This is a genomic window from Aquitalea sp. USM4, assembly GCF_004328945.1.
Classification (GTDB): domain Bacteria; phylum Pseudomonadota; class Gammaproteobacteria; order Burkholderiales; family Chromobacteriaceae; genus Aquitalea; species Aquitalea pelogenes.
Map to the genome: position 1 here is coordinate 688766 of NZ_CP029539.1, position 114030 is coordinate 802795.

The window sequence follows — 114030 nt, forward strand, 5'->3', positions numbered from 1 at the left end:
GCAGATGCGTCCGGAATAAACCGCTGCTGGCTACAAAAAAACCGCAAGACCTTGGTCTTGCGGTTTTTTATTGCCCAGCCTGCAGGCTGGTAATACTGCACAGGGCTCACTCCCCCGGCAGCAGCGTTCCCTTGGCCAGCAAGCCGGCAAACTCTTCCGGCGGCATCGGCTTGGCCAGCAGATAGCCCTGAATCAGGTCACAACCTTCCTGTTTCAGGAAGTGCCACTGGTCTATCGTTTCCACCCCTTCAGCCACCACCTGCATGTTGAGGTTCTTGGCCATGTTGATGATGGCACGGGCAATGGCGGAGTCGTCCAGATCATTCGGGATGTCACGCACGAAGGAGCGGTCGATCTTCAGCTTGTCAGCCTTGAAGCGCTTGAGGTAGGACAGGCTGGAATAGCCGGTACCAAAGTCATCAATCGACAGCTGCAAACCCATGCCCTTGATGCTGTCGATGGCCTGCAAGGTACTGGTGACGTCTTCCATGATGACGCTTTCGGTCACTTCCACATCCAGCATGTCGGCAGACAGGCCATGGCTGCTGAGCGCCTTCTCCAGTACCTCGGCCAGATCCTGCTGGCGGAACTGCAAGGCGGACAGATTGATGGCCAGGGACATCTTGGGCAGGCCCTGGTCATGCCACAGCGCCAGTTGACGGCAGGCTTCACGAATCACCCAGTTACCGATCTGCACGATGAAACCACGCTCCTCGGCCACTTCGATGAAGCGTGCCGGGCCAAGAATGCCCAGTGACGGGTGATTCCAGCGGATCAGCGCCTCGGCACCGGTAATGCGGCCATCGGCCATGGCGACCTGTGGCTGGTAATGCAGGATGAACTCGTTGCGTTCCAGCGCAAAGCGCAGCTGGCTTTCAATGGCCAGAATCTCGCGCGCGCGGGCATTGAGGTCGGCAGTGTAGAACTTGTAGCTGTTGCGACCGGACGACTTGGCGTGATACATCGCCGCATCGGCATTGCGCACCAGGGTTTCAAAGTCGCGGCCATCATCCGGATACACGCTGATGCCGATGGAAGGCGTGATGGTGATGGTGTGATTGTGCAGTTCGATCGAGGCGCCAAACGATTCACGGATACGCTCGGCTGCCAGTGCCGCCTCGCTGGGGTCGGAAATGGCCGGCAGCAGGATGATGAATTCGTCACCACCCTGACGCGCCACCGTCTCGCCCGCCGCCAGGGAGGACTTGATGCGGTCGGCCGCCACCTGCAACAGGATGTCCCCGGCAGAATGGCCCAGCGACTCGTTGACGGTCTTGAAGCGGTCCAGGTCCAGCAGCAGCAAGGCCATCTGCTCGTTGTCGCGGCAGGCATTATGAATGGCCAGCTCCACCCGGTCGTGCATGTGCGCACGGTTGGGCAGGCTGGTGAGCACGTCGAAGTGCGCCAGGAACTGGATGCGCTCGTCTGCTGCCTTGCGTTCGGTCAGATCACTGAAAATGGCCACATAGTGCGTGATTTCCGACAAGGGGTTACGCACGGCGTTGATGGCCAGCCATTCCGGATAGATTTCACCGTTCTTGCGGCGATTCCAGATTTCGCCCTGCCATGAGCCCTGATTATCAATGGCCTGCCACATGGTGGTGTAGAAGGCATCATCATGACGGCCAGAGGACAGAATGCTGGTTTTCTGCCCCAGCACTTCCTGCTGCGAATAACCGGTGATTTCGGTAAAGGCCTTGTTGACACTGCGAATGCGTTTATCGCTGTCGGTGATCATGATGCCTTCCACGGTGTTCTCGAACACCTTGGCCGCCAGTTGCACCCGCTCTTCCGCTGCACGTTTTTCCGAAATGTCACGCACCATGCGCCATACCGCATTGATGCGGCCAAAGGCGTCACGCATGGCAACGGTTTTTACGCTTACCGGCACATGGTTGCCAAAGCGGTTCATGTACACCGCTTCGAATTCGTCGCAATAACCGAAACGCAATACCTTGTTGTCCAGATTGAAACGCTCCAGCGCTTCGCTCTCCTGCCCCACCAGCGACCAGAAGTTCTGCTGCTTGAGCTGGTCCAGGTTGTAGCACATCAGGTTGAGGAAGGCTGGGTTGGCATCCATCACCTGTCCGTCCAGCGAACTGATGACAATGCCGTCCAGATTGGACCAGAACAGCTCGCGGTATTTGTTTTCCGAGCGACGCAGCGCATCTTCCACTTCACGGCGGCGCGAAATGTCGGCCTCCAGCGCCAATGTCTTGGCGCGCAGCTCGTCAATCAGGCGCTTGAGTTCGGAACGGGTCCATTCAAGATGTTTGCCCAGCTTGCCGATTTCATCACGTCTTGCCCAGTAGAATGGCGACTCCAGCTTGAGCTCGGCCAGCTGGGTGGCCTGTTCGGTCAGGCTGTGCATCGGACGCAGGAAGCGGGAATGCAAAATACTCATTATCAGCAGGATGGACAGCACCAGCTGCGCCACCAGAATCAGCAGGATGTTCTTGACCTGGTTGTGCAGGGCATTGGCCAGATGTTCGGTATCGAATTCCAGCGTCACCTGGCCGATTTCCTCGCCACGGTAAATCACCGGCTTCTGCACGAAAGACACGCCGCCCACACGGCGCTCGCTGCGCAAGGCGGACAGGAATACCTGATTGGACTGGGTATCGGTCACGCGGATGGACACCACCCGGGCATCCTCCATCACCGAGGAAATCAACGGGCTGCCGGCCTGGCGGCTCAGGTTCCACAATGGCTCCTGCATGCCCAGCGCAACAATGTCCAGCAAGCGCTTTTCGTCGGTTTCCAGTTGTGCCGTCAGGTTATCGCGCTGAATGTTGATACTCAGGTAACTGATGATGGACGCGGGAATGAGCAAGCCGAGTACCACGGCGATCAAAAATACCGCGCGCAGCGACAAACTGGAGGTGACAGGGTTTTTATCTTCTTGGGTTGCCATTGGTCTTGATAATCAAAATGCGTTAATGGCGCGGAACATCCGCCGGCAATATTCAAATATTCAATGATGCAAAAAACTAATGATGACAAAGCATGCGGGGAATGCACGCATGATAAGTCAGACCTGATTCCGTTATAAGCGATTTTTTCTGCACAACGACAGTTTCTGCAACGCAGCGAGACAGCCCATGGTCAATTTGCCATGCCCATGGCAGCAGCCTACAATCCAAGCCATTCCGAATTCTGCAGGATTGGCCTGATGTCACACATGCACTATGACACTCTTATTTCAGCACGCTGGATCATTACCGTGGAAAACGATGGCGAGGTTCTGGAAAACCATGCCATTGCCATCAAGGATGGCAGGATAGCCCAGATCCTTCCGATCGCCCAGTGTGGCAGCTTGCAAGCGGATGAAACCATCACGCTGGACAACCATGTGCTGATGCCGGGCCTGATCAACCTGCACGGCCACTCTGCCATGACATTGTTGCGCGGCATGGCCGACGACAAGGCATTGATGGACTGGCTGAACAACCACATCTGGCCGGCAGAAGGCAAACACGTGCGCGATGACTTCGTGTTCGACGGCGCCAGCCTGGCCATGGCGGAAATGATTCGCGGTGGCACCACCACCATCAACGACATGTACTTCTACCATGACGCCATGGCCCGCGCCGGCCTGGCTTCCGGTATGCGCACCTTTGTCGGCTGCTCCATCCTGGAGTTCCCCACCAACTACGGCAGCAACGCCGGCGAATACATCAGCAAGGGCATGGAAGAACGCAAGGCCTTCCTGGGCGAAGAGCTGATTACCTTCACCCTGGCCCCGCACGCACCGTATACCGTGTCCGACAACACATTCCGCCAGGTGGTGGAGCTGGCCGAGCGTGAAGACATGCTGATTCACTGCCACATCCACGAAACCGCCGACGAAGTGGCCGGCAGCGTGACAGAACACCAGCAACGTCCGCTGGCCCGTCTGGCCAAACTGGGCTTGCTCACTCCGCGACTGATTGCCGCACACATGGTGCATCTGGACAGCGCAGAAATTGAAGCCGCCGCCCGTCATGGCATTTCCATTGCCCACAACCCGGCGTCCAACATGAAGCTGGCCTCCGGCATTGCCCCGGTTCCGGCCTTGCTGGCAGCTGGCGTCAATGTTGGCATCGGCACCGATGGCGCGGCGTCCAACAACAAGCTGGACATGCTGTCCGAAACCCGACTGGCCGCCCTGCTGGCCAAGGTGGGAACGCTGGACCCGACCGCAGTGCCGGCCGCCACCGCCATCCGCATGGCCACCCTCAACGGTGCCAAGGCACTGGGCATTGCCGACAAGGTGGGTTCGGTCAAACAGGGCAAACAGGCCGACCTGATTGCCATCGACCTGTCAGCGCTGGAAACCGCGCCGGCTTTCGACCCGGTATCGCATGTGGTGTATGCCGCCGGCCGCGAACAGGTCAGCCACGTCTGGGTCAAGGGCCGTGCCTTGCTCGCCCAGCGTCAGCTGACCACCCTGGACGAAGCAGATCTCAAGGCGCGCGGTGAAGACTGGCGCAAACGTATTCTGGCGAGGTAAGCAATGAGCAATGTAGACGATCTGGAAATCGACAAATTCAGTCAGCTGGCCCACAAATGGTGGGACAAGGACAGCGAATTCAAGCCGCTGCATGAAATCAACCCGCTGCGACTGGACTATATCGATGACTTTGCCGGCATCAAGGACCTGAAAGTCCTGGACGTGGGCTGTGGCGGCGGCATTCTGGCCGAGAGCATGGCACAGCGCGGCGCGCAGGTGACCGGCATCGACCTGGCCAGGAAGTCTTTGAAAGTGGCCCAGCTACACAGCCTGGAGTCGGGCGTGGCCGTGGAATACCGCTGTGTTGCAGTGGAGGATCTGGCCGACGAAGCCCCCGGCAGTTTTGATGTGGTGACCTGCATGGAAATGCTGGAACACGTGCCGGACCCGGAAAGTGTGGTACGCAGCTGTGCCCGCCTGGTGAAACCGGGTGGCTGGGTATTTTTTTCCACCCTCAACCGCAATGCCAAGGCTTACCTGCTGGCGGTAGTCGGTGCTGAATACGTGCTCAACATGCTGCCGCGCGGCACGCATGAGTATGCGCGTTTCCTCAAGCCGTCCGAGCTGTCACGCATGGCGCGCAATGCCGGGCTGGAAATCAGCAACGTCAGCGGCATGAGCTACAACCCGCTCACCCGCATCTATGCGCTGGGAGATGACACCCAGGTGAATTACCTGATGGCCACCCGCCGCGCCATCGCGTAATCCGCGCTGTTACAGCAGATTAGCGCACCCCTGCCCTGCTTCATGCCGGCAGGGGTTTTCTTTTGCCTGCCGCACAGCACCAGGGACAGAACATAAAAAAAGGCCTTCGCCGCAGCGAAGGCCCCAATCATCCCCCGGTCCAGGACCGGTAAACAACCCGCTAGATTACGAGAACACACATTGCCGCACACACGTGGCACTGCCTGCCCAAGTACGCGTTTGAAAGCCCCATTCCTCGTGTCGGCGATTTTCAAACAAGCGTTCGAATAATAAAACCAAAACGGAAAACTGTACAAGGGATTTCCCTGATGCCGCACCGTACACGCGACAAAATGCAACAGTCGGCATGGCACACTCCGCAGCAAGGCAACCGACCGACTGCCCGACAATTCCACATTCCAATTGCCGAATCAGCCAATATATATGAAAATAATAATATTCGATAATGGAGACACTGATGACGTTCAAGGCGAACGATTCGCTCACCGAGCAAATCGCCCAATACCTCGGTAAAAAAATCATCCAGGGTGAAATGGCACCGGGAGAACGGATTCAGGAATTGCGGATTGCCGCCGAGCTGGAAGTCAGCCGTGGCTCGGTACGCGAAGCGCTGCTGATCCTGCAACGCCGTCACCTGGTGGAAATCTACCCGCGGCGTGGTGCCATGGTGTCCAGCATTTCCAGCACCGACGTGCGCGACTTTTTCGAACTGTGGTTCATGTTGCTGGACCGCGTGGTGTGCAATCTGGCCAGCAACTGGAAAAACGACGACCTGGCGCGTTTTTTCGAGCTGATGTCCACGCTGGACGAATGCCATCGCAAGGATGACATGCCAGCCTACTTCGATTGCGGCGTGGAATTCTTGCGTGCGCTGTACGACTTCTCCAGCAACCGCTACATGAGCGCCACCTTGCAGGACCTGCTGCCGCTCACCCAGCGCTGCCTGTATGCCATTCTGCGCGCCGGTCGTTCGCAGATGGATCGCACCCAGCAGTTCCTGGATGACCTGCTCAAGACCATCATTGCCCGCGACACCACCCGCCTGCGCATCATGGTGGCGGAATTCGGCCAGGACTACAGCAAGCTGGCCCAGCAATCGGCAGAAGCGCTGGCTGGTAGCACTTCCTGAACACTGCTCAACTTATAAATAACAAAGGCCGCTCACCGAGCGGCCTTTTGCTTGGCATGACTACCATTCAGCCCGGCTTGCGCTGATAGTCGACAAAGGCATACTGCAGCCCCTTGTCGCTGGTGAAACTGCTACGCGCCACTTCCTGCCAATCAGTGGCACTCACCTCAGGGAAACAGGCGTCGCCAGCAAAATCGGCATCAATCTCGGTCAGCCGCAGAGCATCTGCCAATGCCATCGCCTGACGATACAAATCAGCACCGCCAATCAGGCAGACTTCCGGTACACCATCAGCCATCAGCAGCGCCTGTTCCAGCGAATGCGCCACCTCCACGCCATCGGCCTGCCAGTCTGACTGGCGGGTAATCACGATATTGCGTCGTCCCGGCAAGGGGCGGCCGATGGAATCGTAGGTTTTGCGGCCCATCAGCACCGGCTTGCCCAGGGTCACCGCCTTGAAATGCTTGAGGTCTTCCGGCAAATGCCAGGGCAAGGTGTTGTTGATGCCGATCACGCCATTGCGCGCCTTGGCCGCCACCAGGGTCAGTACAGGCTTGCTCATACGGCTACCGCTCCCTTGATGTGCGGATGCGGGTCGTAACCTTCCAGCGTGAAATCATCGAAGGTGAAGGCAAACAGGTCGGTCACAGCCGGGTTAATCTTCATCTGCGGCAGGGGACGTGGTTCGCGGCTCAGTTGCAGACGGGTCTGCTCCAGGTGGTTGCTGTACAGGTGGGCATCACCCAGCGTATGCACGAAATCACCGGGCTTGAGGCCGCACACCTGCGCCACCATCATGGTGAGCAAGGCATAGGAGGCGATATTGAACGGCACACCCAGGAAAATGTCAGCCGAGCGCTGATACAGCTGGCAGGACAACTTGCCATCCGCCACATAAAACTGAAACAGGCTGTGACAAGGAGGCAGTGCCATTTCGTCCACCAGCGCCGGGTTCCAGGCCGACACGATCAGACGGCGCGAATCGGGATTGCGCTTGATCATCTCCACCACATTGCTGATCTGGTCGATATGGCGGCCATCCGGCGCCGGCCAGCTGCGCCACTGGTAACCGTATACCGGGCCCAGGTCGCCGTTTTCATCGGCCCATTCATCCCAGATCGAAACGCCGTTTTCCTTCAGATAACGGATATTGGTGTCGCCGGACAAAAACCACAGCAATTCGTGAATGATGGAACGCAGGTGGCATTTCTTGGTGGTGACCAGCGGAAAACCCTGTTGCAGGTCGAAGCGCATCTGGTAGCCAAACACCGAGCGGGTGCCGGTGCCGGTGCGGTCGGACTTGTCATGGCCATGTTCCAGCACATGGCGCATCAGGTCGAGGTACTGTTTCATGCTGCCATCCATCAAGTTCAATCTGCGGATTGTACCTGAGCTGGCGGTGCACAGCACAGCTCTTCCCAGCGGCCAAGCCAATACCCATACGGCAAAAGGGGCTGGCCTGCCGCCCCCGGCATACGCTACCATCCGCTTTAAAATACAACGTCAGAAAACAGGGGCTCAATGGCAGAAGATTCCGATCTCGAACGGACCGAACCCGCGTCAGCCAAACGGCTGCAAACCGCGCGGGATGATGGCAATGTTCCCCGCTCGCGGGAATTGTCCACCTTCGCCGTCACCATGACCGGAGTCGCCCTGCTGATGACGCTGGGAGGCAAGCTGGGCACGGCCATCATGGTCATGATGAAGCAGCTGCTGATTTTTGATCAGCACACGGTAGCCCAGGCCGAGCCGGCCATCATCCGCTTCAAGGAAGCCATGTTCGGCATGCTGTGGCAGTTGCTGCCCATTTTTGGCGGCCTGGCCATCGTGGCGGTGGCCACGCCCATCCTGATCGGCGGCTGGAACTTCACTCTGGCACCGCTGGAACCCAAGCTGACCAAGCTGAACCCGGCCAGTGGCATCAAGCGCATCTTCTCGCTCAATGCCGCCACCGAAGGCCTGAAGGCCATTCTCAAGAGCATGCTGATCGGCGGTGTGGCGGTGTGGATCATCTGGCGCGAGCGCACCGACATCCTGGGTTTGCTGTCCATGCCGCTGGAAGCAGGCATCCTCAAGATGACCGACATGCTGATCACCACCTTTTTCATCGTCACCGCCGCCATGCTGATGCTGGTGGTGATCGACGTGCCCTTCCAGCTGTGGAACTACCACAAGCAGCTGCGCATGACCAAGGAAGAGATCAAGCAGGAATACAAGGAAATGGAAGGCTCGCCCGAGGTCAAGGGCCGCATTCGCCAGTTGCAGCGCGAAGCCGCACGCAAACGCATGATGCAGGAAATCCCCAAGGCCAACGTGATTGTGACCAACCCGACCCACTACGCGGTGGCGCTGAAATACGAGGAGGGCATGCAGGCGCCGGAAATCGTGGCCATGGGCACCCTGAAGCTGGCAGAAAAGATCATCGCCACCGGCAAGGAGCACAAGGTCACGGTGATGCGTTCACCCAGCTTTGCCCGGGCACTGTATTTCCATGGCGAATTGGGACGGGAAATCCCCGCCAGGCTGTATACTGCGGCAGCGCAGATCCTGGCCTATGTCTACCAGTTGAAAGCCTACGAGTACAATGGCGGGCTGGCGCCGGTTTTCCCGGACCAGCTGGATGTCCCGGCTGACCTTGACCCGGAAAGCAAACGCCAGCAAGATGCGGCCCCGAAAGCGAGACCATAATTACGGATGGATAATTTCCTCACCCAGTTGAAGCAGTTCAACGTCACCAAGCTGGCCGGCCCTATTCTCATCATCCTCATTTTGTCGATGATGGTATTGCCGTTGCCGCCGGTGCTGCTGGACATGTTCTTTACCTTCAACATTGCGGTGTCGGTGATCGTGCTGCTGGTGGGCATCAATGTCCGCAAGCCGCTGGACTTTTCCTCCTTCCCCTCGGTGCTGCTGGTCACTACCCTGCTGCGCCTGTCGCTGAACGTGGCGTCCAGCCGGGTGATCCTGCTGGAAGGCCACAGCGGCCCGGATGCTGCCGGCAAGGTGATCGAATCCTTTGCCCACTTCCTGATCGGCGACAACGTTGCCATTGGTATCGTCGTCTTCGTCATCATTACCATCATCAACTTCGTGGTGATCACCAAGGGTGCCGGGCGGATTGCCGAAGTGTCGGCCCGTTTCACCCTGGATGCCATGCCCGGCAAGCAGATGGCGATTGACGCCGACCTGAACGCCGGCCTGATCGGCGAAGACGAAGCACGCAAGCGCCGCTCCACCATTGCCGAGGAAGCCAACTTCTTCGGTTCCATGGACGGTGCTTCCAAATTCGTGCGTGGCGATGCCATGGCCGGCATCATGATCATCATCATCAATATTGTCGGCGGCCTGATCGTCGGTGTGGTGCAGCACGACCTGGACGCAGGCACCGCCGCCAAGACCTACACGCTGCTCACCATCGGTGACGGCCTGGTTGCCCAGATTCCGGCACTGATCATCTCCACCGCCGCCGGTATCGTGGTGTCGCGCGTGGGCACCGACAAGGACATGTCGGAGCAGTTCTTCGGCCAGCTGTTTGCCAAGCCGCAGGTGCTGTACATCACCGCGGCGGTCATTGGCATGATCGGCCTGATTCCCAACATGCCGCACTTCTCCTTCCTGCTGATTGCCAGCCTGCTGGGTTTTCTGGGCTGGACCATGGACAAGAAGGAAAAAGCCGCTGCCGTGCAGGCCAGCCAGCAGCAGGCACAGGCGGCTGCCCCGCCCGACCAGCCCATGGCCGAAGTCAGCTGGAACGACGTGCAGCATGTGGATGCACTGGGGCTGGAAGTAGGCTACCGCCTGATTCCGCTGGTAGACCGTACTCAGGACGGCGAACTGCTGCGCCGTATTCGCGGCATCCGCAAGAAAATCGCCCAGGAACTGGGCTTTCTGGTGCCTGCGGTACACATTCGCGATAATCTGGAAATCAAGCCCAACGCCTACCGTATCCTGCTCAAAGGCGTAGAAGTCGGTCAGGGCGAGGCCTATATCGGTCAGTACCTGGCCATCAACCCGGGCCGGGTGAATGGCACCATGCCCGGCACCCCCACCACCGACCCGGCCTTCGGCCTGCCCGCGGTATGGATTGATGCCGCCCGGCGCGAGGAAGCCCAGCAAATGGGCTACACCGTGGTGGACTCCAGCACCGTGGTGGCCACGCATATTTCCAACCTGCTGCAAACCCACGCAGCAGAACTGCTGGGCCGCGAGGAAGTCCAGGCGCTGATCGACCACCAGGCCAAGGAGTCGCCCAAGCTGGTGGAAGACCTGGTGCCCAAGATTGTTCCCATCGGCATTTTGCAGAAGGTATTGCAGCAGCTGCTTACCGATGGCATTCACATCCGCGACTTCCGCACCATTCTGGAAACACTGGCCGACCATATCAGCACCACCCAGGATGTGGACGACCTCACCTCGGCGGTGCGCACTGCGCTGGCACGGGTGATCGTGCAGCAACTGTTCCCGGGCGAAACCGAATTGCCCTTGATGACGCTGGACCCGGCACTGGAAAACGTACTGTCGCAGGCGGTCAATTCCAAAACCGGCGGCGGGCTGGAACCCGGACTGGCGGAAAACCTGCTCTCCAGTGCAGCACAACAGGCCGAGCAGGTGGAAATTCAAGGTTACAATCCGGTATTGCTTACGCCACCGGGTTTACGTCCCTTGTTGGCACGATTCTTGAGAAGAGCACTCCCACAACTGCGTGTGATCTCGCATAATGAAGTACCTGACAATAAATCCATTCGTATAATTGCGGTAATTGGGGGAAGCAAGGGCTGATAAACAATGGTGGTAAAAAAATTCTTCGGAAAAACCACACGTGATGCACTCAGACAGGTCCGCGAGGAACTGGGTGCCGACGCCCTCATCTTGTCCAATCGCCCGACAATGGGGGGCGGCGTAGAGATCATGGCCGTGGCGGATGCAGACGTCGCCAACCTGGCCACCAATCTGTCCACCCCCGGCAGCAAGCACCCGGCCCGCAATGCGCCGGCGGTAAGCCGTCCGGTTGCGCCACCGGCACCAGCTGCCGGTGCGACCAACCGCGCCATTGCCCGCACCTATGCCATGCCGGTAGAGCCGCTGGAAAGCCCGGCCCCACCCCGCATCGAAACTCCACCGCCGCGCCCGCAGCAACGTATCGAGCCTTCGCTGGCCGACACCTCGGCTGTCAATTTCAACGTCAGCCCGCAAACGCCGCCTCCGGCACGGCCCACGCCGGCCAGCATCGTGCCCGAATCACTGGTGAAGATGCAGACCGTGGCTGCCGGCCCGGCCAGCAATGGCAGCGCCGTACCACCACGCAGCAAGGCGGCGCCAGCCCCGGCCGAAGAAGAGCCGGAAATGATGGCACAGGAGCTCAAGCAGATCGGCGATGAAATCAAGTTGCTGCGCAGCCTGTTGCAAAGCCAACTGGCCAGCTTTGCCTGGTCGGACATGGAAGGCAAGACCCCCAACCGCATCGAGCTGTTCAAGCATCTGCTGGCCATGGGCTTCTCTGCCAACCTCATTCGCCAGCTGATTGAAAAAATGCCGGCCCAGTATGAAGGTGACATCGCCATCAAATGGGCACGCTCGGCGCTGATGCACAATCTGAAATGCGCCGATGCCAATCACGACATCATGGACAAGGGTGGCGTGTATGCTCTGGTAGGCCCCACCGGCGTGGGCAAGACCACCACGGTGGCCAAGCTGGCCGCGCATGCCACCATGCGCTTCGGTGCACAGCATGTGGCGCTGATCACCACCGACAGCTACCGGATTGGCGCGCAGGACCAGTTGCGTATCTACGGCAAGATTCTCGGCATTCCAGTGTTCTCCATCCAGAACGAAGGTGACCTGCAGCTGACCCTGGCCGACCTGTCCAACCGCCACCTGGTATTCATCGACACCGTCGGCATGAGCCAGCGTGATGCGCGCGTTACCGGCCAGATCGAGATGTTCCGTGGCGCAGGCCGCCAGGTGGAACGCCTGCTGCTGCTGGCTGCCAATGCCGACGGCCACACGCTGGAAGACGTGGTGCGCCACTACCGTGGCAACGGCCTGGCCGGCTGCATCCTGTCCAAGATCGACGAAGCCGTCAGCATGGGGCCCAGCATGGATGTCATCATCCGCAACCGCCTCAAGCTGTTTTACATCACCAATGGCCAGCGCGTGCCGGAAGACCTGCACTCGGCCAATGCTGCCTTCCTGGTGGACCGGGCCTTGCGCGCGCCGCAGCCCGGCTCACCGTTCAGCCTGCAGGGTGATGAACTGCCCATCATGAACTCCGCACAGGCCAGCTGGTTATGAATGGTGCCATGCACGACCAGGCCGCCAGCCTGCGCCGTCTGACTGCCCAGTCCGGCCGCGCGCCCAGCTACGCCTTCATCGGTTCGGACAAGGCCGGTGCCAGCACACTGGTGACCGAGTTGTCACTGGGCCTGGCTTATGCCGGCCATCGCCCGCTGGTGGTGGACTGCAGCCTGGGTCAGGTGCAGGCGCGCCGTCTGGGCACCCCCACCACCGCCACGCTGGAAAGCCAGATGGTGAGCGTGGGCGGGCTGGATGAAATGATGACCACCTCGCGCCAGGGCATCCAGTTGATCAACCTGTATGCCCGCCCGGAAGAACGCGCACTGTTTTCTGCCCAGCTATGGCTGAGACTGGGCAGCGAGTTTGCCGCCCTGGAACGCGACAGCAGCGTGCTGATGATAGACGTGCCTGTTACCGCTACCGATCCTGTCCCGGCCAGCGTGGCGGACAATCTGGTGCTGGTACTCAGCCCGGCGGCCGACTCCATGACCACCGCCTACGCCAACATCAAGCGTCTTTCCAGTGGTTTTGGCCGCCAGCGCTTCAATGTGCTGGTCAATCGCGCCCGCCATCTGGAAGAAGCGCGTGACCTGTTCAACCGCCTTGCAGCCGTCACCAGCGAATTTCTCAGCGTCTCGCTGCGCTGGGTCGGTTTTGTGCCGGCCGACAACGCCGTGCGCCGCAGCCAGGCATTGCGCCGGCCACTGATGGAAGCTTTTCCCGACAGCGAGGCCGCCGCAGCCTTTGCCCAGCTGGCGGCCGTGTTGCCACAATGGGATAGCCCGGAAACAGAGCGTCACGATACCGGTTTCATGGACATGCTGATTGCCACTTCGCGCGACTGGGCCGAAGCCGATGGAGCCAAACGACGATGACATTGCCGTCCTTGCGCCGCAAAGGCTATGCCGCGGCTGTTACCACCCCGGAAATCGACGTGCAGCAACACCTGCCGCTGGTGAAAAAACTGGCGGGCATGCTGATGGCGCGCCTGCCGGCTTCCGTTGAAATGGACGATCTGGTGCAAGTGGGCATCATCGGCCTGATTGATGCCGCGCGGCAATTCGACCCGCTGCAAGGCGTGCAGTTTGAAACCTTTGCCAGCCAGCGCATCCGTGGTGCCATGCTGGACGAACTGCGCCGCGAAGACTGGCTGCCGCGTCAGGCCCGCCGTCAGGCACGACAGATTGAAGACAGCATCAACAAACTGGAACAGCAACTGGGCCGCGCGCCGCTGGAATCGGAAATTGCCGAAGCCTTGGGTGTGGAACTGGATGATTACCAAAGCATGCTGGGCGACTGCAAAGGCCTGAGCCTGGTGCACTTTGAAGACTTTTCCGATGGCGAAGGCGAAACCCTGAACGACGCCATTGCCAACATCGAAGACAGCAATGCGCCCAATCCCTTGCAGGTGCTGGCCGACGGGGATTTCCGCCAGGCACTGGTGGATGCCATCAAGACCCTGCCGGAACGGGATCAGCTGGTGATGGCGCTGTATTACGAGCAAGAGCTGAACCTGAAGGAAATCGGTGCGGTGCTGGAGGTGTCGGAATCCCGTGTCTGCCAGCTGCACACCCAGGCGATCGCCCGTATCCGGGCCAAAATGAAGGAATGGCTGTAATGCAGACGCGGATTCTTGACACCGATTCTCGCTTTCTGAAAGGAAAGCGAGGCTCCCTTTCAGGGAAAGGGCGGGGGGAAAGGGGAATAGATGGAAGGGCTGCGGAATCAATCAGTTAGTCAGAAGGCCCGGCTTGGCCGGGTCCAGTACAATCGCACCAAATAACTTTGTCAGCAGCCTGAAATGGCTGTAAAGCCATCTGCTTGCACAGACAACGATAACGGAATCAAGCGTGGACAAGATCAGTATCATTGCCATTGTCATGGGCCTGACGGCCATCATCGCCGGCCAGGCACTGGAAGGGGGCAATATCGGCTCCCTGCTGCAACTGACGGCCTTCATGATCGTGATTGGCGGCACCATGAGCGCCGTCATGCTGCAAAGCACCCCGCGCCAGTTTGTCGCCGGCATCCGCATGCTCAAGTGGATTTTCCAGCCGCCGCCGCAAGACAATGAAAAACTGATCCGCGAAGTGGTGAACTGGAGCCAGACTGCCCGCCGTGGCGGCCTGCTGTCACTGGAAGGCTATGTCGCCCAGCAAAAGGACCCCTTCACCAAGAAGGCCCTGCAAATGGTGGTGGACGGAGCCGAACCGGAAGTACTGCGCGGCGTGATGGAAGTGGAAATCGGCATGTTCGAACACGCCCGCAAGCAGGCGGCAAGAGTGTGGGAATCCGCAGGCGGCTACTCGCCCACCATGGGTATTCTGGGCGCGGTGCTGGGCCTGATTCACGTGATGGAAAACCTGTCCGACCCGTCCAAGCTGGGTGCCGGCATTGCCGTGGCCTTTGTCGCCACCGTGTATGGCGTAGGCTCGGCCAACCTGTTTTTCCTGCCGGTGGCCAACAAGCTCAAGCACCTGGTGGCGGCAGAAATCGCCATGAAGGAAATGGTGGTGGAAGGCCTGGTGGCCATCGCCAATGGCGAAAACCCACGCATCATCGAAAGCCGCTTGCGCGGCTTCCAGGCCATGCACGAATAAGCCAGCCCGCGTCTAGGACAACAAACGCAAGCTGCTGTTGGGATTGGGCTTTTTCAGATAGGCATCCAGCAGCTTGTAGGTATCGATATCAAAGCACGGACTGCCCTGCAAGCTGCTCTCCCCAGCCGGGCGCGAGCCCAGATAGCACCATTGATCAAACACATGCTCAATGGCACTGCCGGTCACTTCATCGGTTTCCACTACCGCCAGCGGGCCGGGAAACTCCCACGCCTTGATCCGCAAGCGCGTCAAGGCCTGCAACAAACGCATATTGTGTGAGGGCGCGGCTTCGCGCCCGACACAGGCTCCCCGGCAGCGCCCGCCTTTCAACGCCACACAGCCCGCGCCCTTGCGCGTGGTCACCGTTTCCACCCCCAGTACCGACTGGCACAGGGCATGACCATTGGCAATGTCAGCCAGCGCCTTGCGCGCTTCTTTCGGGCTGCGGAACAAGCCATACAAATCGGCGGTACGGCTGAAATCCAGCTGCTCGGCCATGACTATCATCGGCCGCAGGAATTCGCCTTGCGCATGATCCAGCTGGATGGAGCACACCTCGCTGGCCAGACGGCTGCGGTGGTTGTAAAACGGCTTGAGCTGCCGCATGAGCTGCTGTTCCAGCAAGGCCGCGCCCAGATCCCCTATCGTCTCCTGACAGCTGATGCGCGTTACCGTGCGGCCAATCACCGGCTGCTTGCCGTATTTGCCATCCTGCGCCAGTTGCGACACCACCTTGGCGCGCACATTGCTGGCACGTCCCACGTACAAGGCCTGGTCGGCCTCGCCCCACAGGGTATAGACCCCAGGCAGGTCGGGCAGGTCATCCACCAATGCGGCATCCACCCCGGGCGGCAGTTCTGGCTGGGCCAATACATGCTGGATGGCTTCCTTTACTGCCGCCTCGCCCAGTTCGGCACAGGCTGCCTGCAGGAACAGCAACAAGGCTTCGGCATCCGCCATTGCCCGGTGCCGGTCTGGCAGTTGCAAGCCATGGCGCTGGATGATGCTGTCCAGATTGTGCTTGAAATGCTGGGGGTACAAACGACGCGACAACTTGACCGTGCACAGCGTGGCGTTTTGCAAACGCAGCCCGACACGACGGAACTCGTTGCGCAAGAAGCCATAGTCAAAACGGACGTTATGCGCCAGCAACAAACGCCCTTGCAGCATGGGCAGCAAATCGGCGGCAATGGCACTGAACGGCGCGGCAGCTTCCACCATGGCATTGCTGATGCCGGTCATGTTTTCGATGAAGGGCGGAATCGGCTGCAAGGGATTGACCAGGGTCTGATAACGCTGCTGCCACTCGCCATCCAGCAGGATCAGGCCGATTTCGGTAATGCGGTCGCGGCCGATATGGCCACCGGTGGTTTCAAGGTCGACAATCGCCCAGGGAATATCAAACAGCATGCAATCTCGTCGGAATAATCATCAAAGCGCGGACAACCGGTATCAACCGGCTGCAACATGGCGGGTAAGCGCGCCATCTTAACACCGCCCCACCGCTTGCCGATGCAGCCATCGTGGTTTTGCTGTGTTGCCTGCAACAGTGTCGCCAAGCCGCCCGATCAGTCCGGAAAAAAAATTGCTGCAAAAGTGTTGACACTAAAAAACCGTATCGGTATAGTTCGCCCTCTCGAAAGACAAAACGTCTTGCGAGACAGTGCACCCGTAGCTCAGTTGGATAGAGTATTTGGCTACGAACCAAAGGGTCGGGCGTTCGAATCGCTCCGGGTGCACCACCACAGCGTCCCTATAGTTTAGCGGTTAGAACACCGCCCTTTCACGGCGGTAGCCGGGGTTCGATTCCCCGTGGGGACGCCACTTTGCACCCGTAGCTCAGTTGGATAGAGTATTTGGCTACGAACCAAAGGGTCGGGCGTTCGAATCGCTCCGGGTGCACCAAAGTCCCTATAGTTTAGCGGTTAGAACACCGCCCTTTCACGGCGGTAGCCGGGGTTCGATTCCCCGTGGGGACGCCAGGATTCAGAAATCAGCCCAGTCGCAAGACTGGGCTTTTTTCATTTCCAGCCACCAAAGCCACTTTGCTGCATTCCATCAGTCAACAAAAATGCCACCCGCAGGTGGCATCTTCAACACATGTCCTGATCAGGCATCAAACCCGGTAACTGCTGACCGTCATCACCTTGGCTGTCAGTTTCATCAAGCCCTTCACCGGTGCCGGCAAGCGGGCTGCACCATATTCGTGCGCCATGTCGGCATGTCGCAGTTCGTCATCCCGCATCTGGCTGACAATGGCACGGCTCTTGGCATCTGCTGCCGGCAAGGCAGTCAGGTGGCTGTCCAGGTGCGCGCCAACCTGGTGTTCGGTTTCTTCCAGAAAACCCAGGTTCCACTTGTCACCCAGCAAACCGGCAGTCACGCCAATAGCCAGCGAGCCGGTGTACCACAGCGGGCCTAACAGACTGGGCTGACCACCCAGCTCGCGAATGCGCTGCTCGGTCCAGGCCAGGTGTTCCACTTCCTCAAATGCGGCATGCTGCAAGGCCTCGCGCGCGGCCGGATTGCGTGCAGTCAGGGCCTGCCCCTGATACAGCGCCTGTGCGCACACTTCGCCACAGTGGTTTACCCGCATCAGGCCGATGGCATGACGCTTTTCCTCGGCGCTGAGTTCGGCCTCTTCCAGCCCGGCATCCGGACGTGGACGCTGGCTTTGCGCCGGCGCAAACAGGGTGCGCAAACCCTTGTCAAATTCGGTAATCAGCGTGTCAAACATAGTGTTCCCGATTGGTGCACAAATCCGTCAAAGATTATACCTGTGCACCGCACAACACGGCAGCTGCTGATATAATCCTGCAAGAAATTCCGTGTAAACAACCACCATTAACAAAGGATTCTGCCTGATGAACCTGGAACTCATCGGCCCGGGCAAAGACATGCCGGGCGACTTTAACGTCGTGATCGAAATCTCCGCCAACGCTGCGCCGATCAAATACGAATTCGACAAAGAGTGGAACACCCTGGTGGTTGACCGTTTCATGGGCACCTCCATGATGTACCCGGCCAACTACGGCTTCGTGCCGCAAACCCTGGCTGGCGATGGCGACCCGGTTGACGTGCTGGTGGTTACCCCCTTCCCGCTGCCGCCGGGCGTGGTGATCCGCTGTCGCGCACTGGGTCTGATCAAGATGGAAGACGACGGCGGCATCGATGCCAAGCTGGTTGCCGTACCGGTGGAAAAGCTGTGCCCGATGTACAAGTCCATCCAGAAGCTGGAAGACCTGCCGGAACTGCTGCGTGCCCAGATGGTGCACTTCTTCGAGCACTACAAGGATCTGGAAAAAGGCAAATGGGTCAAGATCCACGGTTGGGGCACGCTGGAAGATGCCAAGACCGAACTGGTGGAAGGCATTGAACGCTTCGGCAAGTAATTGCTTCACACGGCCTGCACTGCAGGCTTGTGTCCGCCACGGACAAAAAAACGCCAGTGCATGCACTGGCGTTTTTGTTTGCCTGACCGGATCAATGATTACGGTAGTCTGCCGGATTGGCGGCAATGGCCTTGCCGGCATGTTCGTCGGCAGCCTTGCGCTGGGCATCGCTTTGGCTCATTTGCTGTTCATAACGCTTGAGGACATCCTTGTCCGGACGGCTGCGTACATCGCTGTCGGCCATGGCAACGGCGACCAGAGCATTGGAAACAACAACAGCCAGCATCAATTTTTTCAACATGATTCACTCCATTCATTAAGCATGAATGCAAGCATTAACAGCCACGCGTCATAAAAAATATTCAATTTTTTTGATGACAATTCGCCATGAATACGTAGAATTACTTTGCTAGTATTGGCTTATTTACTTGCATCGGGTTGGTGAAGTGAATATTAAACGCGATAAATTCCCATTCATAGCGAAATGATCTGAACAGTTCATTCAATAATTTTGAACATGAAATTATCCCTTGATGCCCTGCTGGTTCTGGATGCCATCGACCGTAACGGCAGCTTTGCCGCAGCTGCGGACGAGCTGCACCGCGTCACCTCTGCGGTAAGCTATGTCATCCAGAAACTGGAACAGGACCTTGATATCACGCTGTTCGACCGCAGCGGTCACCGCGCCCGACTTACCCCTGCGGGTGAACTGCTGCTGCGCGACGGACGCTACCTGCTGGATGCCGCACGCAGTGTCGAACACCGGCTGCAACAACAGGCAGCAGGCTGGGAAAGCGAGCTGGTCATCACCATTGGCGACCTCATTCCGTTCGAACAGCTCATTCCGCTGATCCAGCGCTTTGACGAATTGGGCAGCGGCACCCAGCTGCGCTTTAACCGCGAAGTATTTGGCGGTATCTGGGATGCCTTGTATGACGCGCGTGCCGATCTGGTACTGGGAGCACCGGGACATCCACCGGCCGGGGATTACTTCTTCCGTGAAATTGGCTCCATCGACTTTGCGTTTCTGGTCAGCCCGAATCACCCGCTGGCCAGCGCGGCAGAACCGCTGGCGGCCCATACACTGCGACAGCACCGCATCATTTCGCTGGGAGACACCTCGCGCCGCCTGCCCACCCGCACTGCTGGAATTCTGGATGGCCAGGACGTCCTCACCGTCCACACCCTGGATGCCAAACTGGCCTTGATGGTGGCAGGGCTCGGAATCGGCTATTTGCCACGCATGCTTGCCACGCCTTATCTGCAAAGTGGCCAACTTGTGGAAAAATCACTGAAGGAAAAACGTAGTTGCACCAAAATGTTCTATGCCTGGAAAGAAGAATGCCCAGGCAAGGCACTTGGCTGGTTTATCAACAATCTTGGTCTTGCCGTTCAGAACAGGCAATTGCTCATTTAAGGCCCACCCATGTTTCAGCCTCACGGCACCACACCTCAACTGCACTGGACCTGCCAGCGATTGCTGGCAGCCGGTTTGCCGTGCCAGGTGCCGGAGGAAAGCCCGCTGTGGCTGCCACCTGACTGGGAAGGCTATCTTGCGGAAAACTGCTGGCTGGATCTGGCAACAGACGACAGCCAGGCACTGGCGGCGCGCAGCGAACACTGCCGCCAGCATGGCAAGCAACTGGTGGAAATTTGTGCCAGCTGGCAGCCACAAGGCGAAGTACTGGGCTTCATGCTGTTGTGCGGCAGCAGCACACCACTCTCTCCTGCTGCCGTGCAGTGGCTGGATCATTGCGCTCCGCTGGCCGGGGCCTGGCTACACTGCGGCCCCTCTGGCAGTGCGCGCTACACCCATCATGTAATGCAAGCCTTGCAACACGCCTGGCAACTGGCATGGCAGCAATCTCCTCCGACAGCAAACCCGCAACTGCTCGATTGGGAAGCACTGATGCAGCAGCAATGGCAAATCGCTGACAAACTGTTGCAGCTTTCGCAGGCTTATCTGCGCAGCCACGGCATTGCGCCAGATACCGCTGACAGCGCCTCAGTGCGCCAACGCTTTGCCCTGCCACACGCCAGCCAGACGCACTTTGCCGCCAATCTGGCCCTGCTGATTGTGCTGGCCATGCAGCAACGCGACACCTTGCATGACATCTTGCAGCAGGTGTTTACTGCCTTACAGCCAAAACAGCCACCCAAAGCGGACTGAGCAAACAAAAAAACCCGCCAGATGGCGGGTTTTCAGGCTGCAGACAAAGCATTGATGCATTTGTACTGGACCCGGCAAAGCCGGGCCTTCCGATTAAGCACTATATTCCGCAGCCTTCCCATCCAATCCCTATCCCCCCGCCCTTACCTTGTAAGGGAGCCTCGCTTTCCTTTCTGAAAGCGAGAGAGGGGTTTTAATCTGATAAAAAAACCCGCCAGATGGCGGGTTTTTATCGTTCAGCCAAGCTGGATCAGGCAGCAGGTGTAGCAGCAGCCGGCTTTTTGCGGCTTACTGCAGCAGCGGTAGCCTTGGCTTGCTTGCTGGCAGCTTCCACGCTGGCTTCAGCAATTTCAGCGCTTACTTTCTTGGCGGTCTTGGACACGCTTTCAAAAGCGGCGTTGGAGCTGGTGACCAGGGTCTTCAGTGCAGAAACTGCAACATCGGAACCTGCCGGTGCGTTTTTGGACAGGCGATCCAGATTGGTCAGCAACAGCTTGTTCTGTTCTGCCAGTTGCTCTTCCACAAAAGTGGTCAGTTCGCCCTGGGTGGCAACGGCAACATCGTACACTTCACGTGCCACGCTGAATGCCTGGTCCAGGCTGGGTTGTGCCAGACTGGTTTGCAGTTCGGCAAATGCCTTCGGGTCCTTCACTTCGGTCAATGCCTTGAAATGCTTGGCATTGCTGTCCAGCAGCTTGCGGGTCAGTTCCAGCTGCAGGCTGGCGAAGCGTTCGGCACCGGCCAGAACGATGGAGGACAGGCGAACGGCTTTGTCAAATTGCGCCTGGCCGAGAGCAGAGAATTCTTGGGTATTGGTAAACATGGCTACTCCTGGAAATGTCGATATACAACTCAGCTTTACAGTCACAACAACCGTTTCGCCGCCGATGCTGCACAGCAGCAAACGTAATTTAACCAAAGCAGCGTATGCGGTCAAGAAAATGTTGCAGCGCACAATCAGCTAAACAGCTATTTTGTATGTGTTTTTACAACAGCAACATTCCAAAAGCATTACAGTTGCAAGACTATTTCCTGGCGCTGGCGTCAACGATTTTTTTTGCAGCGCAAAATGCAGGCCCCTTACCGCATGCAGATTGATTCAGCGCCATTGAAAGGGGCAGTGCAAGCCAGTAAACTCGCTCCATAGAAGAAATCTATTTATATAAAGCCTACCCATGAGCTCTGCGGCCAACGCCTTTGACATCAAATCTGCCAGCCTCGATCTGCTGGCCCTGATTCTCCACACGGACAATCTGGAAGAACTCACCACCGCCCTGGATGCCCGCTTCGGTCCGGCCGGTGATGCACCGGCCGAAGCCTTTTTGCTGGATGTGGAAGGCCTGCCGCAAGCTGCCGACACCGAATACGGCCGGCTGCTGCCCATGCTCAGCCGTCATGGCATCCGCGTGGTTGCCCTGCGTCATCCGGAAACATCCATGGCGGAAGTGGCCAGCCGCTACGGCCTGGCTTATGTGCGTGGCGTAACCCCGGCCCGCTCCACCCAAAGCAGCAGCGAAAGCCAGAACAAACCGGCAGAAGCCGCCGCCGTGGTGGCACCGCCGCCCGGCACCATGATCGTGGACCGGCCGGTACGTGCCGGCCAGCAGATTTACGCCCGTGGCTGCGATCTGGTGGTACTGGCCATGGTGAGCGCCGGTGCCGAAGTGATTGCTGATGGCAACATCCATGTTTACGCGCCGCTGCGTGGCCGTGCGCTGGCTGGTGCACGGGGCAATACCGCCGCACGCATTTTTGTACGCAGCATGGAAGCCGAACTGGTTTCCATTGCCGGCGTCTATCGCACTATCGAACAGGCCTTGCCGGAGAGCATCAAGGGCAAGCCGACCCAGATTCAACTTGAGAACGAGCGCCTGGTCATGACCGCGCTTGGCGAATAATTCACATCAAAGGATTTACCGTGGCAAAAATCATCGTCGTGACTTCCGGCAAAGGTGGTGTCGGCAAAACCACCACCAGTGCCAGCTTTGCCTCCGGCCTGGCCCTGCGCGGCCACAAGACCGTGGTGATCGACTTTGACGTCGGCCTGCGCAACCTGGACCTGATCATGGGTTGCGAACGCCGCGTGGTATACGACCTGATCAATGTGGTGAATGGCGAAGCCTCGCTGAACCAGGCCCTGATCAAGGACAAGAACTGCGACAACCTGTACATCATTCCGGCCTCGCAAACCCGCGACAAGGATGCCCTGTCGCAGGAAGGCGTGGAAAAGGTACTGAAGGATCTGGCCGACAGCGGCTTTGAGTACATTGTGTGCGACTCCCCGGCCGGTATCGAAAAAGGCGCACTGATGGCACTGTACTTTGCCGATGAAGCGCTGATCGTCACCAACCCGGAAGTCTCTTCGGTACGCGACTCCGACCGTATCCTGGGCATTCTGGCCTCCAAATCGCGCCGCGCCGAACAAGGTGGCGAGCCGGTGAAAGAGCACCTGCTGATTACCCGCTACTCCCCTGCCCGCGTGGACAAGGGCGAAATGCTGTCGGTGGATGACGTGAAGGAAATCCTGCGCGTGCCGCTGATCGGCGTGATTCCGGAATCGCAAACCGTACTGCAAGCCTCCAACTCCGGTACCCCTGCCATTCATCTGAAGGGCAGCGACGTAGCCGAAGCCTATTCGGACGTGATTGCACGTTTCCTGGGCGAAGATCGCCCCATGCGCTTCCTTGATGCACCCAAAGTGGGTTTGCTCAAGCGCCTGTTCGGAGGTTAAACCATGTCCCTTATCGACATCCTGTTCGGCAAACGACAGAAAACCGCTGCCATTGCCAGAGAGCGTCTGCAGATCATCCTGGCGCATGAGCGCAATGGCCGCAGCGCACCGGACTATCTGCCCGCCCTGCAGCGCGAGCTGATGGAGGTGATCTCCAAGTACGTGTCGGTCAATCTGGACGATATCAAGGTACAGGTGGAGCGCCAGGACGACTTCGAAGTACTGGAAGTGAATATCGTACTGCCGGAGCATCAACGCTAAACCATGACGCTGACCGAACTCCGCTACATCGTGGCCGTGGCGCGCGAGCGCCATTTTGGTCGCGCCGCACAAAGCTGCTTTGTCAGCCAGCCCACTCTGTCCATCGCCATCAAGAAGCTGGAAGACGAACTGGGCATCACCCTGTTCGAGCGTGGTGGCCAGGAAGTGGCGGTGACGGAAATTGGTGAACGCATCATCGAGCAATCACAGCGCGTGCTGGAGGAAGCCGAAACCGTCAAGCGACTGGCCGGCGAACACCAGAACGAGCTGGTGGGGCCGCTCAAGCTGGGTGTGATCTTCACCATCAGCCCCTACTTGCTGCCACGGCTGATTCCGGCGCTACGCATTCTGGCACCGGACATGCCGCTGATCCTGGAAGAGAACTACACCGCGCGTCTGGCAGAAATGCTCAAGCGCGGTGAAGTGGACGCCATCATCGTGGCCGACCCGTTCGAAGAAGCCGGTACGGTGGCCTGGCCGCTGTATGACGAGCCCTTTGTGGTGGCCACGCCCAAGGGACATCCCTGGGAGAAGCAGGACTGTGTCAATGCCAGCCAGCTGACCGACGAAAGCGTGCTGCTGCTGACCCAGGGCAACTGCTTCCGTGATCAGGTGTTGCAGGCATGCAGCGAACTGGCCAGCAAGCAAAACCACCACTCGGGCCTGGCCAGCACCTTGCAGGGCAGCTCGCTCAACACCATCCGCCACATGGTGGCCAGCGGCATGGGGGTGACGGTGATGCCATCCACCTCCATCGGCCCCGGCGATGACAGCCTGTTGTCGGTAGTCCCCTTCGAGGCTCCGGCACCCGAGCGCCGGGTCCTGCTGGTGACCCGCAAGCAGTTCTTCCGTAAAAAGGCGGTGGAAACCCTGCAACAGGCCGTGTTCCGGTCCGGTCTTCCTGGAGTGACCATGCTGGAAGGCGCAGGGCCGATAGGCAGCTGAAACCAGCCAACTGCAGCAAGAAAAAAGCCGCTCTTCTTGAGCGGCTTTTGCTTGTCTGCCAGCAACATTCTCAGGCGTCAGCCCTGCGTACCAGCTGAGCCAGTCGCGCGATACCCTCTTCAATCCGTTCTGGTACTGCGTGGCTGAAATTGAGCCGCAAATGTCCAATGCCATCTTCCGGATCGGGGTAGAACGGCTCGCCCGGCATGAAGGCGACATTACACTCCGCCAGCGCCACTTTCAGCAGCTCGCGGGTGTCTTGCGGACGCTTCAGCGTCAGCCAGAAGAACAGCCCACCCTTGGGAACCTGCCAGTCTGCCAGATCGGCAAAATGCTTTTCCAGCGCAAGCTGCATGGCATCGCGGCCAACGCGGTAGGTATCGCGCAAGGATTGCAGGTGAGCCGGGAAATCAGGGCTGGCCAGTTGCCGGGCAATGAACCACTGACCGGGACGATTGCTGTGCAGGTCGGTGGATTGCTTGAGCTTGACCAGATGCGGGTAGAGTTCCGGCGAGGCAATCAGATAACCTACGCGCAAGCCCGGTGCCAGGGTCTTGGAGAAGGAACCGGCATAAATCCACGGCGTGTTCTTCAGGTGGCTCACCAGCGGTGCCGGTGCTTCGCCATCGTAGGACAGTGCGCGGTACGGATCATCCTCGTAAACCGGCAGGCCATGGCTGTCGATCACCTCGGCCAGTGCACGGCGGTTTTCCTCGCTGTAACAGGCACCGGACGGGTTCTGGAAGCTGGGAATCAGATAGGTCAGCCGCGGCTTGGCCGTACGCAGGGCCTGATCCAGCTTGTCCGGCGACAGCTGGCCGTTTTCCTGTGCCACGGCGGTGATTTTGGCACCGAACAGCTTGAATGACTGCAAGGCGGCCAGATAGGTGGGGCCTTCGGTCACCAGCGGTGTACCCGGGTCGATGAACAGCTTGGACGCAAGGTCGATAGCCTGTTGCGAGCCGGACAGCACCAGCACCTGCTGGACAGTACAGTCCAGCCCCATCTTGCGCGCCTGGGCTGCAATCAGCTCACGCAGTTCCGGTTCACCCTCGGTCGTGCCATATTGCGCCAGTGATTGCGGCATGCCGGTAAAGTCCAGCTTGGGCAGACAGCTGGCTGCCGGCAGGCCACCGGCAAAGGAAATGACTTCAGGGCGCTGTGCCGCGGCCAGAATTTCGCGGATCAGCGAACCCATCAGTCGTTCGATACGTTCTGAAAACATGGTAATCTCCCTGATTGTCACATCAGTATGTCAACCATATCGCCGTGGCCGAGGGTGGTAAGCCTACGGAAGCGGAGCTCCTGTAGCAGTGTTGTTGTTGGGCTGCTACCGCCATATGGTTTACTGCTGTGCCAATCCAACGAACAATAAACGTCAATTTTTTTGACCTAATTTACCCCTAGGCGGGGAAGTCGTCAACATGCCTGACACTGATAGCTCGATTGACCTGCGCGCGGCGATGGAAGTGTTCTTCCATGCCTACAAGGCGTTTACCGCCAAGCCGGATGAAATACTGGCCCGCCGTGGCCTGGCCCGCGTTCATCACCGCATCCTGTTCTTTGTGGCCCGCTATCCCGGCCTGTCGGTCAAGGACCTGCTGGGCGCGCTGGATGTCACCAAGCAGGCCATCAACATGCCCTTGCGCCAGCTGGTGGAAATGGGGCTGATTGCCAGCGTGGCGGCCAGCCACGACAAGCGGGTGAAGCAACTGTCGCTGACCAGCGAAGGACGCAAGCTGGAAGAAGCCCTGCACAAGGAGCAAGCCCGCCTGCTCAGCCAGGCGTTCAGCCGCATTGGCGACACCGCCACTCGCGACTGGATGGCGGTCAACAGCCAGCTGGCTGGCCGTCAGGAGCCAGACGAAGGCAAGCACTAGGGACAATACGCAGCCCCGGACGCAAAAAAGCCCGTGCAAACTGCACGGGCTTTTGCTTGTGACCAAACCCGGTGGGTTCAGCTGATTTTCTCGTAGCGCACTTCCAGGATCTCGATATCCTCATCGCCATCCGGCCCGCGAAACAGCACGGTGTCGCCTTCGCGCGCCTTGATCAGAGTGCGGGCAATCGGTGAAATCCAGCTGATATGGCCACGCGACAGATCGATTTCATCCACTCCGACAATACGCAGCAATTGCTCGCTGCCATCGCCGCGCTCAATCAGCACGGTGGCGGAGAAAAACACCTGATCTGTCGCCTCACGGGCTTCCGGGTCCACCACTTCGGCCAGCTCCAGCCGCTTGGTCAAAAAGCGGATGCGGCGGTCGATTTCGCGCAAGCGGCGCTTGCCGTACAGATAGTCGCCGTTTTCCGAGCGATCGCCATTGCTGGCAGCCCAGTTGACGATCTGCACCACTTCCGGCCTTTCCTTGTTGACCAGCTGGTACAGCTCGTCCTTCAGCCGCAACCAGCCACCGGGGGTGATGTAGTTCTTGCTGGACGCGGGCAGCCGCTGTTCGGCTGGCAGATCGTCTTCTGCTTCGTCGTTTTCTCGGGTAAATGCCTTGCTCATGCGAATCTTCCAGCCTTGGGTTGCAGTCCGCTTGCCAAAAGCGGTACGGCAGGTTCATCAAGCCATTATTTGTGCGGCGGCAACAGCCATTCCTGGCAATACATCAGCAGGTTTTTCGGCCGCAGTTTCAGCTGCTGCAACTGCTGATAGTCCAGCCACAGCAAATGATACTGGTTGTCCTCGGTCATGCGCGCCAGTTCCGGCCCGCCCAGGCGCAGCGTGCCACGAAACTTGCTGGCCAGGAAGACATGCTCGATACGCCCCTTGTGCTCCAGCACATCCAGCTGTTCGGCCAGCCAGACATTCAGCCCGGTTTCCTCGCGCGTCTCTCGCACCGCGGCCATGGCCGGGGTTTCGCCAGACTTGATGGTGCCACCGGGCAGGACATAGTATTCCTTGCCATTCTTGATGCGCTGCATCATCAACAGCCTGCCATCCTGGATGATGACTACCGAGGCACGCGGACCGCGCTTGCCTGCCAGCAAGCGGGCAGCTGCCCCGGGCAGGGTTGCCTGCTGCCTGCCTTGATGCGACACGTCGTCAGAATGCAAAACGGGTGACCGCAAGGCAGCCACCCATTTGCCTGCACGCGTCGCCAGTGCCGTCAGCGACGGCCAATGGCGGCGGCTCACTCGCCCTTGCTGCCGCGGGTTTTCTTGCGGCCGGTCATGGTGAGGTCAGACCATTTCATCACCGCAGCCACTTCGGCTTCGTTCAGTTCGTAGAACTGACCGCGCTTAAGGCGCGGGGGCAGGCCCAGGTTGCCAAAGCGGACGCGGATCAGACGGCTGACAGTGAGGCCGAAGTGTTCGAACATGCGACGCACTTCGCGGTTACGCCCTTCCTTGATCACCACGTTGTACCACTGGTTGGCACCTTCTTCGGCACCACCGCGCTGGAATACGCGCTGGAAGGCAGCCGGGCCGTCTTCCAGCTCGACACCGGCGGTCATTTCCTTGGCGATTTCCGGGGTCAGCTCGCCCAGCACGCGCACCGCGTATTCACGCTCCACTTCGAAGCTGGGGTGCATCATGCGGTTGGCCAGTTCACCGCTGGTGGTGATCAGCAACAGGCCGGAAGTGTTGACGTCCAGACGGCCGATGGCCACCCAGCGGCTGCTCTTGGCCTGTGGCAGGCGGTCGAACACGCTGACACGGCCTTCCGGATCGTCACGCGAAACGATTTCGCCTTCCTGCTTGTGGTACATGATGACGCGCGGCAGACGGTCAGCCCATTTGAGCTTGATCACGTCGCCCTTGGCGGTGACGCGGTCTTCCGGGCCGACACGGTCGCCCAGATTGGCTTTTTTGCCATTGACCATCACCAGGCCGGCTTCAATCCACTCTTCCATCTCGCGACGGGAGCCAACACCAGATGCCGACAGCGCCTTTTGCAGACGTACCGGTTCAATCTGTTCCTTGTCGAGGCGTACCTCGCGCAGCCGCTTGGACTTTTCTTTCACGTCCTGACTCGGGCTGCGCAGACGCAACTTTTTTGCCTTGATTACCAGCGACTTGCCTTCTGCACGCGGTTTGCCCGCGGCGGGAGCACGACGCTGTTCGCGCGGGCTTTGTTCACCATCGGCCACCGGCATGGCGGCATTCTTGTTGCCAAAGCGGCGCTCGTGTTGCAGGGCTTCGCCACCTTCAGCTTGCAGGCGCTCGGCCTTTTCCTGACGACGGGCAGCCTGTTGCTGGCGATTGTTTTCCGACTGGTTGCGCTTGCCGGTGCCTGCGGGCTTGGCCTGCACTTCGCCACGGCGGTTCACGGTTTCCTTGCGGCGGTTGCTGGCCGGTTTTTTCGGCTCGGCCACATTACCGTTGGGTTCGCCGTTTTCATCACGCGGCAGGCCACGGGCCTGGCGTTGCAATTCCATTTGTGCCAGTTCGGCACGGCTCATCTTGAACAGCGGTGCGCTTTCGTGCGGGGCGGCACCGGCTTGCGGCTGCATCAGGTTGCCATAGGCATCGCGCGGTGCCGGGCGGCGACCTTGCGGCTTGCCACCAGCTTCTTGCGGGTTGCGCGGTTTGCTAAAGCCTCCCGGCTTGCCACGGCCTTGCTGCTGCGGGGCATTGCCACGTGCGGCGTCAGGCTGACGGCGCTGGCTGGTGCTTTCGCGGCCCTTTACACGCGCCACCGGCTGGCGGGCGTTGTTTTGTCCTTTGGTAGACATAAATCATGCTCTTTCAGTACGAGCGCACGGGCTACTCTGCCAGTGGCTCCAGATTGTCCGCCTCATCGTCGAGGGGGAGAGTGTCTTCGGCGTCTTCGCTGCCGATCTCTTGTGGCTGGGCATCGGGTATGACCAGTGTTCCCAAGTCTGCCAACGGTGGCAGATCCCTTAGCGAAACAAAGCCAAGATCATCCAGAAACTTGCGGGTGGTGGCATACAGCCCCGGCCGGCCGGGCACGTCCTTGTGCCCGATTACTTCAATCCAACCCCGCTCCAGCAGGGTTTGCATCACACTGGTGGATACCGACACGCCACGGATGGATTCGATATCACCACGGGTAACAGGTTGTTTGTAGGCGATAATCGCCAGGGTTTCCATCACGGCACGCGAATAACGCGGCGGTTTTTCGGGGTTCAGCCGTGACAGGTAGGGGGTGAATTCGGCCCGGGCGCGAAAGCGCCAGCCACTGGCCAGCTTCACCAGTTCCACACCGCGGCCACGCCAGTCAGCCTGGATGTCTTCCAGGATGTCGTTGAGCAGGGCTGCCTTGATGTCTTCGGTAAACAGCTTTTTGAGCTGGGATACCGACAAGGGTTCCGTCGCGGTCAACAATGCCGTTTCCAGCACGATCTTGAGATAGTTTAAGTCGGTGATGGTGGTCATCGGACCTGATATCGCCCGGCCCGGCTTGCGGGGTACGGGAGCGAAATACATTGCGCGGGGGAAGGCGCGGATTTTACATGAAATCCACGCGAGCGACACTGTCTATTCGTCCGCGACTGTGCTGTATGCAACAGTGGGCGGCATCAGTTGATGGCGATGCGCACATAGATGGGCTGATAGGCGGCGTCCTGGCTGACCTTGATCAGCCCTTCCTTCACCAGTTCCAGCACCGCGATGAAGTTGACCACCAGATGGGCCACGCCCTTGTCGACTTCGAACAGTTCCTCGAACGGCACGTATTCGCGCCCTGCCAGGTAGCGCAGGATCCAGCTCATCTGCTCGCGCACCGACAGCTCGTCCTTTTCCACCTTGTGGCTGCGCTTGTGTCTGGCGCGGGACAGGATGGCCAGCCAGGCCTGGCGCAGATCCACCGCGGCGACATCCGGTAGCCGCGCTTCTGCCCCCTGCTCGATCAATACCGCCAGCCAGGCAAAGTCGCGGTCGGCCTGCGGCAGCTTGTCCAGCTCCAGCGCTGCCAGCTTCATCTGTTCGTAGTCCAGCAGGCGACGCACCAGTTCGGCACGCGGGTCGTCCGGTTCGCCTTCTTCATCCAGCGGCGGGCGCGGCAGCAGCAGGCGCGACTTGATTTCAATCAGCAGCGCCGCCATCAGCAGGTATTCCGCCGCCAGCTCCAGCCGCTCGGCGCGCATGGCATCCACATAGCCCATGTACTGGCGGGTGATGTCGGCCATGGGGATATTCAGCACATCGAGGTTCTGCTTGCGGATGAGGTAGAGCAGCAAGTCCAGCGGGCCTTCGAAGCTTTCCAGAATCACCTGCAGGGCATCGGGCGGGATGAACAGGTCTTGTGGCACTTCCAGCACCGGCTGGCCAAACACATGGGCAATGGGCAGGCCGGCCGGCAATTCCGGCGCAGTCAGGGCAAAGTTGTCGGGCGAGGTCGGGGTACTCATGCGGCAGAGTTTACGCCAAGCGGGTGGGTTTTGACCCATTCCAGAAACAGCCGCGCCGGGCCGGACAGACTGACCTTGCGGTGATAGGCCAGCATGATGGTGCGCGAGGGTTCGTGCTCGGCCAGCGGCAGACGGCACAGCGTGCTGCTGATCATCACTTCCGGCAGCGCTGTCCAGCCCAGCCCCGCCTCTACCAGCATGCGCAGCGCTTCCAGATAATTGGACGGCTCACGCACGTCCAGCGGGGTGGCCTGTTGCTGGAACAGGTTTTCAATCAGCCGGCGGCAGCGGGTATTGCTGCCGGGCAACAGCGCGGGATAACGCGCCAGGTCCTGCAGGGTGAGGGAGTCCAGCAGTGCCAGCGGGTGCTGCCCGGCCACGGCAAAGCACAGTCTTTCCTCCAGCACCGCCACATAGTCCAGCGCCTGCTCGTGCAAGGGCGGTTCGGACATGAAGCCCAGTTCCAGCTCGCCCTGACACAAAAGCTTGTGGGTTTCGGCCGAGGTCTTGAAATCCACGGTGAGGTCGATGCCGGGATACTGGCGCACAAAATCGGCCAGCACGGGCTTGAGGTAATACAGACCGATGTGCTGGGTGGTAGCCAGATGCAGCTTGCCCACCTGGGCCGGTTGCAGGCTACGCAGCAGCTGGCTGGCCTGCTCGGCCTCGGCCAGAATACGCAGCGCATGCGGCAGGAAGGCGCGCCCGGCTTCGGTCAGTACCGTGCGGCGGCCGATGCGGTCGAACAATTCCACCCGCAGGCCATCCTCCAGGCTGCGGATGCGCTTGGACAGACCGGGCTGGGTGAGATGCAGGCAGTCGGCAGCGCGGGAAAACGAGGCTTCACGTGCGGCGGTGACAAAGGCCTTGAGGGCGGCTAGGTGAAAATCCATTCCAAATCATTATGGAAATGTCAAACAAATCCAACTTTTTGTTTGATCTTGATCTGGCTACTATACCAGCACCCTCCACACTCCGCCCCGAATTCATCACATGGGAAATCAGAATCTGCCCTGGATTCAGCCGCTGTCGCTGAACCGCCCGGCACAACCGCAGCTGGCTCGCGCCGTGGTCATGGTGCGCCCGGTCGACTTTGCCTTTAACGAACAGACCGGTGCCGACAATGTGTTCCAGCACCGGCTGAACCTGCCTGCCGCCGCCGTCACCGCCCAGGCCATGGCCGAGTTCGACGCCATGACCCGCCGTCTGCAAGACCACGGCCTGCGGGTAATGGTGCTGGAAAAGAGCCCGGACGGCATTCCCACCCCGGATGCGGTATTTCCCAACAACTGGTTCACCACCAGCGCCGATGGCAGCTTGCACATCTACCCCATGCACACGCCCAACCGCCGGCAGGAGAGGCGGGTGGAAGAACTGGCGCGGCTGTTGCTGCAGCATGATTACCAGATCAACCAGATCAGCTGGGTGGGCCACCCGTGGGAAGAAGAACTGATTCTGGAAGGCACCGGGGTGATGATTTTCGATCATGCCCGCCGCCGGGTGTATGCCGCCCGCTCGCAGCGCTGCCATCCGCTGGCGCTGTACCGCTATGCCCGCTTGCGCGGACTGGACGATGTGCAGTTGTTCGACACTGCCGACAGCCACGGCGTCCCCATCTATCACAGCAATGTGATGATGTCGGTGGGACAGGATATCGCAGTGATCTGCGCCGACAGCCTGTATCAGCCGGAACAACGCCAACGGGTGCTGGCCGCGCTGGAATCCACCCACGAGGTGATCCACATCAGTCATGAACAAGTGGAACAGCATTTCTGCGGCAATATCCTGCAACTGGCGGCACAGGACGGCACCCCGCTCTTGGCCATGTCGCAACGCGCCTGGAATGGCTTCACCCCGCAACAGCAACGGGTGCTGGAGCGTCACGGCCAGCCGGTAGTCAACCCCATCCCCACCATTGAAGCAGTCGGTGGCGGCAGTTGCCGCTGCATGCTGGCGGAGGTGTTTTTGCCTCGACTGGAGCACTAAGCAGCCAACAAAGCAAAATGCCACCTCCATGCCTCTTTGGCTCGCGCCAGACAATATGGCTGCGTGGTATGGCGGGGCTGCCCGCCAGCAGGCAAGGGGGCTGCCTCGCCAGCCCCCTTGCAACCCCAGGCGACCTCGACGGCCCGCGTATTTCCGCCTGTCCGACCACGGCCAAGGCGCCACCGAACTCGCGGCGCGCTATCGTCGCGCCGCTCAGACATGCGGTGGCTTAAAACCTTGCCCGTGGCCATTCAGTCGGCGCGTGCCAACGAGGGATCGGGCATATCGGTTCGAATCTCCACCTCCCGGCCACTCACCACCATATACGCACTCCGCGCTCCCCCAAATTTCTCGTAGTGAAAAAGCCGCATGAAACAGAATATGGCTATCAGTCTGGGGTAATCACCGCCCCCGGAAAATGAAAAAGCCGGAACTTCCGTTCCGGCCTTGTACTGCAAGCGCTGCCCAGGCTGAAGCTTTAGAAACCCAGCCCCATCGCAGCGCGCACGTCACCCATGGTTTCCTTGGCTACCTTCTCGGCGCGGCGGCAGCCTTCGAACACGATTTCCTTTACCCGGTCCGGATGGGTCAGGTATTGCTCGGCACGTTCGAACATCGGTTGCTGTTCGCGCAGTACGCCGTCAATCACCGGCTGCTTGCATTCCAGACAGCCGATGCCGGCGCTGGTACAGCCTTTTTTCACCCATTCGCGGGTGTCGTTGTCGCTGTACACCTGATGCAGCTGCCATACCGGGCATTTTTCCGGATTACCGGCATCGGTGCGGCGCACGCGGGCCGGGTCGGTCGGCATGGCCTTCACTTTTTTGCTCACCAGCTCCGGCGATTCGCGCATGGTAATGGTGTTGCCGTAGGACTTGGACATCTTCTGGCCATCCAGGCCCGGCATGCGCGAGGCGGCGGTCAGCTTGGCTTCCGGCTCCGGCAGGATGGTTTTGCCCTTGTTTTCCAGCCAGCCGGCCAGACGTTCGCGGTCGGCCACGCCCAGGTTCTGGCTGGCGGCCAGAATCTCGCGCGCAGCTTGCAGGGCTTCGGCATTGCCGTCTTGCAGATAGGCAGTACGTTGCTGCATGAACTGCTTGCCCTGCTTGCCGATTTTCTTGGCAGCGGCCTGGGCCAGTTCGTCGAAATTGGGTTCACGGCCAAACAGGTTGTTGAAGCGGCGAGCCACTTCGCGGGTCAGTTCGATATGCGGCACCTGGTCTTCGCCCACCGGCACCAGCCCGGCCTTGTACACCAGGATGTCAGCCGCCTGCAGCAGCGGGTAGCCGAGGAAGCCGTAGGTGCCCAGGTCCTTGGTGGACAGTTTTTCGATCTGGTCCTTGTAGGTGGGCACCCGTTCCAGCCAGGACAGCGGAGTCACCATGGACAGCGCCAGATGCAGTTCGGCATGCTGCGGCACTTTGGACTGGATGAACACGGTGGCCTTTTCCGGGTCGACACCAGCGGCCAGCCAGTCGATCACCATGTCCCAGATGCTCTTTTCGATGATGGCCACGTCGTCGTAATTGGTGGTGAGCGCATGCCAGTCGGCCACCATGAAGTAACAGTCGTGGCTGGATTGCAGCTCTACCCAGTTCTTGATGACGCCGTGGTAATGACCCAGGTGCAGGCTGCCCGTGGGGCGCATGCCGGAAAGGATGCGATTGGCAAACATGGTGTGATTTCCAGATGGTCCGGGAATGACACAGCCTGTGCCGGGCTGCGCATGCTGCTGCGCGGACGGTACAGGCTGTGTCGGCCACCGGGCAAGGCGGCCTCCCGCAAGTTAGAGAAACAGACTGAGCAGATGATACACCAGCTGGCGCAAGGGATTGAGCAGCGGCATCAGTGCGCCGGTAAACAGCAGCGCAATGAGGATCCACATGCCATAGGGCTCCAGCCGGGAATACTTGTAGGCCATGCCGGGTGGCAGCAGGCTTTCCACGATGCGGCCGCCATCCAGCGGCAGCAAGGGCAGCAGGTTGAGCACCATCAGCATCACGTTGATATTGATGCCGGCCTTGCTCATCAGCGCCAGCGGCTCGGTATAGCTGTTATCCATGACGATGGCCAGCTTGAACAGCAGCACCCAGATCACCGCCATGACAAAGTTGGAAAGCGGCCCGGCGGCAGCCACCCAGCGCATGCCCACGCGCGGATTGCGCAGCGCGCCGAAATTCACCGGCACCGGCTTGGCCCAGCCAAACAGCACGCCACCCATCATCAGCGATAACAGCGGCAGCAGCACCGTGCCCACCGGATCGATGTGCTTGAGCGGGTTCAGCGTCATGCGGCCCAGCATATAGGCCGTGGCATCGCCAAAACGTTTGGCCGCATAAGCATGCGCTGCTTCGTGCAGGGTAATGGCCAGCAAAACTGGCAAGGCATAAATGCTGATCTGCTGGATCAGTTGAGAGGTATCGCCCATGGCTTCTTTTTCAAATGAAAACGTTGATCCCCACTAGATGGGGGCAGGCACGGATGGTTCCAGTGCGGGTTTTACAGACCGAAGATGGCCGCGTCGCCCTTGCCCTGGCGCAGCAGTTCCACGCCATCGGTCATGTCAATCACCGTGGTGGGTTCGGTGCCGCACCAGCCACCGTCAATCACCGCATCCACCACGTGCTCCAGCCGCTCGCGGATTTCATACGGGTCGGTCAGTGCTTCCTCGTCGCCCGGCAACAGCAAGGTACAGGACAGGATGGGCTCGCCCAGCTCTTCCAGCAGCGCCAGTGCCACCTTGTGGTCCGGCACCCGCAGGCCGATGGTGGCGCGCTTGGGATGCAGGGTGCGGCGCGGCACTTCCTTGGTGGCTTGCAGGATGAAGGTGTAGCTGCCGGGCGTGGCGGCCTTGAGCTGGCGGAACTGGCTGTTGTCGACGCGGGCGTAGTTGGCCAGCTCGGACAGGTTGTGACACACCAGCGTCAGGTGGTGTTTGAGTTCGATCTGGCGGATGGCCAGAATGCGCTCCATCGCCTTCTTGTCGCCCAGCATGCAGCCCAGCGCGTAACAGGAGTCGGTGGGATACACCACCACCCCGCCATTACGCAGGATGTTGGCGGCTTCCCGGATCAGCCGCTGTTGCGGATTGTCCGGGTGAATCATGAAAAACTGTGCCATGTGTGTGCTTTAGTGTTGGTTTATGCCGCGCGCGGGGCGCGGATGATGCGTTCCTGCAGTGCCTGCCATACCGGCTGGCAGATGGGCGGCAGATCATCAGTACGGCCCACGTCGCGGCCACCTTCGCCCGGGGCATGGAAATCGCTGCCGGCGCTGGACAACAGGCCGTAACGCTGGGCAATCAGCGCAAACTTGTGCATGTCGTCCAGGCTGTGGCTGCCGCTGGCTACCTCGATGCCCTGGCCGCCAGCGTCCTTGAAGTCCAGAATCAGCCGCTCGATCAGGGTGCGGCCCATATCGTAACGGCCGGGATGGGCAATCACCGCCATGCCACCGGAGGCGACAATCCAGCCGACGGCATCGGCCAGCCGCGCCCATTCATGCGGCACATAACCCGGCTTGCCCGGCGTCAGGTATTTGCGGAACACCGTGCGCACGTCCTTGACCTCGCCGCTGTTCACCAGGAAACGGGCAAAGTGGGTACGGCCCACCATTTCCGGGTTTTCACACACCGCCATCGCGCCCTCGAAAGCGCCATGAATGCCGATACGGGCCAGCGAGTCGGACATTTCCTGTGCACGTTGCACCCGGCCATCGCGGATGGACTGCAAGCCCGCCTTGAGTGCCGCATGTTCCGGGTCTATCCCCAGCCCGACAATATGCACGGTGTGCTTGCCATTCCAGGTGACGGACACTTCCACGCCATTGAGGAAATCCACACCGTGGGCGGCAGCGGCGGCACGCGCATCGGCCAGACCGCGGGTGCAGTCGTGGTCGGTCAGCGCCACCAGCGTGGCTTCACGCTCTGCCGCGCGGGCAATCACTTCAGCCGGCGGCAGGGCGCCGTCCGAGGCATGTGAATGAAAATGCAGGTCAATGCTGGCCATGGCTTATTGTCCGTCCTTGTTGTGCCGCGCCTGCCAGGCGGCCAGCCGGCTGCGGTAGTCGCGCAGCTCGGCGTAATAGGTGTCGAGGATGCAGGGGTCGCAACCGCTGCCGCAACACATGTCGTCGGTGACTTCAAACGGCGGCTGCGGCATCGGGTCGTCATCCGGCGGCAGTTCGGCCTCGCTCATCAGGCCGCCACCACCGTGATGGTGAAACCGTCGCCGCTCACTACCTGACCGGGGCGGATCTTGCAGGTCTTGCGCAACTCCTGCACGCCATCCACGGCGACATTGCCCTCGGCAATGAAATGTTTGGCTTCGCCACCGGAAGCACACACGCTGCAGGTTTTCAGCAAATCGCACAGCGCGATGTAGTCATTACGCAAGGCAAAGGTTTCCTTCATTTTTACACATCCATTCTGGACAGGCTTGTGCACCGCTTGTGGACAAGGCCTGCAACTGTTTGAGCGAAAAGCAAAATCCGTCACTGCCCGTTTTTTAGGCAGTTGCCACCGGTTTTCCACCCGGCGGCGGGACAGGCCTGTGAGCGGCCTGTGGAAAAACAGGACAAGCCATTGAATGCCAAAGGCTTTGTGCCGGCTGACTATTTTTTAGGCAAACCATCAAGCCATTGTGGCAGTTGCCGGATGGCATGCCAGGCCTGCTGCAGACGTTGCTGTTCACTACCGTGCAGCAAGACCGGAACAATGCCCGCCGCCGCCAGCTCGGCCTGATACAAGCGCAGCAGCCAGTCGCGTTCCTGTGGATGGCTGCGCAGCGGATCGGGCTGCCAGGGTATGTCTGCCGCCGTCAGCAGGGTCAGCACATAGTCGTGCGGGCGGTAATGCTGCAACAAGGCGGGCGATACCTGCCCGAATGCCACTTCCGCCCATATCTTGCAGGTCAGCACCGTGGTATCGCAGATCAGCCAGTCGTGCTGCCGGGCCGCCACCTCCTCCGCTTGCAACTGCCCGTGGGCAATGGCTTCGATGTCGGACATCGCCACCTGGTAGGGGCGATTGGCGTAGTAGTCACGTGCATATTCCGTCACATGGACGGCGCGCATGCCTTGCGTCTGCATGCTGGCGGCCAGCTGGGCCGACAAGGTGCTCTTGCCGCAGGACTCCGGCCCGACCACGGCGATTCGGTGAATGATGCTCACGGCAAACCTGCTGCCAAAGAGTGTAATTATACGTCGGCTTGCCCCGCTGCCAGTAGTCTTGCCGACGTTTTGTGCCGGACAAAACGCTTTTCTCACCGTTGGCGGGGACAGCCCTGTGCGCGAGCTGTGGAAAACAGCGGCAAGTGGCTGATACCACAATGGCTTTTTGCCATTGCCTGTTTTTTAGGCAATCTTTTGATCCCCATCAGTTGTTCACTTGCAGGCGGCCATCCCTCCGGTTTTCCCGTCTGGCCGGCATTTTTACACACCAGCCGGGGAAAGCCTTGTGCACGGTCTGTGGGCAAATTGGCTAAGTACATGATCCGGCTGTCCTTTTCCACACTGCCTGTTTTTTAGGCAATCCACGCAACTGCTGGCCGGTACCACCATTTAACTGTCCTGCCATGGCCTAGCATGGGCAAAAACCCAGCGAAATGCAGGCCAGACAAGGGTTTTACACACCACGCGGGGACAGGCTTGTGCATCGCCTGTGGGCAAGTGGGGCAAGTGCATGAATCCGCGACATTTTTTGTTGATTGCTTATTTTTTAGGCAAAGCCGCTTCTTGTGGATGAGGCTGGTCCGGCGCAGCAGCACAAGCGGCGTGGCTGCTGTTTTTACACAAGCAGCGGGGACAGGCTTGTGTGTGGACTGTGGACAAGACAGCTAAGTCACTGAGATTGAAACGACTTTGCAACACTGCCTGTTTTTTGAGCAATAGCCGTAGTTTTCCACGCCAGCCGTGTACCGCCATGTGGAGGGGATGTGGATAAATGCGGCAAATCATTGAAGATACAGGAAAATTCAACACCGCTTATTTTTTAGTCAATTCCCACACTACTGCAGCAATAAAAAAGGCGTGCCATTGGCACGCCTTGCATGGCTGAACAATATGCGCTGTTAGCTGCTCTCGCCCATCAGCACCGTGGACAATTGCTGACGCAGGGCATCACCACGCAGGCCTTGCGACAGCAACACCAGCAGCTTGGCCGTAGCCGCCTCCGGCGTGAGGTCGGCACCGGCAATGGCACCGGCACGGGCCAGCGGCTGGCTGGCGGCATAGGCACCTACTTCCACCGCGCCATGCACCACCTGGCTGATATTCAGGACTGCACCGCCACGGGCACTGAGCGCCGCCACACCATCCAGCAATACCGGGTCGGCCGGGGTATTGCCATTGCCATAGCTCATCAGCACCGCGGCATCCAGATCGCCCTCCCGCATGGCCTGCCCGGCCAGCGTGCTGGCATAGCCCGGTGTCAGGAAGAAAGTAGCCAGCTTGAGCGAAACATCCAGCGCCACCGGCTGGAAAGGCTGGCTGGCACGCAGCCAGTACTGGCGCTGCCAGTGGGCCTGAATGCCAAAGCTGGCCAGCGCCGGGGCATTGGGGCTGTCAAAACCGGCAAAGCTGGCGGCATCCAGCTTGCGGGCACGGCAGCCACGCAGCAGCAGGCGGTTGAAGGCGATGCACACTTCGTGCAAATCCGGCTGGCTGGCGGCTTCCAGCGCATCGGCCAGATTGCTCCAGCCATCCGAACGCGGATGGACCAGCGGCAGTTGCGCACCGGTGACAATCACCGGCTTGGCCAGGCCTTGCAGGGCAAAGGCCAGCACGCTGGCGGTGTAGGCCATGGTGTCTGTGCCATGAATCACCACAAAGCCGTCGTAGGCGGCATAGCGGGTGGCCAGATCGTCAATCAGCTGCTGCCACTGGGCCGGGACAATGGCGGAAGAGTCGATCAGCTGCGGGTATTCCACCACGTCAAAGTCCAGTGCCGGGGTGCGGAAGCGCTCCAGCAGGCGCGGCAGCAGGCCGGGAACGGGGGCCAGGCCCTCCGGGGTGTGGTCCATGCCGATGGTGCCACCGGTATAGAGGATGAGCAGGCGGGTCATGGTTGCATCCTTGGTCAACATCAAACAGCCGGCATGGTAGCGCAAAACCCGGTTGGCTGCGGCATCGCTGCAATGACAAAACCCCCGCAACAGCATGGCTGTGACGGGGGCTGGCAGGTAGTAAACAGCTTAGCGCAGTGCCTGGCGAATGGCGTCATCCACCGCATGCTGGGCCATGCCGATCTGACCAATGATGAAGTGCTGCAAACCACGCAGATAGGGGTCGTCCTCTTCATGGCTGGCATCCTGCCTGGCCTTGTCCAGCAGGCGCAGGGCCTGGTGGAAACGGTCGTCCGGGCGGTATTCGGCATCCGGCGGCAGGCGCTGGAAGGGGTTCTTGCCATCATCGATGGCCGCATCGTGCATGGCATGCAGGGCCTGGTTGATGGCGTCCACCGCACGGTGTTCGCCCTGCTCTACCTGCGGTTGATCCGGGCGGGCCAGCAGATCACGCGCCAGACGCAGGTCGGTCATGGCATGCATGTAGTAAGGGTGTTCATCCGGGTGCCAGTGGTGCTGCTCGAAGCGCCAGGGCATGCCTTCGTGCCAGTCCTGGCGCATGTCCGGGTGCCAGCCATTATCGTGCCAGTCGTCAGCCTGTGCCGCCGAAGCAGCCAGCAGGGCCGAACCGGCCAGCAGCAGGGTTGCCAGTGTTTTTTTCAAGGTAGACATCGTGATCTCCCAGGGTTGCAAGCGGGTTTATTGTTGTTGCAGTGCGTCAGGAAAACGGTGGGCTCAGAACCGAGAACAAAACCTCGCAGAGCTCCCGGGCCAAGGCACGCCGCCGCAGACAGTACATGGGGTACGACAAGGCGGCGCAACGCTGGAGCGGGGGTTTTGTTATCGGGTCTTAGCGCAAGGCGTCGGCAATGGCCTGCTGGGTGGCGCGGTGTGCATCATCGATATGATGCAGGATGCGGCCTTGCAGATCGCGCACCCAGGGGTCGTCTTCGCGATGGCTGGCATCACGACGCGCCTGTTCCAGCAATTGCAGGGCCTGATGGAATCGATCAGTCGGGTTCAGGCGCGCATCCGGGGCCGGAATCTGCCAGGGGTTCTTGCCATCCTGAATGGAGGCCTGGCTCATTTCCTTCAGCGCGGCGTCAATGGCACCGACAGCCCAGCGCTCATCATCCTGTACCGGCTGTACATCCGGCCGTGCCAGCAAGGCGCGCGCCTGGCGCAAATCGCTCATCGCATGAGCGTAATAAGGATGTTCGGCCGGGTTCCAGCGCACCGCGACAGGGGCCTGGACCGTGACCGGCACCGGCTTGTAGACGACCTGAGTACGAGTCGGAGTCACGACACAAGCAGTCAGGCTGCTGACAGAAGCGGCCAGCAACAGCCAGCCGGCCAGACGATGGACTCGGGTTTTCATCAGGATTCTCCAGTGTTGTTATCGTGCTTGCAGCATGCACCGCACACCGGCTAGCGTCTGTTGCCCTGCTGTATCACTTGGTAAGCGTTTGTAAGAAAACTGTGTGCAATTGTTAATTCATGCCTTTTTCGCGCTGAAAACCAGCCATTCAGGCCAATGGCATGGTGATATGGCGCTGCACACGGCTCAGGCCAGCGGCTGGCTGTCCACCGTCACGCGGATGGCATCGTGCCGCCAGTATTCGATATCGCAGTCGATGATGCGCTGCTGCTGGTCGTAATTGATGCGGGCAATGCGCAAGATGGGCGAGCCATCGGCCAGCATCAGCGCCTGCGCCACCGCACCACGCGCCGCCGTGGGGGTGATGTCAAAGCGCGAGCGGCTGTAATGGAGGCCGTAATGCTGCTGGTAGAGTTCGGTGAGGGATTGCGACAAATCCTCGCGCATGATGCCGGGAAAGCATTCCGGCTTCAGGTAATGCTCGACATACAGCACTACCCGGCCATCCAGGCTGCGCTGGCGGCAGATTTGCAACACCCGCGCCAGCGCGGGCAATTGCAGACGCTGGCTGATTTCCGGTGCCGCCACCATGCTGCGCGATGACAGCACGCGGGTATCCACCCGCCGTTGCTGCTGTTGCACCATCTGCTGGAAATGGCCACGGTATTGCGGGTTGTACTCCAGCCGCGGCGGGGCCACAAACCAGCCGCGCCGCTCTTCGCGGTAAATGCAGCCTTCCGCCTCCAGCGCCAGCAAGGCGTCCTTCAGGGTGATGCGAGTGGTATCAAACAGCTGCGACAAAGTGCGTTCTGCCGGTAATTTGCTGCCCGGTGGCAGCAGGCCACCGGCCATCTGCGCCAGCAAGGACTGTCGTATTTGGGCCACCTGGGTCTGATTATTTTCTGTTGCCATGATCTGGACTAGTCCACGTTGATTGCGCTACCGCTTAGTGTTTAGCAGAGCTGTATGACAGCCGCACGACAGCATGTCGGTTTCTGGCCAGAACAGGTCGATCCCAAGACTTCATGCAACTGACACGCAACTGAAACTTGCCGCACATCATCTCGTCATCTGCACTGCCTAAGATCGCCCTGCTCAATTGACCTAGTCCAAAGGATCGTCCCAATGAACAAGAAGCTGATGGCCGCAGTTGTTTTGTCCGCACTGAGTGTTGGTGCTTCCGCTGTGCATGCACAGGATCTGAACAGCCTGATCAAGGCGGCAAAGCAGGAAGGTGAACTCACCACCATCGCCCTGCCGCATGACTGGTGTGGTTATGGCGACCTGCTGGCCGGCTTCAAGGCCAAGTACGGCATCAAGGTAAACGAACTGAACCCGGATGCCGGTTCCGGTGACGAGGTCGAGGCCATCAAGGCCAACAAGGGCAACAAGGGCCCGCAAGCGCCGGACGTGATCGACGTTGGCCTGTCCTTTGGCCCGCAAGCCAAGGAAGCCGGCCTGATCCAGCCGTACAAGGTATCCACCTGGAACAGCATTCCGGCCGAAGTGAAGGACAAGGACGGCTACTGGTACGGCGATTACTACGGCGTACTGGCTTTCGAAGTGAACACCGACATCATCAAGAAGGTACCGGCTGACTGGGCCGACCTCCTGAAGCCGGAATACAAGAATGCCGTGGCGCTGGCCGGTGACCCGCGCACTGCCAACCAGGCCATCATGGGCGTGTACGCTGCCGGCCTGTCGCAAGCAGGCGGCAACCCGGCCAAGGCTGCCGACGCTGGCCTGAAGTTCTTCTCGCAACTGAACAAGAATGGCAACTTTGTGCCAGTGATCGGCAAGGCGGCCTCGCTGGCGCAGGGCACCACCCCCATCATCGTGCGCTGGGACTACAACGCCCTGGCCGACCGCGACACCCTGAAGGGCAACCCGAAAGTGGCCGTGGTGGTACCGAAGACCGGCGTGGTGGCCGGCGTGTACGTACAGGCCATCAGCGCCTACGCCCCGCACCCGAACGCCGCCAAGCTGTGGATGGAATACCTGTACTCCGACGAAGGCCAACTGGGCTGGCTGAAGGGCTACTGCCACCCCAGCCGCTTCAACGACCTGGCTGCCCGCAAGAAAGTCCCGGCTGACCTGCTGTCCAAGCTGCCGGCCGCAGCCAACTACAAGAAGGCCGTGTTCCCCACGCTGGAACAGCAGGAGGTCTACAAGGCCACCATCACCAAGCAGTGGGACAGCGTAGTGGGCAGCAACGTCAAGTAAGCCCGACCTGCTGATTTGTCTTTCCGTCATGGCCGCTACGGCGGCCATGACGTTTACCCCATCCTGTCACCGGGACAGACCCGACCTGCCCACCAGGCAGCACAACAGCACGGCAGACCCCCTGCCCATGCCGGGCTTCCCCATTTTTACGAGGCTGCACCACGGATGCCTACTTCACCCGATACCGTCACACACTGCCCGCCCGAGGCCGGACAGGCTCGCAAGAGACTGGCACCGTCTGCCCTGAACTGGCTGGGCGTGGTGCCGTTTTTCCTGTTTGCCCTGCTGTTTCTCATCCTGCCCACCGCCACGCTGATGATAGGCGCGTTCCAGGATGCCAACGGCCATTTCACCCTGGGCAATATTGCCAAACTGTTTGACGACAGCATTCTGTCGGCCTACTGGATCAGCTTTGAAGTCAGCGCGGCGTCCGCACTGGGTGGCAGCCTGATCGGTCTGTTGCTGGCGCTGGCGGCCATTCAGGGCGGCCTGCCCGCCTGGATTCGCCCCACGCTGATGACCTTCTCCGGCGTGGCGTCCAACTTTGCCGGTATTCCGCTGTCGTTTGCCTTTTTGTCCACGCTGGGCCGCATGGGTCTGGTGACGGTCCTGCTGCGCAACTATGCCGACTTCGACCTCTACAGCACCGGCTTTTCCATCCTCAGCTTCATCGGCCTGACGCTGACGTATCTGTATTTCCAGATTCCGCTGATGGTGCTGATTGTCACCCCGGCCATTGACGGCCTGCGTGCCGAATGGCGCGAAGCCTGCGAAAGCCTGGGCGGCAGCAGCGTCGCCTACTGGTGGCATATTGCCCTGCCCATTCTGTGGCCCAGCATCCTGGGCTCCACCCTGCTGCTGTTCGCCAATGCCTTTGGCGCGGTAGCCACTGCTTACGCACTGACCGGCAGCTCGCTCAATATCGTGCCCATCCTGCTGTATGCACAGATTCGTGGTGATGTGCTGCACGACCAGAACCTGGGCTATGCACTGGCACTGGGCATGATTGTGGTGACCGGCCTGTCCAATGCCGGCTATATCTGGCTGCGCAGCCGCGCCGAAAGGGGGCGTGAATGAAATCGACATCGCGACTGGGCGCCTGGGTGGCCATTGCCATCGGCACCATTTACTTTTTGCTACCGCTGATTGCCACTTTCGAGTTCAGCCTGAAAATGAACCGCGACGGCTACAGCTTTGAAGCCTACAAGGTGGTGCTGTCCGACCCCGGCTTTCAGGCCACATTCGGCTACTCCACGCTGATGGCGGTGCTTACCATCATCGTCGGCATTTTGCTGGTGGTGCCGACGGCCTACTGGATTCAGCTGAAGCTGCCACGCCTGCGTCCGCTGGTGGAGTTCATCACCCTGCTGCCGCTGGTGATTCCGGCCATTGTCATCGTGTTCGGCTACCTCAAGCTGTACAACAGCAGCGCCTGGCTGCCCTTGACCGGCAATGACCGCGCCACCGACTTTTTGCTGATGTGCAGCTACGTCACGCTGGCCCTGCCCTATCTGTACCGCTCGATCGACGCCGGCCTGCGCGCCATTGATGTACGCACCCTGACCGAAGCGGCCGAGAGCCTGGGTGCCAGCTGGCCCAGCATCCTGCTGCAGGTGATTTTCCCGAATGTGAAGTCGGCCATCCTGTCCGGTGCCTTTCTTACCTTCGCGGTAGTGATTGGCGAATTCACCATGGCTAGCCTGCTGGGCCGCCCGGCCTTTGGCCCTTACCTGCAACTGATCGGTGCCAACCGCGCTTACGAGCCCTCGGCACTGGCCATCATCGCCTTCCTGGTGACCTGGGCCTCGATGGGGCTGATCCAGGTATTCGCCCGCAATGCCCGCCCGGCCCGCAAGACGGCCTGAGCCCAGACAGAATCCAAGGAAAACCACATGGCTTACCTCACCATCAATAATCTGCACAAACGCTTTGACGACCATGTCGTGGTTCACGACTTCAACATGAGCATCGAGCAGGGCGAGTTCGTCACCTTCCTCGGCCCGTCCGGCTGCGGCAAAACCACTGTGCTGCGCATGATTGCCGGTTTTGAAACCCCCACCTCCGGCCACATCCGCGTGGGTGGCGAGGACATCACCCACCAGTCACCGCAAAAGCGCGGCATCGGCATGGTGTTCCAGAGCTATGCGCTGTTTCCCAATATGAACGTGACGCAGAACATCGGCTTTGGCCTGAAAATGCGCAAATGCGATGGCGCGGAGATTGCCCGCAAGGTGGCGGAAGTCATCAAGCTGGTGGAACTCTCCGGCAAGGAAAACCACTATCCGCACGAACTGTCCGGCGGGCAGCGTCAGCGAGTGGCACTGGCGCGCGCGCTGGTGGTGGAGCCGCGCATCCTGCTGCTGGACGAACCGCTGTCGGCACTGGATGCCCGCATCCGCAAGAACCTGCGCGAGCAGATTCGCGACATCCAGCGCCGTCTGGGCCTGACCACCATTTTCGTCACCCACGATCAGGAAGAAGCGCTCACCATGTCCGACCGCATCTTCGTGATGAACCAGGGCCGGGTGGAACAGGAAGGCCGCGCCGAAATGGTGTACACCGAACCGGCCACCGAATTCGTGGCCCGCTTCATGGGCAATTACAATCTGCTGGGCGCTGCAGAGACACAGCGCCTGCTGGGCCTGAACATCAACGGCCACATGGCCATCCGCCCGGAATCCATCCACGTGCTGGATGCACACAGCCAGCAGGCCGACACGCTGGCCGGCACCATCCGCCAGCACCAGTTGCTGGGCAATATCATTCGTTACCAGATTGAAAGCGCGGGCGTCACCCTGCAAGTGGACCGGCTGAACCGCACCGCCAGCGACCTGATGCCGGCCGGCACCGAAGTGCGCCTGCAAATCAGCCGCGACGACATGCGCGAGGTGCGTTGATGCTGGCCATTTTCGATCTGGACGACACCCTCACCGACGGCGACAGCTCCAGCCTGTGGTTGCAGTTCATGGTGCAACATGGTCTGGCCGCCGCCGACATGCTGCCGCGCGAGGCCGAGCTGATGGCAGCCTACCGCCGCGGCGAATTGCGCATGGAGGACTACATGGACTTCACCCTGCAACCGATGCAGGGACGCAGCGTGGAGGAAGTGGCCGAGTGGGTGGAGCGTTTCATTGCCGACATCATCGCCCCCATCGTGTTCGATCAGGCACGCGACACGCTGGCACGCTACAAGGCCGAGGGGCGCACCCTGCTGGTGATCTCCGCCACCGGCGAACATCTGGTGGGGCCGATCTCGCGCTTTCTGGGGGCGGATGATTTCCTGGCCATCCAGCTGGCCACCGAGGCGGGTTGCTACACCGGCCACACGCATGGCGTGATGACTTATCAGCAGGGCAAGGTGATCCGCCTGCAACAATGGCTGCAACAACATGGCCAGAGCCTGGCGGGGAGCCACGGTTACAGCGACTCCATCAACGATGTGCCGCTGCTGCAGGCGGTGGATGTGGCTTACACGGTGAATGCCGACCCCAAGCTGGCCGCCGTGGCGGCACAGCAGGGCTGGCAGCCCTTGTTCTGGTCCCGCCAGACGCAGCCAGCCACATGAAAAACGGCCCTTGCAAGGGCCGTTTTTGCTTGTACAGAGCATGGATCAGGGCCGGAATCCACCGCGCTCCATGCACTTTTCGTAGCGGCCATCCACCCGTTTGGCAAACCATTCCGTCGTCAGCTGGTGGGTGAACTTGGGGCTGATCAGCACGATCTGCGGGATGATCTGGCGCGGTGCTGCCTTGCCGGACTGGTCGGCCAGCGCAAACACCCGCTTGTAGACTTCAGTCTGGCTGAACGCCGCCAGTTTTTCCTGCCGCAGATCGCGTGCCACCTCGTCCGGGCTCATGCGCAAGCGCCCGGCCAGGCCGTTGAGTGCGCGCTGGGTGTCGCTGGTGGCACCGGACAGCACGCGGTTCATCTTGTCGCTGTACAGCATGATGTCGCCATCCAGCGCCAGCTTCTGCCCGGACAGGTGCTGCACCGCCTGCTGGAAGGCGGCATTGCGGCTGGCGTAACGCCCGGCGTTGTAGTCGGCAAAGCGGTACACCATGTCCGGATAGCTGATGGGGTATTGCAGCAGGATGGCGGTGCCGAAATACACACTGCCGCGCAGGCTGAATACTTCGTCACGCAAGCTGGTATAGCTGTAGGGGTAAGGCCAGGCGCGCACCTGGGTTTCGGCAAAGGCCACGCTCACCTGCATGGGCCCGCCATCGCGGATGGGGTTCTTGTGTTCGAAGATGGTCTGGCCGAACGGCAGTTCGCGGATCATGTCTTCAAACAGCGCATTCATCTGCTTCTTGGTGCGCAAGGCATTCACCCGTTCCTTGTAGGTCTGGCCATTGGGAGATTTCTTCAGCATGGCCGCATCCACCACCAGCGAGGGGATGAAATACTTCTGCCGCCGCTCTTCAATCTGCCCCCAGACAATCTTCGACAGATTGGGGACCACCGGATCGGGGTTGAAGCCGGACTCCTGCTCGGCCACTGCCAGTACCGCGCAGAAGTATTGTGGCGCATACGGAATCTTCAGATGGCTGAAGGCGGTCATGATGTCGCCATGCCATTCGCGCCGCGCCGGAATGCCACGCGGCAGCAGCTTGTCCAGCAAGGCGCTGCCTTCCTGCTCGTTGGCATAGGCCGGTTGCAGCGGCAAGGGCACCGGCTTGCTGACGGGGGCAACAAGCGGAGCAGGCGTCACCGGTTTGACCACGGGGGCGGGCAACAGGCTTTGCGGGTCCGGCATCGGGGCCGGGCGCAACACAGGCGCAGGAGCGGGAACAGGCTGGGCCACCGGGGCCACCGTGGCAGCACAACCGGTCAAGCCCAGTAATGCCGCCACCGACAGATAACGGTACATGCAAAAGTCCTTCAAGAACGTCCTGCCGGAATGCGGACGCCGGAATCGTGATGGTGCCATGCCGGAGCATGGCCGTGTGCATCAGTGTTTGATTTTGTGGCTGGGCGCCGGGGTGGGCAAAAAGCCCTGGCTCAGCAAATGGAATACCAGCCAGCCCAATGCGCAAATCCCCACCAGGGCGGCCAGGCCCAGCAGGACTTTCACCAGCAAGGCCATGCGCGGCGAGCTCAGCAGCCCGTCCGCACGCGGCGGCTTGGGCGTTGCAGGAGAACGGGCGGAGACCGGCACTGCGACGTCGGTGGCGCTATCCGCAGCCTGTGTCGCAGTGTCAGCCTGCGCTTCGCCGGCAGGCTCAGCGACGACAAGCGGGGTATCCGAGGGGGCATCCGGCACGCTCAAGGACGGTGCAGCCGGTGACTCGGCCAGTGAGGGAAGCGCTGCCGCCTGGACGGTAGTCTCGGCTACGCTGCCCGCCTCGCCGATGCGCGCCAGACGGCCGGTGAGGCCATCCAGCCATCCCAGTGGCGGAGGTGGCGTCAGTCCGGGCGCACGCTCGCGGATGATGCGGCTTTCCACCAGCACGAATACCACGCACAGCAGCGGCACCACCACTTGCAAGGCCGGGGCCTGGGTATTCACCCAGTCCAGCACCAGCGGGTCGCTCACCGCCAGCTGCCCGGCCACCCAGGCCAGCAGGCTGGCACCCAATGGCAGCAGCAGCGGGTAATCATTCAGCAGACGGGCAATCAGCAGGCTGCCGTACATCAACAAGGGCACGCTGAACAGCAAGCCCAGAATCAGGTACAGCACACTGCCCTGCGCGGCGGCGGCCAGCGCCACCACATTGTCCAGACTCAGTACCAGGTCAGCCATCACCACCACCGACACCGCCGACCACAGCTGGCGGCTGTCCCCGGCATTGCCGGGCAGGCTGTCGGCCTCTTCATCGCCCAGCAACAGCTTGATGGCAATGCTGATCAGCAAGCCCGCGCCCAGCAGCTTGAGCAGCGGCACTTGCAGCAGGAAGCCCACCACCGTGGTAAGCAGCACCCGCAGCAAAATGGCAAAACCGGTACCCAGCAACACGGCCTTGCGCATCAGCTGCGGCGGCAGCGAACGGCAGGCCATCGCAATGACCAGCGCATTGTCGCCACTCAGAATCAGGTCCAGCATGAACACTTGCAGTGTCATTCCCAGTGCCTGCATCAAACCATCCAGCTCCATCACACCCTTTCCATTGCAATCTGGCCTGCCGCCTCAGGCAGCCAGCGCACCGGTGATACCGGCAAACAGGCCCAGCCCACCGGCCAGCACAAACAGCACCGCCACCAGCACGGCATACGGCCCTTGCAGACGCAAACCGACGGGCAGCTCACTGCGTGCCAGCCGGTACAGAAAACACAACACCAGCGGTAACAACAGCGCATTGAGCACCCCGGTGGCAATCGACAGCCGTACCAGGCTGGGGCTGATGGCCACCACGGCAGCGGCCAGCAGCAGCATCAGGGCGAAGGCTGCATAAAACCAGGGGGCTGCACGCGGATGTTCGGCCAGCGCATGATGCCGCCCGCCCAGCTCACCCAACGCCCAGGCGGCGGACAGGCATACCACGATGGTCGCCACCAGCGCACCGCCACTCAGTGCCAGCGCAAACAGCAGCCGACCGGCTACCGGCCCCAGCGCCGCACCAAAGGCGGTGGCCAGCTCCGGGATGGTATCCAGCAATACCGCGCCATGCCCGGCAAACACCGAAGCCGCGGCAATCAGCACGGCGGCGGTGATCAGCTGGCACAGCACGGCCCCCAGCATGGTGTCCATGCGTGCAGCGCGCAGGTCGGCCAGGTTCAGTCCCTTGTCGATCAGCGCGGACTGTTGATAGAACACGGTCCACGGCATCACGCTGCTGCCCAGGTTTGCCGCCAGCAAATACAGGTAACTGCTGTCGTGCAAGGGTAGCTGCAATAACTGCTGGCGAATGTGGGACCACTGCGGCCAGGCGCGCCAGGCCATCCACAGGAAGGCCAGCTCGGCCACCCCCAGCAGCATGGCCATGCGTTCCACCTGGCGGTAACTGCCACTGGCCACCATCAGGAAAATCAACAGCGCCAGCACCGCGACGCTCTGCCATACCGGCACGCCGTACAACTGCGCCACGCCGGACAGTCCGCTCATTTCGGTAAGCAGCGCGCCAAAGCAGCTGAGTATCAAGGCCGTAGTGGACAGCCGCGCCCAGCCACGGCCAAAGCGTTGCAGCACCAGTTCGCCATAGCCCTTGCCGCTGGACAGTGCCAGCCGCACCGTCAGCTCCTGCACCATGAACAACAGCGGAATGATGAGAAACTGCAACAGCAGCAAGCGATAGCCCCATTGCGCACCGCTTTGCGCTGCAGTCAGCACGCTGCCGGCATCGGTATCAGCCAGCATCACCACCAGCCCCGGCCCCAGGGTGGCGGCCAGCCTTTGCAGGCGGCCAAGCTGTAGTGGTGCAAGCGTGCGCAAGGTGCTGGCCAGCTGGCTCATGGTTTGCTGCTGGCCGGGCCGTTGCGGAAGTCATGCAGCAAGGCGGAATCCGGTGTCAGCAACAGTGTAGGGGCCGAATCCGACAGCGCCTGACGGTAAGTCTGCAAGGAGCGGTAGAACTTGTAGAACTTGGGGTCCTTGCTGAAGGCTGCCGCCAGGATGCGGTTGGCCTGGGCATCGCCCTCGCCGTGGATGATGGCGCTCTGGCGCTGGGCCTCGGACAGGATGACCGTGCGTTCGCCTTCGGCCTTGGCCTGGATTTCCTGCGCCCATTGCGCGCCTTGCGCCCGCAGCTCCTTGGCCTCCTGCTGACGTGCCGACTTCATGCGGTCGTAAATGGCCTGGCTGGTTTCCAGCGGCAGGTCGGCACGGTGCAGACGCACCTCAGTAACTTCAATGCCCAGGGTGCCGGCGCGGGTGGCGGTTTCCTGCTGGATCTGCTGCACGATGCGGGTGCGTTCCCCTGACAGCAAGGCCTTGAGCGGTACCTTGCCCAGCTCGCGCCGCAGCGAGGTGCTCACCAGCTGGGTCAGCTGCAGGCGTGCCTGATCCTCGGTACGCAGCGCCTGGTAAAAACGTAGCGGGTTGGCAATGCGGTAACGGGTATAGGTTTCCACTTCCACCCGTTTTTCATCACCCAGGATGATCTGCTCCGGCGGCGGAGCCAGCGTTTGCAGGCGCACATCATAAAACTGCAAGCTGTCCACCAGCGGCAGCTTGAACTTGAGGCCGGGCTCGGCATCCACGTCGATAGGCGCACCCAGGCGGATGATCAGGCCCTTTTGCCCCTCGCTGAGGGTGTAGAAGGAAGACGACAGCAGCCACACGGCCGCCAGTGCGGCCACAATGCCCGCACCCTTGTAGGAAGTAGCCATCAACGCGTCTCCTTGGCAGGCTTGGCCTTGTCTTTGTCCTGCAACTGCAACAGCGGCAGCACGCCGCCATTACCGCCCTTGCCGGAGGAATCCACCACCACCTTGCTGGCCTTCTTAAGCACTTCGTCCATGCTGTCCAGATAGAGCCGCCAGGCGGTGACATCCTTGGCCTGGGCATAGCTCTGGTACACCGAATCAAAACGCTTGGCTTCGCCCTGCGCCAGGTTCACCACCTGGCTCTGATAGGCCTGCGCTTCCTGCAGGATGCGCGCTGCATCGCCACGCGCCTTGGGCAGGATGTCGTTGCTGTAAGCCTGGGCTTCGTTGCGGGCGCGCTCCTGGTCGGCACGGGCGCGCTGCACATCGTTGAAGGCGTCGATGACCGCGGCTGGCGGGTCTACCCGTTGCAGTTGCACCTGGGTGACCAGAATGCCGCTTTGCGCCTGGTCCAGCCGGGTTTGCAGCAGTTCACGGGTTTCATCGGCCACTTGCTGGCGACGGTTGGACATCACCGCCTGAATCGGCGTGCGCGACACCACCTCGCGCATGGCGCTTTCCGCAGCAATGCGCAGCGAGGTTTCCGGGTTGTTCACCTTGAACAAAAACTGCCCGGCGTCCTTGATGCGCCAGAACACCACGCCATCGGCTTCGACAATGTTTTCGTCACCGGTCAGCATCTGCTTGTCGCGCGGGTCGGTGGATTCGCCCGTCACTCCGTCGTACAGGTTGGACAGTTTCAGTTGCTTGATCTGGGTAACCTTGGGCAGCAGCACGGTTTCAATCGGCCACGGCAGGTGGTAATGCAAACCGGCTTGCGTGGTATCCACCCAGCGGCCCAGGCGCAGCACCACGCCCTGCTCGTCCGGCTGTACCTTGTAGATGCCGGCCATGATCCAGCCGGTGGCCAGCAGGCCACCCAGCAGCAGCAAGCCCTTGCCGCGCATGCCCATTACATCCAGATAATAATCCACCCGCTGCGTCCAGCTGATACGCGGCGCGCCCTGTGTTGCCGCTTGACCGGCTTCGTCTTGTTGCACTGCTTTGCCTTTCTTGTTGCGGGCCCGCCCCGCACTTGCCGACTGCCTTGTTGCTGCTTGCTTCACCCCGAATGTCTACAATGCAGCATGGTTATTGGCGGATGACATCCCTGTCCGCTTGCCAAGGTTATAACCAGGTGCTGATGGCCAGACCGATGCCACCCAGGGCCGAAACCAGGGATAGCGACAGCAGCCAGCGCCGCTGCTTCCGCCATCACCCACTCCCTGTTCGCCCGGCTGTCGCCTTGCAGCCAGCCGTTTTATTCCGCAAGCATGGCCGGCATGCTCGCGCGCGAACCCCTGTCAATCAAGTGGGTTTGTGTGCAGTTTTTGTATCAGACGCTGCGTGCCTGCAAGCAGCCCAGGCCAGCGCTGCACGGATACACAAGCGACTACCCAGCCAGAGAAAAGCCGGTTACAATGCACCACTTCGCGGGCGTCGTATAATGGTAATACCCAAGCTTCCCAAGCTTGTGCCGTGGGTTCGATTCCCATCGCCCGCTCCAGATTCGCAAAAAGCCATTGAATTTCAGTAAGCTACTGATCCTCAATGGCTTTTTTCATTGCTGGCTTCCATGGGTATTACACATGACTGAGAAAACCATGCCCCAAGCAGTACATGTTGTACGCCGATGTTTGGTCCAGGCCTTCCGTCTTTGCATTGCCTCTGATCGCTAGATCATCATTAACAGCAAGAACAAGATCACCTTCTCTGGCTGAAAACCCGAAAGATGCCGCCAAATGCACAAGGCTCAGATCCTGAAGCACGGCTGCCAGTCTTGGTGGCAAGGACGGCACAAAAGAGGCCCCGGGAACAAATGAAAGTAACCCGCTCATACGCACTGCTGTTCATCGTCTTGAATACCTTGGTCGCAGCCTGGCTATCCAGCCCCTGCTCCCCATACATATGGTCGCTAAAGGGGACTAAGGTTGCGGCGCTTGCTATCACCTTCGCCCTCGCTCTTGTAGCTTTGCTGATTGTGATCATGAAGATGGCAATCGAGGATATGAAACGAACACAGACCATACCCACACCGCTTTTCCTGTCGGGATGTGCTTCGCTGGTTTTCTTCAAGCTAACCGCGAGTATGGCAGCCAACGCCTGTGGCCATTAAGTGCGCAGCCAGGGTGGCTCCATGACCAGCCACAAGGTCGAACAAGCCGCATGTCCTCGACTTGCTCAGACGACACAGCAAGCATCTGATGCCTGACCTGCCTTCCTCCTGTCCTCAGTGCTCGCCAAAAATGGCAGGCGCTTCAGCGCGCACCAGATCGATAAAACGACGCAAGCGGGCCGGATAGAAACGGGCATAGGGATACACCAGGCTGACCGGTAGCGGTGCGGCCTGCCATTTGGGTGCCAGCTGGATCAACTGCCCTTGCTCCAGGTATTCGGTCATCACCCAGCGCGAGCCGATTCCGACACCTACCCCCTGCAGGGCCGCACTGCGCAAGGCATAGAGGCTGTCGGTGCTGAAACGCGGGCGGATCTGGATGCGCTTGTGCCTGCCCGTCTCCGAGTGGGTCAACTGCACCTCGTTGCGGTAAAAGGTGCGCAGGGCCAGCCAGGGCAGCGCCGCCAGCTCGGCCGCGTCTTGCGGTATCGGCTGGCCATCAAGCAAGGAAGGCGCTGCCACCACAATGCGCGGCACCTGGGCCAGTGGCAGGGCAACCAGCCCTGGGTCGGTCACTTCTCCCACCTGTATCGCACAGTCGATACCGGCGGCAATGTAGTCCTGAATGGCCCGGTCATCATGCAGCAGCCATTCCACCGACATGCCGGCATGCTGCTGCAGATAGCTGGCCAGCGGGCCGATCAGGCGTTCCTGGCCAAAGGCGTGCGGCACGATCACGCGCAGCACGCCCTCTGGCTCTTCCCTGGCCCCTTTGAGTTCGGATTCAAAACGCGCCCAGCCAGCCAGCAGCTCCTTGGCGCGCTCATAGCAGCGCTCGCCATCCTGGGTCAGCCGCATGGTGTGGGTGGTACGTTGCAGCAGGCGCAATCCCAGCGAACGCTCCAGCATTTGCAGCCGGCGGCTGATGGTGGGCTGGGTCGTGCCCAGTTGCAGCGCAGCTGCGGACAGGCTGCCCGCCTCGACAATTTTCAGAAAGGTCAGCATCAGCTCGATGCGCTCTCCGGTTCCTGCTTGCAAGGGCATGCTTGTCCGCAGCGGACTGCCCGGTTCTTGTATGTCATCCATCATGGTCAGCCTTGCACTGTCATACATAATACGTATAACAGATCTTCAATCCACGTGCCTACCCATGCACAGCACACACAGCCATGATGTCACGGTCATCACTTGATTCATGAGGCTGCACATGTCTTCCACCAAAGTCCTGCCACATCCGGTGGCTCCGTCGGTCACACCGGCCCAATCTCACGCCCTGCCCCGCTCGCTGATCGGGCTGATGGCCACCGGTGCCGGGCTGTCGGTTGCTTCCCTTTACTACAGCCAGCCCATGCTGGGCGTACTGGCTGGCGATATCGGTGCGTCCGGTCAGGCCACCGGCCTGGTGCCCACCCTGACGCAGCTGGGATACGCGCTGGGTATCTTGCTGCTGGCCCCGCTGGGGGACCGCCATGACCGGCACAACATCATGCTGATCAAGGCTGCCGTGCTGGTGCTGGCCTTGCTGCTGGCCGGGCTGTCGCCTTCGCTGGCGGTATTGCTGCCGGCTTCGCTGCTGATCGGCCTGAGCGCAACACTGGCCCAGGACATCGTACCGGTTGCCGCCACGCTGGCCGCCGAGGCTGAGCGTGGCAAGGTGGTGGGCACCGTGATGACCGGCTTGCTGACAGGCATCCTGCTGTCGCGGGTCATCAGCGGAGTGGTGGCCGAGCAATACGGCTGGCGGGCCATGTTCTTCATTGCCGCTGCCAGCATCCTGTGCATCGGCCTGGCCATCCGCCGTTACCTGCCGCGCTTTCAGCCCAGCACGACACTGCCCTATCACGCCTTGCTCGGCTCGCTGCTTGGCCTGTGGCGCCAGCACCGTGCCCTGCGCCGTGCGGCCATTGCGCAAGGGCTGCTGTCGGTTGGCTTCAGCGCATTCTGGTCCACGCTGGCCATCATGCTGCACGCAAGCCCCTTCCATATGGGTAGTGCCGCTGCCGGCGCGTTTGGCCTGGCCGGTGCCGCCGGGGCGCTGGCTGCACCGCTGGCCGGTCATCTGGCGGATCGCAAGGGGCCGGAGGTGGTCACCCGCGCCGGTGCAGCTCTGGCTGCCATGGCCTTTGTCATGCTGAGCCTCGCACCCATGCTGTCGCTGAACACGCAGCTTGGCCTGCTGGCAGCTGGCGCAGTGCTGTTCGACCTTGGCGTGCAAGCCAGCCTGATCGCCCATCAGGCCGTCATCTACCGGATTGACCCGGCGGCACGCAGCCGACTGAATGCTGTACTGTTTGTCTGCATGTTCATCGGCATGTCGCTGGGTTCGGTATTGGCTAGTATGTTGCTGGCCGGGTATGGCTGGAGTGCGGTCACCGGCTTTGCTGCGCTGGCATCCTTGCTGGCCTTGCTGGTGCGGTGCCGGAGGTAAGCATCTGGCCACAGCGTGTTGTCGGCAAATCCGATGACAGCCAGTGCAGGACAGTGGGGGTAGTCTCTGGCGTTTCCCCACCTTTGGTGACTGGAGCGCGCCGATGCAAACTGTACATGCCCCCCCGCCTTTGCAACTGTGGTTAAACCTCTCGGTCAATATCGGCCCCGAAATGGCAGTGGGTAATACGGAGGATGGTTACCGCTGCCTGTACCCGATCACCGGTGGCGTGGTGCACGGGCCGGATGGCCTGTCGGGCCGGGTATTGCCGGGTGGATTCGACAATTACCTGCAGCGCGCGGACGGGGTTGGCATCATGGATGCCCGCTATGCCGTGCAGCTGGATGATGGTGCAGTGCTGCTGGTGCATAACCGGGGTTTCCTGCATCTGTCACCCGCAGGCGCAGCGCTGGAACGCAACGGGGTATGGCCGGTTCCGGCTGAGTTGTACCACTGCCGTTGCCAGCCGGAAATCAGGACTGGCGCAGGCCCCCATCACTGGGTCAACCATCAGGTTTTTGTCGGGACAGTGCATTATCCGCTGGCCGACCGGGTGGACATTGCCATCTACCGGCTGGCTTGAAAAAACAGCCGCCTCGCGCTGGCGAGGCGGGCTGCTGCAGCATGCTCAGAAGGCGTAGATGAACTGGGTGGCCAGAATGTCGTTATTGCGTGACAGACTGCCATCGCTGCGCTGGAACACCGCATTGCTGGCAAAGTCATGGCGGTATTCCAGCTTCACCGTCATTTTGTCCGCCGGGTAGAACAGCAAATCCAGCGCGATGTCACTGCGGTTAGTCCCCTTGCAATCCATACCGTTGTTGCTGGAAGCATTCAGGCATTGCTGGTCCACGCCCCAGCCGCTGGTGGGATTGATGCTGGCCGTGTTGCCGCTCAGGCCATACAGGATGCCGCTGCCACCTCCACCGTTGCGGCTGTTGTTCAGGTAGTCCACCCGCACCACCGTGCCCACCTTGCCCAGCCAGTCGGTATTCCACTTTTTGGCCGCCAGCAAGGAGAAGCCATACCATTGCGCCATGCCGCCATTCCAGGCGGCGTGCGCCTGCTGGCCGTAATCCAGCTGGGCGTTGTACTGGATGTCCGACCAGGTATAGGTCAGGTCAGCTTCGGCATAAAAGTAGCGGCCAAAGGGCGATGTCAGATTGCATTGATAGCCGAAACCACTGGTGCAACTGGATGGTGTGTAGATAGTCTGGCGGCCGATATTGGCGGAAAAGCCCAGGTCCAGCGAGCTGGTGTACTGGTAGTCCACCCGCGCCGCCAGCGTGGGGGTGCTGTTACTGTTGCTGCGCCCGTTCTGGCTGACGATGGAACCGGCTGACTTGAGCTGTTCATTGGCCAGCATAAACTGCCACAGCGTCTGGTAGTTGTTGGTGAACAGCTTGTAGTTCATGCCCAGATAGGATGCCGGTTCACTGAAGTCGAACAGCAGGTTGTGGGTGAGGGTCTGGGTCAGATTGGCCGGATTGGGCTCATAGCCAGCCAGACTGGGTAGCAGGCCCAGTTGCAGGGTGCCGGTGGAACTGAGCGGCAGGTTGACATTGGCCTGGTTGAAAATGCTGTTGGTCAGGCCGCCGCCTTCACTGCTGAAGCTGGCACCGCTGCCGCGGTCCGGCTGGATGACCAGCTCCACGCTGGGGGCCTCCGGCCCCACGCCAAAGGTTTTCTTGATGTCCAGATACACATCGCCCAGATTGCTGTCGTAATAGTTATAAGCGCTGTTCTTGTTGAGAAAGCGGAAACCGGCAGAGTTGCTGTTGCGGTTGTACAGGAACATCGGGTCAACAAAACCGCTTACGCTCAGGCCGGCAATCGGCCCGGTTTGTGCCGCTTCGCTCAGCGTGTCTACCTTGATCTTGAGGCTGTTGACGGTTTGCTGCAGGGTTTCCGGCTCCTCGCTTTCGCTTGCTGTTGGCGCATTGCCAGTACTTGCTGCGGTGTTGTTGCTGCCCAGTTGCTGTTGCAGGTTTTGTACTTGCTGCTGCAGCAGCGGAATCTGGGCATTACTTTGCTGCAGGGCCTTTACCTGTTGCTCCAGTGCCTCCAGTTTTTGCAGCAGGGCGGTGCTGCTGTCGCTACCGGCGTGCGCCATCACCGGCAGGGCCATGACGGCCATGGCGATCAGTCTTCTTTGCATGATGTTTACCCCGAATGGCTAAGCGATGGCGTTCAGTGGGTTTTCAGTTCCTGCCACAAGCGGGTTTCCAGCCGCATGATTTCGGTAGGCAGGGCACGCACGGTAAACAGCTTTTTCATTTCGGCGGCGCTGGGGTAAACCGTCGGGTCGGACAGTACTTCCGGCCGGATCAACGGCTTGGCCGCCGGTACTGCGCTGGGGTAGAAGGTTTCGTTGCTCAGTGCCGCGGCCTCGTTGGGCGAAATCACATGGTTGATCCATTTCATCGCGGCATCGACATTGGGGGCAGTCTTGGGAACAGCCATCACGTCGAACCAGATCACGCTGCCTTCCTTGGGCAGGATGTACTGGATGGTGTAAGGCTTGTGCGCGGCCTGGGCGGCAATGCGGGCGGTGTTGATATCACCGGAATAACCGAAGGCCATGCAGATATCGCCACTGGCCAGGTCTGTGCCATAGCTGCTGGAATTGAACTGGCCGATATAGGGCCGGATGGTTTTCAGCAGCTTGAACACTTCCTGGTAATCGGCCGGATTGGTACTCAGCGGATTCTTTTTCAGGTAGTGCAAGCCCATGCCGAACATGTCCACCGGCGAATCCAGTACCGACACGCCACACTTGGACAGTTTGGCCATGTATTTGGGGTCGAACAGCATGTCCCAGGTATTGAGCGGCACGCCCTTGCCCAGTACGGACTCCACTTTTTGCAGATTGATGCCGATGCCGTCGGTGCCCCAGTTCAGCGGCACCCCGTATTGATTACCAGGGTCGCTGCCTTCCAGAATCTTCATCAATGCCGGGTCCAGCTTCGCCAGATTGGGAATCTTGCTCTTGTCCAGCTTGCGGAACATGCCGGCCTGCAACTGGCGGCCAAAGTAGGCATCGGACGGGACGACAACGTCGTAACCGGAATTACCCACCAGCAGCTTGCTCATCAGGGTGTCATTGCTGTCGAACTCCTGATAGCGCACCTTGATGCCGGTCTGCTTGAGGAAGTTGGCATTGCTGTCCTTGGCCAGGCTATTGCCCCAGTTGTAGACATTGACCTGGCCGGCATCTGCTGCCGCATGGCCGGACACGCCGCCCAGCAGGGCGAGCGCACAACAGGTATGGATCAGTTTCTTCATTTCTCAGCCTTTGTAGTGATGGCCGCTCTGCTGGCGGCATGGTGTGAACAAACGGGAATCAGGCAGCGACTGCGTTTCAATCCGTATCCGCGCCATACACGGCTTCCCCACGGAACACCGTGCAGAGCACCCGGGTCTGGTGCAGCTGCTGTATCGGTTGCACAAACAGGCTGCGCTCCAGAATCAGGAAATTGGCCTCATGGCCCGGCAACAGGCCGCGGCAATCATCAAAGCGCAGCGCATGGCTGGCGTTCACGGTGTGTGCCTGCAGCATCACTTGCAGGTCCAGGCGCTCGTCCGGGTTCCAGGGTTCTGCCGTCGGGTCATCCGTGGGCAGGTGAGTGACACCGGTCTGCATGATGGCCAGCGGGTCCATGGTGGAAACCGGCCAGTCCGAACCACCGGCCAGCATGACGCCGGCGTTGCGCAGGCTGCGTAGCGGATAGCTTTGTGCGGCCCGTTCGCGGCCCAGGATTTCCTGGTAAAGGGCCTGCAACTGCGGGGCAGCAGCAGTCCACAGCGCCTGCACACTGGCAATGGCGCCAAGCGGGCTGAAGCGGGGCATGTCGTCCGGATGCACCAGCTGCAAATGGGCCAGTTGTGCCCGGCGGTCACGCGGGCCATTACACCTGGCAGCCCATTCCAGTGCATCCAGCGCCATGCGCACGGCGCGGTCGGCCAGGGTGTGAAAGTGCAGGTCGAAACCGGCGGCATCGGCCATGGCGACAATTTCATTCAGCGCGCCCTGCTCCCACAGCGCGAGGCCTCGGTCCTCGGTGCCCGGATAGGGTTCCAGCAAGGCCGCGGTATGGGATTCGGTTACCCCGTCAATGAAGATCTTCACCGTATGCACGTGCAGGGTGTCGCCCGCGTAACGGCGTTTCCAGTCTTGAAAGCGGGCAATCTGTGCCGCGGGATCATGCCGTGGCGTGGCCAGCAGCCCGGCACTGACATGCAGCTTGAGCGTGCCGGCATCCCGCGCGGCCGCATAGGCTTGCAGCAGGCCTTCATCCACCCGGGCGTCGAACCAGCCGGTAATGCCCAGACGGTGCGCCATGGCGATAGCCTTGGCCAAGGACTGCGGATAACGGGCAGGGCCCAGTTGCGGAATCAGCCCGAACAGCCGGTACAGGGCGGCTTCGTGCACCACGCCGCTGGGCTGCCGGCTGCCCGGCTCCCGCTCATGGATGCCACCCTTGGGGTCCTGGGTGTCGGGGCCGATGCCGGCAGCCGCCAGGCCCACGGTATTCAGGCAACCGCTGTGTACATCGTGGCCCAGCAGCAGCAAGGGGCGGTCCGGCAGGGCGGCATCGAGTTGCTGACGGGTGGGGTAGCTGCCGAATACGTTCAAATCAATGCCGCCGAGAAACACCCAGGGCTCCTCCACCTGGGCAATGGCAGCCTCGCGGATCAGCTGCAGCACTCCTGCGGCGCTGTCGGCCCGGTCGAGGTCGGTATCGCCCACCATTTGCTGCCCTTCCAGCGGGTGGGCATGGCCATCGACAAAGGCCGGGATGATCTGCTTGCCGCCAAGGTCTATCCGCTCGGTCTGGCTGCCGGCCATGGCAAGCATGGTCTGGTCATCGCCGCTGGCGATGATCTTGCCGCCGCCAATGGCCAGCGCGGTGTGCATGGTGCTGAAGTCGTTGCCGGTATGGATGCTGCCGTTGTAATAGATTTTTTCGGGATACTGCATGCCTGCCTCCTGATTCATGACCGGCACAGGGTCGTGCATCAGGAGGCTGTTGCGCCCCTTGGCAGAACCGTGTGCAACCAGTCCTGATCATGGCGGGAGGCGGGGCTGACTGTCTGTCCTCGGATTTCAGGACACGGCCGCAGGCGGGCGGTAACGCTGCTCCACCGTCACGCACCAGGCAAACAGTTCGGACTTGCTGGTGACACCGATTTTGGCCAGCGCCCGCTCCATATAGGTGCGCACGCTGCACTGGCTGATGGAAACATGCTCGGCAATCTGCGGCACCGACCAGCCTTGCAGCATGGCGTGACAAATCAGCCGCTCGCGCCCGGACAGCTGTTTGCCAGCCCATTGCAGGCAACGGTCGAAATACTGCAACAGGGTGTCTTGGGACGGCGTGATGCAGGGAGTGCTCAGCTGGGCATGCCGGGCCAGCAAGGGAATGAGGAAATGACAGGTCTGGCGCAGGCGGCTGAGTTCGCCAAGGGTAAAGGAAGGCGTGTGGCGGTTGCGAAATATCGACAGCAAATACACATAATCGGTTTCACAGCCCAGCAAGCTGCACTCTTCGCCCAGCGGGCTCTGGGCAATCATGCGGCCATAGGCGGTAGGCGGGTAAACCTCGTTGCGCGACAACACCAGCTGCGGGTCCTGCACTTGTTCGATGAACTGCAATAACTGGCGATCCTGCTTCCACTCCATGTCCTGCTGGTATAGCGACAGTGCAAGCCGGGTTTCTTCCGGGTCGGCATTACCGGCAAAAAACAGCACATCCAGCTGTTCCACCGCTTGCTGCTGACTGTCACGGCGAAAGCGCAGTGCGGTCATGTGATAGGAACTCGGGTCGACCACTCCGTGCAGCCAGCTCCACAGGCGCGTGGTGAACTGTGCAGTCCCCAGGCTCTGTAGCAAGCCACCTGCCGTGTCCAGTGCAATGGTCTGTTGCATGCTGCCTCCTCATGCCGGCTGATCGGGTATCCGTTTCAGCCACACTATATATTGATGTGACGGATAGCCAGATCGAAAGCACAAATCGCGCCATGCAGCAGGCCCCTGCACGCTCCTGCCGTACAACCCTGCCCGGCTGCAAAACAAAAAGCCAACCGGCAAGGGTTGGCTTTTTCTGCTTTGTACGGCTGTTGTGGCTTACTGGCCGAGTGCCGGGGTGCGCGGCGGAATCATCCGTCGGCTGCCGGTAGCCTCGAAGGCGCTGGCAAAACGCAGCAGCGCGTTGTCGTCGTAAGCACGTCCGGCAAAAGTCAGGCCCACCGGCATGCCGATATCGGCCATCACGCCCATCGGCACGGTCACCGTGGGTACGCCCAGATGGCGGATGGCGAGGTTGCCATTGGCCACCCATACCCCGTTGCTCCAGGCAATGTCGGCGGAAGCCGGGTTGACGTCGGCATCCGCCGGGCCAACGTCGGCCACGGTGGGAAACAGCACGGCGTCCAGCTTGAGTTCGTCCATCCAGTCTTCCAGGTCCATCTTGCGGATTTTCTCCAGGCCACGCAGGCCGTCCGGCACGCTGGCAATCTGGTCGAAGGACTTCAGTCCGCGCTTGGCCATGTTGACATACTCTTCCATGCCGGCTGCCAGATCGCCCTCGCGGTTGGGCAGGGTACCGGGGTCGTGCGGGAAGATTTGCGGGCCATCCACGTCTGCCAGCTTGTTGAGCTTGGGGTCGCCGTTGGCACGCAGGAATTCATCGAAAGCCCAGCCGGACAATTCCCATAATTCATCGTGCAGGAAGTCCGGCGGCAAGATGCCGCGATTGGCCACGGTGGGTGCGCCGGGCCGGTCGCCTTCACAGTTGGACACCAGCGGGAAATCCACCTCAATCACTTCTGCACCGGCGGCTTCCAGCGCCTGCCGCGCGGCTTCCCACAAGTCGATTACCGAGGCGCGGGTATGGATGCGCTGGCCGGTGGGGCCGCCAATGCCGGGCGCAGCGCTGGTGCCGGCCAGTTCGTCCTTGTTGATATACATGCGCGGCACGCCAAAGCGTTTGCCTTTGAGCGTTTCGGGTGCGGCCAGCAGGGCCGGATAGGCTGCCGGTCGCACGCTGGAGGCTTTGGGAATCGCCACCCAGGGTTGCAGGCGCCACAAGTCGCCACGGGTGACCGGGTCGTCTGCGACGATGATGTCCAGCACTTCCAGCAGGTCGGCCATGGTGCGGGCATAGGGCACCACCACGTCCATGGTGGGGGTCAGCGGCCAGTTGCCACGTACCGAAATCACCCCGCGCGACGGGGTATAGGCGCACAGGCCGTTATTGGATGCCGGGCCGCGCCCGCTAGACCAGGTTTCTTCCGCCATGCCAAAGGCCGCGAAGCTGGCGGCAGTGGCAGTACCGGCCCCGTTGGACGAGCCAGAGGCAAACGGCGCGGTCAGGTAGTTGGCGTTATAGGGACTTTCGGCGCGGCCATAACAGCCACGCTGCATGCCGCCATTGGCCATCGGCGGCATATTGGTCTTGCCCAGGCAGATGGCACCGGCGGCGCGCAGGCGGGAAATGGTGAAGGCATCGTGCTGGGACACCAGCTCCTTGAAGGCCGGGCTGCCGGAAGCGGCGGTCAGCCCCTTCACCAGATAGCTGTCCTTGGCGGTGTAGGGAATGCCGTCCAGCGGGCCCAGCGTTTCGCCACGGGCGCGGCGCGCATCGGAGGCTTCGGCCTCACGCATGGCTTCCGGATTGGGCACCACCACTGCATTGAGCCGGGTTGCCGTGGCGGGGCCATCGTAGGCCGCTATCCGTGCCAGATAGGCCTGGACCAGTTCCACCGCAGTGGTACGCCCGGATTCGAGCGCGGCACGCAGCTCGGCAATGGATAGCTCGGTAACCTCGATCATGCTTCTACCTCCACTTAAGAAGACGGGTTTCATTCCCAACACGCTGGCCGCATTCCAGCAAGCGCAGACATGGGCGATGACGCAATATGGCGGCTAATCTACAAGAGTCTGGCTCATGCGGGAAAATGATTCATTTTGATACACCCATTCATGCGATGAATACCGGGCTGCCAGCTGCATGCCGCTAGTCGGTGGATTCAATCAGGCTGCGCATCAAGCCACGCAGCCACAGCAGCGCCGGGTTGCTGTCCTGCACCGGATGCCAGATGCAGTTGAGGTGATAGCCAGGCAACTCCTCCGGCAGCGCCACCATCTTCAGCGGCCAGTAGCCTGCCATCATCGCCGCCACTTTCTTGGGCAGGATGAACAGGTGGTCGGTATGGCTGACAATGGCCGCCGCCGCCATATAGCTCTGGCTGTGTACCGAAATCTTGCGCTGCAAGCCGCGCGCGGCCAGAAAGTCATCCATCGGCGAGCCCAGATTGCCCAGCGGCGCATGGAAGACATGCGGCAAGGCAATCAGGTCGGCCAGGGTCAGCCGGTCGCTGCAAAAAGGGTGGCCGGCGCGCAAGATGCCGATCAAGGGCTCGTTCAGCCAGGTTTCCCGGCACAGATAGCCGGGAATCTTCATGTATTCGTCAAAACCCAGCAGAAAGTCGATTTCCCCGTCGGCCAGCGCCAGTTCCGGAATCTCTTCCCGCAGGATGGTGATGTCGATATGGACATTGGGCGCTTCCACCGCCAGCTTTTTCACCAGCGGCGGAATCAGCACGCATTCCACGTAATCCGTGGTGCACAGGGTGAAGCGGCGCGTCGAAGTAGCCGGGTCGAATGCTTCGGGCTGGCTGAAGTGGCTTTGCAACAGGCTGAGCGCCTGATGCACGCCCTGTTGCAGGTAGAGCGCCTTTTGCGTGGGCTGCATGCCGTGTGGCGAGCGCACCAGCAGCGGGTCGTTGAAGAATGCCCGCAAGCGGTTGAGCGAATGACTCATCGCCGGCTGGCTGACAAACAGTTTCTCCGCCGCCCGCGTGACGCTGCGCAGACTGACCAGGGCATCCAGCGCCAGCAGCAGGTTCAGATCCAGCTGATGCAATTTCACATCATTCACCGTATTTATGAAAGTATTCGTATTGTTCATTTGCTGAATAGTTTGCCTCTCCCTAGACTGCGTCTGTCAATCACTTCCTCGTGCATGGCAGACAAAACCGGCTGACTTGTCGCACCGCCGGACTGCACTGCAGCTGCACGATGTCTTGAATACTTCCGATGGCATCAATCATTGCATGGTGATTTCAATGAACAGCACAACGCACACTAGCCTGCCTGCCGCCGACGGCTTTCACATGCCGGCCGAATGGGCCCCGCAACAAGCGGTATGGATGATCTGGCCGCAGCGCCCGGATAACTGGCGCCATGCCGGACGCAAGGCACAGCAGACTTTTGCCGCCATCGCCAAGGCCATTGCCGCAGCCACCCCGGTGTTCATGGCCGTGCCGCAAGAATGCATGGCCGCAGCCCGTGCCGTGATGCCCGCCGAAGTGACGCTGGTGGAAATGAATAGCGATGACTGCTGGATGCGCGACAGCGGCCCCACCGTGGTCATCGACCAGGCTGGCCAGGTACGCGGCGTGGACTGGCAGTTCAATGCCTGGGGCGGTTTCAACGGTGGCCTGTATCACCCGTGGGACCAGGACAGCGCAGTGGCCAGCCAGGTATTGGCCCACCATGGCTTGGACCGCTACGCCGCGCCGCTGGTACTGGAAGGCGGTTCGATCCATGTCGACGGTGAAGGCACGCTGATGACCACCGCCGAGTGCCTGCTCAACCCCAACCGCAATCCGCATTTGTCCAAACAGCAGATTGAGGCCTTGCTGACCGAATACCTGAACGTCAGCCATTTCATCTGGCTGCCCGAAGGCGTGTTCATGGATGAAACCGACGGCCATATCGACAATATGTGCTGTTTTGCCCGCCCGGGTGAGGTGATCCTGCACTGGGTGGACGATGAAAACGACCCGCAATACCCGCGTTCGCAGGCCGCCTATGAAGTGCTGTCGCAAGCGCGCGATGCCAAGGGCCGCCAGTTGAAAATCCACAAGATGCTGTCGCCGGGCCCCTTGTACTACACCGCAGAAGAAACCGCCGGCGTGGTAGCCAGCGGTCAGGCCGTCCCGCGTGAAGTGGGCGAGCGCATGGCGGCTTCCTATGTGAATTTCCTGATCAGCAACGGCCAGATCATCTTCCCGCTGCTGGACGAGCGCACTGATGCCGCGGCCGCCAGCCGCCTGCAGGAAATCTTCCCGGAATACCGCATTGTCGGCGTACCGGCGCGTGAAGTGCTGCTGGGCGGTGGCAACATCCACTGCATCACCCAGCAGATTCCGGCAGGCAAGGCGAGCTAAGCACTTCTCTCCACTGAATCCGGCACCACAAAAGCCAGGCCTTGCGCCTGGCTTTTTCATTTGCCAGGCCTTGCCCGTGAACGCTCCAGCACAAAGGCATAGTCTGTTTGCATTATTGTCCCCGGCCACGCAATCCTCTTAACATCAAACCATACCTGATTGATGGCCAATGCCTGTGCGCCACAGCCGCCTTGCCATCAGCTCCGTCACCTGCACCGCACTGGACAGCGGGCAATCCGGCACAGACCGGCCAAGGGCATGACGGTTTCACTCCAGGCATGGGACACGACAGATGAAAAGCTTTCACAGCATCAGCGCCGGGCTGATCACCGCCAGCATTGCCATTTCCGTCAACGCAGCCTTTTCCGACCTGCTGGGCAACGCCCTGCATGCTGCGGCGTTGCGGCCACTGCTGTTCACCCTGATGATGGCATCCTGCTGCCTGGCCATGCTGCTGCTTGCCGCTAACAGCAGGCTGAAACTGGCCATTCCCGGACTGGATGAACCGGCCATGGTCATCCTGTCCGCCCTGGTTACCGCCAGCAGCCTGCATCTGCTGGGCCGTCCATGGTCGACCGGGCAGGTGCTGTCCACCTTGCTGTGCATCAACGCCCTGACCGCCCTGCTGACCGGCGCCGCTTTCTTGCTGGCCGCCCGTTTGCGTGCAGGACAGCTGGCCCGCTGCCTGCCTTATCCGGTACTGGCTGCCTTCATGGCCAGCAGCGGCCTGCTGCTGATTGTGTTCGGCCTGAGCATAGCCGCCGGGCACAGCCTGTCGCTGACCCAGCCTGCCAGCTGGCAGTTGGACGGCGGCCAGGCAATGCAACTGGGCTGGGGAGTGGGCTTTGGCGTCCTGCTGTTGCTGTGCATGCGCAAGATGGATCACCCTGCCACCCTGACTGCACTGTTGCTGCTGGCCTGCCTGTTCGGGCCGACGTCAGCCACAGCGCTGCAGCAGTCATCCGCCCCCCTGTGGCCCAGCCTGGAACTTCCGCTATGGCAGGAAGTGCTGTCCGCACTGCCTACTGCCCTGGCCGCCGCGCTGATGGCCATGCTGGGTAGCACCAGCAACATCATGGCGCTGGATCAGGCGCAGCAGGCACGGGCAGATCTGAATCAGGAAATGCGGGTCAACGGCCTGGCCTGCCTGGCCTCTGCATTGTGCGCCACCCCCCCGGTCAGCATCATGCTGTCCGACAGCCTGCTGGCGGGCCGCATGGGTGCCCGGCGCTGGCCGCTGGCCATCTGCTTTGTCACTTGCTGCCTGCTGGCCATCTGGCAGCAACAATGGATGCTGGGCCTGATCCAGCCTTATGTGCTGGGCGGGGTATTAATGTATTTCGGAGTGGAACTGCTGAGCCACTGGCTGCAACGCTGGCCGGCGCTGGCACGGGCAGAGCGCGGTATTTTACTGAGCACCATGCTCACCTTTCTGGCCATGAATGTGCTTGCCGGCATCGTGGTGGGTCTGGTGCTGTCTGCCTGGCAGTTCTGCTATCGCGCCAGTCAGCAAAACCCCTTGCAGGACATCCGCCTGCAGCCTGCCGATACCGGCAGCCAGCAGCCCGCGGTATTGACGGCCGAGCTGTGCGGCCCCTTGTACTTCGGTTCGGCCAGCCGCCTGCACGACCAGTTGCAAGCTGCCATCGCGGCACAGTTGTCCCGTGGCGATCAGGTACAGCTGTGCCTGCGCCAGGCCAGCCTGGACAGTTCGGCCATGCAGACGCTGCACCGCCTGCACCAATGGTGCGATGAACATGGCTACCGTCTGCAATTGCTGTGCCAGGACGGAGCGACTGCCAGCCAGTTGCAACAATGGGGCATGTCGGCCAGCTGCGCCCATCCCGCAGCACATTCGCCCCGACCGGTGGCGGCACGACAACGCCGTGCCGGGCCTGCCGGAGCAGTCCAGCCGGCACAGCCGCGCTTCATCCACTTCATGCAAACCGGGCGCGAATAAGCCGTCAGCAATTTCTTCTACATCCCCCCTCGCACCACGCCAGCATCAGCACCATCTGGCTGCCAACCGGTTAAAAACGGTAAACCAGTCCCGGCCCCGCCAGCCATCCGAGGGCTGGGCCGCCCGTGTGACGGGCCTTTCCTGCCATCCCGGGCCGCCGGCAGCATTTCATGCTAAAATTCGCGCTTTACAAATGCGGGCTGCCCGGTAATATTTTGGCTTCGCCAAACTCGGGCAAGCGGCTGCCTGATCCCTGTCAGCCACCACATGCTTGCATATGAACACCCCGCTTAGCCCCCCGAAGATGCACTCATGAAATGGAACTCCGGCCGGCTATGGCTACGAATTGCCGTCTACGGCAGCGGCTCAGTCATTGCGCTGTTCGTACTGATACAGGCCCTCATTTTCTGGCAGTTTGATGAAGCCGCCGTGCGCAAGACCCTCAGCAGCGCACTGAATGACACCGGACGACAGGTCGCGGTGGAAGGCAAGATCACGCCGCTGTTATTCCCGTCTCCGGGCCTGAGCATTCACCAGTTGAACATCAGCGAACCTGGCAGCAAGCAAAGCTTTGCCCGGGTGGAACAGCTGGATGTCTATCTGTCATGGATTCCGCTACTTACCGGCAACCGCGAAATCAAGGCGCTGGAAATGCATGGCGTCACCGCCAGCATTGCCCGTGGTGCCGATGGCCGGCTGTCCATCATGGACCTGCTGCTGCATCGCTCCCCCGGCACCGTCAGCATGAAGCTGGACCGCCTGCTCGTCCGTGAAGGTACCTTGCTGTATACCGATCACAGCAGCGGGACCGAACAGAAACTGGATACCGTCAGCCTGGACGCCGACGACCTGCGCAGTGGCGCCAGCCTGACTGCCGCTGCCATTCTCAGCAATGGCAAGCGCCCCATCCGCCTGGCGGTCAGCACCCCGCTCACCATTCAGGATGATCAGGTCAGCCTGGAAAAGCTGGACGCCGTGGCCATTTCCGAAGTACCCGGCCTTGGCGAAAGCAAGTTTGCCGCCACCGGCCAGTACAAACTCAACTTTGCTACCTTGCAGACTTCCGGCAAGGACCTCAGCTTCCGCTTCAGCAGCGAGCGGCCCAGCAGCCAGCTGGAACTCAAGGTGCCCGAGCTCAATGCCAGCTTCAACGAAGTCAGCATTCCCACCGGCCGTCTGAGTGGCAAGCTGAGTTATGCCCACAGCCAGTACCAGCTGGACGCGGGCCTGGACAACCTGAAACTGACCGAAGGCGGCATGGCTGCCGACAAGGTGAATGGCAATTTCAACTGGCAAGCCGGTGATACCCGTCTCAACTTCAAGCTGGATGCTCCGCTGGCGCTGATGGGCATGAAGCAGCTGCGCATGCAGCCCCTGAACATGACCGCCACCGTCACCACCCCGCTGCTGCCGCGCGGCAAGCTGGTGTCCAGCATGCAAGGTGCGCTGGATGGTGATCTGGACGAGCCCCGCCTCAACCTGCGCGTGGCAGGCAAGCTGGATGGCTCGGACCTGTCGGTCACCGTCAGCCAGTTTGGCCTGATGAAACCACGGCATGAAGTCACGCTGTCGGTGGGCAAGCTGGACCTGAACCGCTATCTGCCCGAGAGCAAGGGCGATCCGGTGGCCATTTTCCAGGACGGCAAGCCGATTCCGCTGGACTGGCTGGACTACTTCGACCTGACCGGCAAAGTGGCCGTCGGCGAACTGGCCATGGGCCGCTTCCGCATGAACAACCTCAACGCCAGCGTGCGCATCAACCCGCGCGAACTGGAGCTGGACCAGATGTCCGCCGACATCTACCAGGGCCGCTTGCAAGGCGACATGCTGCTGGCGCGCCGCGATACACCGCATCTGGAAGTCAAGCAGACACTGAAGGACATGAACATCCGCCCGCTGCTGGTGGACCTGCTCAACTTCAACCGGCTGGATGGCAAGGGCAATGGCAAGATCGACGTGACTGCGGATGGCAAGTCCTTCCTCGAACTGCGCAACACCCTGACCGGCAATGTGGAAACCAGCCTGAACAAGGGCGCGCTGACCGGTATCGACCTGGTAGCCGCACTGAAGAACCTGCCGGCAGAGCTGAAGGAATGGAACTCCCCGGCGCAGGCCGACCAGAAAACCACCTTCTCCACCCTGTCCGCCGCCTTCCGCCTGGACAAGGGCGTGGCACGCAGTCAGAACATGCAGCTGGCCTCGCAACTGGTGAATGTCAAAGGCGCTGGCAAGGTGGACCTGACGCAGAATATTGTGGACTACACCATGGATGTGCAGGCCAATCCGCAAGAATTCAGCCGCCTGAAGGGCGTCAACGTGCCACTCAAGATTACCGGCCCGCTCAATGCGCCGGTTTACGCGCTGGACTTCAACGCCATGGTGAAGGGCAAGAAGACCGAAGGTGAAAAGCAGCAGGCGCTGAAGCAGGAACTGAAAAAGCAGATCACCACCATTCTGCCCTGAACCCCGTTCAGTCAGCCAAAGCAAAAGGCCGTGTCGGTGACACGGCCTTTGTCATGCCATACCTTGCATCAGCTCTGCAAGATCACCCCTGCAGGATACGGCTTTCAGCCAGGGCCAGTTGCTCCGGCGTCCCCAGCACCACCAGCACGTCATTGGCGGCGATTTCAAAGCTGTCGTCAAAATCCAGCCGGCGAATACTGTTGCGGCGGATGGCCTTGACCTCCACCCCCAGCGCCTGCAGCTGCAAGGCCCCCAGCGGATGGCCGATGGCATGCGCGCCAGGGCAGGCCTGAATGCTCAGCAAGCGCGGCACCAGGGCCTCGTCCAGCCCCTCGCCATCATCACTGGTACCGCGAAAGAAGCCACGGAACAGGTTATAGCGTTCTTCACGTACCGAACGGATACGGCGCAATACCCGGTTCAGCGGCACCCCCAGCACCATCAGCGCTTGCGAGGCCAGCATCAGGCTGCCCTCCATCACCTCGGCCACCACTTCATCCGCCCCTGCCTTGCGCAACTGGTCGATATCGCTGTCGTCCACCGTACGCACGATCACCGGCAGATCAGGCCGCGCAGACTGTACGGTATGCAGGATGCGCAGCGCCGCATGGGTATCGGCAAAGGTCACCACCACCACCTTGGCGCGCATCAGGCCACCGGCCACCAGCACTTCTTTCTTGCCGGCATCGCCAAACACCACCGGGTCGCCAGCCTCGCCAGCCTCACGTACCCGTTCCGGGTCCATGTCCAGCGCAAAGAAGGGAATGTCTTCCGTCTCAAGCAAACGGGCCAGCGCCTGACCGCTACGGCCATAGCCGCAAATCAGCACATGGTCGGACTTGCCCATGCTTTCCACCAGCAAGTGGTGCAGGTTCAGCGCCTGCATCATCCAGTCCTGCTTTACCAGGCGCCGGGTGATGGCTTCGCCGTGCATGATCATGAAGGGTGCCACCAGCATGGACAGCAGGATGGCGGCAATGGCGGCCTGCTCGGTGCTTTCGGCAATCAGGCCCAGGTTGCCGGACAAGGCCAGCAGCACAAAGCCGAACTCACCACCCTGCGCCAGGGCGAGGCCGGCACGCATGGAGTGATTGGGCTGGTGACGCAGCAGCCGCCCCAGTACAAACACGATGCCCAGCTTGGCCAGCAGCAGCAAACCCAGCATCAGCGCCACTTCGCCAAAGCGCTGGTACAGGATGGGCAATTGCAGGCGCATGCCGACGGTCACAAAGAAAAAGCCCAGCAGAATATCGCGGAAAGGCTTGATGTCCTCTTCCACCTGATAGCGGTATTCGGTTTCGGAAATCAGCATGCCGGCCACAAAGGCACCCAGTGCCAGCGACAGGCCGGACAACTCGGTCAGCCAGGCCACCCCAAGGGTGATCAGCAAGACGTTGATCATGAACAGCTCGCCCGAGCGCTGTCTGGCCACCAGATGAAACCAGGGGCGCATCAGGCGCTGGCCGAAAAACAGCAGCAAGGCCATCACCGCCACCACTTTCACCGCAGCCAGGCCCAGGTCCATCCACAGGGTTTCACTGCCACCGGCAAAGGCAGGCAGCAGAATCAGCAGCGGCACCACGGCAATGTCCTGAAACAGCAGCACACCGATGGCCAGTTGTCCGTGCTGCAGGTTCAGCTCCAGCCGCTCGGTCAGCAATTTGCTGACAATGGCGGTGGATGACATGGCCAGCGCGCCCCCCACGGCAAAGCCGGACAGTGCAGAGCCGGTCAGCCAGCCCATCACCACGGCAATCAGTAGCAAGGTCACCACCACCTGCGCCAGGCCAAGGCCGAATACCAGATGGCGCATGGCCCGCAGCTTGGGCAGGGAGAACTCCAGCCCGATGGAGAACATCATGAACACGATGCCGATTTCACCCAGGAACTGCGTTTCCTCGCCTTCCGGAATCACGCTGGCCACACCGGGTCCGGCCAGGAAACCCACCACCAGGTAGCCCAGCATAGGCGGTACGCGCAAGCTGCGACACAAGGTAACGGACAACACGGCAGCCAGCAAAACCAGCACAATCGGGGCGAGCGAATGCATGAACGCAACCATCTCCTGTGAAAAAGCGGGAAATAAAGCCATGACAAGCAGCACGGCACAAGGCAATGATCAAGCGCCCCGACCATCCGGCAAGCGCATGGTCAGGAACAAAAAGGCAGGCAGGTGCATCACGCCATGACAGGGCAAAATCACACGCCAAGCAAAAGATGCACCAGCTTCTGCCTCCGACGATTATAACCTTTGATATACTTTCCCCTATGGAAAAAGCGCAAACAAGCTCCCGGCTCGATCTGGCACGTGAAGTGCTGCAGACCGAGGCGGATGCAATTCTGGCCCTGTCAGGCCGCCTGAACGGCGATTTTCTGCGCGCCGTGGATGCCATTCTGGCCTGCCGTGGCCGCATTGTGGTAACAGGCATGGGCAAGTCCGGCCATGTCGGACGCAAGATCGCCGCCACGCTGGCCAGCACCGGCAGCCCGGCCTTTTTTGTTCACCCGGCCGAAGCCGCTCACGGCGACCTGGGCATGATTACCGCACAGGATGTGGTCATCGCCCTGTCCAACTCCGGCGAATCCGGTGAAGTGGTTGCCCTGCTGCCCGCGCTCAAGCGCAAGGGGCTGGTGCTGATCGGCATGACCGGCAACCCCGCTTCCTCGCTGGGCCGCGAAGCCGACATCCTGCTGGACACCCAGGTGGAAAAAGAAGCCTGCCCGCTGGGCCTGGCCCCCACCACCAGCACTACGGTGCAGATTGCGCTGGGCGATGCCCTGGCAGTCACCCTGCTGGATGCCCGCCAGTTCGGCCCGGAAGACTTTGCCCTGTCACACCCCGGCGGCAGCCTGGGCCGGCGTCTGCTGGTCCATGTCAAGGACCTGATGCACAGCGGCGACGAACTGCCGCGCGTATTGCCCGGCACGCCGCTGAAAGATGCCTTGCTGGAAATGTCGCACCAGCGCCTGGGCATGGTGGCCATTGCCACGGCGGACAATAACATCAAGGGTATCTATACCGATGGCGACCTGCGCCGCACACTGGAACGCTCCGGCAATATCTACGACCTGCAGATCGACCAGGTGATGAGCCCCGCCCCGCAAACCATCCTGCACAGCAAGCTGGCCACCGAGGCCGTCCACCTGATGGAACAGCGCCGCATCACCAGCCTGCTGGTAGTGGATGCCGACGGCAAGCTGGCCGGCGCCATCCACATGCACGACCTGCTCAAGGCCGGCGTCGTCTAGCCGCCAACAAGGAAGCCCATGCAAGCCATTACCGAACAAGCCCGCAAGATCAAGCTCCTGATCATGGACGTTGACGGCGTCATGACCGATGGCCGCATTTACTACAATGCCCAGGGTGAAGAGAGCAAGTCCTTCTATGTGCAGGACGGCCTGGGCCTCAAGCTGTTGCAATCCACCGGCGTACGGCTGGCCATCATCTCCGGGCGGGCAGACCGCTGCGTGGAACACCGCGCGCAGGCACTGGGCATCGACTTTTACTTCGGTGGCATCCACAACAAGCAGGAAGCCCTGAACCAGTTGCTGCAACAGGCGGATGTCACGCTGGAACAATGCGCCTTCATCGGCGACGACCTGATCGACCTGCCGGTTCTGCGCCGCGTCGGCCTGGCGGTGGCCGTGCCGGCTGCCCCCACCCTGGTACGCCAGCATGCGCACTACGTCACCGGTTTCCCCGGCGGTCAGGGCGCAGTGCGTGAACTGGCCGAGCTGATCATGCAGGCGCAAGGCAATTTTGACGCCATCGTGGCACGGTATCTGGCATGATCCGTTCGCACCGCCTGTTTCCCATCCTGCTGGTGCTGATCACCGGCTTGCTGACCGTCTGGCTGGATGCCGTGTCACGCTGGCAGCCCAGCAAGCACGAGCTGGACCCGAACAAGCCAGAAGTCGTGGCGCAAGGCGTGATGGCCACCCGCTTCGACCCCAAGGGCATGCTGCAGGACAAGATGATTGCCAGCCGCATGTGGCAATACCCGGACCGCACCGAGTCGTATTTCGAATCGCCGGACCTGCAAAGCTACAAGAATGGCGTACTGGCCTACCATGCCATTGGTGAAAGCGGCCGTTACAACAGCAAGACCAAACAGGTACTGTTCGACAAGAAAGTCACGCTGATCCAGCCAGCCACCGCCACGCAACAGGAAACCCGCGTAGTCAGCAGCAATATGCGCATTGACACCGTCAAGCACATTGCCCGCGCCGACACCCTCACGCACTTCTACTATGGCAAGTCCAGCGGCAGTGCCGTGGGCTTCATTTACGAGCAGCAGGCTGGTCAGTTACAGCTGCTGTCCAACGCAAAGGCCACTTATGAAAAATAACTGCCGCCGCTTCATCCGGCTGGCCTGGCTGGCCCTCGGCCTGTGCGCCATCCAGACCGCCCATGCCGAAAAGGCCGACCGGGACAAGCCCATCGAAATCAGTGCCGACCGGGGCAACCTCGACCAGCTCAAGGGCGTCACGGTATGGCAAGGCAATGTCGTCATCATCCAGGGCACACTCAAGCTCAATGCCGACCGCGCCACGGTCACCCAGGACAAACAGGGTAACCAGACCATGCAGGCCACCGGACGCCAGGTCAACTTCCGCCAGAAAATGGACGGCAAGAACGAATGGATCGAAGGCCAGGCCAACCAGCTGGACTACAACACCGTCACCCACGTTGCCGTGCTCACCGGCAATGCCCGCGTCAAGCGCGGCAGTGATCTGGTCATCGGCAATGTCATTACCTACAACACCGAAACCGAAATGTATGAAGTCAGCAGCGGTGCCAGCAGCAACGGCGGCCGCGTGACCGCCATCATCCAGCCCAAGCCCAGAGACAACAGCCCTGCCAAGAAAACGGACGGAAGCACTCCATGAGCGGCCCCAGCATCCTGAAAGTGGAGCGCCTGAAAAAGCGCTTCAAAAAACGTACGGTAGTGAAGGACGTCGCCCTGCAGATCCAGAGCGGGGAAGTGGTCGGCCTGCTTGGCCCCAACGGTGCCGGCAAGACCACCAGCTTTTACATGATCGTCGGACTGATCGGTGCCGATGAAGGCGAAATCACGCTGGATGGCAACAGTATCACCCACCTGCCCATTCATCAGCGCGCCCGCCTTGGACTGGGCTATTTGCCACAGGAAGCTTCCATTTTCCGCAAGATGACGGTGGAAGAAAACATCACGGCGGTGCTGGAAATTGCCGGTTACAAGGGCGACAAACTGGAGCAGGAACTCAGCCTCCTGCTCGACGACCTCAATATCGCCCACCTGCGCGAAAGCAATGCGCTGGCACTGTCCGGTGGCGAGCGCCGCCGGGTGGAAATCGCCCGCGTGCTGGCCACCCGCCCACGCTTCATCCTGCTGGACGAACCGTTTGCCGGGGTAGACCCGATTGCCGTCATCGACATCCAGAAAATCATCACCTTCCTGCAACAGCGTGGCATTGGCGTATTGATTACCGACCACAATGTGCGTGAAACCCTGCGCATCTGCGATCGCGCCTACATCATCAGTGATGGTTCGGTACTGGCTTCCGGCGAGCCGGAAGAACTGGTCAACAACGAGAAAGTGCGCCAGGTTTACCTGGGCGAGCACTTCCACCTGTAAGCCATGAAACAGTCACTACAGCTGCGGGTCTCCCAGCAACTCACCCTCACGCCGCAACTGCAACAGTCCATCAAACTGTTGCAGCTGTCCACGCTCGACCTGCAGGCAGAAGTCGAACGCTTCTTGCTGGACAACCCCATGCTGGAACGCGGCGATGAGCCGCCCTCGCATGACAGCAGCCCGGCAGAAACGCCGGCTGCCCAGGAAGAATCCACCAGCACGGCGTCGGACAGCAGCGATGGTGACAACAGCCAGGACGCCAGCAATGGCGAACTCACCGACTGGGGCAGTGGCAGCCGCCGCAACGACGGGGACGATGAATTCGACCCCATGCTCAACGTACCCTGCCCGGTCAGCCTGCGCGAACACCTGCTGGCGCAGCTGGGTGAACTGACCCTGCCCACCCGCGATCAGGCCATTGTCCAGCTGTTGATCGAAGAACTGGACGACAACGGTTTCCTGACTACCGATCTGGAAGAACTGGCCAGTAATCTGCCGCTGGAACTGGAACTGGAAACCGATGAACTGATGGTCGGGCTGCGCCTGTTACAGCAATTCGACCCTCCCGGCATTGCCGCGCGCAACCTGGCCGAGTCGCTTGGCCTGCAACTGGCCCGTTTGCCCGCCAACGAGCCCGGCCATGCACTGGCACGCCAGATTGTGGCCGAGCACCTGACGCTGCTGGGCAACCGCGACTACACCCGCCTGAAGCGCATTCTGGGCGTGGATGACGAAGCCATCCGCGAGGCACAGCAACTGATCGCCCGGCTGACCCCTCACCCGGCGTCCGGTTTCGGCGGCGAAGACGTGCACTATGTCATCCCGGATGTCACCGTGCGCAAACGGCGTGGTCACTGGGTGGCTGAACTCAATAACGGTGCGGTACCGCGCTTGCGCGTCAACCAGCTGTATGCCCAGATGCTGTCGGAAAACCGCGCTGGCGCAGGCGAACTGACTGGCCGGCTGCAAGAAGCCAAATGGCTGGTCAAGAACATCCAGCAACGATTTGACACCATTCTGAAAGTGTCAGAAGCTATAGTCGAAAGACAGCAAGCGTTCTTTGAACACGGTGAAGTCGCCATGCGGCCGCTTATCCTGCGGGACATCGCAGACGAACTTGGCCTGCATGAATCGACCGTATCACGCGTCACCACGCAGAAATACCTGCTTTGCCCTCGTGGTCTGTTCGAGCTGAAGTATTTCTTTGGCAGTGCACTGGAAACCGACAGCGGCGGCGAATGCTCGGCAACGGCCATCAAGGCGCATATCCGCCGCATGATAGACGGTGAAAACCCGGCCAAGCCACTTTCGGACAGCGCCATTGCCGACGAACTGGGAAAGCAAGGGATTCAGGTTGCAAGACGCACCGTTGCGAAGTATCGTGAAGCTATGCAGATACCGCCGGTCAATCTGCGCAAGGCATTGTGATTCACGCCTTGAAGTATATCCGCTCGCCCGGCCGACCCGACCGGGCAGTCAACACAAGAAGGAGTTAGGGTATGAACCTCAAAGTAACCGGTCTCCACCTCGAAGTAACCCCGGCCATCCGCGAATTCGTGGAAACCAAGCTGGAACGCATCACCCGTCATGTCGATCACGTGATTGACGTTGCTGTCACCCTGTCGGTAGACAAGCTGGTGCACAAGGCGGAAGTGAATGTTCATCTCTCCGGCAAGGATATCCATGTAGAGGCCACCGACTCCGACATGTACGCTGCCATCGACGCGCTGATGGACAAGCTCGATCGCCAGGTACTCAAGCACAAGGAAAAACAAAGCGAACACCGTGCAACAAGCCCACAGGTTCAACAGGAAGCCAGCTTGTAAACATTAAGTATTCGATGCGGGAACCCGGCGGGTTCCCGTTTTTATTTGCTCGGAGCCTTTTTCATTTTGATGAAGGCAACGTAGAATTGGCCAGTTTCTGTAGCCGCGTGCAACCATTCCTATGAGCCTGATTGGCAAAATCCTGACACAGGATCACATCCTCCCGGACCTGGATGTCGCCAGCAAGAAGCGCGTCTTCGAGCAGGTGGGCCTCCTTATCGAAAACACCCACGGCATCGCCCGCAGTGAAATTTTCGACTGCTTGTTTGCCCGGGAAAAACTGGGCTCCACCGGCCTTGGCCAAGGGGTGGCCATTCCGCATGGCCGTGCCAGAGGGCTCAAGGAAGCGGCGGGCGTGTTCATTCGCCTGAAGAACCCGATTCCTTTCGATGCGCCGGATGGCAAGCCGGTACAAAGCCTGTTTGTCCTGCTGGTGCCGGAACAGGCAACCGACCTGCACTTGCAGGTACTCTCGGAACTGGCACAGCTGTTCTCCAGCAAACAGCTGCGTGAACAACTGCTCAGCGCAAGCTCGCGTGCCGATCTGTACCAGCTGCTCACCGGATGGAATACCAACCATGCCTAGCATTACCGTGCGCCGGTTGTATCAGGACAACCAGCAAAAGCTCAACCTGACCTGGGTAGCAGGAACCGGCGGCGCGGACAGCCCCATCGGCAACGATGAACAACGCCCCACCCTGGCCCTGGTCGGCCACCTGAATTTCATTCACCCCAACCGGGTGCAAGTGCTCGGTCTGGCCGAGGTGGACTACCTCAACCGGCTGGAACAATCCGCCGCCAAGACCGCGCTGGACCAACTGTTCCACAAAACCATGTCGGTGGTGATGGTGGCCAATGGCCAGCCAGTGCCCAAACTGCTGCGCGACTACTGCCACACCCACAATGTGCCGCTGATGAGCACGCCGCTGGAAAGCCCCTACCTGATGGATGTGCTGCGCATCTATCTGGCGCGCGCACTGGCGGTTTCCACCGTGTTGCATGGCGTGTTTCTGGATGTGCTGGAAATCGGCGTGCTGATCATGGGCGATTCGGCCATGGGCAAGAGCGAACTGGCGCTGGAACTGATTTCCCGTGGTCACGGCATGGTGGCCGATGATGCGGTGGAACTGTACCGCATCGGCCCGGAAACCCTGGAAGGCCGTTGCCCGCCGCTGCTGCGCGACTTTCTGGAAGTGCGCGGCCTGGGCATCCTGAATATCCGTACCATTTTTGGCGAAACCGCCGTGCGTCCGAAAAAGGTGCTAAAACTGATTATTCACCTGGTCAAGGCCAACGATCAGGCGATGCAAGCCCTGGACCGGCTGAATATCCAGTCGGAAACCCAGGACATCATTGGCGTGACGGTGCGCAAGGTAGTGCTGCCGGTGGCGGCGGGTCGCAACCTTGCGGTGCTGGTTGAAGCGGCTGTGCGCAACTACATCCTGCAACTGCGTGGTATCGACAGTACCCGTGAGTTCATCGAACGCCATACCAACTTCCTCAGAGATCAGGAAAATGCGCCTGATATTGATTAGCGGCCTGTCCGGTTCCGGTAAATCCATCGCTCTGCGCGCACTGGAGGACTCCGGCTTTTACTGTGTGGACAACCTGCCTGCCACCATGCTGCATGAAGCCATGTCGCTTTATGCCGATTATGGCTACCAGCAGATTGCCATCAGCGTGGACACCCGCTCCAGCCCTTCTCTGGGCGCACTGCCTGCCGAGGTGGACAAGCTGCGTCAGCAAGGTGTGGATGTACGCTTGCTGTTTCTCGAGGCCAAGCCGGAAACCCTGGTCAAGCGCTTTTCCGAAACCCGCCGCCGGCACCCACTGTCGGGTAGCGGCTCCACGGTGGAGGAATGTATCCAGCTGGAGCAGGAACTGCTGGCCAGCGTGCAGGAAATGGGTATCCGCATCGACACCAGCGAGTTGTCAGCCAATGCCTTGAAAACGGCCATCAAGCAACTGGTGGAAGCAGACAGCAGCCGGCTCACCATCATTTTCGAATCCTTCGGCTTCAAGCATGGCGTACCGCTGAACGCCGACTTCGTGTTTGACGTCCGCTGCCTGCCCAATCCCTATTACGACTTGGCCTTGCGCCCGTTTACCGGTCGCGACCAACCCATCATCGACTTCTTTGCAGGGCAACCGCTGGTCGCCCAGATGGCCGAAGATATCCGCTGCATGATTCTGAAATGGTTGCCGGAATTCAGCCGGGAAAACCGCAGCTATCTCACCGTGGCCATCGGCTGTACTGGTGGTCAGCATCGCTCTGTCTTTATTGCCGAACAACTGGCCAAGGCCTTTCCGGCCGAACAGGTCCTGTTGCGACATCGCCAGTTGTTTCGTGAATCCTGACCGGTCACCTGCCCGGCTCGCAGCATCCCGCTGCGCCGGCAGGCAGGACCGCCACTGGAAACAAGATGCAAACACCCCAAACCGTTACCGTTGCCCTTACCGGAGCCTCCGGCCTGCCCTATGGCCTGCGGCTGATCGACACCCTGATTGGTGCAGGCGTGCGCGTATGGGTACTTTATTCCCAGGCAGCACAAATCGTAGCCAAGCAGGAGATGGACCTGCAACTTCCCTCCCGCCCTGCCGAATTTGCCCAATGGTTGCAACAACGCACAGCTGCCGCAGAAGGACAGCTGGCGGTATTTGGCCGTGAAGAATGGTTTGCTCCGGTCGCCTCCGGCTCCAACCCGGCCGACGCCATGGTGGTCTGTCCCTGCTCCATGGGCACCCTGGCCGCCATTGCACAAGGCATGAGCGACAACCTGATTGAACGGGCTGCCGATGTCAGCATCAAGGAAGGGCGCAAGCTGATTCTGGTACCACGGGAAACACCATTCTCCGTCATTCACCTGGAAAACATGCTCAAGCTGGCGCGGCTTGGGGTGGTGATCCTGCCACCGTCACCGGGCTTTTATACGCACCCGTCCACCATCGAAGACATGGTGGACTTCGTGGTCGCCCGCATACTGGACCAGCTACGCGTTCCCAATAGCCTGATGCCCCGCTGGGGAGAACCCGGCAAGGAGTAAGCATGCACAATGCAGCCCTGTGGAGCCTGGCGGACTTGCGCCAGCTGGAAGCTGCCGCCGCACAGCGTGGCATCCAGCTGATGCAGCAGGCCGCGCAAGCCACGGTCGATTGGGTGGAGCAGCATGTCGCGCAAGGTGCGCGCATTCTGGTAGCTGCCGGTCCGGGCAATAACGGCGGCGATGCCTTGGTGGCAGCAGTACTACTGATGCAGCAAGGTTATCAGGTGGATGTGCTGCTGCCACAGCCACCGCTCAGTACAGAAGCCCGTGAGGCACTCCAGACCCTGCGCCAGGCTGGCGGCCTGCCGCTACAGCAGTTGAGTACTGATTACCCTCCGCCTGCCCTGCTGATTGATGGTCTGTTTGGCATTGGTCTGAACCGGCCGCTGGATGACTTCTGGTGCCAGCTCATCAAGCAGCTGAACCAGCTGTCCTGCCCCACACTGGCACTGGATTGCCCCAGTGGCCTGAATGCCTATACCGGCCAGGCTCCTTCAGCCTGCATCAAGGCCAGCCACACGCTGACCTTCCTGTGCCACAAACCGGGTTTGTTTTATGCCGCCGGTGCCAACCATGCAGGACAGGTGGAATGTGCACCACTGGACTATCCCGCAGAACTACAACCAGTGGCTGCCGGTTATTTGAACCGGCAGGATGCCCGCATGCTGGGGCGGGAGCCGGATAGCCATAAAGGCAGCCACGGCACGGTCAGCATTGTGGGAGGCTGCCCCGGCATGAGCGGTGCCGTGTTGCTGGCCGGACGCGCCGCACTGGCAGGAGGCGCGGGCAAGGTCCATGTGCTGAGCCTGGATCCGCGACTGGTCGTCGATACTGCTTTTCCCGAATTGATGCTGCATGGCGACGCCCAGCCTGCCAAGCAGCCCGCTTGTGATGTCCTGGCAGTGGGCCCCGGCCTCGGGCAAAGCGTGCAAGCTGTGCAGTGGCTGCAACAATCGCTGGGCAGCCCGCTGCCGCTGGTGCTGGATGCGGATGCCCTCAATCTGCTGGCAGCCGATACCGGTTTGCAAAAGCATCTGTGCCAGCGAAAGAACGCTACCATCATCACGCCGCATCCGGCGGAGGCTGCCCGTCTGCTGGCCTGTAGCACAGCAGATATTCAGGCAAACCGGCTACAAGCCGCACAACAGCTGGCCGCTACACTCAATGCAGTTGTGGTGCTCAAGGGGGCTGGCAGCCTGATTTGCGCCCCCGGGCAGCCCTATTACCTGAATACCAGCGGCGGCCCGGCTCTGGCAGTCGCCGGACAGGGTGATGTACTGACCGGCCTGATTGCCGCCTTATTGGCGCAGGGTATGAGCGCACTGGCAGCCAGCTGTCTGGCTGTCCGGGTTCATGGCCTGGCCGGGGACCAGTATCAGCAGGAAGCTGGCGGCCCTATTGGCCTTACCGCATCGGCTACTGCCTTGCGCTGCAGCGCCATCCTTAATCGATTAAGCAGTTAAAGCACGGTCCACGATCGCGATTCGGAGCGCTATCTCTCCACACACAAAGTCGATTAATGACATAGTCATTATAAAATTCATAAATTATTCTTTTTTTTATAGAAAAGTACCGTTCTCTGTGCTGTACACGGCTAGGTAGAATGGAGCCATTCCGTGATGGGAGATTTTCCTTGCAGCAACAGAAGAAAGCATATTTGTTCGGGCTGAGCGCCGTATTGGCATGGTCTACCGTGGCAACCGCCTTCAAGATCAGCCTGGCCCATTTGTCTCCGGCACAACTGGTTTTGTATGCAAGCATTGCCTCCACCCTTTGCCTGTTGGGAATTTTGCTAGCCCAGGGCAGGCTTGGCAGCCTGTGGCCTGCATTACGACAACACTGGCGCCATTCCTTAGTACTGGGTGCGGTTAACCCGCTGATTTACTACCTGATCCTGTTTCAGGCCTATGCGCTGCTGCCGGCACAAGAGGCCCAGGCCATCAATTACACCTGGGCGCTCACCATGACGCTGCTCTCGGTCCCCTTGCTCAAGCACAAACTCAGCCTGCACGACGCCCTGGCTGCCATCATTTGCTATCTGGGCGTGCTGGTGATTGGCACCCACGGTCAGTTGCTGAGCCTGCATTTTTCCAGCTTGCGCGGCGTGGGCTTCGCTCTGGCTTCCACTTTGCTGTGGGCGGCCTACTGGATCTTCAATGCCCGTGACAAGCGCGAACCGGTGCTGGGACTGACGCTCAATTTCTTGATGTCGCTCCCCCTGGCCTTGCTGTATTGCGCACTCACCGGCCAGCTGACTCCCGTTGCCTGGCAGGGACTGGCCGGAGCTGCGTATGTCGGTGCGCTGGAAATGGGCTTCACTTTTGTCTTGTGGCTCAGTGCGATGAAACTGACCTCCAGCACGGCCAAGATCGCCAACCTTATTTTCCTGTCACCGCTGTTATCGCTGGTGCTGATCCACTTTGTCATCGGGGAAGCCATCCTGCCATCCACACTGCTTGGTCTGGGGCTGATTCTCGGTGGTCTGCTGCTGCAAAAGCTGCAACGCAGCCAAGCCAGTTGTGCAGTACAGACACAGTAGACTATCAGGCTCAGGCTGGATATTGCTGGTCAGCACCGCGGATTACACACCTTCTTCTGCACAAAAGTGGTGCCATTTACCACCGGAATCCATGGAATTGACGTTTCCCTGACAGATTGAAGTGACATCCTCATGCAAGCAGTGACACCATGCATGACAGGCAAAAGTGGCATTTCAGTTCAAGACTTCCTAGGATTAAGCAGGCCTAAAGGGATAATAAAAGTAATGAACAGTATCAAATCCAAGCTCAGGCTCTGGCTGATGATAGGGGTGACGGTAGTGGTGGCCATTACCGGCTTGATGACGTACCAGCAAAACCGTAGCCAGGATGAAGAAGACTATCAGGCACAGCGCGCCTCACTGCAGGCACGGCTGGCACTGGCCTTGCCGCATGGTGTGTGGCAGATGGATGATGCCTACACCAGGCTGACACTGGATGCCGAACTGGGCTGGAGCTCCGTACTGGCCATCCGCATCACGGGTGATGCCGGACTGAATATCGGCCGGATCCGCAATAATGACACGGCCTCGCTGCGGGATATGGCACCTGCAGAAAAACCGGTTGCCGACGACACGCTGACCATTCCCATCATCTATCAGAACCGTGAAAAGCTGGGTGTGGCGACCATCTATCTGTCACGTAGCCAACTGGCCCATCGCCAGACCATGCACTTGCTGGAAATCCTGCTGGAAATCCTGGTGCTGGATGGCCTGATTTTCATTGTGATGACATATAACCTGAACCGCTTTGTGTTCGACCCGCTCAAGGAACTGCAACGCGCGCTGGACCAGGCAGCCAGCAGCAACGATGCCAGGTCACTACGCCTGACCGAAGCCACGCAGGATGAATTCGGCGCGGTCAGACGCAGTTTCAACCGTATTGTGGATCGCATCTCGGCTGATTTGGCCATGCGGACGGCAGCCGAAGCGCAGGCGCGCCAGGAGCGCGACAATGCAGAACAAGCCCTACAACAACTGGTGCAAACCCAGCAAACGCTGGTGGAAAGCGAAAAACTGGCCTCGCTGGGTAGCCTGGTGGCCGGTGTGGCCCATGAAATCAACACGCCTGTCGGCATCACGCTGACCACCGCCTCCCACCTGGCCACCAGTACACTGCACATCACCGAGAAACTGGACAACGGCGGCATCAAGAAAAGCGACTTCCAGGCCTATCTGGATTCGGCCCGTGAATGCTGCGATCTCATCCTGTCCAATTCCGAACGCGCAGCCAGCCTGATCCACAGCTTCAAACAGGTTGCCGTCGACCAGACCAGTGAACAACGGCGGGATTTCCAGCTAAACGATTACCTGAGCGAAATCGTCACCAGCCTCAAGCCGCGTTTCAAGCGTTCCCAAACCAATATCACCATCGACTGCGAAGATGACTTGCTACTGGACAGCTACCCCGGAGCCATTTCCCAGGTGGTGACCAATCTGCTGGTCAATGCCCTGGTACATGGATTTGAAGAAAAACCCGGCGGCAATATCCACATCCGCGCCGAGCGCTACCAGGCGGCCGAAGTGCGCCTGAGCATCCAGGATGATGGCAAAGGCATACCGGCAGAAAACATCAACCGGGTGTTCGATCCTTTTTTCACCACACGACGTGGCAATGGCGGCAGCGGCCTGGGCTTGCACATCGTCTATAACATCATCCGGCAACGTCTCGGTGGCACGATCGAAGTGCACAGCGAAGTGGGCAAAGGCAGCGTATTCATCATTACCATGCCCTGCACCGCTCCCGAGGTTTCCCACAAGGAGGGTAAGCGATGAGCCAGCAAGAGAGTAACGATGACAACTGGCTGCTGGAGGACGACCCGGCAGACGCCGGCAATGCACTGCAGTCGTACAAACGGCCATGGAAAATCCTGATCGTTGATGACGAACCGGATGTGCACAGTGCGACATCGCTGGCGATACGCAACATCCGTTACAAGGATCGCGGGCTGGAACTGATCAGCGCCTATTCCGCGGCACAAGCCGAGCAGATGCTGCAGCTGCACGATCATGTCGCCCTGATCCTGCTTGATGTGGTGATGGAAACCGATGATGCCGGATTGCAGCTGGTACAGCGCATTCGCGAAGTCATGCAGAACAACACCACCCGCATCGTGCTGCGCACCGGCCAGCCCGGCCAGGCACCAGAGCAGGAGGTGATCCTCAATTACGACATCAACGACTACAAGACCAAGACCGAGCTGACGGTACAAAAGCTGTTCACTACCGTGATTGCCTCCCTGCGGGCCTATGAGAACCTGATTACCATCGAAAAGAACCGTCAGGGGCTGGCCAAGATTCTGGAAGGTGCGGCCGATTTGTACCAGATGTTCTCGCTCAAGGAATTTGCCTCCGGGGTGCTCAAGCAGATCAGTGCCATTCTGGACGTAGGCACCGATGGCATTCTGTGCGTGGAAAGCACGCCGGACCTGACCGGTCGGCCGCAGCTGGAAATCCTGGCCGCTGCAGGTGCCTATGAAACCCTGCTCGAAAGCGGCAGCCTGGACGATTATCCCGAATTGGCCCAGGCCATCCGTCAGGCCTTGCTGGAAAAGCGCAATATCTATCAGCACCCCTACGATGTGCTGTGCATCACGGCCCAGAACGGCCGGGAATTTGCCGTACACTTCACGCCACCCTGGCCGCTGGATGATGTCGAGCGCAATCTGCTGGAAGTCTTCTGCCAACGGATTTCCTCGGCCTATGACAATCTCTACCTGTACAACCAGCTACGCCATTCGCAAGAGGCCACCGTGGTGGCACTGGCGGCCTTGGCTGAATACCGCGACACCGACACCGGGGCACACGTGCAGCGGGTACAGAAACTGACCCATGCCATTGCCAGTGAAATCCGCCGGGGCGGACATTATCTGGAACAGCTCAGTCCGGACTTCATGGACATGGTGGGCATGGCCAGCATCCTGCACGATGTGGGCAAGGTCGGAACGCCGGACCACATCCTGTTCAAGCCCGGCAAGCTGGACCCGGACGAACGCCGCATCATGGAACAACACGCCAGCATTGGTGCCAGCATTCTGGCCAAGTCGGCCCAGATGGTGGAAGGACAAAGCTATTTGTCACTCGGCTCGGAAATTGCCGGCGGGCATCACGAACACTTCGATGGCAATGGCTACCCGCAAAAGCTGAGTGGCCAGGCCATCCCGCTGTCGGCGCGCATTGTCGCCGTGGTAGATGTGTTTGACGCCCTGCTCAACAAGCGTCCCTATAAAGAACCATGGGAGCTGTCCGAAACCCTGGACTATATCCGCAGCCGTGCCGGCAGCCAGTTCGACCCGGTGGTGGTCACCGCACTGTGCACGCTGGTGGAGGAAAACCGTCTGCCTTTCGAGCTATAACATCTGCTGCAACGAAAAAGCCGCGCTGATTTATCAGGGCGGCTTTTTCAATACTGGGGCAAGGCTCAGGCAACGTAGAACATCACGCTGACGAACTGGCAGATGCTGCCACCCATCACGAACAAATGCCAGATGCCGTGCCCGTGACGGATCTTCTCGTCATTGATGAACCAGTAAATGCCGACGCTATAGATCACCCCACCCAGCGCCAGCCAGAACAGGCCCCCCCAGGACATGGCTGCAATCAGGGGCTGCATGGCAATCACCACCAGCCAGCCCATCACCACATAGAGAATCATCGACAACAAACGCGTACGTCGCCCCAGCGTGAGTTCCTGGACGATGCCGAAAATGGCCAGCCCCCAGCTCAAACCGAACAAGGTCCATCCCCATGCACCACGCAAGGTCACCAGACAGTATGGCGTGTAGCTCCCCGCGATCAGCAGGTAGATGGCCGAGTGGTCGCACTTTTGCAAAATCGCCTTGGCACGGCCTTTGGCGCTGTGATACAGGGTGGAAATCAGATACAGCAATACCAGGGTGGAACCGTACAGGCTGAAGCTGACGATCTTCCAGGGGTCACCCTGCTCGGCAGCCACATACACCAGGCTGATCAGCCCGGTCACCGCCAGCACGGTACCAATCAGATGGGAAATGCCGTTGAAGCGCTCTCCGTAATACATGTCACTCTCTCTTCTTACTGCAACCATGCGAATGGCCAGCTACGACTACGGGTCAAACAAGCGATTGACTGTTCCCGGTAACAGGCAGTTCCTGCAGGGACTACAACTAGTTGGCGGCACAAACCGGCAATGCAAGTTCAAACCACCATTTATTCTCGATATCAAACAGTATACAAAAACAAAGCGGGCCGCAGCCCGCTTTGTCACATTGGCAGTAAAAAACGTCGCTCAGGCGCCCAATGCCTTCAGCACGTTGCCACGAACCACTTCAACCGGTTGTGTGCCATCAATCTTCACATACTTCGGTGCCTTGGCATCGCCGCTGGCAGCACGCTGGCCATAGAAACCAACCAGGACTTCGGTTTGCTCGTGATATACCGCCAGACGCTTTTTCACGGTTTCTTCGTGGTCGTCGTCACGCTGGATCAGGTCTTCACCGGTTTCGTCATCCTTGCCAGCCACTTTCGGCGGGTTGAAGGTAACGTGGTAAGTGCGACCAGAAGCCACGTGTACACGACGGCCAGCCATGCGCTCGACAATGGCGGCATCCGGCACGTCGATTTCCACCACGTAGTCGATATCCACACCAGCCGCGATCATGGCTTCAGCCTGCGGAATGGTGCGCGGGAAACCGTCAAACAAAAAGCCCTTGGCACAGTCGTCCTGTGCAATACGCTCCTTGACCAGACCGATGATGATATCGTCACGCACCAGGCCGCCGGCATCCATGATGGCCTTGGCTTCCAGACCCAGCGGCGTACCGGCCTTCACGGCAGCACGCAGCATGTCGCCGGTGGAAATCTGCGGAATGCCGAATTCCTCGCGGATATAGTTAGCCTGGGTACCCTTGCCAGCGCCCGGAGCGCCCAACAGAATCAATCGCATAATTACTCCCGTCAGTTTGTATGTCGTTTATTGTGATTGGTGTTCTTCGGCCGTCTTGCATTGCGGCCTTGCCTGACGCTCAGCGTCCGGCCAGTACGGCACGCACCCGTTCCAGATCCTCCGGCGTATCCACGCCGGCTGCGGGTGCCTCGCTCACCGTGGCCACCATGATGGGGTAGCCGTGCCACAACACGCGCAGTTGTTCCAGTGCTTCAAACTGTTCCAGCGGTGCCGGGCTCAATGAGCTGTAGGTTTGCAAAAAACCTGCCTGGTAGGCATACATGCCAATGTGCCGCAGGACCGGTAGGTCGGCAGGCAACACGCTTGTATCGTGTGCAAACGCGTCACGGGCATAGGGGATGGGCGCCCGGCTGAAATACAGGGCCCGCCCAGCGTGATCCAGTACCACCTTGACCACATTGGGATTGAACATGTCCTGCGCGGCATGAAAAGGGTGCGCCACCGTTGCCATCGGCACACCTGTTTCTGCCATCAGTGCTGCCAGCTTGTCGATCAGGGCCGGGTCGATCAAGGGCTCGTCGCCCTGTACGTTCACCACCACCTGCCCGGCAGGCCATTGCATGCGCTGCGCGACTTCTGCCAGACGGTCAGTACCGCTGGCGTGATCTTCCCGCGTCATCACCGCTTCGATGCCATGTGCGGCACAGGCTGCGAGAATGTCGGGATGATCGGTTGCCACCACCACCTGGCTGGCGCGGCTTTTTGCTGCCTGCTCGGCCACGCGCACCACCATGGGTTTGCCGCCCAGGTCGGCAAGCGGCTTGCCTGGCAGACGGCTGGACGCCATGCGCGCCGGAATGACGATGGCAAAACCGCTCATTTTACTTCTTCTTCCGGCGCCAGTTCGCGCGCCTCGGTTTCCAGCATCATCGGGATGCCGTCCTTGATCGGGAATGCCAGACGGTCGCCCTTGCAGATCAGTTCCTGCCGGGTCTTGTCGAGTACCAGCGGGCCTTTGCACAGCGGGCACACCAGAATGTCCAGAAATTTAGCGTCCATGTCTTATCTTCAATCGGGAAAGTAGCCAGCCGGCAAGATCCGGCGTCAGCTGGGCCGTCACCGGCAAGATCCATAGTCTAGCACGCTGCGCCGCATCATGAATCACTCCCCGCAATTTCACCGCATCTTTGCTGGTGACGATGACAGGACTGTCGCCGCCAGGCAAATCGGCAGCACTGAAAACATGATGATCGGGAAAATGCAGGCACTGCTGCAAAGTAAAGCCTTGCTGTTGCAAGGTTTGGAAAAAACGCTCCGGGTGACCGATGCCAGCCAGCGCAATCACCGGCTGTCCGGCAAAATCTCCTGCCTGGCGATAACGGTCTGGCTGGGCCAGCGATTGCAGCATCCCGCACTGCAATTGCATGTCAAACCGCGGCAGGTCTGCCGGCAAGGGCAAGTCGGCACCATGACCATTCACCACCACGGCATCAACACTGGCCAGCCGGCTGGCAGGCTCGCGCAAGGGGCCACCAGGCAACAGGTGTCCGTTACCCAGCCCGCGGGCCCCGTCCAGCACCACCACCTCCAGCGTGCGAGCCAAACGATAATGCTGCAGGCCGTCATCGGTCAGGATCAGCTGTGTTTCGGGGTACAGACGTAACAGGTGCTCACCCGCGGCCACCCGGTCCCGCCCGACCACTACCGGCGCACCACTGGCGGCCAGCAGCAGCGGTTCATCCCCCACTTCGTCAGGCGTGCTCTCCGGCAAGACCAGAGTTGGCTCAGCATGCGAACCGCCGTAACCACGGCTGATCACCCCCACCCGGACACCTTGCTGATGCAGGCTGGCCAGCAAACCCAGGGTAAGCGGCGTCTTGCCCACACCACCGACATTGATGTTGCCGATGACCACCACCGGCACACCCAGGCGCTGGCTGCGCAATACACCAAGCCGGTACCCTGCTCTGCGCAGGCCCGCCAACAGAGCAAACAGCCCTTCCAGCGGAGCCAGAAGGGCTGTCAGCCACCATCTCGGTTGATACCAGTGGCGTTCGATCAGTTGACTGAGTCGACTCACGGCGTGGTGTTCTGCGTGGCAAATGTCAGCTGCAACAAACCGGCTGCCCGGGCAGCCTCCATCACGCTGATCACCGATTGATGGGTCGCCTTGGCATCGGCATTCACCACCACCACCGGGTCTTTCTTGCCGGCAGCCGCATCACGCAGCTGGGCTTGCAAGCCGGCCTTGTCACCCGGCAACAGTTTATGGCCCGCCACATCCATTTCACCGGAAGCCGCCACAGCAACGGTGATCGGTGTGGCTTCCTGCTGACTGGTATCGGCCTGTGCCGTGGGCAGGTTGATCTTCATCTCGGCAAATTTGGAATAGGTCGTGGTGACCATCAGGAAAATCAGGATCACCAGCAACAGGTCAATCATCGGGATGAAGTTGATTTCCGGCTCCTCACGGTGCCGTCCGCGACGGAAATTCATGACTGGTTACCGTTCTGACGCTCGCCATGCACCACTTCAACCAGCTTCACCGCCTGTGCTTCCATTTCCACCAGCAAGCCATCCACACGAGCGCGGAAATGGCGGTAGAACATCATGCTGGGAATGGCCACGATCAGGCCGAAAGCGGTGTTGTACAGGGCAATGGAAATACCATGGGCCAACTGTTGCGGATTGCTGGAACCACCCGGCGCCTGGGAACCAAAGATTTCAATCATCCCGATTACCGTACCCAGCAAACCCAGCAGCGGTGCCATGGCGGCAATGGTACCCAGCGTATTGAGAAAACGTTCCAGCTGGTGCGCCACCACACGGCCTTCGTCCTCGATGGCATCTTTCATTACTTCACGACTGACACCAACATTACGCAGGCCCGCAGCGAACAGCTTGCCCAGCGGGGAATGGTTCTGGAGCAACTGCAACAATTCGGCAGAGGCTCCGGCGCGGCGGTATTCGGCCACGGTTTGTGCCAACAGACCATCAGGAACGATCAACGAGGCACGCAAACTGAACAGACGCTCGAAGATGATGGCCAGCGAAATGACCGAGGCCAGAATGATGGTCCAGATCGGCCAGCCGGCCGCTTCAACAATTGACCACACGAAACACTCTCCAAAGCTTTAGCTAAACGCTAAACTTTAGCGGTTGCGCCAGTTCTCGGCAACCATGGCGGCTGTCATGCAGCGCAGAAAAACAGGAAATTACGAAACAAATACAAGAAAATTCCCTAAGCTGTGATTTTGTAAGGGAAATTTGCCTGCATCCACAGATCCTGTGGATAACTTTGTTGATAAGCATGTGAACAGATAGGGCAAAACCGCACGGCAGGCCCATTTCCGGCAACTGACCGCAATTTGCACAAACAATATAACATATTGATTGTACAGTGATTTATTTTCAATCACTTAACACTACATCCTTCTTTGTCCGACAATTTACAGACGACAAAAACCGGTATTTTTGTTGTGGATGACTTGACAACCATGAATTTCAATAGCACGGCCAATGACGTCATCAGCGTCTCTTCCCTTAATCGCATGGTGCGTGACTTGCTGGAGTCCGGCCTGCCACCGTTGTGGATTGGCGGAGAAATTTCCAACCTGACCCTGGCTGCGTCTGGTCATGCCTATTTCTCCCTCAAGGATGGCGGCGCACAAATACGCTGCGTGATGTTCCGCCACAAACTGTCCTTGCTGCCGTTTCGTCTGGCAGAAGGCATGCAAGTGGAACTCAAGGGCCTGGTCACCCTGTACGAGGCCCGCGGCGATTACCAGATCAATGTTGACACCATGCGCTCTGCGGGGCTTGGCCGCCTGTACGAGGCCTTCGAAAAGCTGAAAAGCCGCTTGAGTGCTGAAGGCTTGTTTGATGCAGCACGCAAACGTCCGCTGCCAGCACACCCTGCAGCCATCGGCATTGTCACCTCACCGGCTGCGGCGGCGCTGCGCGATGTGGTCACCACGCTGGCCCGGCGCATGCCGGACATCCCGGTCATTCTTTACCCTGCGCAGGTGCAAGGGGAAAGCGCTGCGCGACAGATTGCAGCCGCCATCGAGCAAGCCTCGGCACGGCAGGAAGTAGAAGTGCTGATTGTCTGTCGCGGCGGTGGCAGCATTGAAGACTTGTGGTCGTTCAACGAAGAGATTGTTGCGCGTGCCATTGCCGCCTGCCGGATTCCGGTGGTCAGCGGTGTCGGCCACGAAACCGACTTCACCATTTGCGATTTTGTTGCTGACCGCCGCGCCCCTACGCCGACTGCGGCAGCAGAACTGGTTTCCCCCAGCCAGGAGCAACTGCGCCTGCAACTGGAGCAAGCCAAACGCGGGCTGGAGCGAGCACTGGGTCGGTTGCTCGTGGATAAATCACAGCAACTGGACTACCTGTCCCGCCGGCTGAATCACCCAGGAGAAATACTGCGACGGCAAGTGCAAAGCCTGCAGCAGGCATCCGTGCGTTTACGTCGTAGCCTGGATGGCGTATTTGACCGTCGCCGCTTTGGCTTGCAGCTGGCAAACAGCCGCCTGCAGCGGCATCAGCCACAGTTGCTGCGCCAGCAACATCAGCTGAACCAGTTGCAGGGAAGCTTGCAGCGCGGCATGCAACTGCTTATCAGCCGCCGCAAACAGATGCTGCAACAACAGGCAGCCACGCTCGAAGCCATGAATCCGCAGGCAGTACTCAACCGTGGTTATGCCATCGTGCAAAAGCAGGATGGTCATGCGGTGAAGTCGCCACAGGAATTGCTGAACCGCGAGCGCGTGCTGTTGCGCCTGGCCGATGGCGTCACCGAAGCGCTGGTCGATCACCCCACTGGCGCGCAACCGGAATTGCCCTTCTGAAAAGCAAGGGCGCTTGACAGCGGGATGAAATGTATCGAGGATGAATATCAAACAACCGTTTGAATTTAAGCCATGAAACTTTCACCACGCCTGCTCAAGACACTGATCAACCTGTGGCCGCCCTTTCTGGGTGCCGGCATCAAAGTGGGGCATATTGCGCCAGACTGGCAGCAGGTGGATGTACGCCTGCGGCTCGGGCTGACCAATCGCAATTACGTTGGCGTGCATTTCGGTGGCAGTCTGTATGCCATGACAGACCCGTTTTTCATGCTGATGCTGATGCAGTCGCTGGGGCCGGACTACGTGGTGTGGGACAAGGCGGGCAGCATCGAATATCACAAACCGGGCAAAGGGGTGGTACACGCCCGTTTCAATCTGGACCATCAGCAGATCGCAGATATCCGACGCCATACGGCGACTGGGGAAAAACATCTGCCGCAACTGAAAGTCGATATCCGGGACAGTGCTGGCGACGTGGTGGCGACGGTGCACAAAATCCTGTACGTCAGACGCAAAAAAGGCCGCTGAGCGGCCTTTTTGCATTGACGATGCCAGGCTGAAAGATCAGTCGACAAAGCCACAAAATACTTCTCGCATCATTTTCAGTACTTCCAGCGTCCGGATATCCCCAACCCGGTAATATACCCGGTTGGCATCTTTTCGTGTCCGGAGAACCCCCTTGTCACGCATGATGGCCAGATGCTGGGAAATGTTGCTCTGCGAGGTTCCCACCTGCTCCACAATATCCTGCACGCTGACTTCCTGGTCGCCCAGTACCGAAATGATCTTCAACCGCAAGGGATGAGACATTGCCTTCATCGCCCGCGAGGACTGTTCGATCTGGTCATCGTTGAACAGCAAGCTCTGCTCCTAAGTAGTTTGCAATGCGTATTTATATTGGTTTGACTACGGTACAATACTAACTAAAAAAATCAATACCATCAAGAATTTCTAATATTCTGATTGTGGACATCATGACAGCTATCACACCCGTTTTACTCCTTATTCTCGATGGCTTCGGACACCGGCTGGAAGGTGACGACAATGCCATCCTGCATGCAAACACCCCCACCTGGGACGCCCTGAAACAGCAGTATCCCTACGGCGTGATTGATGCCTCCGAAGGCTTCGTCGGCCTGCCCAGCGGGCAGTTCGGCAACTCTGAAGTGGGGCACCTGAATATCGGCGCAGGTCGGATTGTCCAACAGGACATCAGCCGCATCGACTGCGATATCGAAGAAAACCGCTTCGACCAGAACCCGGTATTGCAGCAGGCCATCCTGCAAGCCAAAGGCTCGGCACTGCATGTCATGGGACTGTTGTCCGATGGCGGCGTCCACAGCCATGAAAATCACATTTTCGCGCTGATCCGCGCCGCCCAGGCTGCCGGCGTGCCGCATATTTACGTGCATGCCTTTCTGGATGGCCGTGACACCCCGCCGCGCAGTGCCGAAACCTATCTCAAGCGTCTGGATGAAGTGCTGGCCGGCTGCCCTGCTGCCCGTCTGGTTTCCGTCACTGGCCGCTACTGGGCAATGGACCGCGACAAGCGCTGGGAACGCGTGGAGCCGGCTTACCGCCTGCTGGTGGAAGGCGAAGGCCTCCACCATGCGGACAGCGGCCTGCAAGCGCTGGCTGCGGCCTATGCCCGTGATGAAAACGACGAATTCGTTGCGGCAACCAGTATTGGCGCCCCGGTCAAGATGCAGGATGGTGATGTTGCCATCTTCATGAACTTCCGCGCCGACCGTGCGCGCCAGCTCACCACCGCCCTCACCGACCCTGCCTTCAGTGGCTTCAGTGCGCGTCAGCCTAAACTGGGGCAATTCGTCACGCTCACATCCTATGGCGAGGCCTACAGCAACCCGGTGGCCTATGGCCCGCAGAAAATCAGCAATGGTTTTGGCGAATACCTCGCCAGCCTGGGCCTGAAGCAGCTGCGCATTGCCGAAACCGAAAAGTATCCGCATGTCACCTACTTCTTCAATGGTGGCGAAGAGCAGGTTTATCCCGGCGAAGACCGCATCCTGGTGCCCTCCCCCAAGGTGGCTACCTACGACTTGCAGCCGGAAATGAATGCCCCGCAAGTCACCGACCATATCGTCGAAGCCATTGCCTCCGGCAAGTACCAGGCCATCATTTGCAACTATGCAAATGGCGACATGGTGGGCCATACCGGCAAGTTCGATGCTGCGGTCAAGGCAGTGGAAACGCTGGATGCATGCGTCAAACGCTGCGTGGAAGCCATGCAGGCTGCTGGTGGCGAAGTATTGATCACGGCGGATCACGGTAATTGCGAGCAGATGTACGATGCCGCACACCATCAGCCGCATACCCAGCACACCCTGGACAAGGTGCCCTTCCTGTATGTCGGTCGCAAGGCGCACATCAAGGAAGGCGGCGCGCTGCGCGACATCGCACCGTCGCTGCTGGCCATGATGGGCTTGCCGCAGCCTGCAGAAATGACTGGCCGCTCGCTGATCGACTTCGAGTAAGACCCCACGCCGGCCTGCCACGCAGGCCGGCAATGCGGCTGCCTTGTCTGCGCCGCCCTGTTATCATGCTGGCAACAGGTGTAATCCGAAGCGAAAATGGAATGAAACCGATATTGCTGCTAGCCCTGCTGGCTGGCGCGGCCCAGGCCGCCCCCTCCTCTGCCTCTCTCCCCCTATCCACTGCGCCACAACAACAGAACCTGCAATCGGTGCGCAAGGAAATCGATAACCTGAAAAAAGACCTGGCGCAGAAGCAGGCTGTGCAGCAGGAAGCCAAGTCTGCCATCCAGGAGTCGGAACAGGCCATCGCCCAAACCAATCAGGTGATTGCCAAGCTGGAAAACAAGCAGAACAACTCGGCACAGCAACTGGCCGACTTGCGTCAGCAAGTCCAGACCACCGCCCACAAACTGGCAGAAACCCGCCAGCGCGTGGCGCAAATGCTGGCAAGACAGTACAAGAGCGGCGATCACGACGCCATGAAGCTGATGCTCAATGCCGACGACCCGAACCAGACCTCGCGCGACATGGTGTATTACCAGCACATTGCCAAGGCGCAGCAACAAATGGTGACGCAGCTGATCAGCCACCAGCATGAGCTGGAAGCGCTGACCTATCAGCTGGAACAGGAATTGGCGCGGCTGGATGCGCTGTCCAACCACAAAAGCCGGGAAAAGAACGCCCTGCTCAACAGCAAGAGCAACAAGCTGGCCCAGCTGAACAAGATCGCCGGTGAAATCCAGGCCGGACAAAGCCGGCTGGGCAAGTTGCAGGAAGACGAAAAACGGCTGACCAACCTGATTGCCCAGATCAACCAGGAAATCGAACGTCGCCGTCAGGAAGCCATCCGCAAGGCGGCCGAAGAACGCAAGGCCCGCCAGGCTGCCGCACTGGCAGCGAAGAAGGAAAACGAGCGCAGGCGCAAACTGGCCGAAAACGCCCGCAAACAAGGCAAGCCGGTGCCGGAAGTAGCCAGGAAGTCGGTGCCGGTACCGGTTGAAAAACCGGTGGCGGAAGTAGCCGACGGCAGTGCATCCGGCAAAGCCTTTGCCAGCCTGCAAGGCCGCATGAAGATGCCGGTGTCCGGCCAACTGGCAGGCCGCTTTGGCAGCGCGCGCAGCGAAGGCACATCGTGGAAAGGTGTGTTCATCAAGACTGCGCCGGGCCAGCCGGTTCATGCAGTCGCCGATGGCAACGTAGTGTATGCTGATGCGCTACGCGGATTCGGTAACGCCGTGATTGTGGATCACGGTGGCAATTACCTGACGGTGTACACCGGCCTCTCTGCCATCGGCAAGAGTGTGGGCAGCACGGTCAAGGCCGGCGAAACACTCGGCAACACTGGCGCACTGGACAGCGGCGAATCCGGCCTGTACTTTGAAATCCGGCATATGGGACAACCTCTCAACCCGCAAACCTGGGTACGTTAAGCCCCGCGGTATCGGAGACCAACACACAATATGACTAGTCATCGCATGAAAAAAATTGCCTGGCTTGCCGCCGGCGCACTGGCAGGCGGCGCCCTCACCCTCAGCGTGCAGGCTTTTGCCGGCAAGGAGCCCACCACGCTCCCACTGAATGAATTGCGTACCTTTGCCGAAGTGTTTGGCCGTATCAAGCAGGATTATGTCGACCCGGTCGATGACAAAAAGCTGATTACCGAAGCCATCAAGGGCATGCTAAGCGGGCTGGACCCCCACTCCGACTACATGGATGCGGAAGCCTTCAAGGAACTGCGCGAAGGTACCCAAGGTGAATTTGGCGGCCTGGGCATCGAGATCGGTGCTGAAGACGGCCTGGTGAAGGTGGTGTCGCCAATCGAAGATACCCCGGCACAGAAGGCCGGCATCAAGAGCGGTGACCTCATCATCAAGATTGACGACACGCCGGTACGCGGCCTGTCGCTGAACGACGCGGTCAAGCGCATGCGCGGCAAGCCGGGCAGCAAGGTAACGCTCACCATTGCCCGCAAGAACGAAACCAAGCCGCTGGTATTTGCCATCACCCGCGCCATCATCAAGACCAAGAGCGTGAAGTCCAAATTGCTGGAACCGGGTTATGGCTATGTGCGCATCACCCAGTTCCAGGAGCACACCACGGAAAACCTGGCCGAAGCCATTGCCAGCATGACCAAGCAGAACAAGCAGCCGCTCAAGGGCCTGGTGCTGGACCTGCGTGACGACCCGGGTGGCTTGCTGACCAGCGCCGTCGGCGTATCCGCCGCCTTCCTGCCCAAGGATGCGCTGGTGGTGTACACCGAAGGCCGTACCGCTGACGCCAAGATGAAACTGACGGCTTCCGCACAGAACTATGGCCGACCCGGCATGCCGGACCCGCTGTCGGTACTGCCGCAGGAAACCCACAAGGTGCCGCTGGTGGTATTGGTGAATGGTGGCTCGGCCTCGGCGTCCGAAATTGTTGCCGGCGCACTGCAAGACCACAAGCGTGCGGTACTGGTGGGTACCCAGACCTTTGGCAAGGGCTCGGTGCAATCCATCCTGCCGCTGGGCAGTGCCGGTGGCATCAAGCTGACCACCGCCCGCTACTTTACCCCTAGCGGCCGCTCCATCCAGGCCAAGGGCATTGTGCCGGATGTGGTGGTGGAAGACGCAACCGTCACTGCGGCGGATCAGGCATTGCGCGTACGCGAGGCTGATCTGGAAAACCATCTGGCCAATCCGAATGGCGAAGAAACCCCGTCCAAATCGGCCAAGCCAGCCAAGCCGGCGACTCCTCCTGTGATCAAACAGGAAGCGCCCAAGCCGCAGGATGACAAGAACGCCAGCCCGGACAATCCGCGCGAGCCAAACCCACAAAAGGACTACCAGCTGTCCCAGGGCCTGAACATCCTGAAAGTGCAGCAAATCCTGATCAAACAAGGCAATTGAGCCTTGTTGCGACAGCCACCCCGTCAGCCGATGGGGTGGCTGTTTTCATTTGCAGCCACCGCGCGGCAAGCGGCAAAAGCCCTGCCCATCCCCTTGTATTCCTGCTAGGCTTGTCGCTTCTGACGTATTTATCTGGCGGGAGCCAATCCAACAATGCTGAACCGGGAATTTGTCCTCTCCTTCCGTGAAGCCGCCCCCTACATCAACACCTTCCGCGGGAAAACCTTCGTACTGGCAGTCAGTGGCGAAGCCGTGATGGAAGGCGGTTTTCACAATCTGTCGCAGGATATCAACCTGTTGGTAAGCCTGGGCGTGCGCGTGGTGCTGGTACATGGCATCCGCCCCCAGATCGAAGCCTTGCTCAAACGCTTCGGCCTGAACCGGCTGTTTCACCGCGACCGACGAGTGACCGATGCCAGCACCATGGAAATCGTCAAGCAAGCCAGCGGGGCAACCCGCTACGGCATTGAGGCTCAGCTGTCGATGGGCATGCCCAACTCGCCCATGTTCGGTGCCCATCTGCGCGTGGCCGGCGGCAATTTCATCACTGCCCAGCCGCTGGGTGTGCTGGATGGTGTGGACATGCAGTTCACCGGCCAGGTAAGGCGCATCGACGTGGACGGCATCAATACCCGGCTATCCGCCGGTGAACTGGTGTTGCTCTCGCCGGTAGGCTATTCGGTGACCGGCGAAGCCTTCAACCTCACCATGGAAGAAATGGCCGCCCAGCTGGCGTCAGCCCTCAAAGCCGAAAAGCTGATCTTCGTGATTGAAGGACGTGGTGTCACCAATGAGCTGGGCCAGCATGTCAGCTCGCTCACCGCGCAGCAGGCGGAAGACCTGTTGCAGGCAGGCCATCTGCAACGCGACGTCACCGCCTACCTGCCCTATGCCATCAAGGCCACCCGCGATGGCATCCCGCGTGCCCATCTGGTCAGCCATCACGAAGATGGTTCGCTACTGGCCGAACTGTTCACCAATGGCGGCACCGGCACCATGATTGCCCGCGACAGCCTGGTGAAGGTGCGCAATGCCAGTGTGGACGACATCGGCCCCATCCTGAACCTGATCCGCCCGCTGGAAGAGCAGGGCATCCTGGTCAAGCGCAGCCGCGAGCATCTGGAAATGGAAATTTCCCAATACTCGGTGCTGGAACATGACGGCAAAATCTACGGTTGCGTGGCCATGCATGTGTTTCCCGAAGCCGGCATGGCCGAACTGGCCTGCCTGGCTGTGGCACCGGAACGGCGTGAAGGCCGCTTTGGCGAAACCCTGCTCAAACACGTGGAATACCAGGCACGTACCCGCGGCCTGAAAGCCTTGTTCGTGCTGACCACCCAGACAGCCCACTGGTTTGTTGAGCGCGGTTTTGCCGAAGCAGGCCGTGGCCAGCTGCCACTGGCGCGTCAGGCCTTTTACAACAACCAGCGCCGTTCCAAGATCTTCGTCAAGGAATTGTAAGCCGGCATACCACCCCGGCGGCGGCATGGTTGGAAGGGTGTCATGGTTGTGACACAATAATGCAGTATATTCAGTTCAATTTTGCAAGGATTAGCAATGGCCAGAAACGTCAATTGCATCAAGCTGGGCCGCGAGGCTGAAGGTCTGGACTTTCCGCCCCTGCCGGGCGAGCTTGGCAAGCGTGTGTATGAAAATGTCTCCAAGGAAGCCTGGCAAGGCTGGCTGCGTTATCAGACCATGCTGATCAACGAAAACCGTCTGAGCCTGGCGGATGCGCGTGCGCGCCAGTATCTGGCTGCACAGCTGGATGCCTACTTCTTCGGTCAGGGTGCCGATGCACCGGCTGGCTACACGCCACCGCAGCAGTAATTGTTTCAAGCCCTCCTGCGCGAGGGCTTTTTTGTCTCCACACCTCATCACCATTGGCGCGAAACCGTATGTCACAAAGCCACGAGTTGCTGCTTAACCGTGAACTGGGCCTGATCGAATTCAACCGCAGGGTACTGGCCCAAGCAGAAGACCCAAGCCTGCCGCTGCTCGAACGCCTGAAATACCTGTGCATCGTCTCCTCCAATCTGGACGAATTCTTCGAAGTGCGCATGGCCTGGCTGAAAGATACCGCCCAGCTCACCCCGGGGCGCATTCTGGCAGATGGCTCGACACCGGCGCAGATCATGGCGCGGATTTCGTCCGCCTCGCACGAACTGGTGCGCCAGCAATATGCGGTGATGAGTGATGTCCTGTTCCCGGCGCTGCGTGAAGAAGACATCATCTTCCTGCGCCGTAACGAATGGACCGAACAGCAACAGGAATGGGTGCACGACTTCTTCAGCAACGAGCTGATGCCCATCCTCACCCCGATCGGGCTGGACCCGTCCCACCCCTTCCCCAAGGTGCTGAACAAGTCGCTCAACTTTGCCGTGGAACTGGAAGGTCGCGATGCCTTTGGCCGTCAGTCGGACATCGCCATCGTGCAGGCCCCGCGCATTCTGCCACGCGTGATCAAGGTGCCGCCGGAAGTGTGCAGCGGCCACCCGCATACCTTTGTTTTCCTGTCCTCCATCCTGCACTCGCATGTGCACGAGCTGTTCCTGGGCATGACGGTCAAGGGCTGTTACCAGTTCCGCGTCACCCGCGACAGCGAACTGACGGTGGAAGACGAAGACCTGAAAAACCTGCGTACGGCCTTGCAGGGTGAATTGAGTCAGCGCCAGTTTGGTGATGCGGTACGGCTGGAAATTGCCGACACCTGCCCACCGCACATGGAAGAGTTCCTGCTGACCCAGTTCAACCTGAAGAAGCCGGACGTATACCGCGTCAACGGCCCGGTGAACCTGGTACGCCTGATGCAGGTGCCGGACCTGGTTGACCGGCCGGACCTGAAATTCCCGCCCTTCGTGCCCTCGCTGCCAGACCAGCTGAGCAAGAAAGTGCCGCTGTTCGACGCCATCCGCAAGGGTGACATCCTGCTGCACCACCCCTTCCAGAGCTTCCAGCCTGTCATTGACATGCTGAACCTGGCCGCAACCGACCCGCAGGTGGTCGCCATCAAGATGACGGTATACCGCACCGGTACTGACTCGGTGTTGATGGAATCGCTGATTGCCGCCGCCCGCGCCGGCAAGCAGGTGACGGTGGTGCTGGAACTGATGGCGCGCTTTGACGAAGAAGCCAACATCAGCTGGGCCAGCCATCTGGAAGATGCAGGTGCGCACGTGGTGTATGGCGTGTTCGGTTACAAGGTGCACGCCAAGATGCTGATGGTGATCCGCCGTGAAGACAAGCGCCTGCGCCGCTACGTGCACCTGGGCACCGGCAACTATCACCCGCGCACCGCCCGTTTCTATACCGACCTTGGCCTGCTCACCTGCAACGAAGAAATCGCCAGCGATGTGAATGACATCTTCGTGCAGCTCACCGGTCTGGGCCGCGCCAGCCAGCTCAAGCAGCTGCACCAAAGCCCGTTCACCCTGCACAGCTTGCTGATCGACTCCATCGAGCGGGAGATCGAGCACGCCCAGCAAGGCCGTCCGGCACAGATCATTGCCAAGATGAACGCGCTGCTGGAACCGCAAGTCATCCACGCGCTGTACCGCGCCAGCCAGGCCGGGGTGAAGATCCAGCTCATCGTGCGTGGCGTTTGCGCGCTGCGTCCCGGTGTGCCGGGGCTGTCGGACAACATCACCGTGCGTTCGGTGGTGGGGCGCTTCCTGGAACATCCGCGCGTCTACTACTTCTACAACGACAAGCAGGAAAACCTGTACATCGCCAGTGCCGACTGGATGGGTCGCAACCTGTTCCGCCGTATCGAAACCTGCGTGCCGATTCTGGACCCCAAGGTCAAACGCCGGGTGATCAAGGAAGCACTGCGCCTGTATCTGGAAGACAACGTCAACGCCTGGGACATGCAGGCAGACGGTAGCTACAAACGTCGCCCCAGCCGCGGCAAGGAACGCTGCGCCCAGAACCTGCTGCTGGAAGAATACGCGCGCTGACAGGTATTTCTTGTCTGCATGCCCGCGGCCGGTCGGTGGAACTTCCACCTACCGGCCGTTTTCTTATGACAGCCACCTTATCAAGGAATGTCTGTGGAAATCCTGTTTACCCTGCTTGCTGCCCTGCTAATCGTACTGGGCATGGCCGGCACCCTGTTTCCCGCCCTGCCCGGCCTGCCGCTGATGCTGGGTGGCTTTCTGCTGCTGGCCTGGGCCGATCACTTCGCCCATCTGGGCAGCAGCGCCCTGCTCATCATGGCACTGCTGACTGTATTGGGCTTGCTGATCGACTTTGTCGCCGGCTTGCTCGGGGCCAAACTGACAGGTGCCAGCAAGCAGGCATTGTGGGGGGCTTTTATCGGCAGCATTGTCGGCCTGCCGCTGGGACTGGTCGGTGTCATTCTGGGGCCGCTGCTGGGAGCGGCCATCGGCGAGCTGCTGGCCCGGCGTGATGCCTGGCAGGCCGGGCGTGTGGGCCTGGGCACACTGGCCGGTTTTCTGATCGGCACGATAGCCAAGATTGGCTGCGCCTTTGCCATGCTGGCCACTGCCCTGTTCGCCTGGTTCTGGTAAGGACAAACACGGGGAGCACAGCGCAGCCGGCCCGCTTTTGGTAGAATCTACCGCTTAACGATTATCTTCAGCAGGGTCCCTCATGGCTCAATACGTAATGTCCATGCTCCGCGTGAGCAAAGTGGTGCCGCCCAAGCGCCAGATCATCAAGGACATCTCCCTGTCCTTCTTCCCCGGTGCCAAAATCGGCCTGCTGGGCCTGAACGGTTCCGGCAAATCCACCGTGCTGCGCATCATGGCCAATGTGGACAAGGAATACGACGGCGAAGTACAGCATCTGCCTGGCGTGAAAATCGGCTATCTGCCGCAGGAGCCGCAGCTGGACCCGGAGAAGACCGTGCGCGAAGAAGTGGAAAGCGGCATGGGCGACGTCATGGGTGCGCAAAAACGGCTGGAAGAAGTCTATGCCGCCTATGCCGATCCGGATGCCGACTTCGATGCCCTGGCCGAAGAACAGGCCAAGCTGGAAGCCATCATCTCTGCCGGTGCCGGCGACAATGTACAACTGCAACTGGAACTGGCTGCCGACGCGCTGCGCCTGCCGCCGTGGGACGCCAAGATCGGCCCGCTGTCCGGTGGTGAAAAACGCCGCGTCGCCTTGTGCAAGCTGCTGCTGTCCAAGCCGGACATGCTGCTGCTGGACGAACCCACCAACCACCTGGACGCCGAATCGGTAGAGTGGCTGGAACAATTCCTGGTGCGTTTCCCCGGTACCGTGGTGGCCGTTACCCACGACCGCTACTTCCTCGACAACGCCGCCGAATGGATTCTGGAACTGGACCGTGGCGAAGGCATTCCGTGGAAAGGTAACTATTCCAGTTGGCTGGAGCAGAAGGAAGAACGCCTGGAGAAGGAAGCCAAGAGCGAAGGCGCCCGCATGAAGGCGATGAAGCAGGAACTGGAATGGGTACGCCAGAACCCCAAGGGCCGTCAGGCCAAGTCCAAGGCGCGTATCGCCCGCTTTGAAGAACTGTCCAGCTACGAAACCCAGAAGCGTAACGAAACCCAGGAAATCTTCATCCCGGTGGCCGAGCGCCTGGGGAATGAAGTCATCGAATTCGACGGCGTATCCAAAGGCTTTGGCGACCGCCTGCTGATCGACAACCTGTCGTTCAAGGCACCGGCAGGTGCCATTGTCGGCATCATCGGCCCCAACGGCGCCGGTAAGTCGACCCTGTTCAAGATGATTGCCGGCAAGGAACAGCCGGACAGCGGTACGGTGAAAATCGGCCAGACTGTGCAGATGGCCTTTGTCGAACAGAGCCGTGAAGGCCTGGAAGACGACAAGACCGTATTTGACGACGTGTCCGGCGGTGCCGACCTGCTGACCGTGGGCCGCTTTGAAATGTCCAGCCGCGCCTATCTGGGCCGCTTCAACTTCAAGGGTGCTGACCAGCAGAAGAAGGTAGGCATGCTGTCCGGTGGTGAGCGTGGCCGTCTGCATCTGGCCAAGACCCTGCTCAAGGGCGGCAACGTATTGCTGCTGGACGAACCGTCCAACGACCTTGACGTGGAAACCCTGCGTGCGCTGGAAGATGCGCTGCTGGAATTCGCCGGCACCGTGTTCGTGATTTCCCACGACCGCTGGTTCCTCGACCGTATCGCCACCCACATCCTGGCGGCGGAAGGCGAATCGCAGTGGACCTTCTTCGACGGCAACTATCAGGAATACGAAGCCGACAAGAAGAAACGACTGGGCGAAGAAGGTGCCAAGCCCAAGCGTATCCGCTACAAGCCGATTACCCGCTGATCGGCCAGTCACAAAAAAACCCCGCCTTGGCGGGGTTTTTCTTTACGGTATCAACGGTTCAGGACAACTGGCTGTGCGAGCCATCGCACAAGGGCTGACCTTCGCTCAGCTTGCAGCCACAGAAGTACACCAGGCCGCTTTTGTCCGCCACATACTCGACCGGACTGAAACAGGAGCCGGCATGACTGCCATCACAAAACGGCTGCTTTTCACTCTGCCCGCAAGCGCACCACCAATAATGCTTGCCGGCCTCCACTTCAACTGCATAGGGAAAACTCTGCGGTGAAAACGGTTGATCAGCCATGCGACACTCCTTGCAGAACCACACCCGGGCTTTCAGCTTAGAAGACCACTGCCCGCTGCGCTAGCCTGCCTCATGCAGGCAGTCAGGGAAATGTTAAAATGCCAGGCATGCGCTACCTCGTTTGCCTGTGCTTCCTGCTGCTGGCAGCCTGCAGCACCCTGCCCGACACCTCGCCCGCCCCGGCAGGGTATTATCGTGTACGCGCCGGGGATACCTTGTACCGCATTGCGCTCAATCATCATCAAAGCGTGAACGCGCTGGTGGCGTGGAACAAGCTGGCAGACCCGTCCAGCATCACGGCCGGACAGTTGTTGCGCGTCAGCCCGGCAAGCACCGCTCCGGCCAAGACAACCCCTCCTGCCTCCACGGTCAAAACCACACCACCCCCTGCCACTCGCCCTGCTGCACCTGGCATCAGCCTGCAATGGCCCATTCGTGGTGCTTTGCTTGGCAAGTTCAACGGCAACAGCAACAAGGGCATCGATATTGCCGGCAAGGCGGGCGACCCGGTACGGGCGGCAGCCAGCGGTACGGTGGCCTATGCCGGCAAGGGCATCCGTGCCTATGGCAATCTGCTCATCATCAAGCACGGCAATGACTACCTGACCGCCTATGCCCACAACCAGACCTTGCTGGTGAAGGAAGGCCAAACCGTACAGGCTGGCCAGCAGATTGCCACCGTGGGCCATACCGGCAGCAATCGCGACATGCTGCATTTCGAGTTGCGCCGTCAGGGTCAGGCCATCGACCCGCTAAGCGCGCTCCCCGCTCAATAGCCCCGCTCGCGCTCTACCAGGCCTTGCGGCACCCCCCCCTGAATGATGGTCTGCACATTGGCGGCAATCTGCTCCACCGCAGGTTCCACCAGGGTCATGGCAGCAATGTGCGGGGTCAACAGCACCGAGGGGTGACTCCACAAGGGATGCACGCTTTCCAGTGGCTCCACCTCGAACACATCCAGCATGGCAAAGCGCAGATGCCCGCTATCGAGCAGGCCCAGCAAGGCCGCTTCGTCCACCTGCTCGCCCCGCCCGGCATTGATGATTGCTGCACCGGACGGCAAGTGCGACAACATACGTCCATCAAGCAGGCCACGCGTCTGCACTGTGGCAGGCAGCAGATTCACCAGGATATCGCTACGCGCCAGCAAATCCGGCAGCGCAGCCTGGCCGATGTAATCCTGCACGCCCGGCAATTGCCGGCCAGCACGGCTCCAGCCAGCCACCGCATAGCCCATGGCGGCCAGCGACTGCGCCACCCAGCCACCAATCTCGCCCAGGCCAAGCACACCGATGCGGGTTTGTCCCGCCGATGGCGCAGTAAGCGCTTGCCACTGTCGCAGCGTCTGCTGGCGGCGGTATTGCCCCATCTGCCGCTGTACATGCAGCACACCGTACAACACGTACTCCAGCATTTGCTGCGCCATGCCGGCATCAGTCAGCCGCACAATCGGTACTGTTGGGTCCAGATCGTCACGCTTCAGGATGCGGTCTACCCCTGCTCCCAGCACAAACACGGCCTGCAGATTCACCATGTACTTGAAAAAACCGGCTGGCGGGTTCCACACCACCGCATATTTTACCTGCACGGCAGCCACCTCTTCCGGCCAACACCTCACCTCCTGCTGTGGCAGGGCCTGTTGCAAGGCATGCTGATAACACGCCATGTCCTGCGGGGTATAGAGGTATAACATTGGCATCTCCGGATTTGACCAGTTCGCTGGCATGAGTCATGCATTGTAGATAATGCTGCCCTGCCTGGGCAGCCCCAACGCGTTTTATCCCGGATTGCCCCAAACCGCACAATGCGCCAAGATCACGGCTTGGGATTCAGGAACAACAAACGCATGAGCCGTCATCTTCTCCTCTACCTGTTGCTGGGCAGCCTGAGTGCATGTACTACCGTCGCACCGCCACCGATCAGCACCACACCAGCCCCGGCAAGCACCCCGGCAGTCAGCAGCCCCACCCCGACTGCAGCAAGCGCACCACCGCCCGTCGTACCGGTTCCGCAGCCACCGCAGCCACCGGTCAGCACCAGCAAACCGGTACTGAATGAAGCACAAGGCCGGGCCTTGCTGGACCGCTTGCTGCCACCACGCATCAGCGATCGCCAAGGCTGGAACAACGATATCGTTACTGCCTTTACTGCGTTGAAAATACCGTATCGTGCCGATAACTTCTGTGCGGTGGCTGCCGTTATCGAGCAAGAATCCAGCTGGCAGGCGGACCCGACAGTCCCCAATCTGCCAGCCATTGTCTGGGAAAAGATTGGTGAACGCGCCAACAAATACCTGGTGCCGCTGCCGGTAGTGAAGGCAGCGCTGCTCAAGACATCGCCCAATGGCAAAAGCTACAAGGCACGCATCGACAATTTGCGTACCGAACGGGAAATGAACCTGCTGTTCGAGGACATGTCCGCCGAAGCCAGCAAGCTGGGCTTGCCGATGAATATGAAAAACCCCATTCGCACCGGCGGTCCGATGCAGGTGAGCGTGGAGTTTGCCGAAGCGCACGTCAAAATCTGGCCCTACCCGTACCAAAGCGGCAACAGCATCCGCAATGATGTGTTTACCCGCCGTGGCGGTATTTATTTCGGCAGCGCCATCCTGCTGCAATACCCGGCACCGTATCAGGACATGATTTACCGTTTTGCCGACTTCAATGCCGGGCGCTACAGCAGCCGCAATGCAGCCCTGCAAGCCGCCATCAGCCAATTGACCGGACGCAAGCTGGCGCTGGATGGTGATTTGCTCAGTTATACCGGCAAGCAGGCCAGCGGTAGCACATACCAGGCCTTGCTCAGCTTGCGCAGCCGCTTGGACATGAGCCAGAGCGCCATTGAAAGGGATTTGCAGCAGGAGAAAAACAGCGCCCTGGCGCAAACCGAGCTGTATCGCAAGGTTTTTGCGCTGGCAGACCGCCAGGCGGGAAAGCCGCTGGCACGCGAACGCATGCCGCAAATCGACCTGCATAGCCCGAAAATCAGCCGCAAGCTGACCACACAATGGTTTGCTGACAAGGTGAATGGGCGCTATCAGGCCTGCATGGCAAGGCAATAGAGAAACAGTGAAACGATTGGGCAAGCAGGCTGTGGACGGCCTGCTTGTGGCGATGCCGGGCTCATCATGGCGATGTGCGCTGCAAGAGCAAACCGGACAAAAACGAAAAAGCCCAGTCTTGCGACTGGGCTTGATCTTGAATCCTGGCGTCCCCACGGGGAATCGAACCCCGGCTACCGCCGTGAAAGGGCGGTGTTCTAACCGCTAAACTATAGGGACTTTGGTGCACCCGGAGCGATTCGAACGCCCGACCCTTTGGTTCGTAGCCAAATACTCTATCCAACTGAGCTACGGGTGCAGATTCTGGCGGAGAAAGAGGGATTCGAACCCTCGATACAGGTTTAAGCCCGTATGCTTCCTTAGCAGGGAAGTGCCTTCGACCACTCGGCCATTTCTCCGTTCAGAGAGCGCCATATTAAGCAAGGCAGCGCCCCCTGTCAAGCATTTGCGTAAAAAATTACGCCGGCTGATCCAGGCCGAATACCTTGTGCAACACGCGCACGCCCAGCTCCAGGTATTTCTCGTCAACCAGTACCGATACCTTGATTTCGGAAGTGGAGATCATCTGAATGTTGATGCCCTCTTCTGCCAGGGTGCGGAACATGGTGGAAGCCACGCCACAGTGCGAACGCATGCCAACGCCGACGATGGAGATCTTGGCAACCTTCTCGTCCGCGTCAATCTTGGCAGCGCCAATGTGGGTTTGCACTTCGCGCAGGATATCCATGGCGCGGTGGAACTCGCCACGCGGTACGGTGAAGGAGAAGTCGGTGGTACCGTTCTCGCCCACGTTCTGGATGATCATGTCGACTTCGATGTTGGCATCGGCGATGGGGCCAAGAATCTGGTAAGCGATACCCGGCTTGTCCGGCACGCCTTTTACATTGATGCGTGCTTCATTACGGTCAAATGCGATGCCTGCAACGACGGCCTTTTCCATGTTTTCATCTTCCTCGAACGTAATCAGCGTGCCTTCCCCTTCATCCTCGAAGCTGGACAGGACACGCAGACGTACCTTGTATTTCCCTGCGAACTCTACCGAACGGATCTGCAATACCTTGGAACCCAAGGAAGCCATTTCCAGCATTTCCTCGAAGGTAATGGTCTTCAGACGGCGGGCTTCCGGCACCACGCGCGGATCGGTGGTGTAGACACCATCCACGTCGGTGTAGATCTGACATTCATCCGCATTGAGTGCGGCAGCCAGTGCCACGGCGGAGGTATCGGAACCACCACGGCCCAGCGTGGTGATGTTGCCGTTTTCATCCACACCCTGGAAGCCGGCCACCACCACTACCGAACCGGCAGAGAGGTCTGTCCGCATGGCGGCTTCGTCGATGGATTGAATACGGGCTTTGGTGTGGGAGTCGTCCGTGGTGACACGAACCTGCCAGCCACAGTAGCTCTTGGCGTCGACGCCGATTTCCTTCAGCGCCATGGCCAACAGGCCGATGGTGACTTGCTCGCCGGTGGAAATGATCACGTCCAGCTCGCGCGGGTCCGGATAAGCCTGGATCTCTTTGGCAAGGGCAATCAGTCGGTTGGTTTCGCCACTCATGGCAGATACCACCACCACGACATCATGTCCCTGCGCTTTCCATTTGGCGACACGGCGGGCCACGTTCTTGATGCGCTCCGGAGAGCCCATCGAGGTACCGCCGTACTTTTGTACGATGAGTGCCATGCTTGCTTCTTATATAGAAAGGTTGATATGTCGGACTTCGATTCTGACCCGATCCTTGCCACAAAAGCAAGGCCATTGTTCGACAATGCCCATCCGCCTTTGCGCAATGCAACAAAAGCAGTCCTCTGCCCGGCCGGATTATTGGGAATGAATACAGCCGGAACATCACTTGCAGCGCTTCAGCCCAAGGGCTGCGGCCGCTCAGACAGCTTCGGTCAACAGGCGCTGCGGGTGGGTGTACACATTCACCCGGCCTGGGCGGGCAAAACCCAGCAAGGTAAGCCCGTATTGCTCGGCCATTTGTACGGCCAGCGCGGTGGGGGCTGCCACCGCCACCAGGATTTCAATCCCGGCAGCTGCCGACTTCTGCACCATTTCATAACTGGCACGGCTGGTCACCAGCGCCACACCCGCGCCCCAGTTGCCTAGCGCACGGCAGCCAATCAGCTTGTCCAGCGCCACGTGCCTCCCCACGTCCTCGCACACTTGCAATAACTGTCCATCCAGCGTCAGCCAGGCTGCCGCATGCGCGCAGCCGGTAGCCTGCGACAACACCTGCTGCACCGGCAGGCTTTCCAGCGCCTGATTCAAGGCCGGCAAGGCCAGGCGCACGCTGTGCGGCAGGGCTGGCAGCGGGCGGAATACTTCGGCCAGTTGCTCCACCCCACACAGACCACAACCGGTGCGCCCGGCCAGTTGACGGCGCCTTTCCTTGAGTGCGGCAAAGCAGGCGCTGGCCAGCTCGACATGAATTTCAATCCCGCTGGCCGCTTCACGCACTTCGATGTCGAAGATATCAGCCACCGTGCGGGCAATACCTTCGGCCAGGGTGAAACCACGGGCAAACTGCTCCAGCTGCTGCGGGCTGAGCATCATCACCACATGGGCCAGCCCGTTGTAGACCAGCGCCGCCGGCACTTCGCAGGCCAATACGTCCTCACTTGCCTGCAATGCCTTGTCATCCCGCCATTGCCAACGCTGGACATGCTGATGCAGCGGAAACGACGAATCGGGTTCTGTGCTCATCTGATTGAGATTTTCAATAGTTGAATTGACATCGGCTATTTGAGCTTAAGCATTTTGCTGACGATAATGCGTTAAGGCTACAACCGTCTGATGGGTCAGGCCAGTCCTTATTGTCGTGAGTACCATGGGGCTGGACTGGCCGGATGACATCCCGGAGCCCATCATTTCATTCTTGTTCAACAAGGAGTCCCTTCATGCAGGTCAATCGGCGACAGTTTTTCAAACTGTGTGCCGGGGGTATGACAGGTTCGACCATTGCAACCCTGGGGCTGCTGCCGGCAACGGCAATGGCTGATGTGCGCAGCTACAAGCTGCTGCGCGCCAGTGAAACGCGCAATACCTGTCCTTACTGCTCGGTAGGCTGTGGCATTCTCATGTACGGCCTGGGCGATGGCGCCAAGAACGCCAAGTCCGAAATTTTCCATATCGAAGGCGACCCGGATCATCCGGTCAACCGTGGAGCGCTCTGCCCCAAAGGCGCTGGCCTGGTGGATTTCATCCACAGCCCCAACCGCCTGAAGCACCCGGAAGTGCGCGAAGCAGGCAGCAATGAATGGAAGCGCATCAGCTGGGATGAAGCATTTGCACGCATCGCCAAACACATCAAGCAGGACCGCGATGCCAACTTCACCGAAAAGAACGCCGATGGCGTGACGGTAAATCGCTGGCTGTCCACCGGTTTTCTGGCGGCTTCTGCCTCCAGCAATGAAGCTGGCTGGCTGACCCACAAATTCACTCGCAGCCTGGGCATGCTGGCTGTCGACAATCAGGCGCGTGTATGACACGGACCAACGGTGGCAAGTCTTGCCCCAACATTTGGTCGCGGTGCCATGACAAACCATTGGGTCGACATCAAGAACGCCAATCTGATCGTGGTGATGGGTGGCAATGCCGCCGAAGCACACCCGGTTGGCTTCCGCTGGGCCATTGAGGCCAAGACCCGCAACAAGGCCAAGCTGCTGGTCATCGACCCGCGCTTTACCCGTACTGCCTCGGTGGCAGACTTCTACGCGCCCATCCGTACCGGCACGGACATTACCCTGTTGTCCGGCGTGATCCGCTATTTGCTGGAAACCGGCAAATACAACAAGGAATACACGCTCGCCTATACCAATGCGGCACTGCTGGTACACCCGGACTTCAAGTTTGAAGACGGCCTGTTCAGCGGCTACGACGCGGAAAAACGCAAGTACGACAAATCCACCTGGGCCTACCAGCTGGATGAGAAGGGCATGGCCAAACGCGACGACACGCTGAGTGACCCGCGTTGCGTGATCAACCTGCTCAAACAGCATGTGTCGCGCTATACCGCCGATGTGGTGGCCAATATCTGTGGCACGCCCAAGGAAGCCTTCCAAGCCATTTGCGAGCATCTGGCTGAAACCAGCGTACCGGACAAGACCACCTCCTTCCTGTATGCCCTGGGCTGGACCCAGCATTCGATTGGCGCGCAGAACATCCGCACCATGGCGATGATCCAGCTGTTGCTGGGCAATATGGGCATGGCCGGTGGCGGCATCAATGCGCTGCGCGGGCATTCCAATATCCAGGGTCTGACCGACCTGGGCCTGCTGTCCACCAGCCTGCCGGGCTACATGACCATGCCATCGGAAAAAGAGCCGACGCTGGACAGCTATCTGGCCAAGTACACCAGCAAGCCGCTGGCCGACGGCCAGATGAACTACTGGCAGAACTACCCCAAGTTCTTCATCTCCTTCATGAAGGCGATGTGGGGCGACAAGGCCACGGCGGACAACAACTGGGGTTATGACTGGCTGCCCAAGTGGGACAAGGGCTACGACGTGCTGCAGTACTTCGAGCTGATGCACCAGGGCAAGGTGAATGGCTACTTCTGCCAGGGTTTCAACCCGGTGGCGTCCTTCCCCAACAAGAACAAGATCGTGGCTTCGCTGTCGCGACTGAAGTTCCTGGTGATCATGGACCCGCTGGTGACGGAAACCTCCACCTTCTGGCAGAACCACGGTGAGCAGAACGATGTGAAGACAGCGGACATCAAGACCGAAGTATTCCGCCTGCCCACCACCTGTTTTGCCGAGGAAGACGGCTCCATCGTCAATTCCGGCCGCTGGCTGCAATGGCACTGGAAAGGCGCGGAAGGCCCAGGCGAAGCCATGACCGACCCGCAAATCCTGGCCGGTATCTTCCTCAAGCTCAAAGCCATGTATGCCAAGGATGGCGGCAAGTTCCCGGATGCCATCAACAGCCTGTCCTGGGCGTATGGCGACCCGCACGAGCCCAAGCCGGAAGAATTGGCCAAGGAGCTGAACGGCAAGGCGCTGGCTGATCTGCCGGACCCGAAAAACCCCGGCCAGTTCC

General features: G+C 60.0%; 109 protein-coding genes and 8 tRNA genes (2 of these 117 only partly in view). 63 read left to right on the forward strand and 54 right to left on the reverse strand.

Annotated features, from left to right (window positions below):
- Positions 1–19 carry the end of a lysine--tRNA ligase gene (lysS, locus tag DKK66_RS03150; RefSeq protein ID WP_045845605.1) on the forward strand. 1490 nt of this gene lie to the left of the window's left edge, so 19 of the gene's 1509 nt are visible here — the last part of the coding sequence; its start codon lies off the left edge, out of view; its stop codon occupies positions 17–19.
- An 87-nt stretch (positions 20–106) separates the two neighbouring features.
- Here the strand turns inward: lysS and DKK66_RS03155 are convergent, their stop codons facing one another.
- Positions 107–2914, reverse strand: coding sequence for a bifunctional diguanylate cyclase/phosphodiesterase (locus tag DKK66_RS03155; RefSeq protein ID WP_131355462.1), 2808 nt, complete (start codon positions 2912–2914; stop codon positions 107–109).
- 267 nt (positions 2915–3181) lie between these two features.
- Here DKK66_RS03155 and DKK66_RS03160 point away from each other — a divergent pair, with 267 nt between their 5' ends.
- The 3 genes from DKK66_RS03160 to DKK66_RS03170 all read left to right on the forward strand — a co-directional run bounded on the left by DKK66_RS03160 (position 3182) and on the right by DKK66_RS03170 (position 6326).
- Positions 3182–4492, forward strand: coding sequence for a TRZ/ATZ family hydrolase (locus tag DKK66_RS03160; RefSeq protein ID WP_370302982.1), 1311 nt, complete (start codon positions 3182–3184; stop codon positions 4490–4492).
- Between the two features lie 3 nt (positions 4493–4495).
- On the forward strand, positions 4496–5197 hold the full coding sequence (gene ubiG, locus DKK66_RS03165) for a bifunctional 2-polyprenyl-6-hydroxyphenol methylase/3-demethylubiquinol 3-O-methyltransferase UbiG (RefSeq protein ID WP_131355464.1): 702 nt from the start codon (positions 4496–4498) through the stop codon (positions 5195–5197).
- A gap of 457 nt (positions 5198–5654) precedes the next feature.
- Entirely contained in the window at positions 5655–6326 is a 672-nt protein-coding gene (locus tag DKK66_RS03170) for a GntR family transcriptional regulator (protein ID WP_062790694.1), read from the forward strand.
- A gap of 67 nt (positions 6327–6393) precedes the next feature.
- On the opposite strand, the gene DKK66_RS03175 is transcribed toward DKK66_RS03170, so the two are convergent.
- Together DKK66_RS03175 and DKK66_RS03180 are read right to left on the reverse strand one after the other, a co-directional pair.
- A complete protein-coding gene (locus DKK66_RS03175) occupies positions 6394–6888 on the reverse strand; it encodes a dihydrofolate reductase (RefSeq protein ID WP_131355467.1) in 495 nt (164 codons plus the stop codon).
- Positions 6885–7679 carry a thymidylate synthase gene (locus tag DKK66_RS03180; protein WP_045845733.1) on the reverse strand — a complete coding sequence of 265 codons (795 nt, stop codon included), beginning with the start codon at positions 7677–7679 and terminating at the stop codon, positions 6885–6887. Before DKK66_RS03180 ends, DKK66_RS03175 begins: the two co-directional genes overlap by 4 nt.
- A 168-nt stretch (positions 7680–7847) precedes the next feature.
- On the opposite strand from DKK66_RS03180, the gene flhB reads away from it, so the two are divergent.
- The 6 genes from flhB (at position 7848) to DKK66_RS03210 (ending at position 15220) form a co-directional block, all read left to right on the forward strand.
- On the forward strand, positions 7848–9014 hold the full coding sequence (gene flhB / locus DKK66_RS03185; RefSeq protein ID WP_045845599.1) for a flagellar biosynthesis protein FlhB: 1167 nt from the start codon (positions 7848–7850) through the stop codon (positions 9012–9014).
- 6 nt (positions 9015–9020) lie between these two features.
- Positions 9021–11105, forward strand: coding sequence for a flagellar biosynthesis protein FlhA (gene flhA, locus DKK66_RS03190; protein WP_131355470.1), 2085 nt, complete (start codon positions 9021–9023; stop codon positions 11103–11105).
- Positions 11106–11111: 6 nt separating this feature from the next.
- Positions 11112–12617, forward strand: coding sequence for a flagellar biosynthesis protein FlhF (gene flhF, locus DKK66_RS03195; RefSeq protein ID WP_131355475.1), 1506 nt, complete (start codon positions 11112–11114; stop codon positions 12615–12617).
- Positions 12618–12625: 8 nt separating this feature from the next.
- Positions 12626–13495, forward strand: coding sequence for a flagellar synthesis regulator FleN (locus DKK66_RS03200; protein ID WP_045845732.1), 870 nt, complete (start codon positions 12626–12628; stop codon positions 13493–13495).
- Positions 13492–14238 carry an RNA polymerase sigma factor FliA gene (locus tag DKK66_RS03205; RefSeq protein ID WP_045845596.1) on the forward strand — a complete coding sequence of 249 codons (747 nt, stop codon included), beginning with the start codon at positions 13492–13494 and terminating at the stop codon, positions 14236–14238. Before DKK66_RS03200 ends, DKK66_RS03205 begins: the two co-directional genes overlap by 4 nt.
- 232 nt (positions 14239–14470) lie before the next feature.
- On the forward strand, positions 14471–15220 hold the full coding sequence (locus DKK66_RS03210) for a flagellar motor protein (protein WP_045845595.1): 750 nt from the start codon (positions 14471–14473) through the stop codon (positions 15218–15220).
- Between the two features lie 12 nt (positions 15221–15232).
- Here DKK66_RS03210 and DKK66_RS03215 read toward each other — a convergent pair whose 3' ends face one another.
- On the reverse strand, positions 15233–16630 hold the full coding sequence (locus DKK66_RS03215; protein ID WP_131355478.1) for an exonuclease domain-containing protein: 1398 nt from the start codon (positions 16628–16630) through the stop codon (positions 15233–15235).
- A gap of 255 nt (positions 16631–16885) precedes the next feature.
- On the opposite strand from DKK66_RS03215, the gene DKK66_RS03220 reads away from it, so the two are divergent.
- From DKK66_RS03220 to DKK66_RS03235, 4 genes are all read left to right on the forward strand, one after another.
- Positions 16886–16962: transfer RNA gene (locus tag DKK66_RS03220), tRNA-Arg, on the forward strand.
- A 7-nt stretch (positions 16963–16969) separates the two neighbouring features.
- Positions 16970–17044: transfer RNA gene (locus DKK66_RS03225), tRNA-Glu, on the forward strand.
- Positions 17045–17048: 4 nt separating this feature from the next.
- A tRNA-Arg gene (locus DKK66_RS03230) sits at positions 17049–17125 on the forward strand.
- Positions 17126–17127: 2 nt separating this feature from the next.
- Positions 17128–17202 (forward strand) — tRNA-Glu (locus DKK66_RS03235).
- 134 nt (positions 17203–17336) lie between these two features.
- Here the strand turns inward: DKK66_RS03235 and coq7 are convergent.
- Positions 17337–17957 (reverse strand): 2-polyprenyl-3-methyl-6-methoxy-1,4-benzoquinone monooxygenase, encoded by a 621-nt coding sequence (coq7, locus tag DKK66_RS03240; protein WP_045845593.1) that lies wholly within the window; start codon positions 17955–17957, stop codon positions 17337–17339.
- A gap of 127 nt (positions 17958–18084) precedes the next feature.
- On the opposite strand from coq7, the gene ppa reads away from it, so the two are divergent.
- Entirely contained in the window at positions 18085–18612 is a 528-nt protein-coding gene (gene ppa, locus DKK66_RS03245) for an inorganic diphosphatase (protein WP_045845592.1), read from the forward strand.
- A 91-nt stretch (positions 18613–18703) separates the two neighbouring features.
- Here ppa and DKK66_RS03250 read toward each other — a convergent pair whose 3' ends face one another.
- Positions 18704–18913 (reverse strand): hypothetical protein, encoded by a 210-nt coding sequence (locus DKK66_RS03250; RefSeq protein ID WP_045845591.1) that lies wholly within the window; start codon positions 18911–18913, stop codon positions 18704–18706.
- Between the two features lie 216 nt (positions 18914–19129).
- Here DKK66_RS03250 and DKK66_RS03255 point away from each other — a divergent pair, with 216 nt between their 5' ends.
- Together DKK66_RS03255 and DKK66_RS03260 are read left to right on the forward strand one after the other, a co-directional pair.
- Entirely contained in the window at positions 19130–20029 is a 900-nt protein-coding gene (locus tag DKK66_RS03255) for a LysR substrate-binding domain-containing protein (protein ID WP_052693795.1), read from the forward strand.
- A gap of 9 nt (positions 20030–20038) precedes the next feature.
- Complete coding sequence (locus DKK66_RS03260) at positions 20039–20782, forward strand: hypothetical protein (protein WP_131355481.1); 744 nt, start codon at positions 20039–20041, stop codon at positions 20780–20782.
- 250 nt (positions 20783–21032) lie between these two features.
- Here DKK66_RS03260 and DKK66_RS03265 read toward each other — a convergent pair whose 3' ends face one another.
- A complete protein-coding gene (locus DKK66_RS03265) occupies positions 21033–21605 on the reverse strand; it encodes a phasin family protein (protein ID WP_045845588.1) in 573 nt (190 codons plus the stop codon).
- Between the two features lie 352 nt (positions 21606–21957).
- On the opposite strand from DKK66_RS03265, the gene minC reads away from it, so the two are divergent.
- Genes minC through DKK66_RS03285 form a run of 4 tightly spaced genes read left to right on the forward strand, consistent with a single transcriptional unit; the run spans position 21958 to position 24719 of the window.
- Positions 21958–22680, forward strand: coding sequence for a septum site-determining protein MinC (gene minC, locus DKK66_RS03270; protein ID WP_131355484.1), 723 nt, complete (start codon positions 21958–21960; stop codon positions 22678–22680).
- A gap of 20 nt (positions 22681–22700) precedes the next feature.
- The gene (minD, locus tag DKK66_RS03275; RefSeq protein WP_045845586.1) at positions 22701–23513 is read left to right on the forward strand and encodes a septum site-determining protein MinD; all 813 of its coding nucleotides are present in this window, start codon (positions 22701–22703) and stop codon (positions 23511–23513) included.
- 3 nt (positions 23514–23516) lie between these two features.
- A complete protein-coding gene (gene minE, locus DKK66_RS03280) occupies positions 23517–23774 on the forward strand; it encodes a cell division topological specificity factor MinE (protein ID WP_045845585.1) in 258 nt (85 codons plus the stop codon).
- A gap of 3 nt (positions 23775–23777) precedes the next feature.
- Positions 23778–24719 carry a LysR substrate-binding domain-containing protein gene (locus tag DKK66_RS03285; RefSeq protein ID WP_131355487.1) on the forward strand — a complete coding sequence of 314 codons (942 nt, stop codon included), beginning with the start codon at positions 23778–23780 and terminating at the stop codon, positions 24717–24719.
- A gap of 70 nt (positions 24720–24789) precedes the next feature.
- On the opposite strand, the gene DKK66_RS03290 is transcribed toward DKK66_RS03285, so the two are convergent.
- Positions 24790–25944: a PLP-dependent aminotransferase family protein gene (locus DKK66_RS03290; protein ID WP_131355490.1), complete on the reverse strand. Its 1155-nt coding sequence runs from the start codon at positions 25942–25944 to the stop codon at positions 24790–24792.
- Positions 25945–26143: 199 nt separating this feature from the next.
- Here DKK66_RS03290 and DKK66_RS03295 point away from each other — a divergent pair, with 199 nt between their 5' ends.
- Positions 26144–26599 carry a MarR family winged helix-turn-helix transcriptional regulator gene (locus tag DKK66_RS03295; RefSeq protein WP_045845582.1) on the forward strand — a complete coding sequence of 152 codons (456 nt, stop codon included), beginning with the start codon at positions 26144–26146 and terminating at the stop codon, positions 26597–26599.
- A gap of 77 nt (positions 26600–26676) precedes the next feature.
- On the opposite strand, the gene greB is transcribed toward DKK66_RS03295, so the two are convergent.
- From greB to DKK66_RS03325, 6 genes are all read right to left on the reverse strand, one after another.
- Positions 26677–27231 (reverse strand): transcription elongation factor GreB, encoded by a 555-nt coding sequence (gene greB / locus DKK66_RS03300; RefSeq protein ID WP_045845581.1) that lies wholly within the window; start codon positions 27229–27231, stop codon positions 26677–26679.
- 65 nt (positions 27232–27296) lie between these two features.
- Positions 27297–27767: an NUDIX domain-containing protein gene (locus DKK66_RS03305; RefSeq protein ID WP_165494098.1), complete on the reverse strand. Its 471-nt coding sequence runs from the start codon at positions 27765–27767 to the stop codon at positions 27297–27299.
- A 92-nt stretch (positions 27768–27859) separates the two neighbouring features.
- Complete coding sequence (rluB, locus tag DKK66_RS20415) at positions 27860–29107, reverse strand: 23S rRNA pseudouridine(2605) synthase RluB (RefSeq protein WP_370302983.1); 1248 nt, start codon at positions 29105–29107, stop codon at positions 27860–27862.
- Between the two features lie 328 nt (positions 29108–29435).
- Positions 29436–30068, reverse strand: a complete 633-nt coding sequence (scpB, locus tag DKK66_RS03315) for an SMC-Scp complex subunit ScpB (protein ID WP_045845579.1) — start codon at positions 30066–30068, stop codon at positions 29436–29438.
- Between the two features lie 143 nt (positions 30069–30211).
- Positions 30212–31042, reverse strand: a complete 831-nt coding sequence (locus tag DKK66_RS03320; protein ID WP_131355493.1) for a ScpA family protein — start codon at positions 31040–31042, stop codon at positions 30212–30214.
- Positions 31039–31935: a LysR family transcriptional regulator gene (locus DKK66_RS03325; RefSeq protein ID WP_045845577.1), complete on the reverse strand. Its 897-nt coding sequence runs from the start codon at positions 31933–31935 to the stop codon at positions 31039–31041. Before DKK66_RS03325 ends, DKK66_RS03320 begins: the two co-directional genes overlap by 4 nt.
- A 100-nt stretch (positions 31936–32035) precedes the next feature.
- On the opposite strand from DKK66_RS03325, the gene DKK66_RS03330 reads away from it, so the two are divergent.
- On the forward strand, positions 32036–33028 hold the full coding sequence (locus tag DKK66_RS03330; RefSeq protein WP_131355496.1) for an arginine deiminase-related protein: 993 nt from the start codon (positions 32036–32038) through the stop codon (positions 33026–33028).
- Positions 33029–33506: 478 nt separating this feature from the next.
- Here DKK66_RS03330 and DKK66_RS03335 read toward each other — a convergent pair whose 3' ends face one another.
- From DKK66_RS03335 to DKK66_RS03390, 12 genes are all read right to left on the reverse strand, one after another.
- Positions 33507–34703 carry a tryptophan--tRNA ligase gene (locus DKK66_RS03335; protein ID WP_045845576.1) on the reverse strand — a complete coding sequence of 399 codons (1197 nt, stop codon included), beginning with the start codon at positions 34701–34703 and terminating at the stop codon, positions 33507–33509.
- Between the two features lie 111 nt (positions 34704–34814).
- Positions 34815–35456 (reverse strand): site-2 protease family protein, encoded by a 642-nt coding sequence (locus DKK66_RS03340; RefSeq protein WP_131355499.1) that lies wholly within the window; start codon positions 35454–35456, stop codon positions 34815–34817.
- Positions 35457–35527: 71 nt separating this feature from the next.
- Positions 35528–36148 carry an L-threonylcarbamoyladenylate synthase gene (locus DKK66_RS03345; protein WP_045845574.1) on the reverse strand — a complete coding sequence of 207 codons (621 nt, stop codon included), beginning with the start codon at positions 36146–36148 and terminating at the stop codon, positions 35528–35530.
- A gap of 20 nt (positions 36149–36168) precedes the next feature.
- A complete protein-coding gene (locus DKK66_RS03350) occupies positions 36169–37035 on the reverse strand; it encodes a 3',5'-nucleoside bisphosphate phosphatase (RefSeq protein WP_131355502.1) in 867 nt (288 codons plus the stop codon).
- Positions 37036–37038: 3 nt separating this feature from the next.
- Positions 37039–37224: an oxidoreductase-like domain-containing protein gene (locus DKK66_RS03355; RefSeq protein ID WP_045845572.1), complete on the reverse strand. Its 186-nt coding sequence runs from the start codon at positions 37222–37224 to the stop codon at positions 37039–37041.
- Positions 37224–37439, reverse strand: coding sequence for an RNA-binding S4 domain-containing protein (locus DKK66_RS03360; protein ID WP_089084046.1), 216 nt, complete (start codon positions 37437–37439; stop codon positions 37224–37226). The genes DKK66_RS03355 and DKK66_RS03360 overlap by 1 nt, the downstream gene beginning before the upstream one ends.
- Before the next feature lie 200 nt (positions 37440–37639).
- Positions 37640–38197, reverse strand: a complete 558-nt coding sequence (locus tag DKK66_RS03365; protein ID WP_131355506.1) for an AAA family ATPase — start codon at positions 38195–38197, stop codon at positions 37640–37642.
- Between the two features lie 92 nt (positions 38198–38289).
- Positions 38290–38517, reverse strand: coding sequence for a hypothetical protein (locus DKK66_RS03370; RefSeq protein WP_131355509.1), 228 nt, complete (start codon positions 38515–38517; stop codon positions 38290–38292).
- Positions 38518–39096: 579 nt separating this feature from the next.
- Positions 39097–40089 carry an asparaginase gene (locus tag DKK66_RS03375; protein ID WP_131355513.1) on the reverse strand — a complete coding sequence of 331 codons (993 nt, stop codon included), beginning with the start codon at positions 40087–40089 and terminating at the stop codon, positions 39097–39099.
- Positions 40090–40218: 129 nt separating this feature from the next.
- Positions 40219–40761 (reverse strand): hypothetical protein, encoded by a 543-nt coding sequence (locus DKK66_RS03380; protein ID WP_131355516.1) that lies wholly within the window; start codon positions 40759–40761, stop codon positions 40219–40221.
- A 178-nt stretch (positions 40762–40939) separates the two neighbouring features.
- Positions 40940–41467, reverse strand: coding sequence for a hypothetical protein (locus DKK66_RS03385; protein ID WP_131355519.1), 528 nt, complete (start codon positions 41465–41467; stop codon positions 40940–40942).
- A 186-nt stretch (positions 41468–41653) separates the two neighbouring features.
- Positions 41654–42379: a UTRA domain-containing protein gene (locus DKK66_RS03390; protein WP_131355522.1), complete on the reverse strand. Its 726-nt coding sequence runs from the start codon at positions 42377–42379 to the stop codon at positions 41654–41656.
- A gap of 213 nt (positions 42380–42592) precedes the next feature.
- Between DKK66_RS03390 and DKK66_RS03395 the strand changes: the two genes are divergently transcribed.
- The 5 genes from DKK66_RS03395 (at position 42593) to DKK66_RS03415 (ending at position 47255) form a co-directional block, all read left to right on the forward strand.
- Positions 42593–43690, forward strand: coding sequence for an ABC transporter substrate-binding protein (locus tag DKK66_RS03395; RefSeq protein ID WP_045845568.1), 1098 nt, complete (start codon positions 42593–42595; stop codon positions 43688–43690).
- Positions 43691–43855: 165 nt separating this feature from the next.
- Positions 43856–44767 carry an ABC transporter permease subunit gene (locus DKK66_RS03400; protein WP_131355525.1) on the forward strand — a complete coding sequence of 304 codons (912 nt, stop codon included), beginning with the start codon at positions 43856–43858 and terminating at the stop codon, positions 44765–44767.
- Positions 44764–45555, forward strand: a complete 792-nt coding sequence (locus DKK66_RS03405) for an ABC transporter permease (protein ID WP_045845566.1) — start codon at positions 44764–44766, stop codon at positions 45553–45555. The genes DKK66_RS03400 and DKK66_RS03405 overlap by 4 nt, the downstream gene beginning before the upstream one ends.
- Before the next feature lie 27 nt (positions 45556–45582).
- Positions 45583–46587 carry an ABC transporter ATP-binding protein gene (locus DKK66_RS03410; RefSeq protein WP_045845565.1) on the forward strand — a complete coding sequence of 335 codons (1005 nt, stop codon included), beginning with the start codon at positions 45583–45585 and terminating at the stop codon, positions 46585–46587.
- Positions 46587–47255, forward strand: coding sequence for an HAD family phosphatase (locus tag DKK66_RS03415; RefSeq protein ID WP_242673563.1), 669 nt, complete (start codon positions 46587–46589; stop codon positions 47253–47255). The genes DKK66_RS03410 and DKK66_RS03415 overlap by 1 nt, the downstream gene beginning before the upstream one ends.
- Positions 47256–47300: 45 nt before the next feature.
- On the opposite strand, the gene DKK66_RS03420 is transcribed toward DKK66_RS03415, so the two are convergent.
- From DKK66_RS03420 to hflK, 5 genes are all read right to left on the reverse strand, one after another.
- Complete coding sequence (locus DKK66_RS03420) at positions 47301–48560, reverse strand: DUF1615 family protein (RefSeq protein WP_131355531.1); 1260 nt, start codon at positions 48558–48560, stop codon at positions 47301–47303.
- An 81-nt stretch (positions 48561–48641) separates the two neighbouring features.
- Positions 48642–49784, reverse strand: a complete 1143-nt coding sequence (locus DKK66_RS03425; protein WP_131355534.1) for a YjbE family putative metal transport protein — start codon at positions 49782–49784, stop codon at positions 48642–48644.
- Between the two features lie 33 nt (positions 49785–49817).
- Positions 49818–51080: an NRAMP family divalent metal transporter gene (locus DKK66_RS03430; protein ID WP_207389846.1), complete on the reverse strand. Its 1263-nt coding sequence runs from the start codon at positions 51078–51080 to the stop codon at positions 49818–49820.
- Positions 51077–51955, reverse strand: coding sequence for a protease modulator HflC (gene hflC, locus DKK66_RS03435; protein ID WP_131355537.1), 879 nt, complete (start codon positions 51953–51955; stop codon positions 51077–51079). The genes DKK66_RS03430 and hflC overlap by 4 nt, the downstream gene beginning before the upstream one ends.
- Positions 51955–52992 (reverse strand): FtsH protease activity modulator HflK, encoded by a 1038-nt coding sequence (gene hflK / locus DKK66_RS03440; RefSeq protein WP_242673564.1) that lies wholly within the window; start codon positions 52990–52992, stop codon positions 51955–51957. Before hflK ends, hflC begins: the two co-directional genes overlap by 1 nt.
- A 432-nt stretch (positions 52993–53424) precedes the next feature.
- Between hflK and DKK66_RS03445 the strand changes: the two genes are divergently transcribed.
- A tRNA-Gly gene (locus tag DKK66_RS03445) sits at positions 53425–53498 on the forward strand.
- A 312-nt stretch (positions 53499–53810) separates the two neighbouring features.
- Positions 53811–54107, forward strand: coding sequence for a hypothetical protein (locus DKK66_RS03450; protein ID WP_131355540.1), 297 nt, complete (start codon positions 53811–53813; stop codon positions 54105–54107).
- A gap of 114 nt (positions 54108–54221) precedes the next feature.
- On the opposite strand, the gene DKK66_RS03455 is transcribed toward DKK66_RS03450, so the two are convergent.
- Positions 54222–55196 (reverse strand): LysR family transcriptional regulator, encoded by a 975-nt coding sequence (locus DKK66_RS03455; protein WP_207389847.1) that lies wholly within the window; start codon positions 55194–55196, stop codon positions 54222–54224.
- Positions 55197–55314: 118 nt separating this feature from the next.
- Between DKK66_RS03455 and DKK66_RS03460 the strand changes: the two genes are divergently transcribed.
- Together DKK66_RS03460 and DKK66_RS03465 are read left to right on the forward strand one after the other, a co-directional pair.
- On the forward strand, positions 55315–56535 hold the full coding sequence (locus tag DKK66_RS03460; protein ID WP_131355543.1) for an MFS transporter: 1221 nt from the start codon (positions 55315–55317) through the stop codon (positions 56533–56535).
- A gap of 103 nt (positions 56536–56638) precedes the next feature.
- A complete protein-coding gene (locus DKK66_RS03465; RefSeq protein ID WP_131355546.1) occupies positions 56639–57118 on the forward strand; it encodes a DUF3237 domain-containing protein in 480 nt (159 codons plus the stop codon).
- A gap of 45 nt (positions 57119–57163) precedes the next feature.
- Here the strand turns inward: DKK66_RS03465 and DKK66_RS03470 are convergent, their stop codons facing one another.
- From DKK66_RS03470 to DKK66_RS03495, 6 genes are all read right to left on the reverse strand, one after another.
- Positions 57164–58693: a DUF3138 family protein gene (locus tag DKK66_RS03470; RefSeq protein ID WP_131355549.1), complete on the reverse strand. Its 1530-nt coding sequence runs from the start codon at positions 58691–58693 to the stop codon at positions 57164–57166.
- Between the two features lie 32 nt (positions 58694–58725).
- The gene (locus tag DKK66_RS03475) at positions 58726–59820 is read right to left on the reverse strand and encodes a polyamine ABC transporter substrate-binding protein (protein ID WP_131355552.1); all 1095 of its coding nucleotides are present in this window, start codon (positions 59818–59820) and stop codon (positions 58726–58728) included.
- Positions 59821–59896: 76 nt separating this feature from the next.
- Entirely contained in the window at positions 59897–61516 is a 1620-nt protein-coding gene (locus tag DKK66_RS03480) for an amidohydrolase (protein WP_131355555.1), read from the reverse strand.
- 126 nt (positions 61517–61642) lie between these two features.
- Entirely contained in the window at positions 61643–62464 is an 822-nt protein-coding gene (locus DKK66_RS03485) for a LuxR C-terminal-related transcriptional regulator (protein WP_131355559.1), read from the reverse strand.
- 198 nt (positions 62465–62662) lie between these two features.
- On the reverse strand, positions 62663–64369 hold the full coding sequence (locus DKK66_RS03490; RefSeq protein WP_131355561.1) for an amidase: 1707 nt from the start codon (positions 64367–64369) through the stop codon (positions 62663–62665).
- Positions 64370–64553: 184 nt separating this feature from the next.
- Positions 64554–65468 carry a LysR family transcriptional regulator gene (locus tag DKK66_RS03495; RefSeq protein WP_045845725.1) on the reverse strand — a complete coding sequence of 305 codons (915 nt, stop codon included), beginning with the start codon at positions 65466–65468 and terminating at the stop codon, positions 64554–64556.
- 196 nt (positions 65469–65664) lie between these two features.
- On the opposite strand from DKK66_RS03495, the gene aguA reads away from it, so the two are divergent.
- The 3 genes from aguA to DKK66_RS03510 all read left to right on the forward strand — a co-directional run bounded on the left by aguA (position 65665) and on the right by DKK66_RS03510 (position 71194).
- Entirely contained in the window at positions 65665–66771 is a 1107-nt protein-coding gene (gene aguA, locus DKK66_RS03500) for an agmatine deiminase (protein ID WP_131355564.1), read from the forward strand.
- 292 nt (positions 66772–67063) lie between these two features.
- Complete coding sequence (locus DKK66_RS03505) at positions 67064–68731, forward strand: SulP family inorganic anion transporter (protein ID WP_131355567.1); 1668 nt, start codon at positions 67064–67066, stop codon at positions 68729–68731.
- 312 nt (positions 68732–69043) lie between these two features.
- On the forward strand, positions 69044–71194 hold the full coding sequence (locus DKK66_RS03510) for an AsmA family protein (RefSeq protein ID WP_131355570.1): 2151 nt from the start codon (positions 69044–69046) through the stop codon (positions 71192–71194).
- Positions 71195–71276: 82 nt separating this feature from the next.
- Here the strand turns inward: DKK66_RS03510 and DKK66_RS03515 are convergent, their stop codons facing one another.
- The gene (locus tag DKK66_RS03515; protein WP_062788153.1) at positions 71277–73244 is read right to left on the reverse strand and encodes a cation:proton antiporter; all 1968 of its coding nucleotides are present in this window, start codon (positions 73242–73244) and stop codon (positions 71277–71279) included.
- Between the two features lie 218 nt (positions 73245–73462).
- Here DKK66_RS03515 and DKK66_RS03520 point away from each other — a divergent pair, with 218 nt between their 5' ends.
- From DKK66_RS03520 to DKK66_RS03590, 15 genes are all read left to right on the forward strand, one after another.
- Entirely contained in the window at positions 73463–74443 is a 981-nt protein-coding gene (locus tag DKK66_RS03520; RefSeq protein ID WP_131355573.1) for a KpsF/GutQ family sugar-phosphate isomerase, read from the forward strand.
- A gap of 18 nt (positions 74444–74461) precedes the next feature.
- Positions 74462–74986 carry an HAD family hydrolase gene (locus DKK66_RS03525; protein ID WP_045845551.1) on the forward strand — a complete coding sequence of 175 codons (525 nt, stop codon included), beginning with the start codon at positions 74462–74464 and terminating at the stop codon, positions 74984–74986.
- Positions 74983–75543, forward strand: a complete 561-nt coding sequence (gene lptC / locus DKK66_RS03530; RefSeq protein ID WP_045845550.1) for an LPS export ABC transporter periplasmic protein LptC — start codon at positions 74983–74985, stop codon at positions 75541–75543. The genes DKK66_RS03525 and lptC overlap by 4 nt, the downstream gene beginning before the upstream one ends.
- Entirely contained in the window at positions 75533–76084 is a 552-nt protein-coding gene (gene lptA / locus DKK66_RS03535) for a lipopolysaccharide transport periplasmic protein LptA (protein ID WP_045845549.1), read from the forward strand. The genes lptC and lptA overlap by 11 nt, the downstream gene beginning before the upstream one ends.
- Positions 76081–76812, forward strand: a complete 732-nt coding sequence (gene lptB, locus DKK66_RS03540) for an LPS export ABC transporter ATP-binding protein (protein WP_045845548.1) — start codon at positions 76081–76083, stop codon at positions 76810–76812. Before lptA ends, lptB begins: the two co-directional genes overlap by 4 nt.
- Positions 76813–76815: 3 nt before the next feature.
- Positions 76816–78240 carry an RNA polymerase factor sigma-54 gene (locus DKK66_RS03545; protein WP_131355576.1) on the forward strand — a complete coding sequence of 475 codons (1425 nt, stop codon included), beginning with the start codon at positions 76816–76818 and terminating at the stop codon, positions 78238–78240.
- 71 nt (positions 78241–78311) lie between these two features.
- Positions 78312–78638, forward strand: a complete 327-nt coding sequence (hpf, locus tag DKK66_RS03550; protein WP_045845546.1) for a ribosome hibernation-promoting factor, HPF/YfiA family — start codon at positions 78312–78314, stop codon at positions 78636–78638.
- A gap of 121 nt (positions 78639–78759) precedes the next feature.
- The gene (gene ptsN, locus DKK66_RS03555) at positions 78760–79224 is read left to right on the forward strand and encodes a PTS IIA-like nitrogen regulatory protein PtsN (protein ID WP_045845545.1); all 465 of its coding nucleotides are present in this window, start codon (positions 78760–78762) and stop codon (positions 79222–79224) included.
- Positions 79217–80173 (forward strand): HPr(Ser) kinase/phosphatase, encoded by a 957-nt coding sequence (hprK, locus tag DKK66_RS03560; RefSeq protein ID WP_045845544.1) that lies wholly within the window; start codon positions 79217–79219, stop codon positions 80171–80173. Before ptsN ends, hprK begins: the two co-directional genes overlap by 8 nt.
- Positions 80154–80996 (forward strand): RNase adapter RapZ, encoded by an 843-nt coding sequence (gene rapZ, locus DKK66_RS03565; protein WP_045845543.1) that lies wholly within the window; start codon positions 80154–80156, stop codon positions 80994–80996. Before hprK ends, rapZ begins: the two co-directional genes overlap by 20 nt.
- A 65-nt stretch (positions 80997–81061) precedes the next feature.
- On the forward strand, positions 81062–81682 hold the full coding sequence (locus DKK66_RS03570) for a flavin prenyltransferase UbiX (protein WP_045845542.1): 621 nt from the start codon (positions 81062–81064) through the stop codon (positions 81680–81682).
- Between the two features lie 2 nt (positions 81683–81684).
- Complete coding sequence (locus tag DKK66_RS03575) at positions 81685–83145, forward strand: NAD(P)H-hydrate dehydratase (RefSeq protein WP_131355579.1); 1461 nt, start codon at positions 81685–81687, stop codon at positions 83143–83145.
- A 170-nt stretch (positions 83146–83315) separates the two neighbouring features.
- Positions 83316–84221, forward strand: a complete 906-nt coding sequence (locus DKK66_RS03580) for a DMT family transporter (RefSeq protein WP_131355582.1) — start codon at positions 83316–83318, stop codon at positions 84219–84221.
- A gap of 225 nt (positions 84222–84446) precedes the next feature.
- Positions 84447–85994: a HAMP domain-containing sensor histidine kinase gene (locus DKK66_RS03585; RefSeq protein WP_165494100.1), complete on the forward strand. Its 1548-nt coding sequence runs from the start codon at positions 84447–84449 to the stop codon at positions 85992–85994.
- On the forward strand, positions 85991–87574 hold the full coding sequence (locus DKK66_RS03590) for a DUF3369 domain-containing protein (RefSeq protein WP_131355588.1): 1584 nt from the start codon (positions 85991–85993) through the stop codon (positions 87572–87574). Before DKK66_RS03585 ends, DKK66_RS03590 begins: the two co-directional genes overlap by 4 nt.
- 65 nt (positions 87575–87639) lie before the next feature.
- Here the strand turns inward: DKK66_RS03590 and DKK66_RS03595 are convergent, their stop codons facing one another.
- The 7 genes from DKK66_RS03595 to DKK66_RS03625 all read right to left on the reverse strand — a co-directional run bounded on the left by DKK66_RS03595 (position 87640) and on the right by DKK66_RS03625 (position 92219).
- Complete coding sequence (locus DKK66_RS03595; RefSeq protein WP_045845537.1) at positions 87640–88257, reverse strand: hemolysin III family protein; 618 nt, start codon at positions 88255–88257, stop codon at positions 87640–87642.
- A gap of 228 nt (positions 88258–88485) precedes the next feature.
- A complete protein-coding gene (adk, locus tag DKK66_RS03600; protein WP_062788051.1) occupies positions 88486–89142 on the reverse strand; it encodes an adenylate kinase in 657 nt (218 codons plus the stop codon).
- Between the two features lie 79 nt (positions 89143–89221).
- Positions 89222–89983, reverse strand: coding sequence for a 3-deoxy-manno-octulosonate cytidylyltransferase (gene kdsB / locus DKK66_RS03605; protein WP_062788053.1), 762 nt, complete (start codon positions 89981–89983; stop codon positions 89222–89224).
- Positions 89980–90162, reverse strand: a complete 183-nt coding sequence (locus DKK66_RS03610; RefSeq protein WP_045845534.1) for a Trm112 family protein — start codon at positions 90160–90162, stop codon at positions 89980–89982. The genes kdsB and DKK66_RS03610 overlap by 4 nt, the downstream gene beginning before the upstream one ends.
- Positions 90152–91183, reverse strand: a complete 1032-nt coding sequence (lpxK, locus tag DKK66_RS03615; RefSeq protein ID WP_131355591.1) for a tetraacyldisaccharide 4'-kinase — start codon at positions 91181–91183, stop codon at positions 90152–90154. Before lpxK ends, DKK66_RS03610 begins: the two co-directional genes overlap by 11 nt.
- Positions 91180–91599 carry a biopolymer transporter ExbD gene (locus DKK66_RS03620; RefSeq protein WP_045845532.1) on the reverse strand — a complete coding sequence of 140 codons (420 nt, stop codon included), beginning with the start codon at positions 91597–91599 and terminating at the stop codon, positions 91180–91182. The genes lpxK and DKK66_RS03620 overlap by 4 nt, the downstream gene beginning before the upstream one ends.
- On the reverse strand, positions 91596–92219 hold the full coding sequence (locus DKK66_RS03625; RefSeq protein WP_045845531.1) for a MotA/TolQ/ExbB proton channel family protein: 624 nt from the start codon (positions 92217–92219) through the stop codon (positions 91596–91598). The genes DKK66_RS03620 and DKK66_RS03625 overlap by 4 nt, the downstream gene beginning before the upstream one ends.
- Positions 92220–92600: 381 nt before the next feature.
- On the opposite strand from DKK66_RS03625, the gene xseA reads away from it, so the two are divergent.
- Both xseA and DKK66_RS03635 read left to right on the forward strand, forming a co-directional pair.
- Entirely contained in the window at positions 92601–93956 is a 1356-nt protein-coding gene (xseA, locus tag DKK66_RS03630; protein ID WP_131355594.1) for an exodeoxyribonuclease VII large subunit, read from the forward strand.
- 72 nt (positions 93957–94028) lie between these two features.
- Entirely contained in the window at positions 94029–94484 is a 456-nt protein-coding gene (locus tag DKK66_RS03635) for a DUF4442 domain-containing protein (RefSeq protein ID WP_131355597.1), read from the forward strand.
- 36 nt (positions 94485–94520) lie between these two features.
- On the opposite strand, the gene DKK66_RS03640 is transcribed toward DKK66_RS03635, so the two are convergent.
- Positions 94521–94817, reverse strand: coding sequence for a helix-turn-helix transcriptional regulator (locus DKK66_RS03640; RefSeq protein ID WP_045845528.1), 297 nt, complete (start codon positions 94815–94817; stop codon positions 94521–94523).
- Between the two features lie 113 nt (positions 94818–94930).
- On the opposite strand from DKK66_RS03640, the gene gpmI reads away from it, so the two are divergent.
- The 8 genes from gpmI (at position 94931) to ettA (ending at position 105618) form a co-directional block, all read left to right on the forward strand.
- Positions 94931–96451 carry a 2,3-bisphosphoglycerate-independent phosphoglycerate mutase gene (gene gpmI, locus DKK66_RS03645; RefSeq protein WP_131355600.1) on the forward strand — a complete coding sequence of 507 codons (1521 nt, stop codon included), beginning with the start codon at positions 94931–94933 and terminating at the stop codon, positions 96449–96451.
- A 101-nt stretch (positions 96452–96552) separates the two neighbouring features.
- Positions 96553–97881: a murein hydrolase activator EnvC gene (locus DKK66_RS03650; RefSeq protein ID WP_045845526.1), complete on the forward strand. Its 1329-nt coding sequence runs from the start codon at positions 96553–96555 to the stop codon at positions 97879–97881.
- A gap of 45 nt (positions 97882–97926) precedes the next feature.
- A complete protein-coding gene (locus DKK66_RS03655) occupies positions 97927–99339 on the forward strand; it encodes a S41 family peptidase (RefSeq protein WP_131355603.1) in 1413 nt (470 codons plus the stop codon).
- Positions 99340–99492: 153 nt separating this feature from the next.
- A complete protein-coding gene (gene argA / locus DKK66_RS03660) occupies positions 99493–100800 on the forward strand; it encodes an amino-acid N-acetyltransferase (protein ID WP_045845524.1) in 1308 nt (435 codons plus the stop codon).
- 96 nt (positions 100801–100896) lie between these two features.
- On the forward strand, positions 100897–101169 hold the full coding sequence (locus DKK66_RS03665; protein WP_045845523.1) for an oxidative damage protection protein: 273 nt from the start codon (positions 100897–100899) through the stop codon (positions 101167–101169).
- Positions 101170–101237: 68 nt separating this feature from the next.
- Positions 101238–103295, forward strand: coding sequence for a polyphosphate kinase 1 (gene ppk1, locus DKK66_RS03670; protein WP_131355606.1), 2058 nt, complete (start codon positions 101238–101240; stop codon positions 103293–103295).
- A 93-nt stretch (positions 103296–103388) separates the two neighbouring features.
- A complete protein-coding gene (locus tag DKK66_RS03675) occupies positions 103389–103868 on the forward strand; it encodes a DUF456 family protein (protein ID WP_165494101.1) in 480 nt (159 codons plus the stop codon).
- An 82-nt stretch (positions 103869–103950) separates the two neighbouring features.
- Positions 103951–105618 carry an energy-dependent translational throttle protein EttA gene (gene ettA, locus DKK66_RS03680; RefSeq protein ID WP_062788067.1) on the forward strand — a complete coding sequence of 556 codons (1668 nt, stop codon included), beginning with the start codon at positions 103951–103953 and terminating at the stop codon, positions 105616–105618.
- Between the two features lie 58 nt (positions 105619–105676).
- On the opposite strand, the gene DKK66_RS03685 is transcribed toward ettA, so the two are convergent.
- Positions 105677–105922, reverse strand: coding sequence for a CDGSH iron-sulfur domain-containing protein (locus DKK66_RS03685; protein WP_045845519.1), 246 nt, complete (start codon positions 105920–105922; stop codon positions 105677–105679).
- Between the two features lie 107 nt (positions 105923–106029).
- On the opposite strand from DKK66_RS03685, the gene DKK66_RS03690 reads away from it, so the two are divergent.
- A complete protein-coding gene (locus DKK66_RS03690) occupies positions 106030–106698 on the forward strand; it encodes a peptidoglycan DD-metalloendopeptidase family protein (protein WP_131355609.1) in 669 nt (222 codons plus the stop codon).
- On the opposite strand, the gene DKK66_RS03695 is transcribed toward DKK66_RS03690, so the two are convergent.
- On the reverse strand, positions 106692–107615 hold the full coding sequence (locus DKK66_RS03695; protein WP_131355612.1) for a glyoxylate/hydroxypyruvate reductase A: 924 nt from the start codon (positions 107613–107615) through the stop codon (positions 106692–106694). The two genes, DKK66_RS03690 and DKK66_RS03695, sit on opposite strands and share 7 nt — an antisense overlap.
- Positions 107616–107768: 153 nt before the next feature.
- Here DKK66_RS03695 and DKK66_RS03700 point away from each other — a divergent pair, with 153 nt between their 5' ends.
- The gene (locus DKK66_RS03700) at positions 107769–108983 is read left to right on the forward strand and encodes a DUF1615 domain-containing protein (RefSeq protein WP_131355616.1); all 1215 of its coding nucleotides are present in this window, start codon (positions 107769–107771) and stop codon (positions 108981–108983) included.
- 144 nt (positions 108984–109127) lie between these two features.
- Here DKK66_RS03700 and DKK66_RS03705 read toward each other — a convergent pair.
- The 5 genes from DKK66_RS03705 to fdhD all read right to left on the reverse strand — a co-directional run bounded on the left by DKK66_RS03705 (position 109128) and on the right by fdhD (position 111693).
- A tRNA-Glu gene (locus tag DKK66_RS03705) sits at positions 109128–109202 on the reverse strand.
- 2 nt (positions 109203–109204) lie between these two features.
- Positions 109205–109281: transfer RNA gene (locus DKK66_RS03710), tRNA-Arg, on the reverse strand.
- A gap of 6 nt (positions 109282–109287) precedes the next feature.
- A tRNA-Ser gene (locus tag DKK66_RS03715) sits at positions 109288–109381 on the reverse strand.
- A 59-nt stretch (positions 109382–109440) separates the two neighbouring features.
- Positions 109441–110667, reverse strand: a complete 1227-nt coding sequence (locus DKK66_RS03725; protein WP_045845515.1) for an aspartate kinase — start codon at positions 110665–110667, stop codon at positions 109441–109443.
- A gap of 201 nt (positions 110668–110868) precedes the next feature.
- A complete protein-coding gene (gene fdhD, locus DKK66_RS03730) occupies positions 110869–111693 on the reverse strand; it encodes a formate dehydrogenase accessory sulfurtransferase FdhD (protein WP_131355619.1) in 825 nt (274 codons plus the stop codon).
- Between the two features lie 194 nt (positions 111694–111887).
- Here fdhD and fdnG point away from each other — a divergent pair, with 194 nt between their 5' ends.
- Positions 111888–114030, forward strand: partial view of a formate dehydrogenase-N subunit alpha gene (gene fdnG, locus DKK66_RS03740; protein ID WP_165494103.1) — the 5' portion only. It continues 914 nt past the right edge of the window; the window shows 2143 of its 3057 coding nt (coding positions 1–2143); the start codon lies at positions 111888–111890; its stop codon lies off the right edge, out of view.

Bases quoted from the DNA above. Each gene is read 5' to 3' on its own strand.
- ppa (WP_045845592.1), top strand. From the start codon at position 18,085: ATGAACCTGGAACTCATCGGCCCGGGCAAAGACATGCCGGGCGACTTT.
- DKK66_RS03170 (WP_062790694.1), top strand. From the start codon at position 5,655: ATGACGTTCAAGGCGAACGATTCGCTCACCGAGCAAATCGCCCAATAC.
- DKK66_RS03575 (WP_131355579.1), top strand. From the start codon at position 81,685: ATGCACAATGCAGCCCTGTGGAGCCTGGCGGACTTGCGCCAGCTGGAA.
- DKK66_RS03460 (WP_131355543.1), top strand. From the start codon at position 55,315: ATGTCTTCCACCAAAGTCCTGCCACATCCGGTGGCTCCGTCGGTCACA.
- DKK66_RS03350 (WP_131355502.1), bottom strand. From the start codon at position 37,035: ATGGCCAGCATTGACCTGCATTTTCATTCACATGCCTCGGACGGCGCC.
- greB (WP_045845581.1), bottom strand. From the start codon at position 27,231: ATGAGCAAGGCATTTACCCGAGAAAACGACGAAGCAGAAGACGATCTG.
- DKK66_RS03595 (WP_045845537.1), bottom strand. From the start codon at position 88,257: ATGTATTACGGAGAGCGCTTCAACGGCATTTCCCATCTGATTGGTACC.
- DKK66_RS03725 (WP_045845515.1), bottom strand. From the start codon at position 110,667: ATGGCACTCATCGTACAAAAGTACGGCGGTACCTCGATGGGCTCTCCG.
- fdhD (WP_131355619.1), bottom strand. From the start codon at position 111,693: ATGAGCACAGAACCCGATTCGTCGTTTCCGCTGCATCAGCATGTCCAG.
- DKK66_RS03355 (WP_045845572.1), bottom strand. From the start codon at position 37,224: ATGAGCGAGGCCGAACTGCCGCCGGATGACGACCCGATGCCGCAGCCG.
- adk (WP_062788051.1), bottom strand. From the start codon at position 89,142: ATGCGATTGATTCTGTTGGGCGCTCCGGGCGCTGGCAAGGGTACCCAG.
- ettA (WP_062788067.1), top strand. From the start codon at position 103,951: ATGGCTCAATACGTAATGTCCATGCTCCGCGTGAGCAAAGTGGTGCCG.
- DKK66_RS03420 (WP_131355531.1), bottom strand. From the start codon at position 48,560: ATGTACCGTTATCTGTCGGTGGCGGCATTACTGGGCTTGACCGGTTGT.
- ppk1 (WP_131355606.1), top strand. From the start codon at position 101,238: ATGTCACAAAGCCACGAGTTGCTGCTTAACCGTGAACTGGGCCTGATC.
- DKK66_RS03180 (WP_045845733.1), bottom strand. From the start codon at position 7,679: ATGAAACAGTACCTCGACCTGATGCGCCATGTGCTGGAACATGGCCAT.
- DKK66_RS03455 (WP_207389847.1), bottom strand. From the start codon at position 55,196: ATGATGGATGACATACAAGAACCGGGCAGTCCGCTGCGGACAAGCATG.
- DKK66_RS03325 (WP_045845577.1), bottom strand. From the start codon at position 31,935: ATGGATTTTCACCTAGCCGCCCTCAAGGCCTTTGTCACCGCCGCACGT.
- kdsB (WP_062788053.1), bottom strand. From the start codon at position 89,983: ATGAGCGGTTTTGCCATCGTCATTCCGGCGCGCATGGCGTCCAGCCGT.
- DKK66_RS03430 (WP_207389846.1), bottom strand. From the start codon at position 51,080: ATGAGCCAGCTGGCCAGCACCTTGCGCACGCTTGCACCACTACAGCTT.
- DKK66_RS03255 (WP_052693795.1), top strand. From the start codon at position 19,130: ATGAAATTATCCCTTGATGCCCTGCTGGTTCTGGATGCCATCGACCGT.
- DKK66_RS03515 (WP_062788153.1), bottom strand. From the start codon at position 73,244: ATGCATTCGCTCGCCCCGATTGTGCTGGTTTTGCTGGCTGCCGTGTTG.
- DKK66_RS03285 (WP_131355487.1), top strand. From the start codon at position 23,778: ATGACGCTGACCGAACTCCGCTACATCGTGGCCGTGGCGCGCGAGCGC.
- DKK66_RS03485 (WP_131355559.1), bottom strand. From the start codon at position 62,464: ATGCAACAGACCATTGCACTGGACACGGCAGGTGGCTTGCTACAGAGC.
- DKK66_RS03650 (WP_045845526.1), top strand. From the start codon at position 96,553: ATGAAACCGATATTGCTGCTAGCCCTGCTGGCTGGCGCGGCCCAGGCC.
- DKK66_RS03415 (WP_242673563.1), top strand. From the start codon at position 46,587: ATGCTGGCCATTTTCGATCTGGACGACACCCTCACCGACGGCGACAGC.
- DKK66_RS03475 (WP_131355552.1), bottom strand. From the start codon at position 59,820: ATGAAGAAACTGATCCATACCTGTTGTGCGCTCGCCCTGCTGGGCGGC.
- DKK66_RS03465 (WP_131355546.1), top strand. From the start codon at position 56,639: ATGCAAACTGTACATGCCCCCCCGCCTTTGCAACTGTGGTTAAACCTC.
- DKK66_RS03480 (WP_131355555.1), bottom strand. From the start codon at position 61,516: ATGCAGTATCCCGAAAAAATCTATTACAACGGCAGCATCCATACCGGC.
- flhB (WP_045845599.1), top strand. From the start codon at position 7,848: ATGGCAGAAGATTCCGATCTCGAACGGACCGAACCCGCGTCAGCCAAA.
- scpB (WP_045845579.1), bottom strand. From the start codon at position 30,068: ATGACCACCATCACCGACTTAAACTATCTCAAGATCGTGCTGGAAACG.
- rluB (WP_370302983.1), bottom strand. From the start codon at position 29,107: ATGGAATTGCAACGCCAGGCCCGTGGCCTGCCGCGTGATGAAAACGGC.
- DKK66_RS03425 (WP_131355534.1), bottom strand. From the start codon at position 49,784: ATGGAGCTGGATGGTTTGATGCAGGCACTGGGAATGACACTGCAAGTG.
- DKK66_RS03360 (WP_089084046.1), bottom strand. From the start codon at position 37,439: ATGAAGGAAACCTTTGCCTTGCGTAATGACTACATCGCGCTGTGCGAT.
- minE (WP_045845585.1), top strand. From the start codon at position 23,517: ATGTCCCTTATCGACATCCTGTTCGGCAAACGACAGAAAACCGCTGCC.
- DKK66_RS03155 (WP_131355462.1), bottom strand. From the start codon at position 2,914: ATGGCAACCCAAGAAGATAAAAACCCTGTCACCTCCAGTTTGTCGCTG.
- DKK66_RS03410 (WP_045845565.1), top strand. From the start codon at position 45,583: ATGGCTTACCTCACCATCAATAATCTGCACAAACGCTTTGACGACCAT.
- DKK66_RS03470 (WP_131355549.1), bottom strand. From the start codon at position 58,693: ATGCAAAGAAGACTGATCGCCATGGCCGTCATGGCCCTGCCGGTGATG.
- DKK66_RS03695 (WP_131355612.1), bottom strand. From the start codon at position 107,615: ATGTTATACCTCTATACCCCGCAGGACATGGCGTGTTATCAGCATGCC.
- DKK66_RS03200 (WP_045845732.1), top strand. From the start codon at position 12,626: ATGCACGACCAGGCCGCCAGCCTGCGCCGTCTGACTGCCCAGTCCGGC.
- gpmI (WP_131355600.1), top strand. From the start codon at position 94,931: ATGACAGCTATCACACCCGTTTTACTCCTTATTCTCGATGGCTTCGGA.
- DKK66_RS03525 (WP_045845551.1), top strand. From the start codon at position 74,462: ATGCAAGCCATTACCGAACAAGCCCGCAAGATCAAGCTCCTGATCATG.
- hpf (WP_045845546.1), top strand. From the start codon at position 78,312: ATGAACCTCAAAGTAACCGGTCTCCACCTCGAAGTAACCCCGGCCATC.
- DKK66_RS03265 (WP_045845588.1), bottom strand. From the start codon at position 21,605: ATGTTTACCAATACCCAAGAATTCTCTGCTCTCGGCCAGGCGCAATTT.
- DKK66_RS03685 (WP_045845519.1), bottom strand. From the start codon at position 105,922: ATGGCTGATCAACCGTTTTCACCGCAGAGTTTTCCCTATGCAGTTGAA.
- DKK66_RS03405 (WP_045845566.1), top strand. From the start codon at position 44,764: ATGAAATCGACATCGCGACTGGGCGCCTGGGTGGCCATTGCCATCGGC.
- DKK66_RS03205 (WP_045845596.1), top strand. From the start codon at position 13,492: ATGACATTGCCGTCCTTGCGCCGCAAAGGCTATGCCGCGGCTGTTACC.
- rapZ (WP_045845543.1), top strand. From the start codon at position 80,154: ATGCGCCTGATATTGATTAGCGGCCTGTCCGGTTCCGGTAAATCCATC.
- DKK66_RS03160 (WP_370302982.1), top strand. From the start codon at position 3,182: ATGCACTATGACACTCTTATTTCAGCACGCTGGATCATTACCGTGGAA.
- DKK66_RS03610 (WP_045845534.1), bottom strand. From the start codon at position 90,162: ATGGACGCTAAATTTCTGGACATTCTGGTGTGCCCGCTGTGCAAAGGC.
- DKK66_RS03570 (WP_045845542.1), top strand. From the start codon at position 81,062: ATGCAAACACCCCAAACCGTTACCGTTGCCCTTACCGGAGCCTCCGGC.
- DKK66_RS03620 (WP_045845532.1), bottom strand. From the start codon at position 91,599: ATGAATTTCCGTCGCGGACGGCACCGTGAGGAGCCGGAAATCAACTTC.
- argA (WP_045845524.1), top strand. From the start codon at position 99,493: ATGCTGAACCGGGAATTTGTCCTCTCCTTCCGTGAAGCCGCCCCCTAC.
- DKK66_RS03380 (WP_131355516.1), bottom strand. From the start codon at position 40,761: ATGTCTACCTTGAAAAAAACACTGGCAACCCTGCTGCTGGCCGGTTCG.
- lptA (WP_045845549.1), top strand. From the start codon at position 75,533: ATGAAAAATAACTGCCGCCGCTTCATCCGGCTGGCCTGGCTGGCCCTC.
- DKK66_RS03505 (WP_131355567.1), top strand. From the start codon at position 67,064: ATGAAAAGCTTTCACAGCATCAGCGCCGGGCTGATCACCGCCAGCATT.
- DKK66_RS03335 (WP_045845576.1), bottom strand. From the start codon at position 34,703: ATGTTTGCCAATCGCATCCTTTCCGGCATGCGCCCCACGGGCAGCCTG.
- DKK66_RS03700 (WP_131355616.1), top strand. From the start codon at position 107,769: ATGAGCCGTCATCTTCTCCTCTACCTGTTGCTGGGCAGCCTGAGTGCA.
- DKK66_RS03295 (WP_045845582.1), top strand. From the start codon at position 26,144: ATGCCTGACACTGATAGCTCGATTGACCTGCGCGCGGCGATGGAAGTG.
- DKK66_RS03450 (WP_131355540.1), top strand. From the start codon at position 53,811: ATGAAAGTAACCCGCTCATACGCACTGCTGTTCATCGTCTTGAATACC.
- DKK66_RS03590 (WP_131355588.1), top strand. From the start codon at position 85,991: ATGAGCCAGCAAGAGAGTAACGATGACAACTGGCTGCTGGAGGACGAC.
- DKK66_RS03385 (WP_131355519.1), bottom strand. From the start codon at position 41,467: ATGAAAACCCGAGTCCATCGTCTGGCCGGCTGGCTGTTGCTGGCCGCT.
- hflC (WP_131355537.1), bottom strand. From the start codon at position 51,955: ATGGCTACTTCCTACAAGGGTGCGGGCATTGTGGCCGCACTGGCGGCC.
- DKK66_RS03510 (WP_131355570.1), top strand. From the start codon at position 69,044: ATGAAATGGAACTCCGGCCGGCTATGGCTACGAATTGCCGTCTACGGC.
- DKK66_RS03390 (WP_131355522.1), bottom strand. From the start codon at position 42,379: ATGGCAACAGAAAATAATCAGACCCAGGTGGCCCAAATACGACAGTCC.
- DKK66_RS03290 (WP_131355490.1), bottom strand. From the start codon at position 25,944: ATGTTTTCAGAACGTATCGAACGACTGATGGGTTCGCTGATCCGCGAA.
- DKK66_RS03585 (WP_165494100.1), top strand. From the start codon at position 84,447: ATGAACAGTATCAAATCCAAGCTCAGGCTCTGGCTGATGATAGGGGTG.
- DKK66_RS03375 (WP_131355513.1), bottom strand. From the start codon at position 40,089: ATGACCCGCCTGCTCATCCTCTATACCGGTGGCACCATCGGCATGGAC.
- flhF (WP_131355475.1), top strand. From the start codon at position 11,112: ATGGTGGTAAAAAAATTCTTCGGAAAAACCACACGTGATGCACTCAGA.
- ptsN (WP_045845545.1), top strand. From the start codon at position 78,760: ATGAGCCTGATTGGCAAAATCCTGACACAGGATCACATCCTCCCGGAC.
- DKK66_RS03215 (WP_131355478.1), bottom strand. From the start codon at position 16,630: ATGCTGTTTGATATTCCCTGGGCGATTGTCGACCTTGAAACCACCGGT.
- coq7 (WP_045845593.1), bottom strand. From the start codon at position 17,957: ATGTTTGACACGCTGATTACCGAATTTGACAAGGGTTTGCGCACCCTG.
- DKK66_RS03690 (WP_131355609.1), top strand. From the start codon at position 106,030: ATGCGCTACCTCGTTTGCCTGTGCTTCCTGCTGCTGGCAGCCTGCAGC.
- DKK66_RS03340 (WP_131355499.1), bottom strand. From the start codon at position 35,456: ATGGGCGATACCTCTCAACTGATCCAGCAGATCAGCATTTATGCCTTG.
- DKK66_RS03260 (WP_131355481.1), top strand. From the start codon at position 20,039: ATGTTTCAGCCTCACGGCACCACACCTCAACTGCACTGGACCTGCCAG.
- DKK66_RS03250 (WP_045845591.1), bottom strand. From the start codon at position 18,913: ATGTTGAAAAAATTGATGCTGGCTGTTGTTGTTTCCAATGCTCTGGTC.
- DKK66_RS03490 (WP_131355561.1), bottom strand. From the start codon at position 64,369: ATGATCGAGGTTACCGAGCTATCCATTGCCGAGCTGCGTGCCGCGCTC.
- DKK66_RS03320 (WP_131355493.1), bottom strand. From the start codon at position 31,042: ATGAGTACCCCGACCTCGCCCGACAACTTTGCCCTGACTGCGCCGGAA.
- DKK66_RS03330 (WP_131355496.1), top strand. From the start codon at position 32,036: ATGGGAAATCAGAATCTGCCCTGGATTCAGCCGCTGTCGCTGAACCGC.
- lptB (WP_045845548.1), top strand. From the start codon at position 76,081: ATGAGCGGCCCCAGCATCCTGAAAGTGGAGCGCCTGAAAAAGCGCTTC.
- DKK66_RS03655 (WP_131355603.1), top strand. From the start codon at position 97,927: ATGAAAAAAATTGCCTGGCTTGCCGCCGGCGCACTGGCAGGCGGCGCC.
- flhA (WP_131355470.1), top strand. From the start codon at position 9,021: ATGGATAATTTCCTCACCCAGTTGAAGCAGTTCAACGTCACCAAGCTG.
- DKK66_RS03175 (WP_131355467.1), bottom strand. From the start codon at position 6,888: ATGAGCAAGCCTGTACTGACCCTGGTGGCGGCCAAGGCGCGCAATGGC.
- DKK66_RS03370 (WP_131355509.1), bottom strand. From the start codon at position 38,517: ATGTACTTAGCCAATTTGCCCACAGACCGTGCACAAGGCTTTCCCCGG.
- DKK66_RS03520 (WP_131355573.1), top strand. From the start codon at position 73,463: ATGGAAAAAGCGCAAACAAGCTCCCGGCTCGATCTGGCACGTGAAGTG.
- DKK66_RS03400 (WP_131355525.1), top strand. From the start codon at position 43,856: ATGCCTACTTCACCCGATACCGTCACACACTGCCCGCCCGAGGCCGGA.
- DKK66_RS03635 (WP_131355597.1), top strand. From the start codon at position 94,029: ATGAAACTTTCACCACGCCTGCTCAAGACACTGATCAACCTGTGGCCG.
- DKK66_RS03345 (WP_045845574.1), bottom strand. From the start codon at position 36,148: ATGGCACAGTTTTTCATGATTCACCCGGACAATCCGCAACAGCGGCTG.
- minC (WP_131355484.1), top strand. From the start codon at position 21,958: ATGAGCTCTGCGGCCAACGCCTTTGACATCAAATCTGCCAGCCTCGAT.
- aguA (WP_131355564.1), top strand. From the start codon at position 65,665: ATGAACAGCACAACGCACACTAGCCTGCCTGCCGCCGACGGCTTTCAC.
- lptC (WP_045845550.1), top strand. From the start codon at position 74,983: ATGATCCGTTCGCACCGCCTGTTTCCCATCCTGCTGGTGCTGATCACC.
- hprK (WP_045845544.1), top strand. From the start codon at position 79,217: ATGCCTAGCATTACCGTGCGCCGGTTGTATCAGGACAACCAGCAAAAG.
- DKK66_RS03545 (WP_131355576.1), top strand. From the start codon at position 76,816: ATGAAACAGTCACTACAGCTGCGGGTCTCCCAGCAACTCACCCTCACG.
- ubiG (WP_131355464.1), top strand. From the start codon at position 4,496: ATGAGCAATGTAGACGATCTGGAAATCGACAAATTCAGTCAGCTGGCC.
- DKK66_RS03665 (WP_045845523.1), top strand. From the start codon at position 100,897: ATGGCCAGAAACGTCAATTGCATCAAGCTGGGCCGCGAGGCTGAAGGT.
- DKK66_RS03395 (WP_045845568.1), top strand. From the start codon at position 42,593: ATGAACAAGAAGCTGATGGCCGCAGTTGTTTTGTCCGCACTGAGTGTT.
- xseA (WP_131355594.1), top strand. From the start codon at position 92,601: ATGAATTTCAATAGCACGGCCAATGACGTCATCAGCGTCTCTTCCCTT.